The organism is Mucilaginibacter sp. OK268 (assembly GCF_900103125.1).
Lineage (GTDB): Bacteria > Bacteroidota > Bacteroidia > Sphingobacteriales > Sphingobacteriaceae > Mucilaginibacter.
The window spans coordinates 807,400-922,742 of record NZ_FNJV01000003.1; the positions used below are offsets into that span (position 1 = coordinate 807,400).

At 42.3% G+C, this 115,343-nt stretch carries 103 protein-coding genes (1 of these 103 running past the window's edge); 37 read left to right on the forward strand and 66 right to left on the reverse strand.

The window, feature by feature from the left end:
• The 6 genes from BLR84_RS13740 to BLR84_RS13765 form a co-directional block, all read right to left on the reverse strand.
• Window positions 1–31, reverse strand: partial view of a CYTH domain-containing protein gene (locus tag BLR84_RS13740; protein WP_090468790.1) — the beginning only. Its footprint begins 443 nt before the window's first position; only the first 31 of its 474 coding nucleotides appear in the window; the start codon lies at window positions 29–31; its stop codon lies off the left edge, out of view.
• Between the two features lie 56 nt (window positions 32–87).
• Window positions 88–672 (reverse strand): O-methyltransferase, encoded by a 585-nt coding sequence (locus BLR84_RS13745; RefSeq protein ID WP_090468792.1) that lies wholly within the window; start codon window positions 670–672, stop codon window positions 88–90.
• Window positions 673–826: 154 nt separating this feature from the next.
• Entirely contained in the window at window positions 827–2,071 is a 1,245-nt protein-coding gene (locus tag BLR84_RS13750; RefSeq protein WP_090468794.1) for a PA2928 family protein, read from the reverse strand.
• A gap of 101 nt (window positions 2,072–2,172) precedes the next feature.
• The gene (locus BLR84_RS13755) at window positions 2,173–3,588 is read right to left on the reverse strand and encodes a serine hydrolase domain-containing protein (protein WP_090468796.1); all 1,416 of its coding nucleotides are present in this window, start codon (window positions 3,586–3,588) and stop codon (window positions 2,173–2,175) included.
• A gap of 83 nt (window positions 3,589–3,671) precedes the next feature.
• Window positions 3,672–4,619 (reverse strand): nitrilase family protein, encoded by a 948-nt coding sequence (locus BLR84_RS13760; protein ID WP_090468798.1) that lies wholly within the window; start codon window positions 4,617–4,619, stop codon window positions 3,672–3,674.
• A gap of 79 nt (window positions 4,620–4,698) precedes the next feature.
• On the reverse strand, window positions 4,699–5,502 hold the full coding sequence (locus BLR84_RS13765) for a helix-turn-helix domain-containing protein (protein ID WP_090468800.1): 804 nt from the start codon (window positions 5,500–5,502) through the stop codon (window positions 4,699–4,701).
• A gap of 147 nt (window positions 5,503–5,649) precedes the next feature.
• Here BLR84_RS13765 and BLR84_RS13770 point away from each other — a divergent pair, with 147 nt between their 5' ends.
• The 3 genes from BLR84_RS13770 to BLR84_RS13780 all read left to right on the forward strand — a co-directional run bounded on the left by BLR84_RS13770 (window position 5,650) and on the right by BLR84_RS13780 (window position 9,864).
• Window positions 5,650–6,234, forward strand: coding sequence for an outer membrane beta-barrel protein (locus BLR84_RS13770; protein ID WP_090468802.1), 585 nt, complete (start codon window positions 5,650–5,652; stop codon window positions 6,232–6,234).
• Window positions 6,235–6,550: 316 nt separating this feature from the next.
• Complete coding sequence (locus tag BLR84_RS13775; RefSeq protein ID WP_090468804.1) at window positions 6,551–9,271, forward strand: hypothetical protein; 2,721 nt, start codon at window positions 6,551–6,553, stop codon at window positions 9,269–9,271.
• Window positions 9,272–9,459: 188 nt separating this feature from the next.
• On the forward strand, window positions 9,460–9,864 hold the full coding sequence (locus BLR84_RS13780; protein WP_090468806.1) for a DUF1761 domain-containing protein: 405 nt from the start codon (window positions 9,460–9,462) through the stop codon (window positions 9,862–9,864).
• Between the two features lie 87 nt (window positions 9,865–9,951).
• Here BLR84_RS13780 and BLR84_RS13785 read toward each other — a convergent pair whose 3' ends face one another.
• Window positions 9,952–10,383, reverse strand: a complete 432-nt coding sequence (locus tag BLR84_RS13785; protein WP_090469330.1) for a DUF6526 family protein — start codon at window positions 10,381–10,383, stop codon at window positions 9,952–9,954.
• A gap of 129 nt (window positions 10,384–10,512) precedes the next feature.
• On the opposite strand from BLR84_RS13785, the gene BLR84_RS13790 reads away from it, so the two are divergent.
• Both BLR84_RS13790 and BLR84_RS13795 read left to right on the forward strand, forming a co-directional pair.
• A complete protein-coding gene (locus BLR84_RS13790; RefSeq protein ID WP_090468807.1) occupies window positions 10,513–11,370 on the forward strand; it encodes an aldo/keto reductase in 858 nt (285 codons plus the stop codon).
• 78 nt (window positions 11,371–11,448) lie between these two features.
• On the forward strand, window positions 11,449–11,862 hold the full coding sequence (locus BLR84_RS13795) for a hypothetical protein (RefSeq protein ID WP_090468809.1): 414 nt from the start codon (window positions 11,449–11,451) through the stop codon (window positions 11,860–11,862).
• A 465-nt stretch (window positions 11,863–12,327) separates the two neighbouring features.
• Here the strand turns inward: BLR84_RS13795 and BLR84_RS13800 are convergent, their stop codons facing one another.
• Together BLR84_RS13800 and BLR84_RS13805 are read right to left on the reverse strand one after the other, a co-directional pair.
• Window positions 12,328–12,621, reverse strand: coding sequence for a YciI family protein (locus BLR84_RS13800; protein ID WP_090468811.1), 294 nt, complete (start codon window positions 12,619–12,621; stop codon window positions 12,328–12,330).
• Between the two features lie 30 nt (window positions 12,622–12,651).
• On the reverse strand, window positions 12,652–13,092 hold the full coding sequence (locus tag BLR84_RS13805) for a VOC family protein (RefSeq protein WP_090468813.1): 441 nt from the start codon (window positions 13,090–13,092) through the stop codon (window positions 12,652–12,654).
• A gap of 222 nt (window positions 13,093–13,314) precedes the next feature.
• On the opposite strand from BLR84_RS13805, the gene BLR84_RS13810 reads away from it, so the two are divergent.
• Together BLR84_RS13810 and BLR84_RS13815 are read left to right on the forward strand one after the other, a co-directional pair.
• A complete protein-coding gene (locus tag BLR84_RS13810; protein WP_090468815.1) occupies window positions 13,315–14,481 on the forward strand; it encodes a galactokinase in 1,167 nt (388 codons plus the stop codon).
• A gap of 60 nt (window positions 14,482–14,541) precedes the next feature.
• Entirely contained in the window at window positions 14,542–15,072 is a 531-nt protein-coding gene (locus tag BLR84_RS13815; RefSeq protein WP_090469333.1) for an RNA methyltransferase, read from the forward strand.
• Between the two features lie 296 nt (window positions 15,073–15,368).
• Here the strand turns inward: BLR84_RS13815 and BLR84_RS13820 are convergent, their stop codons facing one another.
• Window positions 15,369–16,340: a quinone oxidoreductase family protein gene (locus BLR84_RS13820; protein WP_090468817.1), complete on the reverse strand. Its 972-nt coding sequence runs from the start codon at window positions 16,338–16,340 to the stop codon at window positions 15,369–15,371.
• Window positions 16,341–16,621: 281 nt separating this feature from the next.
• Between BLR84_RS13820 and BLR84_RS13825 the strand changes: the two genes are divergently transcribed.
• Window positions 16,622–17,281, forward strand: coding sequence for a YdeI/OmpD-associated family protein (locus tag BLR84_RS13825; RefSeq protein ID WP_090468818.1), 660 nt, complete (start codon window positions 16,622–16,624; stop codon window positions 17,279–17,281).
• A 461-nt stretch (window positions 17,282–17,742) separates the two neighbouring features.
• On the opposite strand, the gene BLR84_RS13830 is transcribed toward BLR84_RS13825, so the two are convergent.
• The gene (locus BLR84_RS13830) at window positions 17,743–20,316 is read right to left on the reverse strand and encodes a phosphoenolpyruvate carboxylase (protein ID WP_090468820.1); all 2,574 of its coding nucleotides are present in this window, start codon (window positions 20,314–20,316) and stop codon (window positions 17,743–17,745) included.
• 293 nt (window positions 20,317–20,609) lie between these two features.
• On the opposite strand from BLR84_RS13830, the gene BLR84_RS13835 reads away from it, so the two are divergent.
• Window positions 20,610–22,757 (forward strand): FUSC family protein, encoded by a 2,148-nt coding sequence (locus tag BLR84_RS13835; RefSeq protein WP_090468822.1) that lies wholly within the window; start codon window positions 20,610–20,612, stop codon window positions 22,755–22,757.
• A gap of 40 nt (window positions 22,758–22,797) precedes the next feature.
• Here the strand turns inward: BLR84_RS13835 and BLR84_RS30040 are convergent, their stop codons facing one another.
• The 10 genes from BLR84_RS30040 to BLR84_RS13880 all read right to left on the reverse strand — a co-directional run bounded on the left by BLR84_RS30040 (window position 22,798) and on the right by BLR84_RS13880 (window position 35,331).
• On the reverse strand, window positions 22,798–22,959 hold the full coding sequence (locus tag BLR84_RS30040; RefSeq protein WP_176852060.1) for a hypothetical protein: 162 nt from the start codon (window positions 22,957–22,959) through the stop codon (window positions 22,798–22,800).
• 454 nt (window positions 22,960–23,413) lie between these two features.
• Complete coding sequence (locus tag BLR84_RS13840) at window positions 23,414–23,902, reverse strand: lipid-binding protein (protein ID WP_090468823.1); 489 nt, start codon at window positions 23,900–23,902, stop codon at window positions 23,414–23,416.
• An 11-nt stretch (window positions 23,903–23,913) separates the two neighbouring features.
• Window positions 23,914–24,582: an immunoglobulin-like domain-containing protein gene (locus BLR84_RS13845; RefSeq protein WP_090468825.1), complete on the reverse strand. Its 669-nt coding sequence runs from the start codon at window positions 24,580–24,582 to the stop codon at window positions 23,914–23,916.
• Window positions 24,583–24,603: 21 nt separating this feature from the next.
• Window positions 24,604–26,076: a SusD/RagB family nutrient-binding outer membrane lipoprotein gene (locus BLR84_RS13850; protein ID WP_090468827.1), complete on the reverse strand. Its 1,473-nt coding sequence runs from the start codon at window positions 26,074–26,076 to the stop codon at window positions 24,604–24,606.
• A gap of 11 nt (window positions 26,077–26,087) precedes the next feature.
• Window positions 26,088–29,276 (reverse strand): SusC/RagA family TonB-linked outer membrane protein, encoded by a 3,189-nt coding sequence (locus BLR84_RS13855; RefSeq protein ID WP_090468836.1) that lies wholly within the window; start codon window positions 29,274–29,276, stop codon window positions 26,088–26,090.
• Between the two features lie 342 nt (window positions 29,277–29,618).
• Window positions 29,619–30,488, reverse strand: coding sequence for an AraC family transcriptional regulator (locus BLR84_RS13860; RefSeq protein WP_090468838.1), 870 nt, complete (start codon window positions 30,486–30,488; stop codon window positions 29,619–29,621).
• A gap of 8 nt (window positions 30,489–30,496) precedes the next feature.
• On the reverse strand, window positions 30,497–30,853 hold the full coding sequence (locus BLR84_RS13865; RefSeq protein WP_090468840.1) for a VOC family protein: 357 nt from the start codon (window positions 30,851–30,853) through the stop codon (window positions 30,497–30,499).
• Between the two features lie 246 nt (window positions 30,854–31,099).
• Window positions 31,100–31,726, reverse strand: a complete 627-nt coding sequence (locus BLR84_RS13870; protein ID WP_090468844.1) for a response regulator transcription factor — start codon at window positions 31,724–31,726, stop codon at window positions 31,100–31,102.
• A 16-nt stretch (window positions 31,727–31,742) separates the two neighbouring features.
• Window positions 31,743–34,637 carry a ligand-binding sensor domain-containing protein gene (locus BLR84_RS13875; RefSeq protein WP_090468846.1) on the reverse strand — a complete coding sequence of 965 codons (2,895 nt, stop codon included), beginning with the start codon at window positions 34,635–34,637 and terminating at the stop codon, window positions 31,743–31,745.
• A 217-nt stretch (window positions 34,638–34,854) separates the two neighbouring features.
• Window positions 34,855–35,331 carry a nuclear transport factor 2 family protein gene (locus BLR84_RS13880; RefSeq protein ID WP_090468848.1) on the reverse strand — a complete coding sequence of 159 codons (477 nt, stop codon included), beginning with the start codon at window positions 35,329–35,331 and terminating at the stop codon, window positions 34,855–34,857.
• Window positions 35,332–35,564: 233 nt separating this feature from the next.
• Between BLR84_RS13880 and BLR84_RS13885 the strand changes: the two genes are divergently transcribed.
• Together BLR84_RS13885 and BLR84_RS13890 are read left to right on the forward strand one after the other, a co-directional pair.
• On the forward strand, window positions 35,565–36,449 hold the full coding sequence (locus BLR84_RS13885) for an AraC family transcriptional regulator (protein ID WP_090468850.1): 885 nt from the start codon (window positions 35,565–35,567) through the stop codon (window positions 36,447–36,449).
• Complete coding sequence (locus BLR84_RS13890) at window positions 36,439–36,846, forward strand: DUF983 domain-containing protein (RefSeq protein ID WP_090468852.1); 408 nt, start codon at window positions 36,439–36,441, stop codon at window positions 36,844–36,846. The genes BLR84_RS13885 and BLR84_RS13890 overlap by 11 nt, the downstream gene beginning before the upstream one ends.
• A 431-nt stretch (window positions 36,847–37,277) precedes the next feature.
• Here BLR84_RS13890 and BLR84_RS13895 read toward each other — a convergent pair whose 3' ends face one another.
• Complete coding sequence (locus tag BLR84_RS13895; protein WP_090468853.1) at window positions 37,278–37,646, reverse strand: hypothetical protein; 369 nt, start codon at window positions 37,644–37,646, stop codon at window positions 37,278–37,280.
• A 225-nt stretch (window positions 37,647–37,871) separates the two neighbouring features.
• The gene (locus BLR84_RS13900) at window positions 37,872–39,710 is read right to left on the reverse strand and encodes an ABC transporter ATP-binding protein (protein WP_255366940.1); all 1,839 of its coding nucleotides are present in this window, start codon (window positions 39,708–39,710) and stop codon (window positions 37,872–37,874) included.
• A gap of 147 nt (window positions 39,711–39,857) precedes the next feature.
• Here BLR84_RS13900 and BLR84_RS13905 point away from each other — a divergent pair, with 147 nt between their 5' ends.
• Window positions 39,858–40,502: an HAD family hydrolase gene (locus BLR84_RS13905; protein ID WP_090468855.1), complete on the forward strand. Its 645-nt coding sequence runs from the start codon at window positions 39,858–39,860 to the stop codon at window positions 40,500–40,502.
• A gap of 7 nt (window positions 40,503–40,509) precedes the next feature.
• Here the strand turns inward: BLR84_RS13905 and accC are convergent, their stop codons facing one another.
• The 8 genes from accC to BLR84_RS13945 all read right to left on the reverse strand — a co-directional run bounded on the left by accC (window position 40,510) and on the right by BLR84_RS13945 (window position 51,325).
• Window positions 40,510–41,994 (reverse strand): acetyl-CoA carboxylase biotin carboxylase subunit, encoded by a 1,485-nt coding sequence (gene accC / locus BLR84_RS13910; RefSeq protein ID WP_090468856.1) that lies wholly within the window; start codon window positions 41,992–41,994, stop codon window positions 40,510–40,512.
• 455 nt (window positions 41,995–42,449) lie between these two features.
• On the reverse strand, window positions 42,450–42,962 hold the full coding sequence (locus BLR84_RS13915) for a GNAT family N-acetyltransferase (protein ID WP_090468858.1): 513 nt from the start codon (window positions 42,960–42,962) through the stop codon (window positions 42,450–42,452).
• 61 nt (window positions 42,963–43,023) lie between these two features.
• Entirely contained in the window at window positions 43,024–43,527 is a 504-nt protein-coding gene (locus BLR84_RS13920; RefSeq protein WP_176852061.1) for a c-type cytochrome, read from the reverse strand.
• A 221-nt stretch (window positions 43,528–43,748) separates the two neighbouring features.
• A complete protein-coding gene (locus BLR84_RS13925; protein ID WP_090468862.1) occupies window positions 43,749–44,612 on the reverse strand; it encodes an SDR family oxidoreductase in 864 nt (287 codons plus the stop codon).
• A gap of 153 nt (window positions 44,613–44,765) precedes the next feature.
• Window positions 44,766–47,126: an ABC transporter permease gene (locus BLR84_RS13930; RefSeq protein ID WP_090468864.1), complete on the reverse strand. Its 2,361-nt coding sequence runs from the start codon at window positions 47,124–47,126 to the stop codon at window positions 44,766–44,768.
• Window positions 47,127–47,297: 171 nt separating this feature from the next.
• Window positions 47,298–48,290, reverse strand: a complete 993-nt coding sequence (locus BLR84_RS13935; RefSeq protein ID WP_090468866.1) for a Hint domain-containing protein — start codon at window positions 48,288–48,290, stop codon at window positions 47,298–47,300.
• A 118-nt stretch (window positions 48,291–48,408) separates the two neighbouring features.
• The gene (locus BLR84_RS13940; RefSeq protein WP_090468869.1) at window positions 48,409–49,581 is read right to left on the reverse strand and encodes a pyridoxal phosphate-dependent aminotransferase; all 1,173 of its coding nucleotides are present in this window, start codon (window positions 49,579–49,581) and stop codon (window positions 48,409–48,411) included.
• A gap of 160 nt (window positions 49,582–49,741) precedes the next feature.
• Window positions 49,742–51,325, reverse strand: coding sequence for a flavin monoamine oxidase family protein (locus BLR84_RS13945; RefSeq protein ID WP_218128323.1), 1,584 nt, complete (start codon window positions 51,323–51,325; stop codon window positions 49,742–49,744).
• Window positions 51,326–51,591: 266 nt separating this feature from the next.
• Between BLR84_RS13945 and BLR84_RS13950 the strand changes: the two genes are divergently transcribed.
• Together BLR84_RS13950 and BLR84_RS13955 are read left to right on the forward strand one after the other, a co-directional pair.
• Entirely contained in the window at window positions 51,592–51,948 is a 357-nt protein-coding gene (locus BLR84_RS13950) for a BlaI/MecI/CopY family transcriptional regulator (protein ID WP_090468871.1), read from the forward strand.
• Between the two features lie 11 nt (window positions 51,949–51,959).
• Window positions 51,960–53,717 carry a M56 family metallopeptidase gene (locus tag BLR84_RS13955; protein WP_090468874.1) on the forward strand — a complete coding sequence of 586 codons (1,758 nt, stop codon included), beginning with the start codon at window positions 51,960–51,962 and terminating at the stop codon, window positions 53,715–53,717.
• Window positions 53,718–53,935: 218 nt separating this feature from the next.
• Here the strand turns inward: BLR84_RS13955 and BLR84_RS13960 are convergent, their stop codons facing one another.
• Window positions 53,936–55,021 carry a DNA topoisomerase IB gene (locus BLR84_RS13960; RefSeq protein ID WP_090468876.1) on the reverse strand — a complete coding sequence of 362 codons (1,086 nt, stop codon included), beginning with the start codon at window positions 55,019–55,021 and terminating at the stop codon, window positions 53,936–53,938.
• A 151-nt stretch (window positions 55,022–55,172) separates the two neighbouring features.
• On the opposite strand from BLR84_RS13960, the gene BLR84_RS13965 reads away from it, so the two are divergent.
• Window positions 55,173–56,186 (forward strand): aldo/keto reductase, encoded by a 1,014-nt coding sequence (locus BLR84_RS13965; protein ID WP_090468877.1) that lies wholly within the window; start codon window positions 55,173–55,175, stop codon window positions 56,184–56,186.
• A 109-nt stretch (window positions 56,187–56,295) separates the two neighbouring features.
• Here BLR84_RS13965 and BLR84_RS13970 read toward each other — a convergent pair whose 3' ends face one another.
• A complete protein-coding gene (locus BLR84_RS13970; protein ID WP_090468878.1) occupies window positions 56,296–56,832 on the reverse strand; it encodes a hypothetical protein in 537 nt (178 codons plus the stop codon).
• 214 nt (window positions 56,833–57,046) lie between these two features.
• On the opposite strand from BLR84_RS13970, the gene BLR84_RS13975 reads away from it, so the two are divergent.
• Window positions 57,047–57,562: a YceI family protein gene (locus tag BLR84_RS13975; RefSeq protein ID WP_090468879.1), complete on the forward strand. Its 516-nt coding sequence runs from the start codon at window positions 57,047–57,049 to the stop codon at window positions 57,560–57,562.
• Window positions 57,563–57,678: 116 nt separating this feature from the next.
• On the opposite strand, the gene BLR84_RS13980 is transcribed toward BLR84_RS13975, so the two are convergent.
• The gene (locus BLR84_RS13980; protein WP_090468881.1) at window positions 57,679–58,695 is read right to left on the reverse strand and encodes a threonine aldolase family protein; all 1,017 of its coding nucleotides are present in this window, start codon (window positions 58,693–58,695) and stop codon (window positions 57,679–57,681) included.
• A gap of 147 nt (window positions 58,696–58,842) precedes the next feature.
• Here BLR84_RS13980 and BLR84_RS13985 point away from each other — a divergent pair, with 147 nt between their 5' ends.
• The gene (locus tag BLR84_RS13985; RefSeq protein ID WP_090468883.1) at window positions 58,843–59,532 is read left to right on the forward strand and encodes a hypothetical protein; all 690 of its coding nucleotides are present in this window, start codon (window positions 58,843–58,845) and stop codon (window positions 59,530–59,532) included.
• 112 nt (window positions 59,533–59,644) lie between these two features.
• Here BLR84_RS13985 and BLR84_RS13990 read toward each other — a convergent pair whose 3' ends face one another.
• Both BLR84_RS13990 and pdxH read right to left on the reverse strand, forming a co-directional pair.
• A complete protein-coding gene (locus BLR84_RS13990; RefSeq protein WP_090468885.1) occupies window positions 59,645–60,142 on the reverse strand; it encodes an NADH-quinone oxidoreductase subunit C in 498 nt (165 codons plus the stop codon).
• A complete protein-coding gene (gene pdxH, locus BLR84_RS13995) occupies window positions 60,139–60,786 on the reverse strand; it encodes a pyridoxamine 5'-phosphate oxidase (protein ID WP_090468887.1) in 648 nt (215 codons plus the stop codon). Before pdxH ends, BLR84_RS13990 begins: the two co-directional genes overlap by 4 nt.
• A gap of 162 nt (window positions 60,787–60,948) precedes the next feature.
• On the opposite strand from pdxH, the gene BLR84_RS14000 reads away from it, so the two are divergent.
• Window positions 60,949–61,512 (forward strand): YqgE/AlgH family protein, encoded by a 564-nt coding sequence (locus tag BLR84_RS14000; protein WP_090468888.1) that lies wholly within the window; start codon window positions 60,949–60,951, stop codon window positions 61,510–61,512.
• 169 nt (window positions 61,513–61,681) lie between these two features.
• Here the strand turns inward: BLR84_RS14000 and purE are convergent, their stop codons facing one another.
• The 3 genes from purE to BLR84_RS14015 form a co-directional block, all read right to left on the reverse strand.
• A complete protein-coding gene (purE, locus tag BLR84_RS14005; RefSeq protein WP_090468890.1) occupies window positions 61,682–62,173 on the reverse strand; it encodes a 5-(carboxyamino)imidazole ribonucleotide mutase in 492 nt (163 codons plus the stop codon).
• Between the two features lie 219 nt (window positions 62,174–62,392).
• Window positions 62,393–63,532 (reverse strand): 5-(carboxyamino)imidazole ribonucleotide synthase, encoded by a 1,140-nt coding sequence (locus BLR84_RS14010; protein WP_090468892.1) that lies wholly within the window; start codon window positions 63,530–63,532, stop codon window positions 62,393–62,395.
• 66 nt (window positions 63,533–63,598) lie between these two features.
• Entirely contained in the window at window positions 63,599–63,979 is a 381-nt protein-coding gene (locus BLR84_RS14015) for a hypothetical protein (RefSeq protein ID WP_090468893.1), read from the reverse strand.
• Window positions 63,980–64,162: 183 nt separating this feature from the next.
• Here BLR84_RS14015 and BLR84_RS14020 point away from each other — a divergent pair, with 183 nt between their 5' ends.
• Both BLR84_RS14020 and BLR84_RS14025 read left to right on the forward strand, forming a co-directional pair.
• Window positions 64,163–65,617: an NADP-dependent isocitrate dehydrogenase gene (locus BLR84_RS14020; RefSeq protein WP_090468896.1), complete on the forward strand. Its 1,455-nt coding sequence runs from the start codon at window positions 64,163–64,165 to the stop codon at window positions 65,615–65,617.
• Window positions 65,618–66,502: 885 nt separating this feature from the next.
• Complete coding sequence (locus BLR84_RS14025) at window positions 66,503–67,096, forward strand: fasciclin domain-containing protein (RefSeq protein WP_176852062.1); 594 nt, start codon at window positions 66,503–66,505, stop codon at window positions 67,094–67,096.
• A 73-nt stretch (window positions 67,097–67,169) separates the two neighbouring features.
• Here the strand turns inward: BLR84_RS14025 and BLR84_RS14030 are convergent, their stop codons facing one another.
• Complete coding sequence (locus BLR84_RS14030) at window positions 67,170–67,673, reverse strand: hypothetical protein (protein WP_090468899.1); 504 nt, start codon at window positions 67,671–67,673, stop codon at window positions 67,170–67,172.
• A gap of 106 nt (window positions 67,674–67,779) precedes the next feature.
• On the opposite strand from BLR84_RS14030, the gene BLR84_RS14035 reads away from it, so the two are divergent.
• Window positions 67,780–68,397: a hypothetical protein gene (locus tag BLR84_RS14035; protein ID WP_176852063.1), complete on the forward strand. Its 618-nt coding sequence runs from the start codon at window positions 67,780–67,782 to the stop codon at window positions 68,395–68,397.
• A 748-nt stretch (window positions 68,398–69,145) separates the two neighbouring features.
• A complete protein-coding gene (locus BLR84_RS14040; protein ID WP_090468902.1) occupies window positions 69,146–69,346 on the forward strand; it encodes a hypothetical protein in 201 nt (66 codons plus the stop codon).
• Window positions 69,347–69,563: 217 nt separating this feature from the next.
• On the opposite strand, the gene BLR84_RS14045 is transcribed toward BLR84_RS14040, so the two are convergent.
• The 3 genes from BLR84_RS14045 to BLR84_RS14055 all read right to left on the reverse strand — a co-directional run bounded on the left by BLR84_RS14045 (window position 69,564) and on the right by BLR84_RS14055 (window position 71,077).
• Window positions 69,564–69,761 carry a hypothetical protein gene (locus tag BLR84_RS14045; protein WP_090468903.1) on the reverse strand — a complete coding sequence of 66 codons (198 nt, stop codon included), beginning with the start codon at window positions 69,759–69,761 and terminating at the stop codon, window positions 69,564–69,566.
• A gap of 229 nt (window positions 69,762–69,990) precedes the next feature.
• Window positions 69,991–70,473, reverse strand: a complete 483-nt coding sequence (locus tag BLR84_RS14050) for an NADH-quinone oxidoreductase subunit B (RefSeq protein WP_090468904.1) — start codon at window positions 70,471–70,473, stop codon at window positions 69,991–69,993.
• Window positions 70,463–71,077 (reverse strand): NADH-quinone oxidoreductase subunit A, encoded by a 615-nt coding sequence (locus BLR84_RS14055; RefSeq protein ID WP_090468906.1) that lies wholly within the window; start codon window positions 71,075–71,077, stop codon window positions 70,463–70,465. Before BLR84_RS14055 ends, BLR84_RS14050 begins: the two co-directional genes overlap by 11 nt.
• On the opposite strand from BLR84_RS14055, the gene BLR84_RS14060 reads away from it, so the two are divergent.
• Window positions 71,076–72,290, forward strand: coding sequence for a BaiN/RdsA family NAD(P)/FAD-dependent oxidoreductase (locus tag BLR84_RS14060; protein WP_090468908.1), 1,215 nt, complete (start codon window positions 71,076–71,078; stop codon window positions 72,288–72,290). The two genes, BLR84_RS14055 and BLR84_RS14060, sit on opposite strands and share 2 nt — an antisense overlap.
• A gap of 541 nt (window positions 72,291–72,831) precedes the next feature.
• On the opposite strand, the gene BLR84_RS14065 is transcribed toward BLR84_RS14060, so the two are convergent.
• Window positions 72,832–73,287, reverse strand: a complete 456-nt coding sequence (locus BLR84_RS14065) for a hypothetical protein (protein ID WP_090468911.1) — start codon at window positions 73,285–73,287, stop codon at window positions 72,832–72,834.
• A gap of 1 nt (window position 73,288) precedes the next feature.
• The gene (locus tag BLR84_RS14070; RefSeq protein ID WP_090469342.1) at window positions 73,289–74,170 is read right to left on the reverse strand and encodes a glycosyl transferase; all 882 of its coding nucleotides are present in this window, start codon (window positions 74,168–74,170) and stop codon (window positions 73,289–73,291) included.
• A 239-nt stretch (window positions 74,171–74,409) separates the two neighbouring features.
• Between BLR84_RS14070 and BLR84_RS14075 the strand changes: the two genes are divergently transcribed.
• Entirely contained in the window at window positions 74,410–75,258 is an 849-nt protein-coding gene (locus BLR84_RS14075) for a cupin-like domain-containing protein (RefSeq protein ID WP_090468912.1), read from the forward strand.
• Between the two features lie 217 nt (window positions 75,259–75,475).
• Complete coding sequence (locus BLR84_RS14080) at window positions 75,476–76,672, forward strand: NADH-quinone oxidoreductase subunit D (protein WP_090469345.1); 1,197 nt, start codon at window positions 75,476–75,478, stop codon at window positions 76,670–76,672.
• 419 nt (window positions 76,673–77,091) lie between these two features.
• On the opposite strand, the gene BLR84_RS14085 is transcribed toward BLR84_RS14080, so the two are convergent.
• Window positions 77,092–78,198 (reverse strand): S1 family peptidase, encoded by a 1,107-nt coding sequence (locus BLR84_RS14085; protein ID WP_090468914.1) that lies wholly within the window; start codon window positions 78,196–78,198, stop codon window positions 77,092–77,094.
• Window positions 78,199–78,215: 17 nt separating this feature from the next.
• Window positions 78,216–78,785 (reverse strand): RNA polymerase sigma factor, encoded by a 570-nt coding sequence (locus tag BLR84_RS14090; RefSeq protein ID WP_090468915.1) that lies wholly within the window; start codon window positions 78,783–78,785, stop codon window positions 78,216–78,218.
• Between the two features lie 349 nt (window positions 78,786–79,134).
• Here BLR84_RS14090 and BLR84_RS14095 point away from each other — a divergent pair, with 349 nt between their 5' ends.
• The 5 genes from BLR84_RS14095 to BLR84_RS14115 all read left to right on the forward strand — a co-directional run bounded on the left by BLR84_RS14095 (window position 79,135) and on the right by BLR84_RS14115 (window position 83,646).
• The gene (locus tag BLR84_RS14095; RefSeq protein ID WP_090468917.1) at window positions 79,135–79,350 is read left to right on the forward strand and encodes a hypothetical protein; all 216 of its coding nucleotides are present in this window, start codon (window positions 79,135–79,137) and stop codon (window positions 79,348–79,350) included.
• A gap of 321 nt (window positions 79,351–79,671) precedes the next feature.
• Window positions 79,672–82,311, forward strand: coding sequence for a phosphoenolpyruvate synthase (gene ppsA, locus BLR84_RS14100; RefSeq protein WP_090468918.1), 2,640 nt, complete (start codon window positions 79,672–79,674; stop codon window positions 82,309–82,311).
• A 183-nt stretch (window positions 82,312–82,494) separates the two neighbouring features.
• Complete coding sequence (locus BLR84_RS14105) at window positions 82,495–82,701, forward strand: hypothetical protein (RefSeq protein ID WP_090468920.1); 207 nt, start codon at window positions 82,495–82,497, stop codon at window positions 82,699–82,701.
• A 178-nt stretch (window positions 82,702–82,879) separates the two neighbouring features.
• The gene (locus tag BLR84_RS14110; RefSeq protein WP_090468923.1) at window positions 82,880–83,086 is read left to right on the forward strand and encodes a hypothetical protein; all 207 of its coding nucleotides are present in this window, start codon (window positions 82,880–82,882) and stop codon (window positions 83,084–83,086) included.
• A gap of 116 nt (window positions 83,087–83,202) precedes the next feature.
• Complete coding sequence (locus BLR84_RS14115) at window positions 83,203–83,646, forward strand: hypothetical protein (protein ID WP_090468924.1); 444 nt, start codon at window positions 83,203–83,205, stop codon at window positions 83,644–83,646.
• 75 nt (window positions 83,647–83,721) lie between these two features.
• Here the strand turns inward: BLR84_RS14115 and BLR84_RS14120 are convergent, their stop codons facing one another.
• Entirely contained in the window at window positions 83,722–84,174 is a 453-nt protein-coding gene (locus BLR84_RS14120) for a ferritin-like domain-containing protein (protein ID WP_090468926.1), read from the reverse strand.
• An 88-nt stretch (window positions 84,175–84,262) separates the two neighbouring features.
• Window positions 84,263–84,430 carry a hypothetical protein gene (locus tag BLR84_RS30045; RefSeq protein ID WP_176852064.1) on the reverse strand — a complete coding sequence of 56 codons (168 nt, stop codon included), beginning with the start codon at window positions 84,428–84,430 and terminating at the stop codon, window positions 84,263–84,265.
• Window positions 84,431–84,916: 486 nt separating this feature from the next.
• Between BLR84_RS30045 and BLR84_RS14125 the strand changes: the two genes are divergently transcribed.
• From BLR84_RS14125 to BLR84_RS14145, 5 genes are all read left to right on the forward strand, one after another.
• The gene (locus BLR84_RS14125; protein ID WP_090468928.1) at window positions 84,917–85,138 is read left to right on the forward strand and encodes a hypothetical protein; all 222 of its coding nucleotides are present in this window, start codon (window positions 84,917–84,919) and stop codon (window positions 85,136–85,138) included.
• 95 nt (window positions 85,139–85,233) lie between these two features.
• Window positions 85,234–86,739, forward strand: coding sequence for an ATP-binding cassette domain-containing protein (locus BLR84_RS14130; RefSeq protein WP_090468929.1), 1,506 nt, complete (start codon window positions 85,234–85,236; stop codon window positions 86,737–86,739).
• Between the two features lie 242 nt (window positions 86,740–86,981).
• Entirely contained in the window at window positions 86,982–90,260 is a 3,279-nt protein-coding gene (locus BLR84_RS14135) for a T9SS type A sorting domain-containing protein (RefSeq protein WP_090468931.1), read from the forward strand.
• Window positions 90,261–90,495: 235 nt separating this feature from the next.
• Window positions 90,496–94,074, forward strand: a complete 3,579-nt coding sequence (locus BLR84_RS14140; RefSeq protein ID WP_143013903.1) for a T9SS type A sorting domain-containing protein — start codon at window positions 90,496–90,498, stop codon at window positions 94,072–94,074.
• 7 nt (window positions 94,075–94,081) lie between these two features.
• Entirely contained in the window at window positions 94,082–94,315 is a 234-nt protein-coding gene (locus BLR84_RS14145) for a hypothetical protein (protein WP_090468933.1), read from the forward strand.
• Between the two features lie 64 nt (window positions 94,316–94,379).
• Here the strand turns inward: BLR84_RS14145 and BLR84_RS14150 are convergent, their stop codons facing one another.
• The 6 genes from BLR84_RS14150 to BLR84_RS14175 all read right to left on the reverse strand — a co-directional run bounded on the left by BLR84_RS14150 (window position 94,380) and on the right by BLR84_RS14175 (window position 97,896).
• The gene (locus BLR84_RS14150; protein WP_090468935.1) at window positions 94,380–95,033 is read right to left on the reverse strand and encodes a DUF4136 domain-containing protein; all 654 of its coding nucleotides are present in this window, start codon (window positions 95,031–95,033) and stop codon (window positions 94,380–94,382) included.
• A 65-nt stretch (window positions 95,034–95,098) separates the two neighbouring features.
• Entirely contained in the window at window positions 95,099–95,671 is a 573-nt protein-coding gene (locus BLR84_RS14155; protein WP_176852065.1) for a Maf family protein, read from the reverse strand.
• Between the two features lie 100 nt (window positions 95,672–95,771).
• On the reverse strand, window positions 95,772–96,293 hold the full coding sequence (locus BLR84_RS14160) for a KdsC family phosphatase (protein WP_090468938.1): 522 nt from the start codon (window positions 96,291–96,293) through the stop codon (window positions 95,772–95,774).
• A gap of 83 nt (window positions 96,294–96,376) precedes the next feature.
• The gene (iscX, locus tag BLR84_RS14165) at window positions 96,377–96,619 is read right to left on the reverse strand and encodes a Fe-S cluster assembly protein IscX (protein ID WP_090468940.1); all 243 of its coding nucleotides are present in this window, start codon (window positions 96,617–96,619) and stop codon (window positions 96,377–96,379) included.
• Window positions 96,620–96,722: 103 nt separating this feature from the next.
• A complete protein-coding gene (locus BLR84_RS14170; RefSeq protein ID WP_090468941.1) occupies window positions 96,723–97,055 on the reverse strand; it encodes a 2Fe-2S iron-sulfur cluster-binding protein in 333 nt (110 codons plus the stop codon).
• A 19-nt stretch (window positions 97,056–97,074) separates the two neighbouring features.
• Window positions 97,075–97,896 carry a Rossmann-like and DUF2520 domain-containing protein gene (locus BLR84_RS14175; protein WP_369829182.1) on the reverse strand — a complete coding sequence of 274 codons (822 nt, stop codon included), beginning with the start codon at window positions 97,894–97,896 and terminating at the stop codon, window positions 97,075–97,077.
• A gap of 51 nt (window positions 97,897–97,947) precedes the next feature.
• Here BLR84_RS14175 and BLR84_RS14180 point away from each other — a divergent pair, with 51 nt between their 5' ends.
• On the forward strand, window positions 97,948–98,871 hold the full coding sequence (locus BLR84_RS14180) for an alpha/beta fold hydrolase (RefSeq protein ID WP_090468945.1): 924 nt from the start codon (window positions 97,948–97,950) through the stop codon (window positions 98,869–98,871).
• Window positions 98,872–99,121: 250 nt separating this feature from the next.
• Here BLR84_RS14180 and ccsA (BLR84_RS14185) read toward each other — a convergent pair whose 3' ends face one another.
• From ccsA (BLR84_RS14185) to BLR84_RS14220, 7 genes are all read right to left on the reverse strand, one after another.
• Window positions 99,122–101,575: a cytochrome c biogenesis protein CcsA gene (ccsA, locus tag BLR84_RS14185; protein ID WP_090468946.1), complete on the reverse strand. Its 2,454-nt coding sequence runs from the start codon at window positions 101,573–101,575 to the stop codon at window positions 99,122–99,124.
• A gap of 92 nt (window positions 101,576–101,667) precedes the next feature.
• On the reverse strand, window positions 101,668–102,078 hold the full coding sequence (locus BLR84_RS14190) for a cytochrome c maturation protein CcmE domain-containing protein (RefSeq protein ID WP_090468949.1): 411 nt from the start codon (window positions 102,076–102,078) through the stop codon (window positions 101,668–101,670).
• Window positions 102,079–102,758: 680 nt separating this feature from the next.
• A complete protein-coding gene (locus tag BLR84_RS14200) occupies window positions 102,759–104,195 on the reverse strand; it encodes a Glu/Leu/Phe/Val family dehydrogenase (RefSeq protein ID WP_090468954.1) in 1,437 nt (478 codons plus the stop codon).
• Between the two features lie 152 nt (window positions 104,196–104,347).
• Window positions 104,348–104,557, reverse strand: coding sequence for a CcmD family protein (locus tag BLR84_RS14205; protein ID WP_143013904.1), 210 nt, complete (start codon window positions 104,555–104,557; stop codon window positions 104,348–104,350).
• 1 nt (window position 104,558) lies between these two features.
• Window positions 104,559–105,230 (reverse strand): cytochrome c biogenesis protein, encoded by a 672-nt coding sequence (gene ccsA / locus BLR84_RS14210; protein ID WP_255366941.1) that lies wholly within the window; start codon window positions 105,228–105,230, stop codon window positions 104,559–104,561.
• A gap of 138 nt (window positions 105,231–105,368) precedes the next feature.
• Window positions 105,369–106,559, reverse strand: a complete 1,191-nt coding sequence (locus tag BLR84_RS14215) for a carboxypeptidase-like regulatory domain-containing protein (protein WP_090468956.1) — start codon at window positions 106,557–106,559, stop codon at window positions 105,369–105,371.
• A gap of 448 nt (window positions 106,560–107,007) precedes the next feature.
• Window positions 107,008–107,691, reverse strand: a complete 684-nt coding sequence (locus BLR84_RS14220) for a heme exporter protein CcmB (RefSeq protein ID WP_090469355.1) — start codon at window positions 107,689–107,691, stop codon at window positions 107,008–107,010.
• A gap of 341 nt (window positions 107,692–108,032) precedes the next feature.
• On the opposite strand from BLR84_RS14220, the gene BLR84_RS14225 reads away from it, so the two are divergent.
• A complete protein-coding gene (locus BLR84_RS14225) occupies window positions 108,033–108,518 on the forward strand; it encodes a methylated-DNA--[protein]-cysteine S-methyltransferase (RefSeq protein WP_090468957.1) in 486 nt (161 codons plus the stop codon).
• A gap of 3 nt (window positions 108,519–108,521) precedes the next feature.
• Here the strand turns inward: BLR84_RS14225 and BLR84_RS14230 are convergent, their stop codons facing one another.
• From BLR84_RS14230 to BLR84_RS14245, 4 genes are read right to left on the reverse strand one after another with little or no spacing between them, the layout of a single operon-like run.
• Window positions 108,522–110,450 (reverse strand): hybrid sensor histidine kinase/response regulator, encoded by a 1,929-nt coding sequence (locus BLR84_RS14230; RefSeq protein ID WP_090468959.1) that lies wholly within the window; start codon window positions 110,448–110,450, stop codon window positions 108,522–108,524.
• Between the two features lie 20 nt (window positions 110,451–110,470).
• The gene (locus BLR84_RS14235; protein ID WP_090468960.1) at window positions 110,471–111,061 is read right to left on the reverse strand and encodes a chemotaxis protein CheB; all 591 of its coding nucleotides are present in this window, start codon (window positions 111,059–111,061) and stop codon (window positions 110,471–110,473) included.
• Entirely contained in the window at window positions 111,051–111,881 is an 831-nt protein-coding gene (locus tag BLR84_RS14240; protein ID WP_090468962.1) for a CheR family methyltransferase, read from the reverse strand. The genes BLR84_RS14235 and BLR84_RS14240 overlap by 11 nt, the downstream gene beginning before the upstream one ends.
• A 1-nt stretch (window position 111,882) precedes the next feature.
• Window positions 111,883–115,332 carry a response regulator gene (locus BLR84_RS14245; protein ID WP_090468963.1) on the reverse strand — a complete coding sequence of 1,150 codons (3,450 nt, stop codon included), beginning with the start codon at window positions 115,330–115,332 and terminating at the stop codon, window positions 111,883–111,885.
• Window positions 115,333–115,343: the final 11 nt, after the last annotated feature.

The window sequence follows — 115,343 nt, forward strand, 5'->3', positions numbered from 1 at the left end:
CCAGGAACTTACGTTCAATTTCAATAGCCATATTTTTTATACCTGTGCGGCAAAGATAGGAATGAAAGCAACAAAATTTTGGTCTTGTTACACCTGTTTCTTAACCGCTATCACTATCCCCGTAGCCCAGCATTGTTTGGTGAGTACCAGGTCAGTCCGTTTTTCCAGATCTTCAACTAATTTTATAGCTTTTTCATGATGGCCACCGGGCCAGTTAGGTTGGGGTAGCATATCATCAATAATATATAAACCACCGGGATTAAGCATGGCTATAGCTTCGTCAAGCAACAGGTACTTACCATGCCAGGTATCGGCAAAAATATAATCGAACTTTAAATGCTCGTTTTGCTCAAACCAATCAGCACCATCTATGCAAACCAGTTCCAATCGGTCATCACCACCCAAAAACTGAGCGGCTATAGCTAAAAAACGGGCATCATTATCAATAGAAATAAGAGAAGAAGAGGCATCCATTCCATCCAATATCCAGGAAGTTGACAGCCCAGTACCCGTGCCCAGCTCCAGGAATTTACCACCCGGCTTTGAAACGGCCAGCGTTTTTAATAAAGAACAGGTTAAGGCATCAGAAGCCATGGTAAAACCCGACTCGATAGTGGCTTTATCAATATCATTATACGACTGAGGATAGGGCTGTTTTATTTCCTGGTTCATGAGATCTTGTTTTAAATTATGATTGTTTGGGTTACAAGTATAGTTAACAAAATCATAATTTAAAATACCATATAATATAATTTATACTAAAAACCAATTCGGTATTTAGATTCATCAATTATAAAAACTTTCTTTATAATCAACCTGAAAGACTTTATTTTATTGAATAGGAATGCAAAGCTCCGTTAGCCAGGTTAAGGCAAAGCAGCTGCTGCATGGGATAATTGAATTTACCTTCGGGTGAGCCCATGAAAAATAGCTTACTCCCATCTGGGTGTTTGTAAAGAAAACCGATATCCTCATAACCTGTGTTGGCCTGCCAGATAACCTTACCATCGGACTGCAAGGCGGTAAGCAATATCGGCGCGGTGTTCTCCATAGATGCCTTGTGCATCACAATCAGCCCCCCGTTATTTAAGCGGATGGTGGCATGTATATTATTATAACTGTTGACAAATAGCCGATAGGTTTCACTATTAGCAAGCGAATCAATGGGCCGCCGATAATTTTGATGCGAATCGATTAAAAAACCACCGTATATATAAACAGCATCATTTAATTTTTTCCAGTCGCCGCTAAGCTTGTCGGCAGGGTGGCTATATACAGATCTTCTTACCGATTTTTCTGAACTTCGGTGTTGTACTCCTTCCATTAAATTATTGGCCTGTAACAACTGTACTTCTTTCTCATCCAGCAAAGCCAGGCTTTGTTTACCATCGTCATAGGCCTGTGTCATCAAACTATTATAAGAGGGCTGATTTTTTGATTTAAAATACCGGTCGGGATTGTTCAAATTGATAACATCTGTTTTTAAGGTAAGACCATTAATGGCATAAAAAAGGCCATCCGTACCTTTAAACAAGACGGATTGTAAGGAGTCATTATAGGTATATTTGATATCGCTATCGTTGTATGATGATAGTTCTTCTTTACTCATTTTATCCTTAAGGGTTTCAAAATGATCATTTTGTGCTATCACCTCCCCTGTTTGTTTATCGATCACATACAACTCATTCCGCAGGAAAAATAAATATTTAGAAGACTGACCCAATAATGCCGCATGGCCAAAATCCTGGTCGCGGTTGTTTTTAGCATCAAGCTTTGCTCTCCATAATCTTTTGCCGCTTTCTACATCAATAGCTTCGGCATATCGGTTGTTGTCGGTATAGGTTTCTGTTGCTCCTGATTCATGGGTTACCACGGTAGCCATTACCGTATGTCCATTCGCGGTATAAAATAAGGCATCGGCCTGAGCATAGGTTGCTGCTCCACTATTGATGGCACTGACCACGCCTAAAATAATAGCAATTACGATCAATACAGGTAGCAGAAAAAGCAATACAAGTCGCCAGTAATTACGCTGAGATGGCAGCGCGCCAGGGAAATTGTGTTGTTGCATAAGGTAGTTTAACCAAAAACACGATGGCTTTCGATTTGTTTGACCTCTCAGCAGCACGGGTTAAAGCCGCATAACGCCATATACGTTCTGCGGCACGCCGTTTATTTTTTATTAAATGAGGGCAGGATATATTTACTGATCAGCTCATCAGAGGGCGATTTGGAGTTATAATTTCCACCGGTTATAGCAACAACCAGGTCCTGATCCGGGAAAACATATATTTTTTGACCGCCATTGCCTTGTGCAGCTTTTCCGTAATACCTAACAGCACCATCGGCATCCAGGTACTTTAACCACCACAGGTAGCCATAATCAACCCCTTGCACTACGGAGTGCTTTTGGAACGATTCCATTACCCAATCGGCAGGGATGATCTGTTTATTATTCCAAACGCCTTTGTTGAGGTACAACAATCCAAACTTGGCCATATCGCGCGGGTGCAGATAGATCTGGCAGTACTCATTAATGTTTGATCTATCAGGTTTAAAATTCCATTTATAACCGGTAATACCCAGCGGACCAAAAAGGTTCTTTTGGCCAAATTCCGGAAGCCCAATGTGGGTAGCTTTTTCAATAATGCGACCGATGGTAATGGGGTTGCCGGAACAATATCTTCCATCGTTACCCGGTTTATCAATCATCGGCAGGTCAAGGGTAAATTTAACCCAGTCGTCAGATGCATCCATCGCTTCCTCGCCGCCTTCCGATTTGGGGTTACTCACATCGCAATCCAAACCGCTTTGATTAGCCAGCATATTTTCAACAGTGATGGTTTTCTTGATATCGGTGTTATTGGCCAGGTTATATTCGGGAAAGTAGGAAACCACCCGCTCGTTCTTACTCTTGATAAACCCCTGATGTATAGCAATACCGGTAAGCGCCGATACCATACTTTTGGTAGCCGAACGCATCTCCTGCAAACTGTCTTTGGTATACTCGTAAAAATACTCTTCAAATACCAGCTTGCCGCCTTTTATAATTAAAACACTATGCACATTGGGATATTTACCGCGTACAATCTTGTTCATCATTTTATCGAGCAAAGCGGTATCCAAACCAACAGCCCTTGCATCACCGGGCTGCAAACCATCTTTAAATTTGGCAGGCATGGCATATTTATACTGATAGGTTTTAACGTCGGCCCCTAATTTAGGATACCACATTTTTGGTGAAAATGAAACACTCCGGGTAATGAGCTTATTCGTGTCGTTACCTTTGGTATAGCCAATAATCTGATTTGACGCATTTCTTAAAAAAGTGATCTTATTTTTGCCAATATCCAAAAAAATATCTTTACCGGAAGCTTTTAAAGGGTATACGCTTAGTTTAATAATGGCAACCAAACAGGTATCAACCGGCGAGGCCGCAATCTGTAATTTATCTTCTTTTCCATATTCATAAACACCTTCATACTCTTTTAGTTGTTGATAGGTTATTTTATAAGACCGTTGTGCAAACGAATAGCTGGCGGCTAATAAAAATATCAGTGCGAATAAGGTAATCTTCAGATTTCTCATTGTTCAGGTTTTGTATCAATAACGCAATCTAAACCAATTTATATTACAATTTATCAGGATACTAAAAATAATATTGGTAATACTTAATCCTTTAACCAAACCACCTTTTGTTCGCTCTGATGCTCTTTTCCAATAATATCACGGTATAATTCGGGTCTCCTGGCCTTGATGTAACGATAACCTCCTGCCAGTGTTAATTTATCGGCTTGGATATCAGCAATGGCAATTTCATTATCCAGCGAGGTGCATTCCGCTATAACATCACCATAGGGGTCAATAACCATGGAACAGCCGTTTTTAAGCTGATCATCGTCCATACCTATGGGGTTGGCAAAAATGGCGTATATCGCATTATCATAGGCCCGGGCAGGTAACCATTTCATGAGCCAGGCCCTGCCTTTAAGTCCGTTGAACTCTTCGCGTAGCCGTTTGGCGTTGCCGGCTTTATCCTTCCATAGTTCTGCATCAACAAAACCGGCACCCGGGCGGGTAGATGGTGTACACATGGTTACATGAGGCATAAAAATAATATCGGCACCCAACAATTTGGTAGCCCTTACATTTTCAATAACATTATTATCATAACAGATCAGGATGCCGCATTTCCACCCTAAAATTTCAAAAACGGTATAGTTGGTACCCGACTGTAAATGGGGGTTGATGAACGGATGCAGTTTGCGATGTTTGGCAACCAGGCCATTTTTATCTACGCACACGTAGGGTTTATATAAGTTACCATCTTCATCCTTTTCAAACAGTCCGGTCAGTATAATAATATCAAATTCCCGGGCATAAGCGGTAAGCGCCGAGATACTTTCTCCCCCGGGAACCACCTCTGCCAGGTCAAGCATTTGCTGTTTATCCAGGTGCCTGGCAAAAGTATAGCCCGTAATTGAACATTCATGAAAAGCGATAACATCAGCTCCCTGCTGTGCCGCCTTTTGCGATAATTGTTTAATAACAGATAGATTATAGGCTTTGTCGCCGCTTTTATGCTCAAACTGAGCGGTCGCTATTTTCAAGTTTTTCATATGCTTAGTATTAATATACAGCAAAGCTAAACCCACGCCTAAAGGTTACCTTGTAAAAAACCGACAATTGTGAAAAGCGCTAAACCTGCATAAAATTAATAGCCAGCAGGTTGTTTGTTTTATAGGCAGATGGGGTTATGCCAATGTTCCTCTTAAAATAGTTGTTGAGATGCGCCTGGTCATAATAACCACTCTGGTAAGCAGCATCTGCAATTTTTGTACCTGGTGAACTATTTTGCAAGCTTTTTAAAAAGTATTGCAGCTTCACAATGGCTGTGAAGCGCTTCGGACTTATCCCGATGTATTCGTTAAACCGGCGTTCGAGCTGCTTTTCGGTTATGGGTAAAACATTTAGCAAATGCGATACGGATATGTTTCCTTTATGGTTCTCTATCAGTTTTAAAGCTCCGGTAAGTATTTTATCAGGGTACAGAACATCAGCCAGCTTTTTGAATACAAAATTTTCGATATGTTCAATTTTGTTTTTGATATCAGTTTCATTCAAAACCCGGTCTTCCAGGTCTTCGGCATCACTTTTAAAAAGTTCGTTTAGTTTGATCAGGCTGTCATTTAATTCAACAGAGGCTATGCCAGATAAGGCATACAGGGCATAAGGCTGAAATACAACTACCAATATATCTAGTTCCCCGGTTGATGCCAGGTCCTTGTATTGCGTTAGCTGTCCGTAAACAAAGCTGCGCGGATGAACATAGGTTTCCGGCCGATGCATGGCATATTCTATCAACGGTGCTTTAAAATAGAACACCATCCCAGGGTTTCCGTCAGAAAACAAACGATAATTTAACTGCTTGCCGCAGTTATTTTCCAGTATTAAATAGTGCTTAATAATATGAGCAAGATGTGGCGATGGGGGTATTTGCATAATAAGCCTGATAACATAGTAAAGTTACAGTTTTTAATATAATTGGGGCGACACAACGATACCCATAACAATTATATAATATTCAAAAACCATACGAATTAAATATCTTAGGCATCATAAAATGTCAAACCTGCTATACAACATCTTATGAAGATTAAACTTATCATTTTTGCGCTTGTGTTATTAAGTACACAGGCTTATTCCCAGTCAAAAAACAGTATATCCATATTTTATGGTGTTGCCGCCAATAATGTGAACATCCATGGCGACATTGGCGATTATGGATACAAGTCAAAAAGCAGCACCATTATAGGTTTCGGTTACACCCATAATTTAACCAACTCCTTTGCGCTGGAAACCGGCCTGCAATACTCCAGCAATAAACTAATATTAAGCTATATTGTTCCTGACAGGGGCGAGATCCTGAGTCCTGGCAGAGCTAAACTAATCACGGTACCAATCTACGGTAAATACAGTTTTTTAAAATATCTGTATGTTAATGCCGGCCTCCTCGTCGACTTTGATTTTGGTGCCGATAATGATACCGGGATAAACGACCAAAAAGGCATCGGCGCTGAGATTGGTGTTGGTGGTAAATATGATTTTGGCAAAGTAACTGTTTTTATCAACCCATTTTTACTGGAACATCGCTTAATTGGCTTTAAAAACTATGGCCGAACCAATAGTATAGAAAACGCGGGTGTAAAGTTTGGCGTTGGGTATAATTTTTAGCGCGGAGAAGTTGAGGAGACGCATGTGATGCGTCTCTACATTTATTTTTTGTAGAGGCACATTACATGTGTCTCACAGATATCCAATAAGTAACAATGATGTTATGATGCCCCCCTATGCAACATATTGGTTATAACTTTCCGTTGATATTGGAAAAAGCTATAGTTTTGTCTGTTGCGCATGACAAAAAACGGATAGTCATAGCATCATTCAAATTTACCCCGATTGTAAAAAAATGTTAAATGACAGACCTGTTCGGCACGCTGCAACCCTAAATGTTTATATTAGCCCCTGTTAGCCGCTTTATATTATATTAATGATATCAAGAAAATTTTTACTCGTAATTTCTCTGTTATTCTCTTTTGGTTTTGTCGCTTCGGCGCAACAGGATAGCATACCCTTAAGTACGCTTATTCAAAAAACCGCCAAGTTTCAAAGCAGTTTCCCCATTGAAAAAGTTTATCTCCATTTGGATAAACCTTACTATGCCGTAGGCGATACCATTTGGTTTAAAGCTTATGTAACTGTCGAAAAACACCAGCCATCGGGGCTGAGCGGTGTGGTTTATGTTGATGTGATCAACAGCCAGGACTCTGTTATGGAAAACCTGCGTTTGCCTGTTAAAAATGGTTTCGCTAATGGTAACATTACCCTTACCGGTGATACCTATAAGCAAGGTCCTTACCGCATCAGAGCTTATACCAATTGGATGCGCAATTTTGACCCAGATTATTTTTACGATCATACCATTAACGTGGGTAACGCCATCGATAACCAGGTAAATACTTTTATCAGCTACAAAAGCTCCGCGAAAAAAGGTACTGTAAAGGTCGACGCGGACATCCTTTATAAAGATCCGGCTAATACCCCCTATGCCAACAGAAGGGTAAGCTGGCAATTGATGCGCAATGGCGACGCGGTAACCAAAGGCAGCGGTCGTACCGACGATAAAGGACATTTATTAGTTGACATACCCGAAAATGAGACCGCTACCATTACATCCAGCTCATTGGTAACAGCCATTGATATGGGCGAACGTAAATCGGTTACCAATTCATTTTCTTTAAAAGCTGCGGTAACTGCTTATGATGTACAGTTTTTTCCCGAAAGCGGGCAGCTTACCAATGGCATACGCTCAAAAATTGCCTTTAAAGCTATCAACTCCAAAGGATTGGGAACTGATGTAAAAGGAACTATAACAGACGATCAGGGTACTGTTATGGCATCTTTTACCTCTGCGCATCTGGGCATGGGTGTATTTGCCATAACCCCGGAAAGCGGAAAAGTATACACTGCCAACGTTACTTTTCCTAATGGATCCACGGGTACTTATAAGCTTCCACGGGTACAGGCCATGGGGATAAACCTGTCGGTATTCAATGCGGATGCGGATAACCTTACCGTTAAAATATCGGCCAACGAACTATTTTTACAGCGTAAACAAAATAAAAGTTTTTACCTGGTAGCACAAAGCGGAGGTGTTATTTACTATGCCGCCCAAACCGTATTACAAAACGCTGCCTACACAGCCAATATTCCAAAAAACAAGTTCCCAACGGGCATCGTACAGTTCACCCTGTTCTCATCTGGGGGCTACGCTCTGTGCGAGCGGGTGGCTTTTGTACAACATAACGACCTGCTCAATCTGGCTTTAAAACCTGATAAACCATCTTATACTACCCGGCAAAATGTAAGGATAGCCGTATCGGCAAAAAACAGCACTGCTCCTGTTGAAGGCAGCTTTTCCGTAGCCGTACTTGACGATACCAGCGTACCTACCAATGAAGACTCGGAATCGACCATATTAAGCACCCTGCTGCTTACATCAGACCTAAAAGGGTATATCGAAAAACCCAATTATTATTTCAATAAACCCGATCAGGAAAAACAAGACAACCTGGATATCCTGATGCTTACGCAGGGTTACCGCCGTTTCTCTTATGAAGATATACTGGCAGATAAAAACCCACCCATTTTTATCGCGCCTGAACAGGGGATCGAAGTATCGGGTATATTAAGAACCAATACGGGCCTCCCGGTAGGCAAAGGCAGCATACGCTTGCTGATACCAGATCGTAATTTTTCGGCCGAAACGATAACCGATCTGTCGGGTAATTTCAAATTTAGTAATGTAGTGGTTATGGATACCTCTAAAATAACCCTGAGCGCCCGTAATAATGTGAACGGCAAAAACATGGTAATCACCGTGAACGGCGAATTGTATCAGAAATTAAGTAAGAACCCTAATCAACCCGACGAAATTGTAAATATCGACAGCGCGATGCGCCCATACCTGGATAATAGTCGCAGGCAATATCAAAACTCCCGCGTGTTGAAAGAGGTGGTCGTAAAATCAACCAAGTTCGAGAAAAAACCAAGTCATAGTGACTTTGGCACATTTGCCGGGTTACCCGGACAGGCCGATCACGAAATATCGGGCGATCAGTTGAAAGACTGTCCCCTGCTGATCAACTGTTTAAGTACCATGGCTTTTGGTTTAACTTATGTCGACAATAATTTTTATATCACCCGTGATTATAACGCCGGCAAAAAAGTACCTGTGCAGATATACATAGGCAGTATGCCGGTTGATGTGAACTTTTTATCAACCATTTCAGGTGCCGAAGTAGCATCCGTTGAGATATTTTTAAAGGACGGTGTAAGCGGTATTAATCGCATGAATCAAACAAACGGCGTTTTGATCATCAACAAAAAAGTGATCAAAAAGGAAAAGATAACGCTGGCTCAGCTACAGGCGCTTATACCTAAACAAAACGTAGTTACTTTCGCCATACAGGGTTATGGTAAAGCCAAAGAGTTTTACATGCCTAAATATGATGTTACCAAACAAAGCTCGCTCGGGGCCGATCTGCGTAACACCATTTACTGGAACCCGAAAGTGATAACCGATAAAAACGGTGTAGCTTCGTTCAGCTTTTTTAACAGCGACGCCCGTGGATCATACCGTGTAATTATCGAAGGTCTGGATGCCGAAGGCGATCTTGGCCGCCAGGTGATGCATATCCAGGTGAAGTAATTTTGAGGAGATTTTGGGAGCAAGGAACAAAGACTATAGGACAAAATGTCCTGTCAATCCATGCTCCCAAAATCCTTGTTCTTTGTTCTAAAAATCTTTGCTCCAAAAGTCCCCAAATCCTTGTTCCAAAAGTCCTTGCTCTTTACTCCAATAATGGTTAGATTTATGAAACACATAAACTTATCATTATGGATTTTTCACACATCAATTGGCTGGCCGTGATAGCGGCCGGTGTTTCGGCATTTTTAGTTGGCGGTATCTGGTACTCCCCATTACTGTTCGCCAATCCCTGGATGGCTGATAACAAGCTTACTCCCGACGAATTAAAGACCTCCAACAAAGCTCGCACCTTTGGCATTTCGGCTATATTTTCTATCATTATGGCCGTTAACCTGGGTATGTTCCTCTCCGATGCCAAAACCGACATTTCATGGGGCGCTACGGCAGGTTCGCTGGCCGGTGTGTGGACATTCAGCGCCATTGCCATACAGGGCCTGTTTGAGCTAAAAAGCTGGCGGCTGATATTTATAAACGGCGGCTACAGCCTGGTATCATTAACGTTGATGGGCACCATTATAGGCTGGTGGAGGTAGAAAAAGTCCGGAGACACATGTAATGTGTCTCTACGTTTTGTTTTTTGTAGAGACGCATCACATGCGTCTTAGATTACGCGATCCTCTCTACACCCGATGATGATCAGCACGCCAGTTTTTGATGGTCTTTTTAATATCAGTTGCCGATAGATTTTCGGCTAACACTCGTTCTATTAAGGGAACCAGTTCATCATCGGGTGCAAAACGCAGGGCAGCTATCTGGGCTATGGTAAGTCTATTGTCCAGCGGTTGGCGGGTGAGTATAAAATAACGCAGACCTTCTTCGGCCCGTATGGCTCTGTCTTGCGCCTTTAGCGGAAACATGCGTGCAAACAGGCCCATCAGCAAACTACAGCCAAAAAGCAGCATAATGAGCAAGGCGCTCAAAAAGCCCGTCGTCTGCCATTGCATCACCACATTCACCATAGAAACTATCAATCCTACAATAAGCATACCTCCCAGCAAATAATGGAAGCCTGCAGCAGTGCGTTTATGGTTGGCAAAGTTTTGTGAGGTCATGGCTTGTTTTTTGACGAAAGATACTACTAAATTGTTACCACAGGCACATGCCATTATTACAATCGGGTTATAATATTTTTAAACAATGCAGGCATATTTGAGTTGATTTTAATAACAACAATTGATACTATGGCAAACACATTTGAAAAAACGTTCACATTAGGTGGCGACTATACCATAAACCGCCTGGGCTACGGTGCCATGCGCATTACCGGCCAGGGCATTTGGGGGCCACCAAAAGACAAGGATGAATGTATCAGTGTACTTAAACGGGCTGTAGAGCTAGGCGTAAACTTTATTGATACAGCCGATAGTTACGGCCCCAATGTTTCAGAAGAACTAATAGCCGAAGCACTTGCACCCTACCCTGCTGGCCTCATCATTGGTACCAAGGGCGGTTTCCTGCGTACAGGCCCTAATCAGTGGAATATCGACTCATCCCCGGCTCACCTTCAGGAAGCGCTGGAAGGTAGCTTAAAACGCCTGAAACAGGACCGTATCGATCTATATCAACTGCATCGCATAGATCCAAACGTGCCTGCCGAAAAAACCTTTGAATTTTTGCAAAAAGCACAGCAGCAGGGCAAGATCAAACACATTGGTCTGTCGGAAGTTAGCGTAGACGAGATCAAACACGCACAGCAATTTTTTGAAGTGGTATCGGTACAAAATATGTACAGCGTTGATAACCGCAAATGGGAAGCCGAACTACAGTATACCCGCGAGCAAAATATCGCCTTTATACCCTGGTACCCATTAGGTGGCGGCAATGTAAAAGGCGAGCAGATATTACAGGGCGTAGCCGATAAATATAGCGTTACCATACACCAGGTAGCCTTAAGCTGGTTGCTGCATCACTCGCCAAACATCCTGCTTATTCCGGGTACATCAAGCGTGGAGCACCTGGAAGAGAACATGAAAGCAGCCGATATCAAGTTGGACGAAGCCGATCTGCTGATCCTCGAAAGTCTGAAAAATATCAAATAAATCACCCCTAAAACGGGTAAAATAAGGGGATGCCATAATATGATGGTATCCTTTTATTTTTGTATCATCACCACATACATGAAAAGTAAAGAAGAGATCCTGAACAGCTATAATACCACCGGCAACGATGGTTTACCCGAAATATCGGCTCCCGACTTGCTAAAGGCCATGGAGACCTACAAAGAACAATACGCCGAAGCAGCTTTTAATGCAGCCCGGCAGCTAAAGAATAGTGCATATGAGTTTGCCACCTATGCCGATTATGCAGCTCATACCCTGCAGGAGGCCCGCCAGCAGGAGCAAAACCGCGATGAATTTACCGAAGCCATTACCCTGGCCGCCAACAGCGTATTGCCGCATTTTATACCGCATGATCGCACCATAAAAGAGTTCTCATTCAACTTTACCATGCAGGACAAAAGCTATACCGCCTTTTATAAAAAAGATGCCGAGGGTTACTGGCAACTGAACACCTGGACCGCCGCCATTTAATATCCCGACAGACCAAACGGTCGGTCATATTTTTTTTTTTTGGGGGGGGGGGTAGCTTCTGTTTTTTAGCCTAAAACTTTTTAAACCTTAAATTTTAACACTTTTCTGCCCGAAAAGGGGCTAAAAGCGGGTCAAAAGCCCTTGAAAAACTCTCATTTTAACACTTTTTAACAAATTTTAACACAGTTTTGAGCAGTTTTCAAAACTTTAAAAAGTATTAATTTATTAACTATCAATACATTAACCACAAAACACTCTATTTTTGACCTTGTTTTGTCTTAACTAAAACAGCCCGCTTATCTCCTGAAAGAGACAAGCGGGCTGCTGTTGATATAAATATACGAAAAATTATGGGTAGATGTGGTGGCGGAAAATGAATATCGTAGACTACTCACCTCGTCTGCGCTTCGTTTTTCTCCACCTGTCATTGCGAGGTTTTTTATGCCCCCTCTTCGGGTGAGTCGACTATCCAACCACCGCTACTTTAAACGGCTTCACATCAACCGATTCCCATACTTTTTGGGTAATATAAGGTTCATTCTGCTTCCAGGCTTCCAGGGCTTCCTCAGTTTCAAACTGCATGATCATGACTGAGCCTATCATATTACCCTCGTCATTGAGTATAGCCCCTCCTTCCACGTAATTACCGTTTTCTTTCAGCACTCTTACGCCATCTAAATGATGCGGGCGCACATCCATGCGGCGTTGCAACGCGCCGTCATCCGTATAATCATATCCCGTAACCAGGTATTGCTTCATAATTAGTGAATTATTGATTTAGTGATTTTTTTATTGTTTCTTGTCGGGATCAAAGGTGATCTTCCAGCTGATCCCAAATCTATCGGCCAGCATCCCATAATGCGTGCTCCAAAAAGTTTCACCTATAGGCATAATGGCCCGTCCTCCTTCAGATAGTTCATTATATATGCGATAAGCTTCATCCTGGCTAACCGTGCTGAGATAGAGATAAAAATTATTGGCGATCCCGGGTGCTAATCCTTGGTGTGTTTCTATACTATCGCAGCCCATGATAACCGTATTCGGGGCAATTTGTAAAGAGGCATGCATGATCTTTTCATCAGCCGAAAGCGGAAATAATTTTTTATCTGCTTGCGGTACATCCTTATAACGCCCCATGAACAGGATCACGCCACCAAAAACAACTTTATAAAAATTGAAAGCTTCTTCGCAATTATCTTTAAAAACCAGGTAAGGGTTTAGCGTTGTCATTGTTTTCTGATTAATTTAAGCATACTGCTTCCAATTATTTTATCCAACAGGTAAGTTACTGTTCTGTTTGCCTTTGTTATCGTAAAACTATACATTTAAACCTCCTGCACGGCCACATCATTGTCCGAAAAAATTAAAAATTTCTATTTTAAATTTATTTTATAAATGTATATTTGACAATTTTTACAATATTTGTTATTCCAAAATAACTAACCTGAAATAATGAAGAATACTTTGCAGCAGGAATTTACTAAGCTTTATAATAAAGAGGCCGACGCCACCTATTTTTCTCCGGGTCGCGTAAACCTTATCGGCGAACATATTGATTATAACGGCGGTTTGGTTATGCCATGCGCCATCACCTTCGGAACTTACCTGTTAATATCCCCTAATGAGGATGGCGTTTTTCGCTTCAGGAGTTTAAACTTTACCGATCAGGACGATATCCCTGTTCAGCAACGTTATGAAAAAACTGGCGACGAATGGTTCAACTTTCCTATCGGTGTCATAGATCATTTTGGTAAGGATGGCCACCAGCTAAAAGGCCTGGATATGCTTTTTTATGGCGATATCCCTATAGGTTCAGGTCTGTCGTCATCGGCCTCTATCGAGGTGGTTACGGCTTATGCCCTCAATGATCTGTTTAACTGTGGTTACAGCAAGCTCGACCTGGTTAAACTGTCAAAATCTGTCGAGAATAATTTTATCGGTGTAAACAGTGGTATCATGGACCAGTTTGCTGTTGCCTTTGGCGAAAAGAACAAGGCCCTGATGCTGAACTGCGACACCCTGGATTACCAGGCGGTTGACAGTAACCTGGGCGATCACGTGCTGGCTATCATCAATACCAACAAACCCCGCAAACTGGCGGAATCGAAATATAACGAACGCGTGCAGGAATGTCAGCAAGCGCTGAAAGCCCTGCAACAGGAGCTGGAGATCAATCACCTGTGTGATATTGATGCCGATACATTCGCCAAATATCAGCACCTGATCACCAATCCGGTAGTGCTGAACCGGGCCAAACACGTGATTGAAGAGAACGACCGTGTAAAACTGGCCGCAACAGCGCTGGCTGCTAATAACTTACAGGAATTTGGCCGGTTAATGTATGCTTCGCACGATTCACTGCGCGACTTATACGAAGTAAGCGGCGCCGAGCTCGATGCCGTGGCCGAATATAGCAAAACCAACCCTAACGTGGCCGGTGCCCGCATGACCGGTGCAGGTTTTGGCGGTTGCGCCATAGCTTTGGTTAAGGCTGATGCATTTGATAATTACAGTGCCGAAATAACCGAATACTACACCCAAAAAATTGGCTATGCACCATCCGTTTACAACTCACTGATCGGTAATGGTGTAGGATTGCTGAATTTACTGGTTAATTAATACTTTTGCGCTTGGTTTTTTTGTCCATGGACTATGGACCATAGACCATGGACAAAAATTATGCGCAAATTAAAATTAGATGAGCTGAACCGGGCTTCGGTTGATGAATTTAAGGCACAGGATAAACTGCCAGTAGCCGTTGTACTGGATAATGTGCGCAGCATGCACAACATAGGCTCTATTTTCCGTACCTCGGATGGTTTTGCGGTGGAGCAGATCTGTCTTTGCGGCATTACCGCCCAGCCCCCGCACCGCGAAATTGAAAAAACTGCCCTCGGCGCCACACAATCCGTTAACTGGACCTATTACGAAACCCCGCTGCAGGCTGTAGAGCAATTACGCAAGGATGGTTACCGCATCATCGCCGTTGAGCAGGCCGAAAACAGCACCATGCTCAACGAGTTTACCCCGCTCGACAATGAAAAATACGCCCTCATCTTCGGCAACGAAGTAAACGGCGTAAGCGAGGAGGTGATGCAAAATATCGACGCCTGTATTGAAATACCCCAATTCGGCACCAAACATTCTTTTAATATCGTGGTATCGGCAGGGATCGTCCTTTGGGATTTCTTTGCTAAAATGGCGATGTAAGGTAAATGCATTTAACTAAATCCATGTCATTGCGAGCGAAGCGTGGCAATCTCGTAGCTATTCTTATCCATGACAACGCGAGGAGATTGCTTCGTCGTTCCTCCTCGCAATGACATAGTGGTAAAAGCCCCAACCCTTTAGACAAAGGCTGTCATGCTGAGCTCGTCGAATCATGGTGGGCAGGCCTCTACGCACGTCCTTCGACAGGCTCAGGGTGACAGGCACGAGGCTTTAAAGACTTACGAAGTTTTAAAAACTTCGTAAGTCTGGCTTCCCGTTTTAGCAAAATCAGTCACTTAAATAACCACCACCAAACGCTTACCGCCATCCACTTCCAGATCCCAAAGCTCAGCGATGTTTTCCAGTTTTACAGTGACGGTATCCACCTTGAGCTTACCAGCAGCGGCAAGTGCAAACATCTCGGGTAAGATCTGGCTGAAAAGCTGTCCAACCTGCGGCTTTGACCAGGCACCCAGTCCAGAACCTGTTAATTGCAGATCGACACTGCGAAGATTTGCAGCTGATAATTGGATCAGATCGCCGGTCATGCTGCCTACGGATACATATCTAACCCTGTTGGTGAATGAGCCTTTGCCTTTTACGCAGGCCAGAATCATTTCGGCAGTATGGCCCCACAGGTAATCGATGATCACATCGATAGGCGTAGCTGCATGGATAACGGTCAGCTGCGCTTTAAAACTTTCATCATCCTGCATAACTGAAACTATTTCGTCGGCACCAAGCGATAACAGATCCTCCAGCGAAGCCAGGTTCCGGCCCGTTACGATCACTTTTTTGGCCCCGTAATGTTTGGCTATCTGCACCGCTACGCGCCCGGTAAAACCAGTGGCCCCGTTGATCAGCACCACATCGCCCGGCTGAATATCCGCTTTAAATTTAAGCCCCATCGCTGCGCCGATCACCGCGTTGGGCAGGGCCGCCGCTGTGGCATCGTCCAAGTCATTTGGAATTTTTACGGTACGGTCTTTATCAATGGTCGCTCTCTCAGCCAGCATACCGCTTATACCCATGCCATATACGCGCATTCCATCTGCAAGCAGACAAACACCGTCACCGCCAATGACCTTTCCGCTTTCTTTTGGCGCATCGCTTGAATAGTGCTTGCCGCTGGCCTTGCTTTTATCCAAATGTTTGATGGCTACCGCCTTTACGGTTACCAGTACTTCATCCTCGTTATGAACTATCGGCTCCGGAAAATTTGTATATTGAGGTAAACCTCCTTGTTGATACATTACTGCTGCTTTCATTTTTATTATTTATTTATACAAAAGTAGAGCGGCAAACAACGCCGGACGATAACATTTGTTATCAAATGCAGGAATCGACTCACCCCGTCTGCGCTACGCTGGAGGGCTCTCTGACTTATAAAACCATGTCAGGAGCGTAGCGTGGCAATCTCGTCACTTGCATATTAAACGCGAGGAGATTGCTTCGTCGTTCCTTCTCGCAATGACATATAGGGAAAAGCGGCTTTAATTGAAATTGTTATTAAATTAGCTTACCTATAAACCACCAACAAACCAACCTCATGAACGCCCTTGCCAAAAAACTGCAAATGAAACCCCATACGCGCTGGCTGTTGCATAAAGCGCCGGCTAACTACCTGGAAAGCCTGGAGCCCCTGCCCGATGATGTGGAGATAGTACATAATACCGCGGGTAATTTTAATGGCATACAGCTGTTTGTCACCAATAGTGTGGAACTGGCGGATGAACTGAAAGTGATCGTTCCACTGCTAAAGGATGATACCATATTCTGGATCATCTACCCTAAAAAGAACTCAGGTATTACAACCGACCTGGAGATGATGAGCAGCTGGGATGCGCCAGCTCAATACGGTATCCGTCCGGTAGCTTCGGCGGCGGTTAACGAGGTGTGGACGGGCCTGCGTTTCCGTCCGGTGGACAAAGTAAAAGTTTCGGCAGGCCGTAATGACGCGGTACGGAATAACGAGTACAGCGCCTATATTGATGTAGATAAAAAAACTGTAACCCTGCCCGATGATATCAAGGCATCGCTGGAACAGCATCCGGATATACTAAACTGGTTTCATCAGCTGGCCTATAGCCATAAAAAGGAATATGTGCTATGGATATTGACCGCCAAACAGGAAAAAACCCGGCAAGACCGCATGACTAAAATGGTGGAGATGCTGATCAACAAAAAGAAAAATCCTTCGGATAAGTAAATATTCCCAGTTCCATCCCCTCTTGAGAGGGGAATCGCACTTGCTCCGCTTTTTTCTATCTTACCGCTATGAAGAAGCCTTGTCATGCTGAACATAGTGAAGCATCTTCTTCGATAGGAATGCGGATAGATCCTTCGCTCCACTCAGGATGACAAACTTGTTTAGTTGTATAAAGTTTAGCCAGCGTTGAAACCCCTTCCCCAAGGAAGGAATCGCACAGGGCTAATGCTTTTTTAAAGGCCTGTCATCCTGAGCCCGTCGAAGGATCGAGCGTAGAGGCCCACCACCATGCTTCGACGGTGCTCAGCATGACAGCCTTTGCTTTTTGCTTAAATAAAAAATGTCATTGCGAGCGGAGCGTGGCAATCGCGAACTATACAAGGTGACTTTGTACAGTATGCGATTGCTTCGTTCCTCGCAATGACATGTGGAGGGTAAGGTGTGTCTTCCTCAGGGGCTAATTACGCCAAATTCCTACCCGCATTCACAATACCGTAAACGGTACGAATCACGAGCTTATCATATATGTCGATCAGTTCGCTATCGTCGCTGCTATTGAGCTTCTGTAAGGCATAATGTTGGATGATCACGAGTGGTAACACGATCTTCTCACGGATGGCGATAGAACGGCGCTCTACCGGGTATTCTTCCATCAGCACTGTGCTTCCGGTAAGGTCAAGCAACATTTCGCGGGTAAGTTCAAACTCGTCCTTCAGCAGTTTCCAGAAAGCGCCGAATTTTTTGTCTTTCTCCAGGTAAGCTGTCACCCTGAAATCAGATTTCGACATGGACATGGCACAGTTATCCAGCATGGTTTTAAAGAAGCCGGAGGTTCTGTATAGTTCTTTTATTTCGAGCCAGTTGCCGTCGTCTTTCATTTTTTTCAAAGCGGTACCTACCCCATAAAAACCGGGGATACTTTGTTTTAGCTGGCTCCAGGAAGTTACAAAGCTGATGGCCCGCAGGTCTTCCAGTTTCAGCGGCGCACCGGCATTACGTTTGGTTGGCCGACTGCTGATATTGATCCTCGATAACAATTTAAGCGGACTGAATTTCTCCAGATATTCCACAAATAAAGGGTGCGCGCGCAGGGCCATGAACAATTTATAGCTTTCGTCGGCCATGTCCGATATCAGGGCTTTGTGCCTGTTATCCAGCAGATCGTTATGATTTGGATGCAGGGCCGAAATAATACCCGCGTTGATCAGCTGCTCCATATTGAAGCGGGCAGTCTCTACCGAACCATATTGCGAGCTCACGGTTTGCCCCTGGATGGTTAATTGGATATGATCATTAGCGATCTCGTTACCCATCGAAGCATAAAAACGGTGCGTTTTACCGCCGCCACGTGCCGGTGGACCTCCCCTGCCGTCAAAAAACGCCAGGCTGATATCATATTTGCGGGCCATAGCGGTCAATTCCACTTTAGCTTTATATATCGACCAGTTGGCCATCAGGTAGCCGCCATCCTTGGTGCTGTCAGAAAAACCAAGCATAATGGTTTGCCTGTTACCGCGTTTTTTCAGGTGCTCGGCATAGTACGGATGCGTGTAGAGTTGCTCCATGATCTCGCCTGCACGGGAAAGATCGTTCACGGTTTCGAACAGCGGCATAAAATCGACACTCAGGCTGTCCTTCTCCCATCCGCTCCATAAAAACAGGTCGATGAGTTGTAAAATATCAGATGCCTGCTGACAGTTGCTGATGATAAAACGCTGACAGGCCTTTTCGCCATTCGTCTGCTGAATTTCCTGCATCAGGCGGATAGTATTCAGTGTATCCTGCGTCATGGCATCCGCGTCAGAAGGGCAATGGAAATCGGCCTCTTTAAAGCTGATCTGTTTTAGCTTTTCTTCTTCGTCCAGATCGGCATAGCCTTTAACAATACCTGTTTTAATATTTTTTACACCATAATCAAACACGCTGCGTAAAACGCGGCTGTCCTGACGAATATCCAGCGTAGCAAAATAACAGCCAAACAAGCGAACCTTCTGGATCAGGTTCTCCACAATATCAACAAACAAACTGTCGTGATCAGTAATGATGGTTTGCTTGATTGATTGCAGCAAGCTCAACAGTTCACCTTGCAGATTTTTGGAATCCGGATGTTCGTTGGCATTTTTGTAGAGTAGTTTTTCCAGCTTGGCCATAGCCTTTTCAACCCCGCGGAAAGTAATGCGGCGTTTAAGTACCCGGAAATCACGATAGTAACAACGGAACAGGCGCTGCCTTAAAAAGCTGGCCACTTCCTTGGTAGTTTGTGTAGTTACGTTGGGATTGCCGTCCCTGTCGCCGCCTGGCCAAAAGCCAAGCTCCAGCACACGACTGCTGGCGGCATCAATGTCAAACTCTTCTTCGAGTTTGGATTGTATGCCCGATACGGCATGGTAAAATATATTCTCCAAAAACCAGGACAGGCTGATGGCCTCGTCAACCGGTGTTGGTGATGTTTTGTTAAAGAATGGGGTTTTGCCCAGTTGTTGCAGCAGTACGTCGATATTATTAATATCGTTTACCTTTACTGCTTCGATCAGGTCTGTCATAATGCCCAATACCGTGCCTGGATAAAACTGTGTTGGGTGCGCAGTGAGTACCAATCGTAACGAAAAGTCTTTTAGCTTCTCACTGATCTGTGCCCGGGTTTCTTCGCTATTGGTGGCTTGCGCCAGCAGACTTTGCAGGTTGCCCGAATCATCAAACTTACCCAATTTATTAAAGGACGAATCTTCAATGGCATCAAACAAAACCACCTGGCGCTCGATGTACTGAATAAAACGGAACATGCGGTTGATCTGCTCGCGATGGTCAATATCCGGTACATACTTTTTAAAGAACGACTCAATGATATCCGTTGGTGAGGCCTGCTTAATGGCGCCTTTTTCGCAATGTGAACTAAAAAACGGCAGTAAAATACCGGTATCCTTTACCTGATAAAATGGTAGTGTTTGAAATAAACTGTTATATAACTCAAACCTGGTTACAACTTCGTTATTAAAAGCTGCTTCCCGCTGACTGAGTTTTAAAGTTAATGACATAGTTCAAAATATAATTGGGTTAAAATTGAGTGGTACCGGCTATTGCGCAAACCGGGGGTGAATTTAATTATCTAAAATTAAATTTCAACTAAAAGTAATAAATTTAATAATAGTATTACGAATTTGATATCAATTTTACTAAAACAAGGCAAAAAAATTTAATTATTGTAAATTTACAACCTGATTTAAAATCAAAATGATATTAAAGAAATTATGCCGTTTAGCTGTAAGCAAAGATTTTTATAACTTGCCTGTGTATTGCCCGGCCACTGCCAAAAACAAACACTATTTTGATGAATATTAATACCAGGGAAATAAAAAGCTTTTTTTACAGCCAGTATTTTTCTGACGGTTTACGTATCACAGCGGGTATACTCCTGCCCTCACTGGTGTTGCTGGAATTTAACCAGTTTGATCTGGGTCTTACTTTTAGTTTAGGAGCGCTTTGTATTTGTGTAATTGACAATCCCGGTCCGGTAACCCACAAGCGTAATTCTATGGCTATAGGCAATTTATGCCTTTTCCTGGTGGCGGCCATTACCGGTTTTGCCCGGCTAAACTTATATACGCTTGGGTTAGAGATCACGGTGTTTTCGTTCCTGTTCTCGATGTTTACGGTTTATGGTAACCGGGCAGCATCTGTGGGCACCTGTTCGTTGCTCATCATGATATTTATGATGGATAAAGCCCAACCCGCTGGCAATGTACTATGGTATAGCGCCACTATCCTGGTGGGTGGCTTATGGTACATGACTTTCAGTCTGGTATTTTTTGGTATCAGGCCTTATCGCGCGGCACAGCAAGCCCTGGGCGAAAACGTGGCTGATATCGCCAAATTCTTAAGGATCAAGGCCGACTTTTATTTACCCGAGAAAGATATTGATGATAATTACCGTAAACTGGTATCGCAACAGATCCAGGTTAGTCAGCACCAGGACGCCGTACGCGAGCTGTTGTTTAAAAGCCGGGTGTTGGTTAGGGAATCAACCGGGGCCAGCAGAGTACTGGTATTAACCTTTGTTGACCTGGTGGATATGTTTGAACAGATCATGGCTACCCATTATGATTACAGCGAGATACGCGAGCGCTTTAAAGATACCGGCATCCTTAACGAGATTGCCCGTATACTACAGCACATGGCCGATGAGCTGGATGAGATAGCTTATATTGTACTATCAAATACCCGCAACCGTCATCTCACTGATTTTAATCTGGAATTGGAGAAACTGAAGTTAAAGATTGATGACATAGGTAAAAACAACCAGGAGATCAGTAACCTGGTGCTCAAAAAGATTCTGATCAATTTGCGCGATCTGGGCGACAGCATCAATAATATATATAACTATTATCACTCCAAAACCGCCCCTAAATCAACCGAATTACGTGGTGATGTGGAGTATTCACAGTTTGTTACCCATCAGGATTACGCCCCGCATATCTTCTTTGATAACTTCACCTTGGATTCGGGTGCTTTTAAGCATGCGTTGCGGGTATCATTGGTTTGTCTGGTGGGTTTTATTACGGCCAAAACCGTGGCCCAGGGACATCATAGTTACTGGGTACTGCTCACCATCATCGTAATCCTAAAACCCGGTTTTAGCCTATCTAAGCAGCGTAATTATCAACGGCTTATTGGCACTATCTGCGGTGGGGCTATCGGCATACTTATCTTAAGCTTTATACCCGATAACACCGTACAATTTATTTTTTTAATAGTGTTTATGATTGGCACCTATAGCTTTTCAAGATTAAATTATGTAGTATCAGTAATTTTTATGACACCCTTTGTACTTATCCTGTTCAAGTTTTTGGGTGTGGGGCTATTAAATGTGGCTCAGGAGCGCATACTGGATACGCTTATCGGTTCGTCCATCGCGTTTATTGCTAGTTACTTGATATTCCCAACCTGGGAGTTTGACCAGATACAGGAAACCCTGCGTGATGTGATCGTAGCCAATATCAACTACCTGATAACCATTGCCGAAAGTTTATCGGGCAAAGTAACCGGCACTACCATGTACAAACTGGCCCGTAAAGATGTGTATGTAAAATCGGCCAACTTATCGGCTGCTTTTGAGCGTATGACGTCTGAACCCAAAAGCAAACAACGTAAAGTAAAAGATGTACATAAGTTTGTGGTTTTAAACCATATTCTGTCGTCATACATCGCCAATATAGCATCAGGGCTGGTAAAAAAGGAATCGCAGCTACCGCACACCGAAGCGCTTAAACTGGTTAAGAAAGGTATATCAGTATTAAATGAAAGCAACAAAAAACTTCAGGGGGAGCCAATTGAATTCAATATAGGTAAAACACCAACCGTTAGCGATGCCGAAAAGGTTGAATTATCGGCAGAAGATACTTTACTGAAAGAACAGTTGGGCTTTATCAATAAAATTAGTTATGATATTGCCAAAATAACCGACAATATCCTGCAGTAAAATGAAGCTAATGATGCTTGTTGATGATTTTTGTAATTAGCTAACCCAATTTAGCTTTTTTTGCATGATTGCAACTTTTTTTCACACAATGCTTTACATAGTTTTTTGCACATGCCTTGTTACTTTTTGCATGTTTAGTATCTAAACCAGGGGAGGTAAAAAACAAGCCGCCGGTAATTGCCAATAAGATTAAAGTTTTCATGTTTAGGAGTTTGGTATCTATATGACGATAATAAATAGCAAAACGTTACAATTAATTGAAAAAAAGTGATTCTGGCGCATCCATAAACAATTAATGTATTATTAATTAATCAGTTACAATACTTAATTGGCCTATATAAAAAAAAGTCAGTGACCTCGCGTTACTGACTTTTTTAATTAACTATTAACTGACCAAATATCTTAACGAAAACTACTTGGCTTTTACAAACATAGTGCGTAAATCAAAAATAGAATATGTGAAAATCACCTGTATACATGTATTTATACTAAAACCTTGGAGTATCTCATTTTTAAACATTTATAAATCAGCACACTATAACAAAAAACACAATATTTGACGACTATTATATATTGGCATATTATTATAAAACCCCGGAACACGTTTAAAGACGTTCCGGGGTTTTAAGTTATAAACCTAATTTAGCTGATCGCTGTTAATGATCATCAGAATCAAAACCCGTTCTGGCATATCCACCGTATGTAAACGTTACACCTGGAGAATCGCTATATTGAGCCTTAAAGTATATTGAATCTGTTTTTAATTTACTTCCCGGAGCTGTTGCTGCCTTCTTAAGTATTTTACCACCAAGTATGGTAACTTTTACACCATTATAGGTTTCAGTGGCATTAGTCGCCGAAAAAGTCAGAGAAGGTACATCAGCATGAATTTTGGCTTTAAGGCCGTAGTATGTCTGACTATCATCTATCCAAACACTATCAGCCCGATTTGATGATGTGTTATATAGAGATATTTTAGAATATGTTGCTGTCGGTCCTGTTCCGTCGTCTACTTTAACCCAGTATTCTCCCGCAAGACTTTGGACAGCCGTCCCTCCTATTTTTTCATCCTTTTGGCAGGAAGTAAATGATACTGCTACCAAAAATGTAAGTAGCGTATATACTATTGTATTTATTTTTTTCATTTCTGGTAAATTTATTGTTTAACAAATGTTCTAACAGCAGCTCCATACCCAGGGTTTACGATTACCATAGAGTACTGCGCCAATGTGCCCCCAGGTCCCGCTGTTGACGACTCCTGAGCCGAACTTGTTGGGCTTCCGTCATTGGCGCTTTGCTGAGGTATAAATACTTTATTTCCTGTATTGTTAAATACAATTACACTTAAAGTTGCACCAACAGCTCCACCCGGATTTAATACTGAATATACACCTGGAGCCAGTTTAGTCCAGGTTGCAATTTGTCCGTTAGAAGTACGGGCGTATGTACCTGAAAAATCATTAGCCTGGGCACTTGCATCTGTAGTGTAAACGATAACATGTCTGCTTGCTGTTGCCGAAAATCCGTCGACATTGGTTGCAGTATAGGTTATTGTATATACTCCGGGGGTGCTGGTACTAATTGATGTCGCAACCACCTTTATATCGGCAGTACCGGCTTTTGCCGTTGCGCCAGGGTCAGTGAAAGCAGCTCCTGTTTTAACGATCAAATAATCATCACCAGTAACCGTTATAGTTGGATACGTTGTGATTTTTGAACTCCCAACATAGCCTGATTTATAGTTGAAATTATCTTTATTGCAGGCCGTTAACAATAGCATAACCGGTATTGCTAACATGACCAAATAATTTATATATCTTTTCATTTTTTGTCTGATTAAAAGTTTTTATTTATTAGGTATTCCCCACCATACAGGTACAGTAATTGGCACCTCGGCAGGTGTATTAGTATTTCTGCTGCGTTCAGAATCAGGATAAACCAGACGCTTTGGAAATCTGCCTGCTGTTACACCATTTTTTGAATACACCCATTGTCCCGGAATATAACCTGCATCAAGGGAATAAATAGCAGAGTTTTCCGGATAACCAGTGCGTTCCTGATCAAAAAAGGCTTCTAAAGTATGAGAGTTAGGGAATGAAGCCCACTTTTGATAAATAATAGCTTTTAAATTAGTTTGCAGATTAGAACTATTAGGATAAACATACACTCCAGTGGTAGGCGCAGGTAAGCTGTATTGTGCAAACGCAGCTGTTACTCCTGCATCAAACTCTGTTTTAGGAGTTGTAACACCATAGCGTAATCCGGCCTCCGCCTGTAAAAAGTGTGATTCGGCTTTTGTTATGAAATAAACAGGGTCTGTTGCAGCAAAAGCCGGGGCTGTTGCAGTATAATAACTTGGATGCTGAGCCTGTGTTGCAGTATAAAAACCCTGATCAATTGGGGTTGGTGTGTTTGTGCCGAAATAATTTTTTATACGGGCATCATTATTCGCTCTTAACCAGCTTACAAATGTATTACTTGCACGTAGGTCATTAGCACCTAAATTAAACACTGTATATGCATAGATTGGGTTTCTTTGATCTGTAGCATCTATAAAAACCTTTACTACCGCATCATCATCTAAAAAATCAGCATGAGCTGCATATAATGCTCTTACACCTGCCTCTGCATCCGCGGCATGAGTGTTAACCATGCGTAAATACATTTTCAGTTTAAGCGTGTTTGCAAACTGACGCCATTTATCCATATCGCCACCAAACAGGAAGTCGGTTTTTGAGTCAGCTGCCACTTCAGGAGCAGTTGCATAACCAGAAGCTAATGCAGCGTCAATTTCGGCCAGCAATCCTTTATAAATGGTATAACCATCATCAAACTTAGGGTTTAAATTAGAGGCACCCTGAAATGCTTCAGTATAAGGCACCTTATCATATAAATCAACCAGCACTTCAAAAGTATAAGCCTTCATCACGGTACACATCAGATAAAACTTATCCAGTTTGGCTGCTTTCGCTTTAGTGATAGCCAGTTGATAGTCGGCTAACGCTCCTGAAAACAGTTCATTATAACTACCGTTAAGGTCCTGTCTTTGCAGGTTATATGCATCGATGGTTTTAAATTGGCTGGCAGCTACCGACTGTGTCCAGTACTGCGACCATATACCACCAAGGATATCCAATTCGCCACCAACCCGGCCTGCTGTTGATAGCACGCCCGAAGGAAATAAAACCTGTGGTGTAGCTTTGTCAATAGCTGGGTTGTTTGGGCTTGTGTTTATGTCGGTAATCTTCTTACACCCGAATGATACAACCAGGGTGCCAAGTATAAATATGCTTTTAATTTTTATATTTCTATTTTTCATGATGCAAATGATTAAAATGTAACTTTAAGTGAAGCACCATAGAATCTTAATGGCGGGGCAGTCCTGAACTCTCCGTATTCACTTGCCAGGTCGGTTCCATAGTTTGAAACTTCCGGATCCACTACGTGGTTACCAGATGGAAGCCAGGTAATTAAATTTCTTCCAAAAACACCGAATGAAGCTTTTGAAGCACCTATTCTGTTAACCAATGATTTTGGCAAGCTATAAGTTAAAGTAACCTCTCTTAACTTCAGGAAGCTTCTGTCTAATATATCTCTTGACCAGGCTTGTGCCTTGTTAGAAGTAGTATAATAGTAATCATCAACATTAGCCTCTGTAATTTGTGTAGTATTTTCTTTATAGCCAATTACATTTCCGCCTGCATCTGTAACGCGTTGAACAGAATTTGGAACAACAAAAGGATTACGATCATTATACAATGTTTTTGGATCGGCGCCAACAAAGTTAAATAAGTCGGCAGTTCCTGAATAAAACTTGCCCCCTTTATCCCACTCAAATGTAAAGCCTAATGTAAAATTCTGTACACGTACACTGTTGTTAAAGCCCATTACAAAATCATGTTGGAAGTTACCGTAGGTGCCATTATCTGCAGCAGCAATCGGATAGCCCTGGCTATCAACTATAATATGGCCTTGAGGGTCGTATGCAGGAACCGGCGCCTGCAACAAACCAAGTGGTTGCCCGGCAACAGCAACAAATTGACCACCGTAGCCATCTTGTGCCAGTAAAACTTTTTTCAACCCGGGAGGTAAAGATGTTACTATACTTTTGTTATGTGAAAAAGTATAGGTAAAATCCCATTTTACTAATGAAGTTTTTATTGGGGTTGCATTTAAGGCAATTTCAATTCCTTTTTCTTTAACTTCTCCAAAATTGATGAGCTGGCTTGCATAACCTGTTGATGGCGCAATTGGAACATTCAGGATCTGATCTTTACGGATCTTATGATAATAAGTAAGATCTAAGCCCAGACGGTCATCCAAAAATCTGAACTCACCACCAACTTCATATTCTTTAACACGCTCTGGCTTTAATCCCGAAGTGTATAATGTGTTGGCTATACTAAAACCAGGAACTCCTGCGAATGGAAATTGCAGGTTACCAAAACCAAGCGGCACGTTGGTAGCATTTAGTACATTTAAAGTGCTGTAAGGATCGGTGTCACTACCTGTTTCACCATAGCTACCTCTTAATTTAACATAACTTACAGCTTTGCTTTTCAGACCCAACGCTTCAGATAATACATAGGACAAGTTGGCTGCCGGATAAAAATAGCTGTTATTACCGGTTGCCAGTGTTGATGTAATATCATTACGGCCCGTAACTGTTAAGAACAAATAATCTTTGTAACCTAATGTAGCTTGTCCATAAAAAGCTAACAAGCGTCTGTGAGATTCGGTTTCAAAAGCTGTTGGTTTGTTAGAGCTGTTTGATAAGTTAAAAAAGCCCGGGATAGCTAAACCTTCAATTGTGCTACCATGTGAACGTGCGCCACGATCATTGTAGTTTGTACCAACAAGACCGTTAAAGTCAAAGTCGGAGCCAAATTTTTTATTGAAAATGGCCTGCAATTTACTATCGTATTCATAATTCTGATAGTTATCCTCTTCAACACTTCCAACGTCAGGTTTTCTTGACTGGCCTTCGGTGTTACCACCGCCTACCCAGCTACCTGGAGTTGGAGCGTTGGAGTTAAACCATATCCTGTTGCCCATATTGGATATATCGGCTCCTTGTTGAAAATTAAGCGTAACCCAATTAGTAATTTTATAGTTTAGGTTAATGTTACCATAAAAACGGTCGCTCTTGCTGTGACTGCCATTTTCGTTTAAGCTGTAATAAGGATTCTCGGCATAAGGAGTATAATAATTATCCACATTAAAGTAGAGATTTTTATAATCCCTTAAATCTTTAATAGGTATTGAACCGGGAATCTGCAATAAGTTTTCATAAAATGTTGTAGCGATACCGGTAGGACCCTGGCCGGTAGCCACGAAATTCCCATTCTTAGCTACATAGTTCAAGGATGCATCAGCCGAAAAGTTTTTGTAAATGGTTGATCCTTTTAAAGTAAAGTTGTTCCTGGAGAATTTATCTGCCGGACCAGGCAAAATACCATTGGAATGGATATTGTTGTATGAAAATAAATAAGTAGATGCATCAGAACCACCGCTAATTGAAATGTTATTATTCAGATCAAGCCCATGATCAAAAGCATCCCTTACATTGTTTTTAATAAATGAAAAAGGCCTTAACAGTTGTGTGTTATTAACAACAGCACCCCAGGGTTGAAGCAAGTTTGTATATTTTGGTCCCCAGTTTCCGTTTTCGCCCAATACAAAGTGCGAATCCCATCCCTGGCCAAATACATCCTGTGGTTTATAAACAAAGGCCACATCGGTCATGGTTGCGGCACTTGAAAAATTAACTTCGGGTTTACCCGCTTTGCCCTTTTTGGTAGTAATAATAATAACACCATTTGATCCGCGGGAGCCATAAATAGCTGTTGCTGCCGATCCTTTAAGAATGGATATGTTATCTATCTGGTTAGGATCAATGTCATTGGCATTGTTACCAAAGTCAAAGTTGGTGTCAGATCCACTGGTAGAGTTATTCAAAGGCACACCATCAATAATAAACAAAGGTTGGTTGGTGCCGGTTAATGAGGTATAGCCCCGTAAAATGATCTTGGTTGAACCACCGGCGCTACCACCAACATTTGAAATGTTCACCCCTGCTACCTTACCTTGTAAAGCACCAAACGGGTTATTGGGCGCCGATTGATTAATTTCCTTATTGTTAACAGAATTTTGTGCATAACCCAAAGTCTTTTTTGCTTTGTTTATACCCAAACTGGTTACTACCACTTCTCCTAATTGTTTGCTGCTTAATCTTAGTGCAACATTCATTACGTTTTTGGTAACAACAACTTCTTTTGTTTCATATCCAAGAAACGAAAATACCAATACTGAACCGTCTGTGGCACTTATTGAATACTTACCGTCGTTACTGGTTTGTGTGCCTTGATTTGTCCCTTTGATTTTAACTGTTGCTCCCGGAATCGCAAAACCTTCATCCTGCGAAGTAACAATACCGGTAATGGTTTTGTTTTGTGCAAAGGCCATTGAAGCCGTGCAGAAAAAACAAACCATGAAAATTTTAAGTAATTTGTGCTTCATGCTTTTTTGAATTTATTGTATTATTAAGATTGTAATGGGTACCGATTGAGGTGGGGGAACACTCAATACGCACCGAAACCGGATACTGATGTTTTGAGAATTTCCGGTAAATAAAAAATGTGAGAATTATTTAAGTAGGTGCTATTATCATAGAAGTGTGTTTAATAGTTAATATTATATAAGTCTGACTTACAGCTTATACAACTAATACAAACACAATAATAACATATAGAAAAGCAAGAGAATATGCGATAATCACCATTTTGATCATTTTCGCATATAGGTTTACCATTTAAGTGTAAACTTATTATTATAATATTATTTAACCCCAATAAAACACTATCAGGCAGTTTGCCTGTATTTTAATGGCGTAATTTTATAATGCGTTTTAAATAACCTGATAAAGGAGCTCGGGCACTCAAAGCCAATGAGGTTTACAACCTCGTTAATAGGATAAGCTGTACTTTTTAGTAAAGCTTGTGCTCTTTTTAACCGCAGTTGTATTAAAAACTGATGAGGGGTTAAATTAAATGCCTGTTTAAAAGTTCGTAACAAGTGATTCACCGACAGGCATGAATGTTCCGCCAGGTCTTCCAGGCTTATATTCTGGTTATAGTTACTGTACAAATATTCCTTAGCGCGGTTAAGCCTGCGTAAGATCTCTATTTTGGTACTGGCATTTAAAAAATGAAGCTTATCTGCTTTTTTAAATATCTCTTCGTTATAGATGCTAAAATAGTTGATGAGGCAATGATGCAGATATTCATTGATCAGCAATTCATCATGCAGGCCAGTATCCAGATATTTTTTGAGGTGATACACATTATGCATAATATCACCGGTAAATGGGTAAATAGTTTCATCAAACTCCTGGAATTGTTTTCCTTTATTTCCTCCCTTTCCAGACAGGCGATTATCGCCCAGCAGCCAGCAGTCTTTAAAATCCTGCAAAAATTGCTGATCAAAGCTTATACTGAATGACTGTACCGGTATATCCGAGTCGGTATCGGTAGAATATTGTGTGCCCCTGTTCAATATTAAAAAAGAATCGGGATATATGGATAAATGCCGCTTACCTATATCGTAGCGTTCATTTCCTGCAAAAACAAACCTCAGGCTAAAATCTGAGCTATACTGCTGATTTTGTTTCTGACTGCTTGTACGGCTATAAATTTTATTATTGTTCCGTAATGTTTTTGAATAATCCATCATATAAAAATTTATATTTCTGTATAATTTCTTTCCTCTAATAAAATAAACCTGTTACCAGATGGGTCCAGAAACTCGGCCGCAAGGCCTGTTGGCAGGTAACGTGGGATTGTGGAAAAAAACACACCCGCGGTTTTGTATAAATGATAATCTTTCAAACAATCATCGGTATTTAAAATAATACAGCTCTTAAATGCACTGCCGCCAACAACAAGAGCCACATCAAGATTATCGGCCTGTAATACAGCATATTCTTCGCCTTCTGCAAACGACATATTACTGATCGGGTTGAAGCCTAACTTTTGCGTATAAAAACTTATCTGTGCGTCAGCGTCCTCTGCAAAAACAGGGATATATTTCAATTTCATATGGCAATAGCTCTTATAAAAGATTTCTACGGAAATCAACCCAATATCAATAACAAGTAGTTAGGGGTGATGATTTTGGTGTGGGTTGCAGCCGATCAGTTAAAACTACTGCACATACCAAAGATAGGCTGGTAACAGAGGCAACGTATCCCCCAAATAGGGGGATTTATTTATTATTGTTTAATAATAAATACAATAAAAAATGCGCGGGAAATTACTCATTTACAGAGTAAAGCATTGTTTTGATCAGATAAGTTTATTTTGCTTAGCCATTTTTATGGCATCTGCACGGGAGTTAACATCAAGCTTTACGTATATGTTTTTGATGTGGCTACGCACGGTTTCGAGGTCAATAAATAGCTCTTTGGCAATCTGGCTACGGCTTTTTCCATCGCCTATCAATTCCAGTATTTGAGTTTCACGTTTTGACAGTGGCGATTCCTGGTTTTTTTGGAATGAACGTATAACCAGCTTGGCAATATTAATGCTCATTGGGCCGCCACCATCCTTAACCTCTTTGATGGATTCAATTATTTTAGCGGATGGTGTATTTTTAGTAAGGTATCCGGAAGCCCCGTTGGCTAAGGCGTTGAATATTAATTTCTCGGATTCATAAACCGTTAATATTAACACATAACATTGTGGCAACAGCTTCTTTAATTTAGGGATAGCGTCAACCCCATTGGTGCCAGGCAATTCAATGTCCAGTAGTACAACATCAGGGCGATCCATCGTTATTTTTTTGGCGGCTTCGTCATAGGAGCAATAGGTGCTCACTACTTCATACCCTTCCGTAGCGCCAATTAAGTAAGCATAACCATTTCTAATGGTTTCATCGTCCTCAATAATGGTTATTTTTATAGTGCGATTCATCTTCTTTTTCTAATAATTAAGCGACAACGTTTTTTCTGAACTTTAGCTCTACCGAGGTTCCCTTACCTTCTTCCGAAACAATAACCAGCTCGGCATTAATACGTTTTGCCCTTGCTTTTATGTTATGCATACCATGCCCCTTTGATAGGGTATTACTGCTAAAGCCTTTACCATTATCGGTAAGTCGCAAACTGACCTCGTCTTTATCAACATAAGCCCAGTGTAATATAACCTGCTCCGCATCGGCATGTTTAAGCGCGTTATTCAGCAGTTCTTTATATATCATGGTAATATTGCGGCTATATTCCATCGGTAGCTTAACTTGTTTCAGGTTATCATCTATTTTGTTAAACTCAAAATCAACAGGCATATCCTGAAACAGCTCAATGCCAATTTCTTTAATGTGTATCAAAGTTTCATATAAATTATCGCTTTTGGGGTCAAGGGCCCATAAAATATCTTTGGTACCATTATAAAGGGCTGCTGCATTTTGTTTAATCTGGTCAACAAGCCCATGCTGATCTGTTTTGCTTTGATCAATTTTAGCGTTTAAAATTTCTGAAAGTATAGAGATACGGGTAAGTTTATTACCCAGGTCATCATGAAAATCTTCGGCTGTTTGCTGCCTGATCTTTATTTTTTCTTCTTGTTTAATAGCCTCAATAGCTTGTTGCCGTTGTATTTTGCTATGGTGCCAAATGTTTTGTAAACCAAAACCTATTAATACAAAGAACAGTACAGCTGATATTTGAAAAGTAAGCGTCTTATAGAACGGTGGAATAATTTCAAAACTAAAATTAGCTGTATCCGGCGAAACTTTACCATCCGGACTAATGGCCTTTACCCTAAACGTATATTTACCTGGTGGCAACATAGGGTATTCAACAACATTGTTTTTTACGGGCGAACAAAAAGTGCTGTCTAAACCAACTAATTTGTAGCGATATGACACACTTGTAGGATTTTTTAAATAAATACCTAAAAAAGAGATAGCCAGGTGGTTTTGATTATAAGTTAAAGAGGCCCCATTATTTAAATAAGTAAAACCGGTATCCTTACTTCTGCCTATCTGGGGCATTAGCTTTACATTTTCAATAATAATATGTGGCGGTGGTGAAGATCGTGTTTGTAAACGGGTATTGTAAACCATAACAGATTTTGTGGTTGCTACCCAAACCTGATGATCTTTATAAAGTATAGCGTTTTGATTGGTTTCAAAAACAGGCTCCTTTGAGCCTGAATTATCAATAACTGCAAATTTATCCGCAGCCTGATCAAACTTCAGTTGGTTAACTCCTTTACCTGTACCTACCCAAACATTATCTGTATCATCAGCTATCAGGCTGTATATTGTATTTGCTTTAAGACCATCATTTGTAGTATAACTTTTTAAATGATTATTTTTCAGGTTCCAAACAAATAAACCTCTGTCATCGGTGCCTATTAAAACCAGGTTATGATATTTAATCATGGTGAGGATAGCGGAGTTTTTAAGAACGCTTTGATTAGAGGTCTGCACTACTTTTTTATTTACCAGCAGCACAATACCATTTTGCGTGCCTATAAACACAGAATCGCGACCTGTAGCTACTAACGATGATGAGTATTCAGGCACGCCATCCAACTGTTTAAGCACCCCCTTTTCATAGTAATAACAACCCAATGATGTGGCCAACCAGATAACCCCGGTGTCATCGGCTATAATAGCGTGGTAAGCTATTTCATCACTTCCTTTTATCTGTCTGAAACCCTTTTGATCATACTGCCACAACCCAGCCTGGCTTGTACCTATCCAAACAGTTTTATTTTTATCGGTATATAAGCATTGTATACCAGCTAAATACTTAGAACTGCTTGGTGTTGCTATATTGGTAAGCTTTTTACCATCGTACCTAATCAACCCTCCCCCATCTGCACCCAACACAATATGATCGTTCCAGTCTTTGGTGATCCCCATGATTATTTTTGACTCAGGCAAACCCTGTGTGCCATCAAAAGTCACATATTTACTACCCTCGCAACGGTATAAACCATTACCCAGGCTCCCGAGCCAAAGATTATTGTCTGTATCAACATATATATCTGCAATAGAGATATCGGTAAGTCCATTTGAGGAATCGTAATGAATAACATCACCATCCATTAAACAATAGGCGCCGTTATCGGTACCTATCCAAAGGTTCTTGTACCCATCCTGTTCAATGCAGAGCAGCTGCCCCTTTACGCTTGCCATTTGTACTGAGGCATAGGGCATCACCTGGTTATCGTTTATATAAAATAAGCCTTTCCAGGTTAACAGGTAAGCCCTTTGTGTGTCAAATTTGTCAAATAATATTTTTCTTACGGCCAGCTGCTCATATTTCTCACTAAAGCGGGTGGAATACGTCCATCCACTGCGGCTTAAAGAATATATGCCTTTTCCGTAAACTGCGGCGTAAAGTCTGCCGGTTTTATCAACGGTTATAGTGGTAACCTTGCTGCTATCATCAAATGCCACAGGTTCCATCTTATTGCCGGTAATTTTAAATAAAGCATAGCCCATCACCGCCCAGATAGTACCACTTGCATCCTGGGCTATATCGGTTACAATATTGTGTTTCTGAGAGGCCGCGGGTTTATAGTTTATGATTTTGCCATTGTGCAACATCGCCAACCCATCAAGTGTACCAAACCATACATGCCCGGCACGATCAGAAAAAACGGTACTTACATAGTTATTAGGCAACCCATTTTGTCTGGAATATCCTAAAAACTCCTTTCCATCAAAACGGCAGGCTCCACCAAAAGTGGCTATCCATAAACGATGGTCATTATCCATCGTGAACTTATTTACCTGCGATTGGATCAAACCGTCGTCGATATCATAATGCGCAAACGTATATTTTTGCCCCAACGCCGGAAATATCTGCATTAAACAAATAAATACAACACACCAAGACACCCGCACAGGATATAAAAAATACTTGTTCACTTACGTGTAAATTAATAGTTTGCAGTATTACCGCAATTAAATTCAAAATAAAGCTAAATAAAATAAAAAAAATCACCCTTTTGGGGTGATTCATTAATATAGGGTATATTGGTTAATTCCCCTATGAATTTTTATAATAAGATCAGTTAAATAAAACTCAATTTTTGGCAGTTACAGCTCCGTTACCACCTGCCGGGGTTTCCAGATCTTCAAACATTTTACAAATCTGGGTAATTTTCCATTCCTGGGCATCGTCCTTTTCCAGTATCAGATAATTATGCTGTATACTATCATGATAGCTAAAATCAACCCTGGCTATTACCAGCGCATCACTTTTAGCCAGCACTTCGTAGTTTGACTGGCAGTTTTGCTGAGTGCCTGCCTCTTTTTTCATGGCATCAACCAGGCTTGATTTATTTTGATGGATCACTTTATTGCCACGGGGAATTTTCAATGTATAGTTTTCATCTAATACTCGGCTAAGCTCTTTATAATTGCCATTCATATGGCTGTCAATAAAGTCGCGGATTACGGCGGCATAACCAGTTTCGCCAGTTTTTGGGCCTGTATAAGCGTAGATTGATGTGACTGATAATAAACTTATTAAGCAGGTCACTAAAAATTTATTTTTCATTGTGATATTTTTTTTATCAAATGTCACTACGGTTGTAAAATAAAAATGTGTGTATCGCACCCTAAAAATATGCGTATAGCACCAATAAGCAGGGATTAGTCATTTGTAAGTCATGACCAGGTATAAACTGTAGGCTTTTTAATTTATGGTATTATTCAATTATCGTTGAATAGTACCATTTTAAATAAAAATAGTACCATTATAAAAGGTAAATTGGTGTGTAATTTTGTTTCATGTTACAAAACATACCACTATATGATATCTGTTCGTTATCTGACATCAATCAGGATGACATACTTATAAGCCGTTTTGCACCATATCTGGATACACATAAGAACCTGTTTGCCACCCATCGCCACACCTTTTATCATTTGGTATTATTTACAGCAGGATCAGGTACCCATACCATAGATTTTGAAAGTTTTGAGGTTAAGCCCGGGCAAATATATTTTATGATACCCGGCCAGGTACATTCATGGGGGTTTGAGGGTTTTACTGATGGTTATATCATCAATTTTTCGGCATCGTTTATACAATCATTTGTGTTGCAGCATGGCTACCTGGATAATTTTTCTTTTTTCAGCGGCAACCTGGCCGATGCGGTAATTAATTTACCGGTCGAAACTTACGCGGCTATCAAACCACTTTTTGAAGCTATATTAACTGAAGCTACTCACCCCGGCACATCAGCAGCCGATATGATCAGGTTGCTGATGCTCCAGATATTTATCAGGGTTAATCGGGTATCTGCCATTCCTACGGTAAGCAATAATTCATCATACAACCAAACCCTGCTCAAAAACTTTAAAAACTTAATTGAGCATCATTATACCGACATTAAATTACCAAAGGATTATGCCGCCATGCTATACATAACTCCTAACCACCTCAATGCGGTTTGTAAGGATATTATGGGTATCCCCGCTGGCGAGATGATCCGTAACAGGATAATGCTGGAGGCCAAACGTATGCTAACCAACCCACAGCTCAGTATCAGCGAAATATCATTGAAACTAAACTTTAGTGATAACTCCTACTTTACCAAGTTTTTTAAAAAACTGGAAGATACTACACCCGAAGAATTCAGAAAAAAATTACTATACGATCATGGAAAATAACAACTATAAATTAGCGGCATGGCCAGCTTTTGTACATGCCAAATGCCCGCGTTGCAGGCGTGGGGATATGTTTGCCACCGGCATGTATGGCTTTAAGGGTCAGGAAATGCACAAAACATGTTCACATTGTGGTTTAACTTACGAAAGAGAGCCCGGCTATTTTTATGTGGCCATGTTTGTAAGTTATGCCTTTAATGTTGCCGAAATGGTAACAGCGGCCATAGCTATAAGTGTATTGACCGGAAGCCATAATCCATGGTTATATGTTACTATTATATTAGCTATCGCGGTTATACTTTCGCCTTTTAACTTCAGATACTCAAGGGTTATGTTATTGTACTGGCTTACTCCCGGCCTGCATTATCATCCCGAAATGAGCCGCGACAAAACAAACTGATCTTTTGATGAATGATGATGATAAGCGTCGGTAGGTTTTATCTGCCGGCGCTTTTTTATAGTCTAATAATTTTGCCACTATTAAACTATGGGGCTTGATTTTGGTCATAACTACATATCACATCCATATTTTTTGAAAGCATGAAAGCGAAATTAAACATCATAAAAAAAGACCTGTATAATGTATTTATAATGGGTAACGCCGATGATCAGCAATTGGCAAGGGTCTATATTTTATTGGCCATCCCTTTTTTTACTTTAGTCTTTACTTTTGGGCACTTCCCAAGTTATAGGTGAGGCAAGTTTGTATTATTTAGCCCGGATTGCAGCAATATTATGTGCAACCGGCTAAATAACAAAACAGCCACTACATTGCTGTAATGACTGTTTGCCAACTGTTTCCCTAATTAAAAAACTAAACTAAAAACGAAATTAATATTGCGATGTGTACCGGCCTAAACGGTTAATGGCCATTTGTACATTTTTAATATAAAAAACACCGTTATAATCACATTGATTATCTGCCCACCTTTTTGTCTTTAAAAGGTTTTTGTAGTTAAAATTCGTGATCGTAAAAAAATCCTTTTTGAGGTCAGCTTGCACTGCACTATCAGGCCGAACATCTTGCTGCTGTTTTACTTCTGACGGCTGAATATTAGATGATTTTATTTCAGTATCTGATGTAAATATTTTGGCACATGCTACGAGTATAAGGGATACAAAGACAAAAATTAAAAAGTGATAAAAAAGTTTCATAGTAAATAGCTTTGTAAACGTTTGTTTAGTTGCCTGCTCAAACATGAATCCAAAGTTAATCTTACCATAACACAAATAACAGGGGGATAATACGGTATCGTCTACGTATTTCTACGCATTTTCATACATCAGGAAATAAACTATTGATTTATTGACAATAATTAATAATCACAATAATTAATCAATTAAAAATAAAAACAACCGTAGCGACAGGCTGAAACTGTTATGAATTCCAAATAGTTAGCTTTTGATTAATACTATTGATCAAATTTATCGGTAACCCGCAGCCTGCAGATCAAATAATTCGGCATAGCGGCCCCCTTTAAGCAATAATTCCTGGTGGCTGCCTATTTCTATCAGTTCTCCTTTTTCCAGTACCAGTATGCGGTCGGCCATACGAACGGTACTAAAACGGTGCGAGATCAGCACTGCCGATTTCCCTTTAGTTAATTCGGCAAAGCGCTCAAAAACATTGTATTCTGCCCTGGCATCAAGGGCAGATGTAGGCTCATCCAATATTAACAACTGCGCATCGCGCATGTAGGCCCGTGCCAGGGCAACCTTTTGCCATTCGCCTCCGGATAGTTCTACCCCATCGGCAAAGCGTTTGCCTAATTGCTGGTCATAATTACCCGGAAGTTTGGCTGCCAGTATATCGGCCAGGCTTTGACGGGCCGAGTTTTCGATGAGCGGACGGTTATCCTTTTCGCTTATTTTGCCTACAGCTATATTTTGGGCGAAGGACATCTGATAGCGCAGATAATCCTGAAAAATAACCCCCACGTTAAGCCGAAGGTCGGTCAGGTCATATTGTTTCAGATCGATGCCATCCAGTAATATCCGGCCTTCTGTGGGGTCGTACAAACGGGCAAGCAATTTCACCAGCGTGGTTTTACCCGCGCCGTTTTCACCTACCAGTGCCAGTTTTTCACCTGGATACAGCGTAAAATTCAAATGCCGATTGGCCCATCTGTCGGAATTAATATACCGGAAGCCCACATCCTCAAAAGTAAAACCCTGCTGTATGGTTTTAGGGAATGGCAGCGCGTGCTCAGCCAGTTTGATCTTGGGTACGATCTCGAAAAACTCAAAAAAATCGCGCAAGTAAATAGCTCCCTGTGATACTGCTGTAAAACGGGTTAAAATACCCTCAAGCAAGGCGCGGAGCTGCCGGAATGAACCGGCCAGGAATGCCAGTTCGCCAATGGTCACGCTTCCATTAACTGTACGCACAATAATAACCAGATAAGCTGCATAATAGCCCAGGCTGCCCAGCATGGCAAAAAAGGTGCCCCATAAGGAGCGTTTTATAGCCAGCCGTTTATTATCGTCATAAAACTTATCGGATAGGAGCCTAAACCTGTCGATAATAAAACCCGAAAGGTCAAATATCTTTACTTCTTTGGCCGTTTCATCGCTGGCGCCCAGGTAACGAACATAATCCAGTTCGCGCCGTTCCGGCGTTTGCCCACGGGTTAAAGCATAACTTTGATCGTTAAAGTACGACTCGCCTAAAAAAGCGGGAATAATGGCAATAAGCAGCAGCACAATAAGCCATGGATTAAAAGCCATTAAACCAACGGCCAGGAAGCCCATGGTGATCAGGTCCTGTACCTGGCTCATTACCTGCGAAAGTAATATGGTGCGCCCAACGGTTTGTTGCCGGGCGCGTTCCAGCTTATCATAAAATACCGAATCTTCAAACTGATCCAGATCCAACGTAGCGGCATGTTCCATGATCCTGACCGAAGTATAGTTGCTAAACAAGTCGCCCAGTAAGCTGTCCATCAATGTGATGGCCCGGCTAAGCGCATCGGTCAGTATGGCCAGGGTAAACTCCAGCCCTACCAATTGCCACAGATAGGCCATATCCTTCACATGCGCGTGGCTTACCAGGACTACCTGATCAATGATCAGTTTACCTATATATAACAGCCCCAGGGGCATAGCCGAGCGTATGATGCGCAACAGGGCGTTTACCACTGTCATCCAGCGGCTGGTTTGCCATACCAGTTTAAAAAACGCTGGTAAATTGCGCAGTGCCTCAAAACGTTCTTTTAAGGTAACTTTATGAGTGATGGTATTTTTTGGTGGGCGATCGGTCTTCAATAGTAATGCTCTTTCTTGTTGATAGTAAGCGAATTTAACCAATTAGCCGTCTTGCTCTTTATAAGGAAGCATTATTTTACATTGGTTTGTTTTTTCATAAACTGCCTGTCAGAACTATAACCTGCTTTTATTACTTTTGCCGGCATTATGGATACTTCACTACACAATCAATTCGACAGTATAATTTTTGATCTCGACGGCACTCTTTGGGACAGTACAGCCAACGTGGCACTGGCCTGGCAGGCAGCCCTTTCAAAAGTGGATTATATTGATGAGTTGATGACGGTAGAACGTGTTAAATCGATCACCGGCATGACCTATGATGCCATTTTTGATAAATTATTCCCCAACCTTAATACCGATCAACGCAAAGAAGTACAAGCCCTTTGCGCCATCAGTGAGCTCGAAATTTTACATACCAAGGGCGGTGAGCTATATCCACAACTGGAAGAAACACTGAAGTATCTGGGCACAAAATACAAGCTGTATATTGTAAGCAACTGCCAGAGCGGTTATATTGAGGTATTCCTTGACCTGAATAACATGCACGCGCACTTTTTGGGTCACCAGTGCTTTGGTACCAAAGGCAACCCCAAGGCTGATAATATTAAGGATATTGTAAACGATCATCAGCTTAAAGCACCGGTGTATGTAGGTGATACCATGGGCGATTATACCGCAGCATACCAGGCCGGTGTACCTTTTATTTTTGCCAGCTATGGCTTTGGTCAGGTACCCGATGGCATGGTGGCTACTGTGGATAGTTTTAGCGCGCTAACAGAACTGCTATAATACCATGCTATTGCAGACGGGTACGGTTCTTCACCCAGTTGCTTGTTTCTGTAGTTGTTGCTGATGCGGTAGCGACTGTCTTTTGATTAAGTAATTGTTCCATGATTACGGCTGCAATCACCATTTCGCCTTGATCTTCGGTATTTAATACTTCGGGGGTAAAATACTTTTTAACAAAATGTGTATCGAAGTTGCCCGATATAAAGGCCCCATGCTGCATCACAAACCTGCCGAAACCAAGTGTAGTGGTAATGCCGGTTATCTGATATTCATCAATAGCCCGAATCATGCGTTCGATAGCTTCGGTCCTGTCTTTACCATAGGTTATCAGTTTGGCAATCATCGGATCATAATAAATAGGTATTTCCATACCTTGTTCAAAGCCATCGTCAACGCGCACACCGGCTCCTTTGGGGGTAATATAAGTTTGCAGCGTGCCGATATCTGGTAAAAAATTATTTGCCGGATCTTCCGCATAAACCCTTAGTTCAATAGCATGCCCGCGTATTTGTAGTTCCTCTTGTTTAAAGCTGATGGCTTCGCCCCTGGCTATACGGATCTGCTCTTTCACCAGGTCAATGCCGGTTATCAGCTCCGTTACCGGATGCTCTACCTGCAAGCGGGTGTTCATCTCCAGGAAGTAAAAGTTCAGGGCATCGTCCATGATAAATTCAACCGTACCCGCACCGGTATAGTTTACAGAGCGCGCCACATCAACGGCGCATTTACCCATCTGCTCCCTGATCTGTGGCGTAAGCACTTTTGAGGGCGCTTCTTCGATCACCTTTTGATGACGGCGTTGCACCGAGCAATCACGCTCAAAAAGGTGTACAATATTGCCATGCGTATCGCCCAAAACCTGTATTTCGATATGCCTGGGTGATGATACATAACGTTCAATAAAAACAGATCCATCGCCAAATGCCGAAGTAGCCTCGGATACCGCAAGCTGCATCTGTTCGTCAAAATCAGCCACGCTTTCCACTATACGCATACCTTTACCACCACCACCTGCAGCGGCTTTGATCAGTATCGGGAAACCGACCTCTACAGCCCTTGCTTTTGCTTCGGCAATATCGGTTATGGCCTCTTCGGTGCCGGGCACCATGGGTATATTATACTTTAAAGCGGCTGCTTTGGCCGATAGCTTGTTGCCCATAACCTCCATAGCCTCGGGCGATGGCCCAATAAGCACCACGCCGGCTTCTTTTACTTGCCGTGCAAAGGCCGCATTCTCGCTCAAAAAGCCATAACCAGGATGGATGCCGGTGGCGCCTGTTTTATGGCAAGCCGCTATGATTTTTTCGCCGTTAAGGTATGATTGGTTTGATGGAGCCGCGCCGATATAAACTGCTTCGTCTGCATAACGTACATGCAATGCATTACGGTCTGCGTCTGAATATACAGCAACAGTTTTAATACCCATTTCGCGCGCAGAGCGCATTACTCTTAAAGCTATTTCGCCTCGGTTAGCGATCAGTATCTTTTGCATTTAACAAATGTAATGGATTTACACTTTGCAAAGCATTATTTTATTGATGGCAAATAGGATACAAGCATATGATAAGTCAGTTGTGCCTGATCAGGGCTTCCACCTGTATGATTTGCGATGGCAGCGATAACAAACGTATTTTTTAAGTGGTAACCAAAACAAAAACATTTTTACAAATGTGCCCCGGGGTATGCGGCTAATGTTGGCATTATTACAGCGTCTGCAATGAACAGCGTTGGTATGGCTTGTTCGCTTTGAGGAAACAATGGAAAGAATAGGTTTTTCTTCAATTTCAACAGTCATGGTCAGTTAATTAAGGGGTTTTTTACTGCCCGACCGAAATTAAACTATCAAAAGTGCATATTTATTCAATAAGTTCACATTTCAATCAGGGGGCGATTAAAGTTAACTTAAAAACAATGAAATTTATAGCATTTTTTGCTTTAAAATGAAATTCAATATTGCTCATCAAGCAATAATTGCATAAAAATTAGGTCGAGCCAACGGTTAAACTTAAAACCAACTTCTTTAAAGTGGGCAACCTGTCTAAAACCCAATGATTGGTGCAAATGATAACTGATTTGATTCTCGCTGTCGATACCCGCTATCATAGTATGAATGCCATTCTTTTGCGCTATATCAATAAGCGGCCTGAGTAAAAGTTTACTAATACCTTGTCCCTGAAATATTGGATCAACGTATACAGAATGCTCAACAGTATAACGATAACACGGCCAGATCCTGAAATGTCCGTAAGTGCAGAAACCGGCTATCTTTCCACCCGACTCTGCCACCAGTACAGGGAAGCCATTACTTATTCTATCCTGATACCATGCCTTGCGCATTTCAAGCGTATGGGGTTGTTCGCTGTAAACAGCAGTGGTATTTAATATAGCATCGTTATAGATGTGCAGAATGGCCAGCAGATCGTCCTCATTCGCATTTCTGACATTGATTACACTGTTCATATTCATAGTAAATTAAAACACCCCTTACTTTACGTAAGAGGTGCTTTGAATATTTTAAGGATCATCCTTTTTTATCAGGGCTACCAGCGGCTGGCTGGCCACCCGGAGCTGGTTGACCGCCCGGGGGCATACCACCAGGGGCGCCACCAGCAGGTATAACAACTTCGGGATGAGCTGTACCGCGATGACAGGTATTACAGTTGATACCAGATTGCATGATCATGCCTAATGAATCTTTTTTGGCGTGAAAATATTTCTGGTTTATTTTATTCATCATCTTGTACATATCACGGGCCATTTCCTTTTCGGGTTTGGCATCACTTGCCCAATCCATCTTTTTGGTTTCTTCATTACGTACATGGCAAAAGTTGCAATGCACCCCTAATGAATGCTCCCACTCCTCCATTACTTTATGAAGATTATCGCCCGAGATGTTTTTTGGTAACACCTTCAGATTTTTAAACCCTTCATCCTGTGGCTTTTTGGGGGTCATGGATGTCATGGCACCTAATACCACAACAGATAGCAATCCGAGGGTAGCAATTATTTTTCTATTAAAAGGCATGATTGTCATATTTAAGTCACCTAAAATAACTATTAACTTTTAATGTCACAACACCAGATTGTGTAAAAAAAGGTAATTTTTAAGATACAATTTATGGAATCGGGATTTCAAATGCCAGAGTCAAGAAACGAGAGTCAAGAATTAAGCTAAAAATAATAAACGAAGAGCAAAACTCATCTTAATTCTTGACTCTCAGTTCTTGATTCTCACGGTCCTAATTCTTATTCCGCATTGATAACCGGCCAGATCAAATAACGTGAAAGAAGCTTTTCACTGATAGCCCAGAGTTTATTACGTGATTCGGTGTCTGTTGCAATAGCCGAGGTATTTGCCTTTTTCTTCTTTTTAAAATAAGCCCCATTGTATTGGTCGAGTCGTGGAGCTGTTGCCAGGAATACCGAGGTTTCGGTAGCTTGTTTTACTGTTACCATAAATGGAGTAGCCAGCAAAAATAACACTTTACCCAACCCTTTAATACCTGCCCCAAAGCCCGTTTTTACCGTACCTGGATGTAATGAAAAAGCAAGGATTCCCTTATCGCCATATTTCTCTGCCAGCGACTGGGCAAAGTAAATATTAAACAATTTACTCATCCCGTAAGCTTTAAAGCCATTATAAGTTTGTTGCCATTGCAGATCATCAAACCGTGGTTTACCCCATTTATGAGCTTCCGAACTTACATTGATGATGCGGGCCTGCCCTTTTTGTAATAAAGGCATTAAGCTATTTGTTAGTAAAAAATGCCCCAGGTGATTGGTAACAAAGGTCATTTCAAACCCATTCTTACTCACCTCACGTTCTTGAAAAACGCCACCCGCGTTGTTGATCAGGGTATTAATGGCGAAAAGTTTTTGATTGAGTTCATCCGCAGCTTCACGTACACTTTGCAGATCGGCCAGGTCGCAACGTACCACATATATTTCTTTATTACCTGTTTTACCAATTATTTGGTTCTTGAGCCGCTCGCCTTTTGGCGTATTACGTACCAACAAATAAAGCGCGTGCCCTTGTGCTGCCAGCTCTAAAGCGGTTTCTTGTCCTATGCCCGATGTTGCTCCGGTAATGATAGTTGTTTTTAAAGCCATGCCCTCTACACTCCGAAAAGATAACTTTCAGACTTGCAAGATACTTGTTTTTTTAGCCCATAACCTCCCAAAGGCAGTTTTTTTTGATTGGCATCAATACTTTTACAATTCTATTGGAATAACCAAATTTTACTATTTAGGTTGTTACCTCTGTTACTCGCTTCTTAAGCTCTTTACGGGGTTTGTTAATGCTGCTTTAATTGATTGAAAACTGATGGTGATAAAAGCTATCAGTATTGCCATTAACCCTGCTAATACAAATACATACCAGCCAATATTGATGCGATAGGCAAAATCTTCCAGCCATCTATTCATAGTGTACCAGGCAGCCGGAATGGCTATAGCTATCGCAATCAGCACCAATTTGATAAAATCTTTTGCCAGCAAACCAATAATTTCGCTTACACTGGCTCCTAATACCTTGCGTACGCCAATTTCGCGGGTACGCACCTGCGCTGTAAAGGCAGCCAAACCTAAAAGACCTAAACATGAAATTAGTATAGTAATGCCCGCAAAATAATTAAACAGGGTTCCTTCTCTTTGCTCACCCTCGTAAAGGCGGTTAAAAACATCATCCAAAAAGGCATAGTCAATAGGATATTGCCCGTTGTATTGCTTAAATTGTTCCTGGGCTGCATTAATTGCTTTTTGGGCGTTTCGGCCATCTGTTTTGATGTACATGGAACCCATACTCTCAGGTGTATAATAAAAAACAGCCGGAGAGATCTTTTGCCTCATAGAAGCGAAGTGAAAATCTTTTACCACGCCAATAATGGTACCCTTAATTTTCCACATCCTGAACCTTTTACCTATCGGGTCTTTCATCCCAATTTCCTTAACTGCTGCTTCGTTTAAAATAAAGTGAGTTGAATCAGCCACCGCCCCTGTAAAACCAGTCCCCTGGGCTAACTTCATTTTAAAAAAGGATATAAAATCCTTATCAATTGCCATAGGGTGTACAATAAACGTTTGATTAGCCCCTTTGCCATCCCAATCATTATCACCAGAGAGGCCGCCAATTCTTACAATATTTGAGTTAGAGCGCGTAACAGCCAATACGCCAGGCTGCTTTAATAGTTCGGCTTTTACGGCATCATAATGTTTTGCCATATCCCGCATCCAGAAAGCAAATACGTGGCTTTTATCATAACCCAATTGTTTTGAGCGGATAAAGTTGAGCTGGCTGGTGATCACTATTGTTCCAATGATGAGCACAACTGAAAATGTAAACTGGGTAACCACCAGTATTTTCCGGAAAGTAGCATCCCCTACTCCGGCAGTAATTTTACCCTTTAAAGCTTTAAGCGGTTCAAATGATGAAAGCAATAATGCGGGATAAATACTTGACACGATAAGCGTACCCGATATAGTTGCCACTATTACTATCCATATATGATAATCCTCAAGATTAAACACCAGCTGCTTGCCTGATATCTGGTTAAATACAGGCATCAGGGCATAAATAAGCAAAATGGCTAAACCCGCGGCTATCAAAAACAGCAAAGCGGTTTCCACAATAAACTGCAGGAATAAATGTGATTTTGCAGCCCCTATAATTTTACGCATACTAATCTCTTTTGACCTTAGCATCGACCGCGCGGTTGAAAGATTTACGTAATTGATACAGGCTATAACCAATATTAATAAGGCTATAACCATAAAGATCCTTACGGTGCTTATGCCACCATCGCTGCCATCAAGGTTATATAAATGCATTTTTGTTAGGGGCAGTAGTAAATATTCAACATCGGTATCTTCCTTTTTATGATTGATATGGATGTTAAACAGCTTTGTCTTTAAGCTTTGTGGGGCAATACCGGGATTAAGCAAAAGATAGGTTTCATAATTAAAATTGCTGAAATTGCTATTCACATCTTCCTTATTATCAGCAAGTTTTTTATTGATATGGTAGCTCATCGGCATGATCAGCCCCATATTAAAGCTTGAATTATCCGGAAAATCGTTAATAACGCCGCTTACAGTAAAGTTTGCTTTATCATCCGCTACGATTACTTTTCCGAGTGGGTTTTCATCTCCAAAATATTTTTTAGCTGTTTTTTTTGTAATTACTACAGAATTATCATTTGCAAAAGGCTTTGCCGTATTGCCCTGCACCAGTGGAAAATCGAAAATGGAGAAAAATGACGGATCAGCAAAAACAACGTTCTCATTACCAAAAACTTTATCCTGGTATTTAAACATCGAAAAAAACTCATTCCCCGTTATACGCACCTGATCCTTTACTCCTGATAATTGCTGCTTAGCCAGCGGCCCCATCGGGGCTACATCCTGCGACCAAATTTGCCTGCTGGCGCCGGTACCGCCAAAAATGGCCATCCTATAAATATTAGGCGCCTTTTTGTGAAAGCTGTCAAAACTCAACTCATTTTGCACCCATAGTAATATCAGAATTCCGATAGCCAGGCCAACGGTTAAACCAACAATATTAATAAGGGAGTAAAATTTGTTTTTTAACAAATTACGCCAGGCAGTTTTGATATAATTTTTCAGCATGAGTGGAGCATTTAGGCCAATATGCTTACCAAGATTATGCCATTCATATAAATTACTGATTACTAAATAATTAGAATAAATTATCCCATATAGTTCCGTACGGATATATTATAGTAATTGTCCGCATGCGGACAGTTTGAGCTGGGATTTTATAAAGGTGAGGCCAGCGTTTTATTTTTGCATCACCATTACGCCATTCATCAGCAGGGTGCTACCACCATCCGCTACAATGTTGTACACCCTTTGTAAGCCGCCGCCATGCTCTGTTTTTTGCAGCACGGTAAACGTTTCGTAACGGCCGGTTTGCTCATTCATGCACAGCACCTCCTGCCCTTCAGTTATCTGTCCCATTTTCAGATTGCCTTGTTTGGTGAGCATAGGGTGATTAGGGGTAGCTTGCAATACTCTGGTATTTAAGTTGATCAGCTGCCCGGCATTGCTGTTTTTTACAATAGCCGATACCAGCACCAGTTGAGTCAACGCGTAGTTTTTAGCTTCATGTATGGTTAGCTTCTTCACTTTTACAGCCGAACTCATTTTGGTGGCCGGGTCAATAGTGATCACCTCATCGCCGGGTTTTATGGTTTTTAGCATTTTCTTTTCGCCGCTGGCCATAGTCACCAATTCGTCTCCCGGGAAACAAATATCGTTACCATAAGTAGCCGCCTCTTCCTTCATATCTTTGCCACCATTTAAAACCTTATATTGCTGAAAGCTTACTTCTTTTGACAGGACATAAGACAGCTTCAGGATAAAATTTGTTTCTTCTTTGTTGATGTTGTCAATATCCTGAAAGTATTTTGCCCAAACTTTGGCATCAGCCGTAAAATCCGGAACAAGCGCCTTGTATAGCTTTCCTTTTTCGTTGGTATAAAATACCATCAGCCCTATTTCCTGCATTCCTTCTTTAGCGATGAGTTTGTACAGGTCAATACGTTTTTTCAGGCCATCGGCTCCGGTAACAAAATAAGGCTTACGGCCCTCATACCTATCGAGCACATAAGTATTCTCAAATTTCACATAAGTGTCCTTATCCAAGTCGGCAATAGTAAAAGCTTGCGCCTTATCATATTCGGCCATGGTAAGCGGGCGTGGGTTTACAGTTTGCGCCCGGCACAAATAAATGGAAGCTGTTAAAAGCAGTGTTAATGTTAGTTTACGCATGTGTAAAAGAGTCAAGAGATAAGAGTCAAGAATCAAGAGTGGGAAAAGCTAAAATCAAGAAACAAAGGCTGATATTTTAGTCTTGTTTCTTGACTCTTATCTCTTGATTCTGTTAAGATTAAGATATTTGTTTAAAAGCTTCGGCGAAGGCCTCCATTTCGTCCATACGGCCAATGCTTACCCGGCACCAGTCCTTGTCATTAAATTTCCAGTTGCGTACGCCTACCCCACGTTTCATCATTTCGCCTACAAATTTCTTTCCATCCATTTTAAGCGGGAACATCACAAAGTTGGCCGATGAGGGTATATACTCATAACCCTCTTTTTTAAGCACGGAATACAAGTACTCTTTTGATTCATTCGTTTTCTTTAAGGTATCATTTAAAAAATCGGTTTCCCGGTAAGCGGCAATCGCCGCAGCCAGTGTTGGGGCTGAAATACTCCATGATTGTGTGGTATATTTTTTAAATGTTGCGATAGTATCCGGTTGTGATATAATATACCCCAAACGCATACCGGCAAAACCGTACAATTTAGAGAAAGTACGCGCCACAATTACATTATTACCCGCTTTAACAGCGCTGATCATGGTGGAAGCCTGCGGATCTGGCAGGTAATCGATATAAGCTTCGTCAACAAATACCGTAGTTTTTTTGGAAACACGTTCACAAAAAGCTTTCAGCTTCGCGGTATCAACAATAGTGGCGGTTGGGTTATTGGGGTTACAGATGTAAACCAAACCGGTATTATCATCTACTTTAGCTTCCATAGCGTCCAGGTCGAGTTTATAATCGGCAGTAAGCGGTACTTTTACCCATTTTCCGTCCAATGCTTCAGCACGACCTGGCAGGTCATCATAAGAAGGGTCACCGGTGATCACCGTTTTACCGCCTTTGGTATAATACATGGCCGCGGCAAGTAACAGCGGGGTTGAGCCGGCATCCATCAGGATATTCCCTGGTTTTATACCCTCATAATCAGCTATTTTATTATAAAGCAATGGCAGGTCAAAAAATGGATACTGATAACTTTTTTCAATAGCATTCTGGATAGCTTTTTTAGCAGCAGCCGACGGACCGAAGGGATTTTCATTAGCCAATAGTCTCGCTTTCAATTCAAACCCAACATTGGCTATAACCTCCTGATCATTCAGGCTACGTGGCGAGGGTTTAAACGAACGGACAACCGGCATTGCCGCCAGCTTACTGATAGTACCAGAAAAGAGGGCCAGTCCCCCGGCCATAAATGCGCTGGATTTAATCCAGGTTCTGCGGTTTAGTGAATTTGCCATGGTGGTTTGGTTTATGTTTTTTTAATAAGATGCAAGAGATTAGAGTCAAGAATCAAGATGAGCGCAAACCTGCTCTCTTGTCTTTATCTTTTCATTCTGTATCCTTTGTCTATTTAAATATCCTTTCCTATTCTTGATTCTTGACTCTAATCTCTTGACTCTATTTTTGAGCCGGGTATGCCACCTGCTGCTCGCTCATTCTTGCATGCAGGGCGGCCACTGTACTTCGGGCCGATTCAAATGCACCGGCCATCCAGGCATTTAAATAAGTTAAATGCTCGCCGGCAAAATATACCTGCTTGTCCGGCTTCAGCAGCACGGGATATTGAGCCTTACGCGTTTCAGTGGTATAAACTGCCCATCCGCCTAAATTGTATTTGGTTTTGTGCCAGCTTACCGAAAACGAGCGTTCAAATTCTTTATCGTACTGCGGGTGTATGAGCCTACCTTTTTCCAGCGCGAATTTTTCGCGATCGGCATAGCTTAAAGCGCCTGTTTTCTGGGCCTTTTCGTTAAAGTTGTAATATCCTATCAAGATACCCTTTTTCCCTAAATAATCATAGGATGGGTAAAAGATCTGCGTCAGATCGTTATTGGTATGGGTAATGCCGCCATAAATATGTTCATCCTCTTCCCAAAACCGGCGCTTAAATTGCAAACCTATTTTACCGGTTGAATTATACCCGATATAATCAATAGCCCGGCTTACATCACCCGAGAAGTTATTGCTGATATTACTTAAAACAGGGAGCGGCAGGGTACAAATACACATATCGCCGGTAAGTACATGTTCGCCCTGGGCATCTTTATAGGTAATTTTTACACCTTCTGCCAAATTATTGATGGCAGTAACCTCGGCTCCCATTTTTATGGCCGGCGCTACTTTTTTCTCCAGTGCTTTGGCTATCTGATCCATGCCTCCTACGGCCTGGAACATAGTCATCTGCAACTCGTAAGTATATTCGGCTACGTTATAAAAATCCGGATCCATTAAACCCGAATGCAGGATATCGGCCAGTTTATGCGCATCGGCAATTTTGCCCGGCCTGTCACCCGCTCCCGGCGATTCGGCGTAGCCCCTGCGTGCCGATGCCTTATAGAGCTTATCAATATCCAAACCACCCTCTGCCCTTAAATATTCGATGATCTTTTCGCCATCCTCTTTGGTCAGGTTACTGTCGAGGCTACCATGATCAATGCTTTTGGCCAGCATCTCGGTCATGTATCCCCGGATATCGTTATGCACCTCCCTGACCCTTACTTTTTTGTTTGACAGCGGCCCCTTGCCTTCGGCAAAATAATAGGCGCCCTCGTTTACATTGTTATAAACCTGTATAGGTACACCCAATTCTTTGCAATAATGCAGGGTAAGCTCATGATGATGTGGTATACGCGAGGGCCCGGCGTTAAAATACAAGCCATCATCAAAACGGGCAGTTACAGTGGGTTTATCAATCTCCTGGTGCGTACTACCGTTACGAATACTCCAGCAACGCCCACCGGCCCGCTGACGGGCCTCGAGTATGGTGCACTGATAACCTAATTTATTCAGTTCGTAAGCACAAGTCATACCGGCAAGCCCAGCCCCCAGTATAATGATGTGTTTGCCTTTGCCGTCACCCTGCAAATTAAAAGCATGTGCGGGCGCCGGGCGTAACAAACCCAGGGCCATCATAGCAGGGTAAGCCCCACCGGCAAGCATAGCTCCTTTACCTAAAAAGTCTCTGCGGGTAATCGTTTTCAATAAGCGTTTTATGTTTTATACTATGTTGTGTGTTAAAGATAATTTATTTTACGTTTTAATAAAAGACATAGCACAAATTTTTAAATATGATAATATCTACAGGCTTTGTATGAATTATTATCAACAAGGGCAAACACACCTCCGTCATCGCAAACCCCCGGCATAGCTTATTTTAAAAAGACATCGCTCCCCTTTTTCAAAAAGAATAAAAATAAATTTGGATTACTACGAAACTTTCGTAGATTTACGAAACAATCGTAAATACAATGGAGAAATTATCGCAACAAGAGGAAGAAGCCATGCAGGCGGTGTGGCAGTGCGGCCCCGGTTTTATTAAAGATTTTCTGGATCAATTGCAGGAACCCAAACCTCCTTATACCACCCTGGCATCCACCATTAAGAACCTGGAGCGCAAGGAATTTTTAAAAAGCGAAAAAATGGGCAATTCGCTCCGTTACATCCCCATCATTAAAGAGGAGGAATATAAAAAACGCTTTATGAGTGGTTTTGTGAGTGATTACTTCCAAAACTCTTACAAAGACCTGGTAACGTTTTTCGCCAACGAAAAAAAGATAAGCGCCAGCGATTTGCAGGAGATCATTAAACTAATTGAAAAACAATAAACCTTAATACCATGCCAGCACTGTTTGTTTTTTTACTTAAAGTAAATATGGCCCTGTTATTGTTTTGCGCGGGTTATTACCTGGTGCTCAGGCCGCTTACTTTTTATACGCTTAACCGTATTTACCTGCTTGCAGCCATCGTATTTGCCAGTGTGTACCCCTGGTTAAACCTTTCGGCTTTTGTGCAGCGGCACGAGGAGTTGGTGAAACCGGTACAACAAGTAGTTATCAATTGGCAGGCACCGGTACAAAGCCTGGTAAAACCATTGAGCCAACCCGATTACTGGCGCTGGGCCGAAGTTATTTTCTGGCTGGGAGCCTACATATTGGCCATTAAACTGGTGGTGCAGCTATTTTCACTATACAGATTGTATAAAAGCTCCAAACCAGCTACCATCAACAATCACCAGGTACGGATTATGGATAGAGACGCGGCACCTTTCTCTTTCTGGCAAAGCATTTTTGTAAATCCGTCAAAACATGAACCCGCTGATCTGAAGGCCATATTATTGCATGAGCAGATCCACGTGAATGAGTGGCATACCGCCGATATATTGCTGGCCGAGGTAAGCAGTATTTTTTACTGGTTTAATCCAGGCATATGGCTAATGAAAAAGGCTATCCGGGAAAACGTAGAGTTTATAACCGACCGCAAGATACTGAACCATGGTATCGATAGTAAAACCTATCAGTACAGCCTGGTTTCGGTAAGTTTTAACAACCAACAGCCCGGTATAGTGAACCATTTTAATATATCAACCATCAAAAAACGCATTATCATGATGAACGCTAAAAGATCTTCGAAAATAAACCTTACCCGGTATGCCTTCCTGGTACCCGCGGTGATTACTTTACTACTGATATTCAGCATAACAACGGCCGATTTTGCCAAACCGATCAGGATAAAGCTAGCTAATGCGGTTAAACCGCTAACAAGCATGGTAGCTGTAGAGGCTATTCCTAATCCCGCAGGTGGCAATGTTACTTTTACTAAGCCTAAAAAGGCCGCTCATAAAGTCATCAAAACAATCTCGGGCTTTAAGGCGGATACCAATAAAAAACATTTAGTTATCGTTAGAGATAATATCGATAAGGACTCCATAGTTTGTTATATCAATGGAGTAAGAGGCAATCTAAAAAATATTGATCCTAATAATATAGCACAGGTTAATGTAATAAAGGGCGACCGCGTAAGTGACCTGCCTCCATTTATTAACCAGGATGATGTAAGAAATACTGGCGTAGTACTTATTGTTACTAAAGATTCGCCTGAGGGAAAAGTAATAGAAAGATCTAAACAATCAAATGGTGTTACTGTAACTGGCTATAGAGCAAGCCCCAAGGTGAGTGTAACTGGCACTACAGTAAAAGCTTACCCCACAACGGCTGTTAGCAGCAGCGCTAGCGTAAATGTTGCCCCGTATGTAGTCACTGCTGATACTGCCATAAGGGTAAATGTAAAGAGCAATGCGAAGGCTCACATTATAAGGGTTTCATCCACTTCAAGCGTATCAGTTAATGGTAAAAGCACCGCTGCTCAGAACATCTCAGTAAACAATGATGAAGGCATGCATATTTCTTTTGATAAAGATAAAACCCCATTGATCCTGGTTGATGGAAAGGAAATACCCGCCGCTGATATCAATAAAATAAATCCTAAGGCGATTGAAAGTATGAATGTTATCAATGGCGAAGACACCGTAAAAAAATACGGCAATAAGGCAAAAGATGGGGTTATACAGATAACAACTAAGAAGAAGACTGATTAAGGATTAGGGAAACTTTTGTCCACTCGGGGTCCTCCGCGAGAGACCCTGAAGGGACAAAAAGTGGGTTTACACTTTTAACCCATTATTTGATAAAAAATTACTTCAATTATCTTATTTTCAAGTAGTTAAATCAATGTTAACCATGAAAAAGTGTAAACCATGTAAACCCACTTTTTAGATAACACAATGGCCCTACAGATCACAATTAATAGCACCAACTAACTGGCTTCGGCCAGTTTTTCTGTTTCAAGGAGGGTGAGCAATGCTTTTTCGGCCTGGTTAAGCTCGGTGGCTTTTTCATCCTTCTCTTCATCAAGCTCGCTGATATATTTAAACAGTGTACCTTCCTCATAACTTTTAATCACCGATGGATGCACATAATACTTTTTACAAACCGAACGGGTATTGCCCAAGCTAACAGCAACTTCGTCAATTACGCTGATGATTTTTTTACGGCACTCCGTTACATTGGCAAATTCACCAGCCGATTTAAACGCATATAAAGCGCTTACACTGCCTGCCCAGGTACGAAAATCTTTGGCCGTAAAATCTTCGCCGGTGATCTCTTTCAGGTAATTATTAATGTCGCCAGAGTCAATGCTGCGGCGCTCACCGGCTTCGTCATAGTACTGAAAAAGCTCTTTTCCAGGAATGTCGCGACATTGCTTTACCAGCCGGGCCAGTTTTCTGCTTTGCAGGCTTACTTTATGTTGCACCCCTTTTTTCCCTTTAAATTCAAACCTGATGGTTGATCCTTCAATTTTAATATGCCGGTTTTGCAGGGTGGTTAGGCCAAAAGAGCCATACAGTTTTTGATATGATTCGTTCCCTACCCTGATGCTGGTCAATTCCATGAGGCGCACAGCAAGGGCAACCACCTTTTCATGATCGGGATTCGGGCGGGCCAGATCTTTATCTACCTGCTCGCGTATAGCCGGTAAATACGATGCAAAAGTTTGCAGGCGATGATATTTGGATTGATTGCGGATCTGGTTCCAGCCCGAATGATACCTGTATTGTTTCCGTCTGGCAGCATCGATGCCGGTAAATTGCAAATGGCCGTTTTCATAGGGTGATATCCACACATCGGTATACGCTGGCGGAATAACCAAGCGGGTGAACCTCGTTATCAATTCCTGATCCTTTACCAATTTACCGTCGGTATCGCAAAAACTCCATCCTTTCCCGGATCTTTTACGGGTATACCCGGGTGTTGAATCTGATACATATCGCAAACCTACCGCCTTTGCAGTAACCTTTGGGTCGCGACCAATTTTTTCCAGTTTTTGCAGCAATCGGTTCATGTAAATGGAACAACAAAGTCCATACCACTAAGTTTTGCCGACCAGGGACTGGGATGGAAGTACCCGAACCAACTTTCAATTAATAATGATGTTTATATTTATAAATGTTGGATAGTTAGCTAATTTCACATCAAACAAAAACCACTAATTGATGAAATACAATTTTTTAGGAAATACCGGCTTGCTGGTTTCTGAGCTTTGCTTTGGTACCATGACCTTTGGCGGCACCGGCTTGTATGAGGCCATTGGTAAAGCCCAGCAAAAGGAAGTTAACGACATCATGAAAACAGTTGTTGACTCGGGCATCAACTTTATTGATACCGCCAATGTATATTCCTTTGGCGAATCTGAATCGCTGTTGGGCCAGTCTATCAAAGATGTAGGGCTCGACCGCAACCAGTTGGTTATTGCTACTAAAGTACGTGCCTTTTTAAACCAGGGACAAAACAGCGGTGGTTTATCCCGCTATCATATATTTCAATCAGTTGATGCCAGCTTAAAACGTTTGCAGTTGGATCATACCGACATCTTATACGTACACGGTGTTGATTACCATACACCTGTGGAAGAGATCATGCGATCATTAAACGATATTGTTTTAAGCGGCAAAGTGCGCTATGTGGCCGTATGCAACTGGCCCGGCTGGATGGTCATGAAAGCCATGGGTATTGCCGAAAAAAATGGCTGGCACAAATTTATAGGCATGCAATGCTTTTACTCATTGGCCGGGCGGGATATTGAAAGAGAGATATTACCGGTGGCTATTGATCAAAACCTCGCTATGATGCCCTGGAGCCCGTTAGCGGGTGGCTTTTTATCGGGTAAGTTTACCCGTAATAACCAAAACGCCGAAGGATCGCGCAGGTCGACGTTTGATTTTCCGCCGATTGATAAAGAAAAAGCTTATGATATAATCGACGTGATTGTGGAAATAGGTAAACAGCATAATGTATCTGCGGCGCAAATTGCGCTGGCATGGGTACGTCTTCAAAAAGGAATTACGAGTACAATCATCGGGGCAAAAACTAATGATCAATTGCTGGATAATATCAAATCAACCGAAATAGAATTGTCGACCAATGATCTCCAAAAGATCAATGAAGTAAGCGCGCTCCCCGTTGAATATCCAGGCTGGATCATTGATTATCAGCATAGATTCAGATAGGCTGAAGAAGTTTTGGAGTTCAAGTAATGAGTTTTGAGCGACCTGTGAACTTCAACAAACAAAAAGGGAAGCTATAAATAGCTTCCCTTTTTTATATCAGATAGTAAAATTACAACCCAAATCCATAAGCTACGCGTAAGGCAAATATGCCCAGATGATCTTGTTTGTAGGTAAGATAGTCATAATGAAGTCCAAAATCCCAGTGTTTAGTAGCATAACCTAAGTTAGGCGACAGATCTAAACGACGAGGACCCCAATCCGGACCTTCCAGTTTCTCAAAGGCAACACCAATTTCACCACCTACATATATATTGGGTAGAAAAAACTCTTTAACACCAGCTTTGATAGGCAGCTCACCATAGCTTTGATATCTTCTGTCTTGTCCGGGTATTTTTTTCGGAAAAAAGTGATAACCACCGGCAGTAAATGTGATGGCAAGGTCATTAGTGACACCATACTGCAGGCGCGCGGTTCCGCCTAAACTGAAATTTGTACCCAGTTTGGCAACTCCTGTCGGAAGTCCCGATTCTACGCCTAAGCTTAAAACAAAAGCCTTGGCTGGGGTAGTTTGTGCTTTTACGTCAGTTGCAAAAAACAAAATAGCTGCCATGAAAGCTACACCTATTAGTTTTGATAGTTTTTTCATTTGTAATAATTTTTAGTAAACAATATTTATATACATTACTATCTCATTTACAAATAGGTTGCCTCGCTCTCAATTTATTTTTTAAAATCGAGCAGAAAAAACTACATGGTAACGGAAATTTTTAACACAGGCAACCTATTACTTAAAGCCATCGTATTTTTTGTAACGACCATCATTTAACCGGGGTTATATATCAAACCAAAAAAATATTAAAATGAAAAAAACTATCTATCCGGCGCTGATCATATTATTTATCAGTTTTTCGGCCTTTATTGTAGCAACTACCTGGAAAGTAAAAGATCCCTATGAAATAAAATTTTCCAACGGAAAAATCCACGGGGAGTTTCAAGGTTTAAAAGCAAACATTCAGTTTGATAAGGCACATCCTGAAGATTCAAAGATCTCGGCTACTATTGATGCTACTACATTAAGCACCGGTTTTTTTATTAAAACCAACCACTCTAAGGATGCTATCGATGTTGATCATTACCCCACCATCACCTTTACATCAACTACGGTAAGCAAAACCAGCGCAGGTTACGATGCTAATGGCAAGCTCACCTTAAAGGGTGTTACCAAGCCTATTGCCATTCATTTCACCTTTGATGACAAAGGAAATGAAGGCATTTTCAAAGGCGATTTTAAAGTAATTACCAAGGATTTCGGCATCACCAAAAATGGCTCGCCTGATTATCTGGACATTTCTTTAAATATCCCGGTAACCAAATAAATTATTGATAAATTTTGAGTTATGAGGGGGAAATAGTGTGTTTTATTTAATAACTCAAAAAGAAAGCCCGAAGCTTAAAAACTTCGGGCTTCTGACTTCATATTTGCATCCTTTATTTAGAAGCTCTTCAATACTTTCACAACATGCTCTATTTGCTCCGGATGAACATCCAGGTGGGTTACAAAACGGATGCGGTGCCTGTCGGTATCGCTCGCTTTGATACCATGTATGGCTAATTTGGCCAATATCGCCGTTGCAGGTTCAACCGTATCAAAAAGCACGATATTGGTTTCAACAGGTATTACATTACTTACCCAGGACAGTTTGCTCAGCTCTTCGCCTAAAATAGCAGCATGGGCATGGTCAATTTTAAGCCGCTCTACATGATGATCAAGCGCATAGATACCCGCAGCTGCTAAAAAGCCTGCTTGGCGCCATCCGCCACCCAAAACCTTGCGGATACGACGGGCGTATTTAATCGTTTCGGCATCAGCCAGTAAAACCGAGCCAACGGGCGCACCCAGTCCTTTTGATAAACAAACGGATATCCCATTAAAATATTTACCATAGTCAACAGTCTTGTCGCCAGTATGGGTTAAAGCGTTAAATATACGCGCGCCATCCAGGTGAAGTTTTAATCCTTTAGCGCGGCACAGTTCGGCAATAGGGGCAATATCGGCCAGTGTATAACAACTGCCACCGCCCTTATTTACTGTATTTTCCAACACCACCAAACTGGTATGCGGGTAATGAATATTTTCGGCATTGATCTCGGGCTCTATCATTTCGGCGGTGATAATGCCCCGGTAGCCGGTTAATAAACGGGTGGATACTCCCGAGTTAAAGGCAATCCCCCCACCCTCGTACCGGTAAACATGCGCGGTTTGGTCGGCTATTAGCTCATCTAAGGGCTGTGTAAAGCATTTAATAGCTATTTGGTTGGTCATCGTACCTGATGGGCAAAACAAACCCGCCTCCATCCCAAAAATGGCTGCGGCTTTTTGTTCCAGTTCTTTAATGGTTTCATCCTCGCCAAAAACATCATCTCCTACTTTGGCGCTCCACATGGCTTCGAGCATGCCTGGTGTCGGTTTGGTAACCGTATCGCTGCGTAAATCAACAGTTAATTGCATGGTAATTTTTAATTCCTATTTTAGAAGCTCAAATCTAAATGATATGCATTCAATTTTACAATCATCCATGTATTTTATGCTTGTAACAAATATGTATCTGTCATATTAAAATGTTTTAAATTTACGTTCTCTGTTTTTAAACTCACTATGCGTACTACCATATTTCTTTCATTAATCATATTGAGCTTTACATCGGCCCAGGCTCAAAAATGGCAGTCCGGCACTTTTACCGATGTAAAAGGTAACCGTGAAACCGGTTTTATCAGGCTCAACCCTCCAGGCAAAGGGCCTATAAAAGATGAAGGCTTTATTGAATTTAAAGAAACTGAAAAAAACAACCCATACAAATTAAGCGCCAGCGACCTGCGGTCGTTCATTGTAGCTAAAGACAGCTTTGTAGTAGCCCATGCCCCGCAAAACGGCGCCTGGGGCAAAGAAGAGACCGATTTTGTAAAAGTAGTATTGGATGAACCCACCAAACTTTATGTAGCCGAGGGTGGCAAAGGCAGCGGCGGCGGAAGCGGCTTTGGCATTTCGCCGGGTGTTGGTTTGGGTTATGGCACCGGTGGATATGGCGGTGGTGTAGGTGGCGGCATAGGTATATCCCTTGGTGGCGGCCGTGGTCGTAAAGGCGGCAAAACGGTTTATTATTACGGCGCCAACACCGCCGAAATGAAACAGCTTACTGACGAGAATTTTGAAGACATTATGACCGATATTATGGGCGATGAACCCGATGTGGTCGAGAAAATACATGCACACCAGTTTGGGCTAAAGAATATTGATAAGCTGGTAGCTTATTATAACGCGCAGGTGGCGGCTCATAAAAAGCAGTAAATCAAGAGAAGTCATGCCGAATTCATTTCGGCATCCCATATCCAAGGTTGCATATATGTATGATTTAACCTGCTAATGAGATGCTGAAACGAGTTCAGCATGATACCCTTATCTAATCGATCTTTATTCCTTTATAATACTCCGCATTTTTATAATCTTTCCGGAGCGGAAAGCCTTCCCAATCGTCGGGTAATAGTATCCGGCGCAGATCCGGATGACCTTCAAAAAATATGCCCAGCAGGTCATAGGCCTCGCGCTCATGCCAGTCGGCAGTGCGGTAAACGCTGGTTATGCTTTTAAATTCAGGCAGTTCGGTACTTTCCCGATTATGAGGCTTGCTTATTTTTAACGTAAGTTGAGTTTTATAGGGTATGGATGCCAGGTGATAAACCACACCATACCGATTATCCTCATCATTGTAATGCACCCCGCTTAGGCTCGACAAAAAATCGAAATAAGTTTGGGCATTATTACGCAACTCCAGGCATACCGCTGTAATATCATCAGGATTAATCAACAGGGCGGGTTGCAGCCCGCCTGTTTCTTCGCCTGTGATTACAGTTTCGCCAAATTTTTGAATAAGCAATTGTTTGATATCGTTAAACATCATGGTGCTAAACGTACTTTTTTCCAGCTTTTTTTATCAACCTTTTTATACAGGATACGGTCATGCAAACGGCTCGAACGGCCCTGCCAAAACTCAACCAATTGCGGGTTCAGGATATAACCTCCCCAAAATGATGGTTTGGGTACTTCCTTGCCTTCGTATTCAGCTTCCAGTTCGTTCCATTTTTTTTCTAATTCGTCACGACCTTCTATCTCCTGGCTTTGCGGTGAAACTACGGCCCCAATCTGGCTGCCTTTTGGCCTTGTGTGGAAATATCTTTCAGAGTCTTCCTTACTCAATTTTTCTATCGTACCCTCAATACGTACCTGGCGTTCCAGCTCGCCCCAGAAAAAAGTAATTGCACCCTGCGGGTTCTTGGTGATCTCTTTACCCTTACGACTTAAGTAATTGGTATAGAATATGAAACCATGCTGATTAAAGCCTTTTAACAACACGATACGCGCCGATGGTTTTCCGTTTGTGGTGGCTGTAGCCAGCGTCATGGCATTGGGCTCATGCAATTTTGCGGCTAAAGCTTCGTTAAACCATTGTTCGAACTGATTTATCGGGTCGCCCTTGGTATCATTTTCGGACAATGTAGCGGCAGAGTAATCCTGCCTTAAATTTTGTATTTCCTGCTGATTCATTGAATGCAAACTTACAAATTAGTATCAAGTAGTTAGTATCAAGTATCAGGACAGCTGCATTTTGTTTTATAAGGCGCTCAAAATCTTGATACTTGATACTAAGTACTTGATACTAGAACATATTTTTGTTATGCTTGTTGTATTATTTAAAAACTGAACCTTATGCTAAGTCCAATTCCGGCTGCCGCGGGGCGTCTGCTCATTTCGGAACCCTTTATGATGGATCCGAATTTTAAAAGATCGGTTATCTTACTGACAGAATACTCTGCCGATGGCGCTATGGGGTTTATTTTAAACCATCATAGTGAATATATGCTGGGCGACGTATTACCCGACGTTTCTTACTCCGAAATGCCGGTTTATGACGGCGGACCGGTAGCTAAAAACACCCTGCATTTTATGCATTGCTGCCCTGAAAAGATAGAAGGCGGCATTGAAATAGCCGAAGGCGTATTTTGGGGCGGCGATTTTGAACAGGCCAAAGAACTGATATCGAATTATCAACTAACCGAAAACGAGATCAAATTTTTTGCCGGATACTCCGGATGGACGCCGCAACAACTTGACGAAGAAATACTACAGGATAGCTGGATAGTGGCAGAAAAATTTAAATCCGAAACGCTATTTTCCAATGATGAGCAAAACCTCTGGAAAGAAGTGGTTATAGGCCTGGGCCAACGCTATGCCCACATTGCTAATTTCCCGGAGAACCCGGCTTTGAATTAGTTTACAGTTGCCTGTGAGCAGTTTGCAGTACACTAAGTCATATTGAGTTTGCAGTTACCTGTGGGCAGTTTGCAGTAGCTAAGCCATATTAAGATACTATAAAGAGCGATGATTACTCTCATCGCTCTTTATATTTGCCAACCGCACACTGGTAACCGCAAACTGCCTGTTACCCTTCCATTTCTTTTGCAGAGTCTTCTACTTTCTTCTTGAGATCTTCTTTAAAGTCGATGAGGTTTTTAACCAGGTATTCGTCGGCAGTCGATAGTATTTGCGCGGCCAGGATGCCAGCATTTTTTGCTGCATTAAGCGCTACAGTAGCCACAGGGATACCATTGGGCATTTGTAATATGGACAATATAGAATCCCAGCCATCAATAGAATTGCTTGATTTTACCGGTACTCCTATCACTGGTAGATACGTTAATGAGGCTACCATACCCGGCAAATGCGCGGCACCACCAGCACCGGCAATGATCACCTTAATACCACGATCGGCAGCTGCGCGAGCATAGCTGAACATCCTGTCGGGCGTGCGATGTGCCGAGACTACGGTGATCTCATAGTCCACACCTAATTCTTTTAAAACATCGGCGGCATCCTGCATCACATTCAGATCGGATTTGCTGCCCATAATGATGGCTACTTTTGGCTGGCTCATTTTATTGTTTATATTTCTTTATTTAAACCGTCATTGCGAGGAACGAAGCAATCTCTAAACTATGTAGAACAGCTCTGTAAATCGGGGATTGCTTCGTGCCTCGCAATGACGAGTGGATTATTTATATTTCTTCAAAGGATGTCATGCTGAGCTTGTCGAAGCATGGTGGGTAGGCCTCTACGCGCGCGCCTTCGACAGGCTCAGGGTGACAGGTCCCCCCTAACTAATCACCTTCAGCGTCTGCTGCACAAATCTTGCTTTTTCAATAGCTTTTTTCCGGTCAGAATCAACAATGGTTACATGCCCCATTTTCCGGAATGGTTTTGTTAAAGCTTTTCCATATAAATGAACATATACACCCGGAATTTTCAATATTTTTTCGATACCCTGGTATATAGCCGGACCTTCATAACCCACCTCCCCTAAAATATTCACCATAATGGCATTGTTAAGGCAGGCAGTATCCCCCAGGGGTTGATTAAATATAGCCCTTAAATGCTGTTCAAATTGCGAAACTACATTACCCTCAATAGTTTGGTGCCCACTATTATGGGGACGTGGCGCCAATTCATTAACCAGTATTTTGCCGTGTTTGTCTAAAAACATTTCAACCGCCAGTATGCCTACTATTTTAAGGCTTTCGGCTATTTTTTTGGCAATTTGCTCGGCCCGTTCCAGTATCTCAAACGGCAAGGTTGATGGTGATATCAAAAACTCAACCAGGTTAGCCTGGGGGTTAAACTCCATCTCCACCAAGGGAAATGTACTTACCTCGCCATTCTCATTCCGGGCTACAATTACGGCTATCTCCTTTTCAAAATCGATCCATTTTTCAATCAGGCTGGGCTCTTTGAATGCGCGGGGTAAAAAGCTTTCGTCGGCTACTTTATAAACGCCTTTGCCGTCGTAACCATCCTTGCGCAGCTTTTGGATATATGGGAATGGTATAAAGCTTTGTTGTAATTGCTGCGGCGATGATATGATCTGAAAATCGGCGGTAGGAATGCCGTTTTCCTTAAAAAATTGCTTTTGCAGGCCCTTATCCTGTATCAGCCGGATAATGCGCGACTGCGGATAAACCATCACCCCTTCTTTTTCTAATTGTTCAAGAGCGTCAACATTCACCTTTTCTATCTCGATGGTGATCATGTCTACATTTTTACCAAAATTGTAAACAGTCTCATAGTCGCTCAGGGAGCCTATGGTAAACTCATCGCAAAGTTTACGGCAGGGCGCTTCCCGGTCGGGATCAAGAATTTTTATGGTAACATTATAATTTATGGCCTGTTGTATCAGCATGCGACCTAGCTGGCCGCCGCCCAGGATACCTAATTTTAAATCTCCGTAGAATGCTTTCATGTTGAAGATGCAAGTTTACCTGAAATCTTTCAAAAAGCCATAAAATGCGACAACATCTATAGTCAACTATCGCTTTTTAACCAGCAAATAATAAAAAATGGCGTGTACAACCAGGAATATACCACCTGTCATCAGGTAAACCACTCTAACAGGAGGACTTATTTTCATGCTCAGGGCAGTAATGATAAACACCACCGATCCGCCAAAATACAGCAGAAAACGCACAACGCGATTATTCCAATATTGCGGGTTAACCAGGAACATAGCAGGCAGGGTCATCACAAAAATAATGATATTTAAAAAGGTGACATTCTCCATGATCTTTGGTAATGTCTTGGTATAATCGTCGCTCTTTTGCGTTATATTGTAATAAACGCAGACGGCTGCTATAGACAGGATAACTGCGAATAAGAAGACCCTGAAAAGTTGTTTAGGAATTGTTTTCATCTTGATATCAAATATAATAAATAAGCCCGACTGTGAACCGGTATCATTGCCGCAAAGAAACGTATATGAGCTTGAAAAGCCTTAATCCTATTGTCACAAATTGGATTGCACCATGGCGCATCTCCCTTTAATACCCTAAAAACAGCTACCTTTGCACCGTTTTTTACATAAATACAATTTTCAATGAAAACCAAAATAGCAGTAGCCAACGGTGATGGAATAGGTCCCGAGATAATGCAGGCCGTACTTAAAGTTTTTGAGGCCAACGATGTACAGCTTGAGTATGAATTTGTGGAGATGGGCAAGTCGTATTTCGACGCGGGGCACTCCACCGGTATGACGGCTGAAGCAAAGGAAACCATTGAAACCCTGGGCATATTGTTTAAAGGCCCTATGGAAACCCCTAAAGGCAAAGGCGTAAAAAGCATCAACGTAACTGCCCGTAAAGTTTGGAACACCTACGCCAATCAGCGCGATTTCAGGACTTTGAACGGCGTGGATACCGTTTTTTCCAAGGCTGGTATCCCTATTAACCTCACCATTATCCGCGAAAACATCGAGGATACTTATGGCGGCATTGAGCACCTGCTTACTTACGACGTTGCTGTAGGTCGCAGGATCATTACCCGTCCGGGTTCGGCACAGGTTATCCGTTATGCTTTTGAAATGGCTAAACGCAAAGGCTTAAAAAAATTAGCCTGCGGTCATAAAGCCAATATCATGAAATTGACTGATGGCCTTTTCCTGGAAACTTTCCAGGAAATAGCTAAAGAATATCCCGAGATTGAAGCATCAGATATTATTGTTGACGACCTGTGTATGAAACTGGTAACCCGTCCGGAAACGTTCGAAGCCATTGTTTTAACCAACTTGCAGGGCGATATTGTATCAGACCTTTGCGCCGGTCTGGTTGGCGGATTGGGTTTTGCTCCATCGGCCAACATTGGCGATAACATATCCATATTTGAGGCAGTACACGGTACCGCTCCTGATATTGCAGGAAAAGGCATTGCTAACCCTACCGCTTTATTGCTTTCAGGTATTTCAATGTTGCGTTTCCTGGGCTTCTCCAAAAATGCGGCAGATATCGAAAACGCCTTATTATATACTTTAGAGCAAGGTGTACACACCGGCGATTTTGGCAACAAATCTGTACCATCATCAAACACCAATAGCTTTGTGGATGCCATTATTGACAACTTAGGTAAAGTGCCGGCCAACGGCGGTGTTTTTTCAAACCCCGATTTTGAAACCAGGGTGAGCCATCTGCAACCCATAAAAAACAAACTGACCGTTACTAAAAACATCCCGGAAGAAATGATTGGTGTTGACGTTTTTGTAGAAGCCAGGGTACAACCCAATGAGCTGGCCGAAATGGCAAAAAAAGTATTAACCGATAATTTTGAACTGGTGATGATCTCCAATCGTGGTACGCAGGTATGGCCAACAGGCTCTATTTATACCGAATTGGTTAACGAGTACCGTGTACGCTTTGAAAAGAAAGCCGGCAAAAATATCACCCAGAAAGAACTGCTGCACATTGCCGCTGATTTTTCTGAACTGGCTAAAGTTTGCTCTGTTGAGTTCCTGATGAATTTTGATGGTAAAATTGGCTATACATTGGCACAGGGCCAATAAGCATTTGCATACATCAATATAAAATGAGCCTGTGATTTATCACGGGCTTTTTTATGCTATAATGTGAGTTGAGATAGTTCTACCATTGAATATTTTATTAAAAGTGGGTTTACATGGTTTACACTTTTTATGGTTTACACTTATTTAATTAATTGATAATCAATTAATTACTTTTTATTTTGTCATAAAAAACGGTTTACAGTGTAAACCATATTTTTGGGATAAAAAAGCGTCACTTTTAATTCCCTCCCCGTGGGAGGGTAATAGCCCATGGTTAGACATTTGTTCAAAAAGGGTGTCATGCTGAACCCGTCGAAGCATGGTGGGCAGACCTCTGCGCTCTACCCTTCGACGGAGCTCAGGGTGACAGCCCCTCTTTTTGGATATTATTTATTCGTTATGCTTAACCATGGGCTATTTACCCACGGGCGGGGTTTCTACGCGCGATGATTAACCTATTCCATAAACCCCTTCCTCCCCTTCCCCTGGGAAGGAATCGCACAAGGCTTTGACTTTTTGATCGGCTGACATGCACCATCGAAGCATGGTGGGCAGGCCTCTGCGCTCTACCCTTCGACGGAGCTCAGGGTGACAGCCATCTTTGAATATTTTTATCCTTTCTGTTATATGATGGGCCCTAACTCATCCCATGGGCTTTGATAAATTCCTATAATTCGCACCCATTCGTGTAATTCGTACAATTTTTACTTCCCTCTTTTTTAGCCGTTTAGCTATCTATTTTAATTAATTAAAAACCATTTATTGTAATTATAAGTTATAAACCTACACGAATTAAAATGAACTATTAATTTAAACGAGAATTTATAAGAAAAACTGCTACTCATTTACATGCTAATTACTAACAAAATCAAAAGAAAGATGAACATGAAAAAGTCAGTTTTAATTGCCATTGCATCACTAACTATCGGATTTTTATCAACCAATGCAATTGCCCAAACACAACAACAAGACACTACTAAACGCGATACAAGCAATAAAGCCGCCCCTGCCTCAACCGCCGCTCCTTCAGCTGCCTCAGGCGATGTGGTTGGCGTACTTTCAAGCTCTACAAATTTTGCACCAATGGCGTTGGCCATCAAGAACGCTGATCTGGAAGCTACCCTAAAAGGCGCCGGACCATTTACTGTTTTTGCACCAAATGATGTAGCCTTTAGCAAGGTTCCCAAACCCGCTATGGACGACTTGATGAAAGATCATGCCAAACTGGCCAAGGTTTTAAAATATCACGTGATAGCTGGTAAATACACCAAAACTGATATTATTAAAGCGCTGAATGCCGGTAAAGGCAAGGCTGTTTTAAAAACCATCGACGGTGATGCTGTAACGCTATCAGTTAACGACAAGAGTAACCTCCAACTCACCGATGCCAAAGGAAATACCGCAGTTGTGGTATCATTTGATAGTATGGCCAGCAATGGTGTTATACATGGCCTTGATAGTGTGATAATCCCCAAATAGAACGATTTCGTTTGTTTAATTCTAAATCCAAAAGGGCCCAGGTATGCAAATACCGGGCTCTTTTTTATACAGGCTATTTTTTTGATAGGATCTTAAATTTCCCCTGTTTCAGATGGCGGTCGGCAATTAACGCTACAGGTAATCCCAGGCAAACGATCAAGACAGCTATACCGGTTATAATAACAGATAGTTTAACTACAGGAAACGCTTTTTGAGTGATGGGTATAACCCCCAGGTTCATGACTATCCAGGCGGTAAAGCCGTACAACACCGCTATCAGGTATGCATTTTTAAGTCCTTTTTTAAAGAAAGGGTATAACAGGTAAAACGCGCTGGTAAACAAAATAGCTATCAGATAGTGAAACACTACGCCAGCCACAACCATTTCGGCACCGCCTTTAAAAGCTGCTTTGCCAAACGCCGCACTGGCTATAAACTTAAAGATAATGGCCGGTTTTATTTTATAATTCCAGATCAGGGCGGCCAAACCGTCAAGCGTACCGGTTATTAAGCCGATACCGAGGATATTGAGCACGACATTGTTTATACGAGGTATAGTAGCTTTATCTTTTTGCATCAGGAAATTTGAATAGCTAATTTATGCTTTTTATAAGATTGTGGTATGGACATTATTAATTTATTTTTTGCTTTTAAGTAAATTTTTGTAACAGATGCTTATTTTTATGGCAATGAATAATGACACCTGCCTTATTGAGGTTCCGGCTTTGCTGACTAAAAAAACGAGTAAAATATTAACGTTTAAAACAGAAAGCCTGATCATCGAAAAACCCAAGGGTTTAAAGTCGCCTGATTTTATACCTGCCGAAACTATTACCGGTTTCCGGTATGGTATTAGTTGGTTAAGAGGCTATGCTTTTACCATTGGCAGGCAGTATTTTATCGAAATTCAAACCGATCAGCAAAAGGTGATCAGCGTTAAACTCGGTAGTTATTACGGCCTCCGTAAAAATCTATATAACCAGCTCTGGTCTGAGATCATTCATCAACTGTGGCGCTATTACTTTGTAAATCAATACAATTACTATTACGATCTGTATAAGATCAACCAAACCTTTGAGCTTTGCGGTATCTACTTTCACCCTAACGGTATTGGCTGGGATGCGCTCAACATTTTGCAATGGGGCGAGGTAGGTATCAGCAGTTACTATAACTATTTCATGATCTACAACCGCAACAACAAGCGGCAATACAAAAGCCGGAGTTTTGCCAAAGACTGGAACGCCGTGGTGCTACAGGCTATTTTAAAAGAGATAGTCGACGAGAAGAAAGTACTGTTCTAATTATTAAATATTGCACCCCAAAAACTTTTTAAAGTTTAAATTTTAACCATTTCGACTCCGAAATCGATCAAAAACAGTCTAAAAACACCCGAAAATTCACCCCAAACCATCGATTTTAACACTTTTCAACAAATATTAATACGTTTTTTTGCTTTAAAAAGCATTAAATATCTGGTTATCAATATACTACATATAAAGCAGCCTATTTTGCTCTCGTTTTCCGCTTAATAAAACAGCCCGGATGACTACTAAAAGGCATCCGGGCTGTTGATATAAATGTACGAAAATTTATAGAGAAGACCTAACGTCATGCCGAACTTGTTTCGGCATCCCATAAGCAAAGTGTGTGACATGATGGTTAGCCTATCCAGAGGGATCCTGAAACAAGTTCAGGATGACCTGGCATTCACGCCCAGGCTTTAAAATTCAGCAAAGATGTCCTTCAATTCCCTCCCCACGGGAGGGCTGTGGTTGGTTTGCACGGTATCAGGGAGGGGTTTCTATGGTTAGCATATCTGTTAAACCCCTTCCTTCCCTTCCCCAAGGAAGGAATCGCACTGCCTCCGCTTTTTGATAAAGGAACCTAACCCAAGAGCAAGTCGATTGCCTATTCTTTTAGTTCTTAACCTTTGTAGAAAAACACATCGCCCAAATCTTACAAAAATAAAGCCTGCCTTTTTACCTTTAATACCGGGTAAGTAAGCTTCTACATACCTGTATTTTTAACCATCAATATAAAACAAAAACCATGAAAAATTTAAAATTGAAAGCATTAGCGCTTGGTACTACCGAATTGCTTACAAGGGCCCAATTGAAAAGTGTAACTGGTGGTGCCAGCGGTCCTACCTGCAGTATTAACCAGGGTAGCTGCAACACCAGCATTACCTGCGCCGGCGGCGAGATATGCAGATGCTCTGAAAACCCATGCTGGTGCGGTTGCAGAGGTTAAGCTAAACTGCCCGGATTATTTTTCTTTCGTCCTTAGGGGCCAAATTCTCAAAAAGCAAGGGTGTCACCCTGAGCTTCGTCGAAGGGTTGAGCGCAGAGGCCTTACCCACCATGCTTCGACGGAGCTCAGCATGACACCTCTTTTTCGCTTTACAGCGGCCGGAGGCCGGGTAATAACGGTCGCTCGGCTGGAGCCGAGCGACTGCATGGGCTTTTTTTTAAGATAAGAATTTATGAGCCGCATCTATAACTTGATTCCTAATATCAGTTCCAGGATTCGTAATCCAAATTATAGAATCCGTTTCTCCTATCCTATGTTGAAAATAATTTCTTAGGCTACCTGAAATTTCAGCCTTATGTAAGGATTCTATATCATCTATTGCCTTATAAAATCTATTTATTTTTTCTTGATCCATAAATCAAATATATCAATTTCTGTCTATCCTAATTAAGCTACGATTATTCCGAAGAAATAACAAATTTGTCATTTCGAACGAGGCACGAGGAGAAATCTTTTGCAGTTAGAAGTCGAGATTTTGTATTACGCAAAAGATTTCTCTTTCGCACAACGCTCGGGCCCTGCCTGGCTTTATCGAAATGACAACTTTTTTTTTAGAAATATAATCTACCCAATAATCATTCTCTTTACGCCTTCACCCAATGTTCCTGCTCAATTTTCTTTTGCAGTTCAAGGATGGAGCCAATGAGGGCTTCGGGACGGGGCGGGCAGCCTTGTACGTATACGTCGACAGGGATCACCCTATCCACTCCTTTTACCACGTGGTAACCGTGTTGCCAGTACGGACCGCCGCAATTGGAGCAAGAGCCCATCGAGATCACGTATTTTGGCTCGGGCATTTGCTCGTACAGGCGTTTGATACGTTCGGCCATTTTAAAGGTAACCGTGCCGGCAATAATGATCACATCGGCCTGGCGGGCTGATGGGCGCGGGAAAACGCCGAAACGGTCCAGGTCATACGTAGAAGCCATAGAACCCATCATTTCAATAGCGCAGCAGGCTATCCCAAAGCTTAGGGGCCACAGGGACGATAGGCGCGCCCAGTTGAGCAGATCGTCTAGTTTGGTTACTACAACACCGCCGCTTTCACTCGTTATATCACTGCTCATTGGTTGGCTTTTTAAAGGTGGGTTTAAACATGGGTTTCTGGATAGGTGCGGCTTCGGCAGGTGCTTCTGCAACGGTCGCTTCGGCAATTACCGGCTCATTACCCATGCTAAAGGGTTTCACAACAAATTTTCCCTGCTCCATATTTAATTGTTCGTACAACGAAGCGGGAATGGTTACATCGGTAACAGGCACCACGGGTTTGGCTTTTATCCATTCCAGGTCGCCTTTGCGCCAAACGTATACCAGGCCCAATATCAGGATGCCTAAAAAAATAAACATTTCAGTCAGCGAGAACCATCCCCAGCGGGCATCCTGCGCTATAATTTCATGGCTGCCAAATACGGTTGCCCATGGAAAAATGAACACCATTTCTACATCGAACAGTAAGAATATCAGCGCTATTACATAAAACCGCGAATTGAAGGGCAGCCAGGCATTGCCGGTGGGTTCTTCGCCGCATTCGTACGAAGTTAATTTCTCGTAATTTGGATTTCTGGGAGCAAGCAGGCGGTTAATAAAAAATATTACACATACCATTATTATTCCGGTGATCAGGAAGATGAGTATCTTGCCAAATTCTGATATTTGCGAAACATCGGTCATGACTACAAATTTAACAAAACAAACCCATTTTGATGCAATAATTATTGGCGGCGGCGCCTGCGGACTCATGTGCGCCGTACAAGCCGGCTTTTTGGGCAAGCGTACGCTGATACTGGAAAAGGCCGACCGCGTGGGTGCCAAGATCCTCATCAGCGGGGGCGGCAGGTGCAATTACACCAACATGTATGCTACCGATCAGCAGTTTATATCGCAAAACCCGCACTTCTGTAAATCGGCCTTTTCACAATGGACGGTGGAAGATACCATCATCTTTTTTGAAACTTACGGCATTGAAGGTAAGGAGAAAACGCTGGGTCAACTTTTCCCGCTGAGCGATAAGGCTAAAGATGTGGTACAAGTTTTTATTGACCTGTGTGCCGATATGGACCAGGAGATCTGGTGCGATGCCGAAGTGAAAATGGTGGAAAAAACCGACGATGGTTTTACCGTACGGGCCGAAGTTAACGGCCGGCAGGAATACATCAGCGCCCCCAGTGTGGTAATTGCCGCCGGTGGATTGCCTATCCCTAAAATGGGCGCTACGGATTTTGGTCTGCGTACCGCGCGCCAGTTCGACCTTAAAATTGTGGATACCGCCCCTGCCCTGGTACCCCTTACCATTACAGGTAAAGATCAGCCCTGGTACGAGCAACTGAGCGGCAACAGTATTTTTTGCCGCGTTTGGAACGACAGGATCAGTTTTGAAGAAAACATCCTGTTTACCCATTGGGGATTGAGCGGTCCGGCCATCCTACAAATCTCCTCCTACTGGAAACCCGGCGAATACATCAACATCGACCTGCTCCCCAACCAAAACATAGCCGACCTGCTATTGCAAGAAAAAGAAGTCAACGGTAAAAAGATGCTGCTGGCATACTTAGCCAGCTTATACACCCGCAAATTTGCCGAAGCGCTGAGCGATAAACTACCGGTAGAGAAAAACCTGGCCTCGCTTACCAAAACAGATATCGAAAATATCAGCGAGCTGATACATGAGTTTAAAGTAAAACCTGCCGGTGATAAAGGCTACGACAAAGCCGAAGTAATGCGCGGCGGCGTATCCACTGATGAGCTATCGTCCAAAACGCTGGAAGCCAAAAAAGTTCCGGGCCTGTTTTTTGGTGGCGAATGTGTGGATGTTACCGGCTGGCTGGGTGGCTACAATTTTCAATGGGCATGGGCTAGTGGTTTTGTGATTGCGCAAAATATTTGAGTCGATACCATGTAGAGACGCATATTTGCGTCTCCCTGTTCAAGGCTTCTTTGCTCTGTATGACCTGAAACGCTATAAAAAGGGTGTCATGCTGAGCCCCGTCGAAGCATGGTGGGCAGGCCTCTGCGCACGCCCTTCGACAAGCTCAGGGTGACAGCCCCACTTATTATTTGTATTTAGCTCAATGCAAAGTCGACTCACCCGACCATCGCTGCGCTCGGTCACCCTTCGCCTGCGGCGGAAAGAGGGGATTTTTCTTTTTAGTTCCCTCCCCACGGGAGGGGTGCGGATGGTTGTGCATAAAGGCAGGGAGGGCTTTATGCGTGATGCAAGCTTACATGGTATAGAAACCCCTTCCTCCCCTTTCCGAGGGAAGGAATCGCACGGTCCTGGGCTTTTTTTCAAGTCAAAAAAGACAAGTCATCCTGAACTCGTTTCAGGATCCCACAGGACAGATTGACCATCATGCTGTATACCTTGCTTATGGGGTGCCGAAACAAGTTCGGCATGACTTCGGGGAGGTAATCAGAAAATCTTTTAATTACGCAATCAGCCCAAATTGTTTTAAGTGATGGGTAAAGTGTTTGCCGTGCCATATGAGCCATTCGTGGTGGTTCATGGGGCCGAAGCCTCCGTGGATGGCAGTGATGCCGGGTTGTTCAAAATAACGATCAAAGGCTTCCAGCTCCAACATTAATTGGTTAACTGCGGTTGGTATATCGGGGTATTGGTAATGCTCAGGCGGTGATTGAAAAACCACATTTCGCCCGATCTCCTTGTCGGAGTATACCATTAGCTGTTTCATTTGATAGGCCTTGTCGGCCGGCTGCTCACAAAAAGGTATTTTTTTGCCGTTTGTCCATTCTACCTGGTCAACCAGGTGTTCTACCATTTGCTGAGGTGTCATTTTACCCCAGATTGGTGTGGTATCGGGTTTAAGCGACAATAATAACCGTCGCAGTTCTGCCCGGTTGTTGATATCAAAGAATTGAGCCATTTTACCGTTCTACTATTTCATAATTCCTGTACTCTCCTATGCGCCAGCCGGTCAACTGTTCCACCCTTTGCAGAAATTTACGACGGAAGGTCATGTTTTTGCGGAGGGCCTTGGTGCTGAAATCGATCTTCCAATTGGTGGCGGCTATGCGTTTTTGCATGGGTGTAGGGTGTGTACCGTTAAAACGCACCAGTTTATCGGCATTGCCATAGTCAAACTCAAAAGTTTCGGGCAGGTTTTGCTCCATCCAGGCATCGTCGTGATAAAACTTGTTGAAGTTGCGGATCTTATTATTCAATCCCTGAGGTGGTTTTGCCCAGCCGTAGTGGTAGATATAAGCATCAATAAGTTTTACCTTGATCTTACGGTCGTTAAGCCTGAAACCCTGCGCATCGCGGTAGGCCCTGATACCCTTGATATTTTTCACCAAACGGATCTCGCGGCGGTACCAGCGACGGGAATCGCCATAATAATCATACGAGCCATAAAAGTGCAGGTATTTGAACAGCAGCCCCTCGATGTTGGGTTTGTTCAGCGCCTCCTCCATTTCTTTTTTGATGAGGGGGTGATATTTTTCGTGCACAGCTTCGTCGCCCTGAATGTAGAAAGCCCAGTCGGTATCTGGGGATATGGCATCAAAAGCTTTATCGGTCTCTACAGCAAAAACGCGTCCGCCATCCTTTAAAGAATCGTCCCAAACCGAATCAATGATCCTAATCTTGGGCGAACCTATGGCTTCGATCAATTCACGGGTACCATCATCAGAGTTTCCGGACATCACAATGAATTCATCGCACAGCGGCAAAATAGAGGTAATCGCTTCAACAATGGGATAGTCGTTTTTAACCGCGTTTCTGATAAAGGTAAATCCGGATACTTTCATTAAGCCAAAGGTATTTAAACAGGGGATAATTTTGGTAAAAGTAGATGGATATTTATTGCAGTCCCAAATTAGCTTGTGCATTTTGTTCATCCAATCTTCATGTTATTTTACAACCTTCAAACGCTATTCTGCGTAACACAGTTAAAGCCCATCTACCTCCCAATTTTAAAGGAATCAATTAATTATTAGCTAAGAGCTTAAACTTGTACTAAACCCGTCACCCTGCAATCAGTTTAAACATGGATATCATCAGACGAGACAACATTACCTACGACGAGTTTATGGAAGAGCATTATAAGCCGGGCATTCCGCTGGTTTTTACTAATGCTGCCAAAGTGTGGAAGGCTAACGGACTGTTTAGTCCGGATTGGTTCCGGGCCAATTACCCCGACCGCAAAACCGATTGCCGGGGCATCACTTATACCATGCAGCAGGTGATGGACATGGTGGAGGCTGCTACCGAGGATAAACCCGCGCCCTATCCTATCATATTTGATATCCCAGCTACCTTACCTGAAATATTACCCCTGCTTGATCCGCTCGATCTGAACTATGCATCACCCAACTGGCTCAAAAATAAAATGTTCAGCATTGGCAAATGGGGCGGCGCTACCGAAATGTTTGTGGGCGGCCCGGGTGGCAAGTTCCCTTACATGCACATTGATTATTACCACCTGAATGCCTGGATAACGCAGCTGTATGGCGAAAAGCGTTTCACCGTTTTTCCGCGTGGGCAGGAACATCTGCTTTACCCCCGCCCCGATGATCCCTGGCGCTCGGAACTCAATGTTTTTGAACCAGATTACGAGAAATATCCACTATTTAAAGATGCCACCCCCATTAATTTTGTAGTCGGCCCCGGCGAAACCTTGTTTATCCCTTTTGGTACCTGGCATACGGCTTATTCGCTTACACCTACCATTTCTGTTGCTTTTGATACCCTCAACAGCAAAAACCACAAGGAATTTATGAAAGATGTGTGGATCTTTAAAAAACGCGACAACAAACTGAAAGCCGTTGCCATGTATGCCTATGCCGCAGTGGCTACGCAAACATCAAAGCTTAGTGAGGCTTTGAGGGGGAGGTAACCCCTCTAAATCTCCCCAAAGGGGAGACTTCAAAAAAGCTTTAAAAGCCCTCTCCTTTGGAGAGGGTTGGGTGAGGTCCTAAGAAATGACGTGGATTTCTAATTACCTGCTTCGGCCATGTCTACCCTAAAGACTACAATTTTTATAGATTTTTATCCCGATAAAACCAAAAAAATGTTGATTTTTGAAACCTACAAAACAGCATACAACATTGGTTATCACAAATCCCAAATACGAAGAAGCTTTAAATAACTACCATAAAAAAATAGCTGATGCCAGCGTGGAAGATATGGTGCTTAATATGGGCCCGCAACATCCTTCTACCCACGGTGTTTTGCGTTTGGAGCTGATCACCGATGGCGAAATTGTAAAGGAGGTGATCCCGCATATCGGTTACCTGCACCGCTGTTTCGAGAAACACGCCGAATCATTAACCTACCAGCAAACCATTCCCTTTACCGACAGGATGGACTACCTGGCATCCATGAACAACAGTCACGCTTTTGTGATGGGTGTAGAACGGATGATGGGTATTGATAAAGATATTCCCAAACGGGTGGAATATATCCGGGTACTGGTTTGCGAGCTTAACCGCATTGCCTCGCACTTGATAGCCATTGGCACTTATGGTATCGACATAGGTGCTTTTACACCCTTTTTATGGTGCTTTAGGGACCGCGAACATATTATGGGCATGCTGGAATGGGTTTCGGGCTCGCGCATGCTGTACAATTATATATGGGTTGGTGGTTTGTTTTATGATCTGCCGGTGGGTTTTGAGGAACGCTGCCGCGAGTTTGTAGAATATTTTAAACCTAAAATGGTAGAGCTTAACCAGCTGCTTACCGATAACCAGGTGTTTATATCGCGCACGGCCAATGTGGGTGTGCTGCCCCTGGATGTGGCTATTAACTACGGCTGCTCGGGCCCTATGCTGCGGGCATCTGGTTTGAAATGGGACCTACGGCGCATTGATAACTACTCGGCTTATCCCGAGCTTGATTTTGAAATCCCGGTGGGTACCGGCCTGATGGGTACCGTAGGCGACTGCTGGGACCGCTACAAGGTGCGTGTGGATGAGATCGAGCAATCATTACGAATAGTGGACCAATGCCTCGACCGCCTGCAAAACGAACTGAAACGCACACCCGATTTCGATCCCCGTGCTAAAATGCCGCGTAAAACCATTCCAAAAGCGCAGGATTACTATGTGCGCTGCGAGGGTGCCAAAGGCGAGCTGGGCTTTTACTTTATGGCCGACGGCAAATCCGAGATCCCTACCCGTGTAAAATCGCGCGGACCAAGTTTTAATAATCTTTCCGTACTGCCCGAAATATCCAAAGGCGTACTCATCGCCGATCTGATAGCCATTGTAGGTTCTATCGATTTTGTATTGGGCGAGGTGGATAGGTAACCCCCTATTTTTTCTATTTTTTTCTTTGTCAGCAGAACAGCTTCGGGTGAAATCAGACAGAACATGCTGGCTTGTGCGACGGCAGGGGCATTAGCAAATCTTGCGAAGCATTGGAACTGAGCGAATGCAGTGGGGCGAGGTTTAGCAGCCCGTGGTTCTGTCGGATTTGCAGGGCAAAAGCCTTGTGCGGCAAAGAAGCATTTCTGGTGACTTGATCTTTTGGTTACTTTTGTATCAAGACAAAAGTAACAGCCTTAGCGGCAATTGAGCGCTCTACGACTTGCATTATTCGCCCTGTATAAAGGGGATTGCTTCGTACCTCGCAATGACGTTGGTGATATCCCCTCAAACAAAAAAAGAGGCACCTTACGGCACCTCCTTTTCATTTTAATATATTAACTTTTATTGGATTGGGCTAATTATTGATTGTAAACTTTAACCATGAAAACATAGTTTCTAAGTTTCTTTATTTGCTGAGGACGGCTTAAACCGGCCAGCGTATTTTTGGTATTTAAGGTTAATGATTTGCTTAATGAATCAGATGGTATATTTTGGATAGCTTTTAACAGATAAGCCGATTTTACCGCGAACGCTGCTCCTGCTACCTGGGTTTGTTTGGCGTTGATGATACCGATCACATTTCCTTTATCATCCAATAAGGGACCACCGCTGTTACCTGGGTTAACCGGGATAGAAACCTGATATTCGGTAGTGTCGCCCTGGTAACCTGTTGTCGATGTTAGTCCACCCAGTCCAATAACAACCTTACTGTCCGGATAGCCAATAGTAAATACGTTTTCGCCAAGATCTGTAGATGAACGTTTAAAGTTATAAGGCACCGCGGCCAAACCTTCAAAAGCTTCATCATTGATCTGTAATACAGCAATGTCATTGCCTGGCTCGGTATAGATCACCTTACTGTGGAATGATTCACCGGCAGCATTTTGAACATATACAGAATCCGCGTCTTTAATAACATGGTAATTGGTAACGATATATCCGTTTGATGAAAGCGCGAAACCGGTACCCCTGAAATTACCTGGGTTGGTTATTCTCTTGCTTCCTTTTATATCATTTATGATGCTATTAGTACGGGTGTTCAATGTTGCCTGCGATTGTTTGATCTTGCCAATCTCCTGGCTTAACTGCTCAAAGTTCGATTCGTGGTTATTCAGTTTACCGGTAAAGAACAGGGTACCCAGAATAGCGAAAATAGCTATGGATGCTGCTACCGATATTTTAGAATGGTGGTTACGCCACATGCGCACTACCCAGGTTGGATGGATGGTTACTTCTTCTTTCAAAGCATGTACATCAATCTCGTCATGAATAGCGTTCAAGCGTTTTTCAAGCTCCAGGCGTTCGCCGTATTGTTTTAGTAAACCAATAAACTGCATGTGCTCGGCAACCCGGCTTTCTACAGTCGCATCGTTTTTGCGGAGCAATTCAAACTGGGTACGCTCTTCGGCGGTCATGCTGCCGTCAAGGTACCTTTCAATTAATTCCGTAAGTTGGTGATCACTCATCTCTTTGCTTTCCTTCCTTATTTCTGCTGAAAAAATAACTTTTTCAGCCTTTGCAGGCATTTATATTTTTGTGTTTTGGCATTATCAGCATTAGTATAGCCAAAACGTTCGCAGATATCCTGCATTGATCTGTTATGTATATAAAAATCTTCCATAATGGTTTTGCAGGGTTCGCCCAGCAATTGCAGGGCACTTTCCATTTTACTGAACTGTATATCCCTTTCATTATGGTCATCAACCTCTTCATCAACAGGCAGGTACTCTTCAAAATCACGAATATCGCCTCCGTACCTGTTCATGTGGCTAAGCCTTTTGAGCCAAAGCCTGCGGCAAACCGAATAAATATAAGTTTTAAGCTTACTGCTTAGTTCGAATTTGCCCGATTTGATCTTATTATAAAGAACGATGATCGCTTCCTGGTAAATATCTTTGGCATCATCCTCATCCCCGTTGTTATTGACAATTAACTGTAGTATCATCGGAAAATAGGTAGTGTATAACTTTTTTAACACTATTTCCGAGTTGTTAAGTATACCAAGAACTATCTCGCTATCTGTTGGTGCCGAAGCTTTTAACTCTTTATTCACTCTTAATACTATTTATACGAAATTGTAACCCATCATTATAAAAAATAATTTATCTAAAATAAATTATTAGCATTAACCCGGATATTTAGTGTTGTAACAATTATGCGCCCGAATGTTTCATCCGTTTTAATACAATAATTGAAACAAGGTAACCCAAGCCTATTTTAACCCATTTTTTTACAAGATGGCAAATCTGCAATAAAAAAACCCGGCCTCAAAAACATTTCGTCAAACAGCTGCCAACCCAGGCATATGCAGGCTATTTTGCCCCAAAATCCGGACAGGTTACCTTTTTGTTTTCATTGTATTAACATCAAAAAAAACAATTAAAATTTAAAACTTACCCAAAATGAAAAATTCAATCAAATGCGGCCTGGCCGCATTTGCAATCGCTATTTCTTTCACTGCTTGTGATCCTGCTTCAAAAGCTCCAGCTAACTCAACCCCGGTTGATTCAGGCAAAACAGTTGCTGTTGATTCTGCTAAAAAAGCCATTACCGATTCGACAAAAGCAACAGTTGCTGATTCTGCAAAAGCTACTCTCCCGGATTCAACTAAAACATAATCTGCGAACTAGCAGGGATCAAACCGAAGCGTATAAAAACAACCGGAAATAAACCAGGACTTGTTGTTTGTACTGGGTTATGTAGAGCCTAAAAAAGCCGCTCTGGGGAGCGGCTTTTGCCATTTAGTGGGTCTTTTTATTTGTCACTTGTTGTAAGGTTAACGCAATGTTCGCGGCAATTATTGCGTGAAAAAAAATATAGTACAAAATGCTTTTTTAACAGTTGATTATCAAATACTTTTGAATATTCGGTGCTGTTTTTTATTGAAACATTCACCTCTCCGGGCGTACTAAAAGCAATTGTAAACCAAATAAAAAAACATGGCGAAAACTATCATTAAGGGTTCATTTGTATTTAATTTTCAGGATGTCGACAAAACAAAGCTCAACGTTGTTGGGGGTAAAGGCGCAAACCTGGGCGAGCTTTCCAGGATCGAAGGTATCCACGTACCGGATGGCTTTTGTATCTCTACCGAGGCTTTTAAAAGAGTAATTAATGAAACACCGTCTATTAACGAGTTACTCGACCGGCTATCACTTCTAAAGGTAGAAGACCGGGGTAAGATCAGTGAACTAAGTGGTAAGATTCGCAGAACCATCGAAGGAATAACCATTCCTCAGGACATTAATGAAGAGATTACCCGCTTCCTCTCCGGGCTTGATGAAAAAAATGCCTACGCGGTACGGTCAAGCGCAACTGCCGAAGATTTACCCACGGCTTCTTTTGCAGGTCAGCAGGATACCTATTTGAACATTATCGGGAAAGAGGCTATCTTAAAACATGTCAGTAAGTGCTGGGCATCGTTGTTTACCAATAGGGCAATAACTTATCGCATTCAAAACGGTTTTGATCATCGTAAGGTTCACCTTTCGGTAGTTGTTCAGCAAATGGTTTTCCCCGAGGCGGCCGGAATTTTATTTACTGCCGACCCGGTTACCGGTAACCGGAAAGTATTATCCATTGATGCCAGCTTCGGCCTTGGCGAAGCCATGGTATCGGGCCTGGTGAATGCCGATCTGTATCAGGTGCGTAATGGGCAGATCATCGATAAAAAAATACCCACCAAAAAACTGGCTATCTATGCCTTAAAAGATGGTGGTACCAAAGAACAGGAGATTGAGCCAGGACAACAGAACAAGCAAGCGCTGACGGATGAACAGATCTTACAATTGGAGCGCATAGGCCGAAAGATCGAAGCACATTTCGGTAGCCCCCAGGACATCGAATGGTGTTTGGCCGGCGATACATCCGATAACTATCTGATTTATATTGTACAAAGCAGACCGATCACTACTTTATATCCGGTTCCTGAAGTAGATGATCAGGAAAATCACGTGTATGTATCTGTCGGTCATCAACAAATGATGACTGACGCCATGAAACCATTGGGATTATCTTTTTTCCTGTTAACGACTGCTGCGCACATGCGCACAGCCGGTGGGAGGTTGTTTGTTGATATTACACAGATGCTGGCTTCAGCTGCCGGCAGACACACGTTGTTAAATGTTCTTGGGAAGTCCGATCCGCTCATCAAAGACGCATTGACGAGCATCATTGAGCGGGGAGATTTTTTAAAACCATTGCCGGATGATAAAGAAGAACCAGGGCCTGCTAAAAATGTGCTGAATAGAGATTATCAGGCACTAAACGACTACGATCCGGCAATCGTCTCTGAACTGATCAAGAATAGTCAAACATGGATAGAATCGTTAAAACAAAACATCCGGTCGAAATCAGGATCGGATGTGTTTGATTTTATCCTGGAAGATATCCAGCAACTCAAAAAAGCCTCAGCTAACTCACAAAGTTTTGAGGTGATTATGACTGGAATGAATGCTTTATCATGGATCAATGAAAAAATGAACGAATGGTTAGGTGAGAAAAATGCAGGAGATACACTTTCTCAATCTGTGCCAAACAATATTACTTCGGAAATGGGCCTGGAATTATTGCATGTTGCCGATGTGATTCGTCCGTACCCGGCAGTAATTGAATATTTGCAACAGGCAGAAGATGATAACTTTTTGGATGGACTGGTTCAATTTAATGGTGGGCAGGAAATTCGGGACACTATTGATACTTATCTCAACAAATACGGAATGCGATGTGCCGGGGAAATCGATATTACGAAAACCCGCTGGAGCGAAAAACCAATTACACTTGTCCCAACTATTCTCAATAACATTAAAAACTTTGAACCTGGGGCTGGCAACCGGAGATTTGAGCAAGGGCGGCAGGAGGCTTTGAAAAAAGAGCAGGAATTATTAGATCGGTTGGCGCCATTACCGGATGGCGAACAAAAAGTCAAAGAAACAAAACGAATGATCGACCTGATCCGGAATTTCGCCGGTTATCGTGAATATCCAAAATACGGAATTGTTAGCCGTTACTTCGTTTATAAGCAGGCTTTATGGAAAGAAGCCGAACAACTGATACAAGCCAACGTTATTCATGCAAAAGAAGATATTTACTATCTCAGCTTTGAAGAACTCAGAGAAGTGGTAGAAACGCATCAGCTGGATTATCATCTTATCGATAAACGAAAAGACGAGTATAAATTATATGAAAAACTAAACCCGCCACGTATTATGACCTCTGACGGCGAAATCATTACTGGTAAATATAAACACGATGATCTCCCGACCGGGGCTATTGCTGGCCTGGCTGTGTCATCCGGAGTAATAGAGGGACGGGCACGGGTGATCTTAAATATGGAAGATGCTGACCTGGAAGATGGGGATATATTAGTGACCTCTTTCACTGATCCCAGTTGGACACCATTGTTTGTATCCATCAAAGGGCTGGTTACCGAAGTTGGTGGATTGATGACCCATGGAGCAGTTATAGCACGTGAATATGGCTTACCAGCCGTTGTTGGAGTGGATAATGCCACAAAACTCATCAAAGACAGGCAGCGGATCCGGGTGAATGGAACGGACGGATATATTGAAATGCTATAATGTAGATATTGGAGGAATTGCCGTATTTCTGGATGAAAAGCCTTAGCAAGGAAAAAGCAGCGGCTATTTACCAACATGAAAAATTAATTTTATTTTTTTTAAAAAACGTGGGTTACCTTTTATGTTTACGAGTATTAACACCCGAAAACGATCACAAAATATTTAAATTTTAAAACTCACAAAATGAAAAATTCTTTCAAATTAGGTTTCTTAGCATTAGCTATCGCTGTTTCTTTCGCAGCTTGTAAAGGTTCTGGTTCAGCTTCTGCTACCGATTCTGCTAAAACTGATTCTGCTAAAACTACTGCTGTTGATTCAGCTAAAACTGATTCTGCTAAAACTGATTCAGCTAAAGTTGACACTGCAAAAAAAGATACAACTAAGAAATAATTTCACTGCAATATAAAAGGCGTTAGAAATACAAATTTCGATTCCTTTTTATTGATTTTTTAGTTATTCGTTAATTTATAAAGGGTAACCTGTAATTTTTTTTCAAAATTATGGGTTACCTTTTTTTGTTTACCGTATTAACAAGAAAACTATTAAATCACTTATTAAAAAATTAAACATGAAAAATTCATTCAAATTAGGTTTCTTAGCATTAGCTATCGCTGTTTCTTTCGCTGCTTGTAAAGGTTCTGGTTCAGCAGGTTCTGCTGACTCAGCTAAAATGGACTCAGCTAAAATGGATTCTGCAAAAACTACTGCTGTTGATTCAGCTAAAGCGGATACTGCTAAAAAAGACACCACTAAAAAAGACACTACTAAGAAATAATTTTTCATTTTTTAGAAACAAAAGAAACGCCCTGGTTTACCGGGGCGTTTTTTTTGTGCCCTTCATCTTCAAAACAATTTGTGCGGATATCGCTTCATATGATAAGTTGATACGATATGAAATATTCTGAATGGCAATTACTCAGTAAGGACGAACGCAAAAACATAGGCTGGCATCGGCACCCACGCATGAAAACAGCCACCCTTTTTAGTATTGTTTTGATCATAGTTGTTATCGCAGTAGTTTTGGGCATTAGTAAAAACAGCACGGTACATCTTAATCGTAAACCTACGGGCCAGGAAGCTTTTCATATGGCCCAGGGAATTGTGAAGGATCATTTAAAACAACCCACAACGACCCAGTTTCCTGATCATGATTTTAAACCTCTGATTGATACCGCAACCAACAGTTACCAGATCCGGTCGACAGTAAAGGCATTGAACATTGATGGCAAAACAATAAACTCAACATGGGTAGTGGATATGACTTATACGGGCGGCGATTGGTCTGAAAAAACAAGCTGGCAGGTTAAATCCGTAAGTATATCGCCAGAAAACTAAGCAGCAAAACATATTGATATAAAAAAGACCGGCTACTGGCCGGTCTTTTTGTATAACATGAGCATCATCTTTTTATTAAACCCGATCGCGCAGCGCCTTTATTTCATCATGGGCATCAAGCAGCTCATCAAGCTGTGTGTTTACCACCTCGCGTAAGTGAGCCGATAAATGTTCCTCTTCAAGGGCTTCCCGATAGGCTTTAACAATAGCATCTTCTCCAAACTCGCATTCTTCCAGTATATCATGGGTATCATGAGCAGTAAACGCGGCCTTAACATCAAGCCATGTTCTGTGAATTTTACCGCTGGTGGTTGTCCAGTTATCGATATCCTGTCCTAATGCCTGAATTTCGGTACCCAGCTCCAGCTTAAACCGGTGGCTATCGCCAATCAACGTAGTAAATAGTGATTTAAGATCACTCTCGTTATCCTTTAAGTCTTTTAAAGCGCGTTGATATCCCTCAATGCGATCATTATTAATCTGTACCAGGTCATTTAATACCTCGGCTGTTGCTTTTGTGTTTTCCATAATTGTAAGTTTTATATAGAAGCAACAGCCTAAGCAATTAAATTGTTTAATTTAAAATAAATAATTTATCTTATTTATAAATTACGCTTTATGATTTTCCGCGGAACAAAGAGATGATCCAGATCAATACCAGGATAACCACAACCACCGCTATAATGCCTGTAATGGCACCGGCTTTAAATATCCCTTCAATCACTGAACAACCACTGATGGTGAACAGCAACAGGGCAATAACTGCCCAATGTGTGTTTTTCATATTTCGATTATTTGGTTAACGATAATATTTACTACAGTAGTGCATAGTTTTTTGTTTGCTGTAAACTATACCAGCCACACACCTATCAAAAAGCACTACCCTCAGGTTAAACTTTTATACTGTAGATTAAAAAAATAGACTGCTGCTATAATTTGATGTTTCACCAAATATTGGAATGATTTATGCTTATATCTTATAAATAATTTTGACAGTAATTACAATTTAATTTAAACCTTAAGAAAGATTAACAGTCCAAATGATCAGTGTGAGGAATAATAAGATGGGCAAAAAGATTACAAGTACCTAAACCACTAACAATCAATTAGCTTAAGAAAAATAATTATCAGTATTAAAATAGAATACTTACCTAATTGAAAGTTAAAACTTACATACTTATAGTGCATGTTTTCATCAAACATTAAAGCTAACTGAATTAATTTACATAAATTTGCATTACATTTTCCACAATATATTACGCCTAATAATATGAGTTTACAAATACAATCGAATATCCATTGCGAATATTGCATTAAATGTGGCGAACGACCGCAAGTTGAGCAAGTCAAAAAGTATTGGATTATTGCCTGCCCTAATAAAGACTGCAAAAATCTTGTAAAAGATGAGTTTGTTAATTTTGCAGCCTGGAACAGGCTTAACAAAACCAACACAAATATTAACTCTAACCAAACGCTTAAAAAAATCGCTTAGTATTCAAGCGTATAGTGCTGCATTATTAAATACTTAAATAAAACGTATTGGCTTTTTAAGGCAGATAAGTACTTTTACAACCTACTTATAAAGCCATGTTTAATATACTTTTTTCGATAAATAATGCTACTGTAAGATTTTTGACCAATACATTATTCAATAATCTTACTTTTAAGATAAATAAAGGTGAACACTGGGCATTAATAGGCGAAAGCGGCTCCGGAAAAAGCGCTCTGCTACAAACCATAGCAGGGCGCTTTAATGTAACCGGGGGTACCATCAATTATTATTTCCAGGATGATGTTTCGGGCATACAGGTTGCTGAAAATGGTCAGAATTTACATAGCAAGCTGATATCACTAGTTGAACCAAGGCACCATTTCCGGAATTTATCAAACACTACCGATTTTTATTACCAGCAACGGTATAACTCGTCAGATTCTGAAGATGCCTTAACTGTTGATGATTATTTATCATCGGTTAAAAGTATCCCGCGCCCTGGCATGCGCTGGACTTTGGACAAAATCCTTACCCTGTTAAACCTGCATGCCTTACGCGATAAGCAACTTATCAAGCTCTCCAACGGCGAAACCAAGCGTTTAATGCTGGCTGCCGCCCTGCTCAAAAACCCCATATTACTGTTACTTGATAATCCCTTAACCGGTTTGGACGTAAAAACCAGGCAGGAATTTAATGGCATTATTGAGCAGATCAGCGCGTCTGGTATCAGCATCATCATTGCTACATCGGTACATGAAATTCCCGAAGCTATTACTCATGTTGCCGTTTTAAAAAGTGGGGAGATTATTCACGAAAGTACCCGGGAAGCTTTTAACCCGGAGCTATTTGCCAGCAATGCATCAGACAACATTGATAACCAGGAACTTACTGCGCTGTTAAATATCAATAAAAACCCGGTTGCCTTTAACCAGATAGTGACGATGGATAAGGTCCATATTCAATATGGCGACAAGGTAATATTGGATGATGTAAACTGGCAGATCAAAACGGGCGACAGGTGGGCGCTGCTTGGCCCCAACGGCGCGGGTAAATCAACTTTATTGAGCCTGATTAACGGGGATAACCCGCAGGCCTATGCCAATAACATTATTTTATTTGATAAAAAACGCGGCACAGGCGAAAGTATCTGGGATATTAAAAAGAAGATCGGTTTTGTATCGCCCGAGCTGCACCAGTACTTCCCTACCGATAATAGTTGTTTGCAGGTCATCGAATCGGGGTATTATGATACGTTGGGTTTATTCAGACCCAGTAATAAAGAACGGGCAGATATCGCCTTAAGATGGATGAAAGCGCTGGAGATTGACCGTTATGCCCGCACCCTGTTAAAAAACATCCCTGCAAGCGCCCAGCGTTTATGCTTACTGGCCCGGGCACTGATCAAAAACCCGGCTTTACTTATTTTTGATGAACCCTGCCAGGGTATGGACGATCACCAGCAGCTTCATTTTAAAAACCTGGTGGATACCATTTGCAGCCTGAGCAATGTTACCCTTATTTATGTAACCCACTACCAGCATGAGATCCCCAATAGCGTTGATAAGGTGTTACGGCTCGATAAAGGAAAAGTAACGAGTTAGTGTATATTTTACACTACATACGCTGTAGCATATACCCATCATCCAATGCTCAATATTTCTTAATAGTTAAAGTCAGTTTTATTAATCTGTATCATATTTTTCTTTTAAATACCATTATTTCATTCATTTTGTTCATTACTTTAAACACTATATCCTTATAATAAAACACACGTAATAACCCGTAAATTACTTATTAGTTGAATAGCCGATAAGAATTATTTGCGATTATAAACCTGTGTTTTATGAAGAGCCTTTTACGTTATTTGATATTACTGCTAATCCTGTTTGGTTTACAGGCAGGAAGTGATGTGAAAGCTGCCACAAAATCATGGGCAGGCGGAGCCGCGGGTGATGTATCTAACTGGAATAACGGGGCTAATTGGTCGCCTGCGGGAGTACCTGGTGTTGGTGATGATGTATTCATTGGTTCTCTACTTTTTTTCACCAATCCTCCTATCGTAAATGCCGGGGATAACGTATCCTGTGCGTCTATTACGTTTGGCGTCATACTAACTTTAACCACGGTACCTTTAACGGTGAACGGCACTTTAAATGTAACTACTTCCATTACCCAGCAACCAACTTTATTAATTTCTTATTCGGTTCCATTATCCGGTACCGGTACCCTTAACTGCGCTTCGATACAGATTAACACAACTGCAAACCCTGGTAGTGCTCTATTAGGTATCTTCCCTACCTTAAGTTTTGTAGTAACACTTGCACATTTAAATGTGAGTGGCAATGTAACTGTTAATTCAAGTTCTGTTGTAGCCATTGTTATTCCATTGGGGCAAATTAACGGAACGTTTTCATTAGTAAGCGGAACTACTACTATTGGCGGACAAATACTTACACAAAATACCTTGTTTCGTATACTTGGCCTCAGTACCAATACAGGAATACCCATATTTAGTATCGACCCCGGCACTGGTTCAACTGCTACATTAATACTCACCAATGCCAATCCGATTAATACAACACCCGCTTCCGGATCAACATATGCAGGTTCTATCGATTTTTATAATAGCACAGGAACCGGGCAAGCTACTGTTAATTACGCGTATCCCGGTGCAAGCATACAAACTGTATATGCAACAACCGGTATTAGCAATTTAGACATAAGCCCGGCGTTATACCAAAATTTGACATTTACAAGCACAGGTAATAAACGCCCCAGTGTTTCATCTGGTTTATTAACGGTTGCTGGTAATATTGATAATTCGGCCAGCTCTCCTATTGATTTTGTTACCAATACCAATACCGTTCAACTAACCGGAACAACCCAAACCATTGCCGGGGGCTCTTATGTAAACGCAACCTTGCCGGCATCGCCCACCGGCACCGTGTTCTACAACCTGACCTCATCAGCAGCAACTGCAACCTTAAGCGGCCGTAATGATATAGCCGCGCTGGGCACATTGGCCTTTTTAAAAACTGCCAACACCACCATGAATGTGGATGCCACAGCAACTAACAGTCTTACACTATTATCAAACAGTGGCGGTGATGCCAGCATAGCCAGTTTAAGCGCCGATGCCAGCGCCGTCGCCATCACAGCCACGGTTACCGGCACCATTAACGTGCAACGTTATGTAAAGGGTGGCAACGCCACAACCGGTGCCGGACGCCGCTATATGCTTATTTCCTCACCGGTTGCCAATGCCTCGGCCAGTACGTATAACCTACTACCATTTTTTGCTACTACTTACATCAGCGGTCCAGGTGGCGCAGGCAATGGTTTTGATACCTCGCCCCAAAACAACCCATCCGTTTTTATCTATGACGAAAATGCGCCGCTAACAAGCAACCCCAACTTAGTAACAGGTAATGAATTTAAAGGCTTTGCTACCATTAACGAAACCGTACCCATGGGCAATGGGTTAGAATATTATTTCAGGGGCAGCCGTACAGGCGTGTCAAGTTCCACGGTATTTGTGAGTCCCTTCCCTGCTCCTGATAATGCCACGCTAAATTTTTCGGGCGCCGTATATAAAGGCGCTGGTGCCAGTGGCGCTTTCACCACGAGTATCATTAATTTTCCGGCCACGCCGCCAACTTATTATAGTTCATCTGCGGTTACCCTGTCAAATAATTTATCGTTTGCCAGCTCTGCTCCTACAAAAAAAGGGTTAAACCTGGTAGGTAATCCTTATCCATCAGTTATTGACCTGCACACGGTTTATACCGTTAATGGTAGCCTATATAGATATTATTACATGCTAATCAAGAACGTCACTACCGGGGCCAATAGCTTTTCTACCAAATATGCCACTTATGATGCCTTTGCTAACCTTCCACAAACAGGGGCCAGCAGGTACGCTGTATCCGGGCAGGGCTTTTTTATAACTGTCGCCAATGCAACTTCAACTTTGGTTTTTAATGAAACGATGAAAGCAGCTTATTCATTATATTCTTCTGCCAGCCCAGTATTTAATGTGATACGCAATCCATCGGTAGTAGCTAAAACGTTAGCTGTTAGTCCCGATAAAAACAATGTACAGCAGGCGGCGGTTACTGCTTCTACCGAAACCAATACCAACCAAATACCAAGGCTACGTTTAGAACTGATGCGGGATACCAACGTACTCAACACAGCCGACATCGCCTTTGATAAAAACTCTAAGGCTAAATTTGTACTAGGCGAAGATGCACAATACATAGCAGCATCGGGCCAGGGCGATTTCTTTTATTCACAATCGGCCGATTCTGTGGGTTGTTTTGTCAATTATACCGGTAACCTGGAAAAACTGAAACGCATCAATTTATTTATCGCGTTTTCGAATTTTGGCCAGTACAAGATCACTTCGCCCATTAAATCAAATATCGACGAACGTTATACCATTTATTTAAAAGATAAGTACACCAACGACTCTTTAGACGTAGTGCATAATCCTGTTTATACTTTCAATGTCGATCAAAACGCGGCCAGCTATCCCCGTGACCGTTTTTACCTGAGCATTGGTATTGCCCGGGGGCATGAATATAAACTATTGGGCTTTAGCGGCAATAAAGTAACCAGCGGCATTCAATTAACCTGGAAAACTGATAATGAAAGCAACTTTACAGGTTTCGCGGTTGAAAAAAGCACTAATGGTGGTAAATCATTTGTAGTGATCGACAGCCTGCAATCAACCGGAGCGGGTAGCTATACCTTTACCGATCCCGCACCAGGTACCGGGCAAATCACTTACCGCCTGGCTCAAAGCCTGGTAACCGGTGATACCCAGATGTCAAAAACCCTGGTATTTGATTATAACGGCGATCTGAATATTTTAAAATTCATGGTATATCCCTCCAGCACAGCTGGTGACATCCATATTAAACTGGGCAAAACCTACAGTAATAATATCAAAGTCAACATTATAAGCGCGACCGGCGGCCTGGTAAAAACCCTAACCACTGCCGATACCGATTCTGTACAGGAAAATGTGGGCAACCTTACCAAAGGGCTTTATATTGTAGAGGCTATTGATGTTGCCACAGGCAAACGCATCGGGAGCGCTAAATTTTTCAAACAATAATATATTACTCCTTCAAATTCCGATCATCAAAACATTTAAGTCGTCCGCTACCGGTCAATCCCCGGTATAACGATTAAGCTTCCGTCCGTCAACCTTTTTTGAAAAAATCCTCAAAAAAGACATATTTCATTCATTTTATTCACTGATTAACATGTCTTTAGGGTATAAAAATGAAACTTAAACGAAAATAAATCCGTATAAAGCCTCATTATTATAAGCTTTAATACATTATACATTGCTACTTCTGAATTTCCCAACCCGTTTGCCCAAAACTATCCTGACTGTTATTCTACTTATATTTATACAAAATTGTGCATTTGCCAATATAACTTTTGACTGGAATGGCATTCTTTCTTCGGACTGGACAGTGAAAACCAACTGGACCATTACAGCCAATAACGGTGAAAACACATCAACAGTAAACTATCCCGGTGAAAGTGGTCGCACTACCGATGTGGTACGATTGGGTGTTGCTTTAGGAACCTATCTTAATCAACCTGTTCTGGCTAACAATGTAACCGTATCATCTATTACCTTCGGCAGTAATCAATATGTTCCGCTTTATGTATTAACAGGTACAACAATAACCGGAACCATTTTAACAATTAACGGCGCAACGCTTACCGTATCAGGTGATATTACCCAAAACTACAACTCAAACAGTGTAGTTGGTAGCAGTATTTTTAATGATATAAGAGGAACCGGCACTTTAACCTGTACTAACCTGCAATTCGGCAATACATCCGGAACAGTAAGCAGTCAATCCTTTTTAATATCAGAAATAGCAAACTTTAATATCAATACCAATATCAATATAAACTTGAACGCCAAAGTACAAAACGGCAGCGGCATACGGCTTGAGGGAGGTACGATGACACTAACGGGGCAAATAACGTTTACAAACCGTGGGGTTGTTTCATCAAACTCGGGTTATTTTACCGTTAACGCCCTTACATCTTATAAATCAACCAATACAGTTACCAATCCAACACTTATTCTGAAGAGCACTACCGCTATAGGCACCATGCCCACCCCTTATGCCTCTTGTAATTTTTATGGTGACCATGGTGGTAAAGCAACTATTATTTATCAGGGAACTAATCCACTGATTTATACCTCTGCTTATCCAGGCTTTGGCTCGGGTGGTGGCAACCCTATTGGTACGCCTGCTACCAGCCCTACTTATGACAACCTGGTAATACAGGGTACAGGTACTGCCGTGGTGGGTGGTGCAGGTGGCAGCAACCCTGCTTACTTAACTATTGATTCTACATTAACCACGGCCAGCAATACTACCTTTAATACGGTTAACACCACTACCATCATTGGCGTTGTAAACGGCGCTACCGGTGCCAAATGGACAAACAACACAGGCGTAACCGTTACCGGAGGCGCGGGTACTATTGATATTAATGGCTCCCTAAGCAATGCAGGAACCATGACCATGGGTACAGGTAACTTAACCATTGCTAAAGATTATACAAACGCAGGCGTATTTACACCCAATACCACAGCGCTTATCACTTTTGATGGCACAGCCGCTCAAACTTTAATTGACAACACCACGGCAGGTACAAAATTTAATAATGTAACTTTTACTAACGGCACAACCGGAGCGACCAGCAAACGGATGAAATTAAATAGTCATTTTTTTGTGAACCCGACCTACACCATCAATGTGAACGGATCGGGGATACTGACGGTTGAGAATACGCCTTCCACCTATACATCGGCCTTAACCCTCCTGTCCACTTCAACCGGCGATGCCAGTATCGGTAACCTTACCGCCGGGGCCATTGCGGGTAAAATTGACGTACAGCGTTTTATAACGGGCGGGGCTCGCAGATATATGCTTATTTCATCGCCGGTTGCCGATACGACCAATACGGCTATAAGTGCAACCTCCAACAGCTACAGTCTGAAACCGATCATATTACCGGGTGCGGCGGGTACCAGCACTATAGTTACCGGATTAAATGGCTCTGTTAATGGTTTTGACAGCGCACCAGCTACCAATAATAGTCCTTCTGTTTTTGTTTACAATGAAAACGCGCCGGGGTCTGCTAACCAAAATCAGGTGGCAGGCAATGAGTATAAAGGGCTTACGAATACCAGTGTGTCTATACCCATGGGTAACGGCATATTACTTTATTACAGGGGAAGCCGGGCTTTGTTAAACTCAACCACCGGCGCACCATTTGTAAAACCCTTCCCTGCTGCCGATGATGGCACATTAACATTCTTTGGTTCGGTTATTAAAGGTACAACCGCCACCAACTCCCCCATGACGCCTAATATCATCAATTTACCGACTACTAATGCAGCAGATGCCTCAACCTACCCTTTAACAGGCACAACCTACAACCTCACTACTTTATCGTTCAGTAGCACGGTTCCTTCCAAAAAGGGATATAACCTGGTAGGTAACCCCTATGCCTCTGTTATCGATCTGGCCAAAGTTGGCGCCGGTAACACTACTTTAAAGTTTTATTATCTACTCATTAAAAATGCCTCAACCGGGCCAAATAGTTCATCTACACGGTTTGTGTTATGTAATACAACCACCCTTAATTCACCTGTTATAGGGACCGGGGGTAGTCAATATGTATTGTCAGGGCAAGGCTTTTTCGTGGTTGCACCTGCTGCCAGTACCAAGATAACTTTTGACGAAAGCATGAAAGTACCTTATTCAAGCTATAGCAACACTACACCGCCCATATTTAATGTAAAAAAGGGAGGGCCCGCTGTTGTAAAAACCCTGGCTGTTAACGGAGGGAAGGATAATAAACAGGCAACAGCTTCATTAAGCACGGAAGCAGCAACAATCAATACCAGCACTACACCATGGGTACGATTAGATATGATGCAGGATTCCAGTACTTTTAGCTCTACCGATATCTATTTTGACAAAACCGCCCAAGCTAAATTTGTTCCCGGTGAGGATGCTCCCTATTTAGCATCATCTGGCCAGGGGAATTTCTTTTTTTCGCAGACTGCCGATTCGATAGGATGTTTTGCCAATTATACTACCGGACTGGAAAAACTGAAGCGGATAAACCTTTTTATCGCCTATACAAATTATGGTACTTACAAACTTACCGCACCTATTAAACAAAATATTGACGAACGTTATACCATTTTTTTAAAGGATAAATTCACCAATGATTCTTTAGATGTGGTGCATAATGCCGAATACACTTTCAATGTAACCACCGCCCCGGCCAGTTATGCGCGCGACAGGTTTTACTTAAGTATTGGCATAGCCTCCGGGCACGAATATAAATTACGCGACTTTAATGGCGCTAAACAAGCAAGGGGGATAAAACTCACCTGGCAAACTGATAATGAAAGCAATTCAACCACCTTCGTTGTTGAAAAAAGCACTAATGGGGGTAATTCATTTATAGCTATCGATAGCTTACGATCAACCGGTGCAGGCAGTTATAACTATACCGATATGACGCCGGGCGGCGGACAGGTATTTTATCGTTTAAAACAGCAATTAGTAACAGATCGGGTAGATGTTTCAAAAAGCTTAGCCTTTAATTATCTCAACACAAAACCTTTAACATTTATTGTTTACCCCAGTACTGCTTCACAGAGTATAAATATTAACTTTGGTAAAACTTATAGCAATTCCATTAAAGTGAGTATTGCAACTGCTTCCGGAGGTCTTGTAAAAACCATAACAGTAAGTAATACCAATTATCTACAACAAAATATTGGTAACCTGTTGAGCGGACTTTACGTAATAGAGGCAGTTGACGAGTCTACCGGAAAAAGGATCGGTAGCGCTAAGTTTTATAAACAATAACATCACCATGAAATTATCAGCCTTTGTAAAAACTATTTATAAATTTTTACCGGGGATATGTCTTTTATTGATCAGCTCCAACAGTTTTGCCCAATCAAACCCGGGCGGTGGTCTTTGCGACGGAAATGATGGTGGACCAGACGGTTGCCCCCTGGATACCTGGGTAATTGTATTGGTGGTGATGGCCGTTATTTTTGCTGTTGCCCATCTGTACCGCCAAAAAAAATCCCTTCAGGCTTAACACCTAAAGGGATCATCATTATATTTTTTTTCTTGCAGGAATGAATGTGAATGTGTTATTCGCCTTATGCTTTGCGCATTTGTGACGGGCTGATCTGGTTTACTTGTAGTTGTTTCAATACGCCATCAACCACTTTAGGTAATTCATCAAGTGTTTTTTGCGGATTGTGCAACTCGCCTACACCAAACCCGCGCCATACGATACGGCCGGTGTTACGGTCAATCAGATCAATGATAAGGGTACCTTCTTTGTAGGGAACACGGGCATAAGTGCCGCCGCCGTACCCATACGGGTAACCCCAGCCGCCCCAGCCACCGTAGTAGCCATAAAATCCGCGGGATCTCCAGCCCCAACCCCAGCCCCAGCCACCCCAGCCGCCCCAACCGAAGCCGCCATAGTAAGCCGGATAAAATTCAGTTTTAACACCTCTGCCGGTTATGGTAGAATAGCTCACCAACAGATCGGGATTGTTTTCCTGTAATCTTAAGCCTTTAGTTTGTAATGCCGCGATAGTGGCATCTTTCACCCTTTCATCAGCGATCTCTTTTTTTACAACACCGCCAGCCTTATGACTTGTTTCGGGCGCTACCCAGGCAAATGTACGGTAAGATGAGAGATCGGTTTTGTTGCGGGCTGCTGTGTAGTAATTGTAACTGCTGCAAGCAGACAGGGCCGAAACCAGCAATATTGCCAGCCCTGTGTACATAGTTCTTTTCATAGTTAATTCACTCCCTTATATTTATTCATTAGACTATTGAGTAAACAAAGGTTTAATTTAAATAATTATTTATTTAAATTGACTAACTGAGCGTACAACTTTTCTGTAGGCAGGCCTACAACGTTGGTATAAGAGCCGTTAATCCGCTCAATACCTATTAAACCAATACGTTCCTGGATGCCGTACGAGCCGGCTTTATCAAGCGGGTTATATTCAGCAACGTAACTCTCGATCTCCTGGCTATTTAGCTTACGGAAAAACACTTCGGATACATCAAAGAAGTTATTATAAAGCCCCTTATACAGCAAACAAACCCCGGTAATAACCTGGTGTACTTTGCCCGATAAGGTTTTGAGCATTTCAATGGCATGTTCCGGTGTTTCGGGCTTACCTAATATGAGGCCATTTATACTAACAATGGTGTCGGCGGTAAGTACAACCTCGTCGGTTACAGTACCATCAAATGCTTCAGCTTTTTTACGGGCGATGTACACCGCTATCTCCTGTGGTGTTAAACCTTCAGGATATGATTCATCCACGTCCTTTAAAACAACCTCAAACTCCATATCCATCAACCTGAGCAGATCCTGCCTGCGGGGCGATTTTGATGCCAAAATGATCTTGGGAATATTGTGCATTTGCTTTATGTTTATCTTTAGTCCATGGACCATAGACGATAGACCATGAATATTTGTGAGTGCTATGGACTATGGTCTATCGACCATTGACCTCCCCCCCTTACCAGCTATAAGCCTGCTCGCTCATCCACTTGTCCTGCACTTTAAGCACTTTTTCGATAATATCGCGGGCGCAGCCTTTGCCACCGCCATAAGGCGATACATAAGTGCTTACCGCTTTTATTTCTTCAACCGCATCAGCCGGGCAAACCGGTAAACCAGCCAGTTTCATCACCTCCAGATCGGGGATATCATCCCCCATGTATAAAACATTGGTGGCAATAATGGCTTTTTCTTCGAGGTATATTTTAAAGCGTTGTGATTTGGTATGCGTACCCATGTAAACATCCTGAATGCCCAGGCTGTTTAAACGGTATATGGCGCTTTTTGACCGGCTGCCCGATATGGCACATACGTTATATCCGCATTTAACGGCCAGTTGCAGGGCATATCCATCTTTGATGTTAAAGGCCCGGCTTTGCTCCCCGCTGTCTGTCACAAAAACAGAACCATCGGTAAGCACGCCGTCCACATCAAAAATAAACGTGGTAATATCTTTTAATTTTTGTAGAAATGATTCCACCGGTAATTAATTATTGAATTAGTGAATTATTGAGTTAACCAATTTAAATGCAAACTGCTAACTAAAAACTGCTAACTGAAATACTATTGATTATCGCGCCATTCGTAAACCCAGGCCGATTGGATCTGCTCCAGGTGCCCTTCATTTGATTCGGCCTTTGTACCGGCAAAGTTGGGTAATGATAAAACCCATTCCAGCAATTCGGTAAAACGGATACGGTATATTTTTGATTCGTCAAAATCATCACCAAACTTTTCATAAAGTTCAATAGCGATGTCTTCGTAATCATTCCAGTGAATAGGTAAGGCAAATTTATTGTCGCTCATTTTTTTTGTTGTACGTTTTACGTGGTACGTTATACGTTCTTTTATATTCTTATGTTTATCGGTCTTCTACGTAAAACGTATAACATTAAACGTAAAACCTCAATTAATGCCCCAGGAATTGTGACTGATCTGGCAGGGTTACTTCTATATCACCGTCAACTATTACACACTGGCAACCCAGACGCGAGTTGATACGCGGATTTACAGCCCTGTCAATAAAATCTTCCTCTTTATCAGATATCTCCTGAATGTTATCCATCCCTTTATTTACGTAAACGTGGCAGGTACTGCATCCGCAAACACCGCCGCAATTATGCTGTAGCTCTATGCCGTTCTCCAGGCAAACATCCAATACAGATTCTCCTTCGGCTATAGGCAGTTCAATTGGTTCGTGCCCTTTTTCCTCGAAATTTATCTTTACTTTAAAAACGTTCATTTAGGCAAAAGTAACAAAATTACTTGTCCCCGTGCCCTCCATTATTGTTTTTGATAATACCCTGACTTAATAACGTATAGATCTCCTGCAAATATGCCTCACCGTTAAGCATTTGCAGATGAGCATCCATCGTAACAACATCATTTCGTACGGCAGGCCCGGTTTGCACGCTTGCGGGTAGCTGTGTCTGTACTTTTTGAGCTGTTTCCAGTATCAGGGGTTTCAGCATATCAAAGTTCATTTGATGCCCGGCCAGCAACTGTTGCGCTACGGTATACAGATAATTAGGGAAATTACAGGCAAATACTGCGGCCAGATGCAATATTTTACGATCGGCAGAGTTAACATGGTAGATATTATTACTGATGGTTGCGGCCAGTTGTTCCAGATTGGTTTTGATATGGTCATTAGCCGCTTCAATACATAATGGTACGGTCCAAAAATCAACCTCTTTGATTTTGCTAAAGGTTTGCAACGGATATAACACCCCCGCATTATCTGTAAAAACCAGCATATCATTTAAATTGGTTGAACCAGATGTGTGTACAATGAGTTTTTGATACCCGGCCAGCGCCTTTACCATTTCTATGATGGCATCGTCCTTAACAGAAATGATAAACATATCGGTGTCCGGACTTATAACAGGCAGGTTATCAATAGCCTCTGCCCCCACGTGATAGGCTAGCATGGCAGCATGCTGGGCATCACGGCTATAAACCTGTATGATGCGATGGCCCGCGTTTTTTAATGCGGCAGCCAGGTGTGTGGCTACGTTGCCCGATCCTATTAAGGTTATACGCATACTATTTTTATAATTTAATATTCTGTAAACTATTGTAATTTAAATATTTCTGTATTTTAGCGATCATCATCTATATCTATCTATTCCCCTATGAAAATACTTAAGGTAAGTATAATCATTATCGTATTTCTGGCAGGAGCCTCTGCATTGATATTATATGGTTTTTACGAATATAACAATAAGGAAAAAGAAGTTTTAACCGCCGCCGATCGCAAAAATATCGACGGCAAATTTATTAAATTAAGTAAGGGCATCACACATTATCAACTCGAAGGACCAGAAAATGGTGAAGTGGTGATATTAGTTCATGGCTTTAGCGTTCCGTATTATATCTGGGATGGCACCTATGAATTCCTGGTAAAGAACGGCTACAAAGTACTGCGTTATGATATGTACGGCCGGGGTTATTCGGACAGACCAGCAACAGTCTATAATAAAGAATTATATAACACCCAATTATTGGACCTGATAACCGCTCTGAAACTGCAAGGCCATGTAAACCTGGCCGGTATATCATTTGGCGGCGAACTGGTGACCAATTTTGCCTGTGAACACCCGGACATCATCAATAAAGTAATATTGATAGATCCCGCGTATGAAGGTCTTAAGCCCAGTGCTCCCCGCTATTTTACCCTGTATAACGAGGGGGTGAATTCCAATAAACGGGCAAAGGACCAGCTAAATGATTTCCTGTACCCTAAAGAACATCCGGGATGGGTAAAACGCTATCTGCCACAGATGGAGTATAAAGGTTTCCGGCATGCGCTGGTATCAACTATGTATGATTATGACCAGCACGGAAGGCAAAGCAATATATGCCTCAACAATGCCAATAAACCCGTATTACTGATCTGGGGCGAAAAAGACGGCACCGTACCCTTCCGTTATAGCGATTCTATCCGCAGTGTGCTCAAGGTTGATTTTTTTCCGGTTGCAGGGGCGGCTCACCTGCCATCTGTTGAAAAACCTGATACGGTAAATAACAAAATATTATCATTCCTGAAACAGGGATAAGAATTAGCAACGGTAATATCGCGCTAACTTTATCTTTTGACTATATTTTTCAGTTCCCTCCCCACGGGAGGGGTGCGATGGATTGTGTTGTAGCAGGGAGGGGGTTTAAAACTTGCATCTGCAGAAACCCCTTCCTTCCCTTCCCGAGGGAAGGAATCGCACTATGCCTTGGCTCTTTATTTGAAGATTTATATTTTCTAAAGTCCTCTCTCCCGATAGCTATCGGGATGGAGAGGGCTTGGGTAAGGTTTTAAACTACCTTCAATTCCTTTTTCCTTCGCAGTATCGACATAAAGAAACCGATCACCATAATGATAGTGCCTGCCCAGAAGAAGTTGATGTATGGAAACTGGATGGCCTTCATCACAATAAATTTCTTTTTGCTTTCGGGCTGCTGATATACCATGATCTCTACTTTCTTATTCTCGGGTATTACCTTGCTGAAACGCAGTTTCAAGCCGGCATCATCAACCTTGCGGGCAAAATCAAATACGTTGCCGTTTTTGATCATATACACTGGCACCACATTGTAATGGTTACCGTGCGATACTACTTCCAGGTTGGCGCCGATAGCCACATCGCTGTCGCTCAGTGGGATGTTTTGTACTTTGGCTTCTTTGTTCAGGCCTTTTACTAAAATATAGCCGTCGCGATATTTGATGGTATCGCCCGGGGCTACTGTGTGACTTACCGGCGTATCGTAGTTCTTATCATCGTCTGCCTCGTCATGAGCGCTTTCGGCACCGCCTTCTGTAGCGCTGATAGCGTTCGACATGGTGATATGCGTATACATGTCATGGAACAGGTAATGCTTGGTATCTGGCGATGAAGCCAGCTGACCTTTATTTACCTGAACTTTTGGTTTCAGCACAAACTCATTGGTTACTTTGCCATTGGCATCCACCTCTTTGTAATCAACCTTAAAAAAATGATTTGGGGCCGAGATCGAGTCGCCGGTGTAGGTTACCAGGAAGTTGCCCATTTTTACGGGCTGATTGCGGTAAACGATGATATTTTCGCGTGGATTCTGCTCTTTGGCAAACTCAGGCGAAAAACCTTCGCCGGTGTTGTTGATAGATATCACATTGGTGGTACCCGCGGCAATCAGCGCGCCTACCAATAGTAAACCAAAACCAATATGCGCTACGGCCGATCCGGCCAGTTTGAATTTACCTTTTAAAGCATCAGCCAGTATTTTCGCATTAGCCACTACCGAATATACCGAACCCCACATCACCAGGATAAACACCGCGTTTAATTTGTAAACACCGGTTGCATACACTACCAACGCAGTTATTAATGCCGCGAAAAGCAGATACAGGCCTGTGGTGATAAAAAAGCGGGTAACATCCGTTTTCTTGTATTTTAAAAATTGGGTAAAGCCGGTGAGTATGGTTACTACAAAAGCAAACGACGACTGGATAACATTGTAATGTTTAATTATATCAGATGGCGGCGCTATTTTGGTACCAAACATAGCATTCCATACCGGTACGGAAGTTACCACCAGCAAATGGAAGCATGACAGGCCCAAAAATACCGAACCTACAAACATCCAGAACTCGCGCGAATAAGTGTCTTCGTCTTTTTTGGTGATGGGTAGCTGTTTCCAGCGGGCCACCAGTAATACAACCGATAGCACAAGGAATATCAACACCCCGATAACTAACTGCCAGAACATGCCATTATCGGTAAAGGAGTGTACCGAAGTATCGCCTAAAATACCGCTGCGCGACAGGAACGACGAGTACCATACCAGCACAAAGCTAATGAGCACTAAAAAAGTAGCGGTAAAGTAAGAGTGACCAGTATTTTTATATACAATGAGTACGTGTAAGGCCGCCACCATGGTGATCCAAGGGAAGATAGAGGCATTCTCTACCGGATCCCAGGCCCAGAAACCATCAAAATTCAGCGACTCATATGCCCAGAACGAGCCCATGATAACACCCGTACCCAATATCATACAGGCAAATAGGGTGTATGGTATAGCGGGTGCAACCCAGTCTTTATAACGTTTTTGCCAAAGACCAGCTACCGCGTAAGCAAAAGGTACCACCATAGAAGCAAAACCCAGGAACAGCGTAGGCGGGTGAATAATCATCCAATAGTTTTGCAGGGATGGGTTCATGCCCTGTCCGTCTTTTATAAAGGAAAGATAATCGGGGCTTTGGAAGATAGGCGCTTCGAGCGCTTTACGTAACAGCAGGAAAGGCGAGCTACCGATGCGCGTACCTAATATCTCCACACCCAGTACCATAGTAGCTAAAACTATCTGAGAAAAGGCAATCACCGTCATCACGGGGCGTTCCCATGATTTGGCCCGCCAGATCAGGATATTACCTAAAACCGCCTGCCAGAAGGTCCACAACAGAAAGCCTCCCTCCTGTCCATTCCAAAAACCCGATACAATGTAGTAAACCGGTAGCGAGCGCGAGGTATAAGCCCAGGCGTAATGATACTCGAAATAGTGGTTATAAATAACATAGAACAGGCATACGCCCATGCCCAGTATAGAGACAGAATTGATATAAAAACCGATGCGGCCCAGGCGCTGCCATGAGCTGTCATTTTTGCCTGCATCCTCGGTAGTGGCAAAATAATAGCTTATAAACGATAAAAGAGCCGCGCCAAAAGAAAGAACGATAAAAAACTGACCTATCTGGCCGGGTAAAAGGTGTTCACCTTTAAAAACTGTATCCATATTTTAGCTTCAAGAGTCGAGAATCAAGAGACAAGAATCAAGAGGAACAAACAACGGGTTCTTGACTCTTGATTCTCACCTCTTGACTCTTCTTATATACTGGCCTGCGTGGCCTTTACTTCTGTAATTTCTAACTTGTCCTGAGTGTATTTAGAAGGGCATTTCATCAGGATCTTGGAGGCATGAAACTCCTGGCCAACCATGGTACCGGTTAATACGAGCTGCTCGCTGCGCTCAAAATCTTCGGGTTTGGTACCTGTAAAAACCACCTTACGCTCCTCGCCTTTATTATCCTTCATGTAAAATGAAAAGTAATTGGCATCCCTAGTGGCATCATAATACAACTTTTTTGTTGTGTTCAGGTGCCCTACAATATGCAGTTCGCTGGTAGTTTTTTGCGCGTCGCTAAAAGAACCATAGGTACTGGAGTTGGAGTAAACACTAATGATAACCGCTATAGCGATGGCTATAACTACAAGACCAAAAATTGCACTTTTCTTCATTCCGAGGCTTATATATTATAAAATAGTATGCAAAAATACAAAACATAGCGCTAATAAAGTTTTTTACAAGCCATATGTGCTATTTAGAATTATTCTTGATAGATAAAAGGATCAAGATGTAAGAGTCAGGAATCAAGATTTTTATGGAACGCGGGGTTGACTCACCCTGATTACGCTGCGCCTATCACGGAAACGAGGAGACTGCAATTCTCTATCCCCACGCGTCATTGCGAAGCGTGGACAACCGACCGGAGGGAGTTCATTAATACCTATTAAAAAATTAGCAACATTAATAATCCCTAAAATACAGAGCGGCTCTACAAATAGGGGATTGCCACGTCGTTCCTCCTCGCAATGACGCGTGTTGGATACTTTTGGTATATTTACCTAAAGCTAAAAACCATGAGTAACGAATGCAGACTAAGATTGGAATGGGTGCCAGAGGCATATAAAGAGGATGATAAGACTTCTCCCCAACCCGTTTCTTCGGCGCAGAAATTAATTAAATCATTGGTGAGAGAAGGCCAAAGCTTGAAAATCAGTAAAAGAAAATATAAAAGATAGATTGCATAGCTACGAGATTGCTTCGTCGTTCCTCCTCGCAATGACATAGTAGAACTATTCAAACAAAAAAAGGGCGGATTTTTCAATCCGCCCTTTACATAATGACATATTTTTATTTACGGCCAAACACCAAGGTTTTGGTATGATACGGCTATTTTGTTGATAGCGCCTACCATGGCTGCACTGCGCAGGGTGTCGATCTTAGGATTGTTTTTGTAGGTCTCCCTGATCTCGTGGTATGAGCGGATCATGGTATCTTCCAGTCCGGAATTTACCAGTTCCAGTTCAGACGCGCCTTTAATAATGGTTGAACGCTGCATTGGGGTTAATGAAGTACCGGTGATGCCTTCTACCATGTTTACCAGGTTAAGGTTGGAGTTTTCTTCAAACCTGCGGTTCATACGACCAAAAGCCACGTGGCTCAGGTTCTTTAACCATTCAAAGTATGATACAGTTACACCGCCGGCGTTGGCATACATATCCGGGATGATCAAACCGCCATTGGCATAAAATATAGCCTCGGCTTCTGGTGATGTTGGACCGTTAGCACCTTCGGCGATGATTTTTGCCTGTATGTTACGGATGTTATATTCGGTGATCTGGTTTTCCAGCGCGGCCGGTACCAGGATATCGCATGGCTGCTCCAGGCCTTCCATGGTATTGGTAAACTCGCGCAGGGCGCCTGCATAGCCTAAAATAGAACCAGTTGCTTTACGGTGCTGGAACACAGCTTCGATGTCCAATCCGTCTTCGTTATAGATAGCGCCTTCAAACTCGCACAGGCCAACAATGATGGCACCAAACTCAGCTAAAAATTTAGCCGAATAGTAGCCCACATTACCCAGACCCTGTACAATTACTCTTTTACCTGCTAAACCTGGCAACAAGCCCAGTTTCTGCATATCCTCGCCAACGCTTACACACTCACGGATGGCAATAGCCACACCACGACCGGTAGCTTCACGGCGACCCGCGATACCATGTAACGCGATAGGTTTACCGGTAACGGCACCCATAGCATCCAGCTGACCAGGGTTCATGGTAGCATAGGTATCAGCAATCCAGCTCATTTCGCGCTCGCCCGATCCATAATCAGGGGCAGGTACGTCAATACTGGGGCCAATAAAGTTTTTCTTGATCAATTCAACTGTGTAACGGCGGGTGATGTTTTCCAGCTCGCTTACATTGTAGTTTTTTGGGTTTATTTTGATACCGCCTTTAGCGCCGCCAAACGGAACGTTCACAATAGCGCATTTGTAGGTCATTAAAGCGGCCAATGCCATTACCTCATCCTCATTCACCATTTCGCTGTAACGGATACCGCCTTTGGTTGGCGATTGGTGGTGTGAGTGCTCTACCCTCCAAGCGTCGATCACCTCAAAACCATTACCCCTGCGGATAGGGAAACGGAAGCGGTAAACACTGTTACATGATTTAATCTGGTCTAATAAACCAGCATCGTGTTTAGTAAACTGCGCTGCGTAATCGAAGTTTTTACATACGTCGCCAAAGAAGTGGGTATCCTGGTCAGCGACTAAAATATTCGTAGCCATAATTGTTATATAAATATTAAACTCTTAAAAAAGTGCACAAATTTGGTACAATTTTTATCAATATCGCAAATATTTTATTGTTAGTGTTTCAGATACACCTTATAACAACGGTACAAAAACCATGTTTAAACAAGATAGGCAAATTATTTGAACTATTTTTCTTTTTCGATTTTTTTTAATCGACGGTCCATCGAGAACAGATAAAGGGCCAATCCGGCAAAAATAATGACTATAGTAAGTATTACAACGTATATTTTGCCCGAGCTGCGCAAGGCGTCGGCCATTTCAACCTGCTGTGCTTGTTGCGCCATAACAGCAGTACAACTCATCAGCAGCAATAACGAAAAGATCAATTTCTTCATATTAATTGTCATTCTTTTTATTCTCAACTAAACGGATACGATAACGGAGGGTGGCTATCCAAAGCGCTATAAAACTCCAGCCTAACAGGGCCGGGTAAAAGGCTATTTTCATACCGTTATCCAGGTCATATTTTCCAAATGCGGGGTTACCCCCGCTTCCCGGGTGCAGGGAGTCCGTCATCCGGGGTAAAATAAATATCAGCACAATCATGATCGGGAAGGCGAAAATGTTGTAAATGGCCGATATTTTGGCACGCTTCTGCTCCTCGTCTATCGAGTTGCGTAACACGATATAGGCACAGTATAGCAGAAAAGCTATCGCGGCGCTGTTTTGTTTAGGATCACCGCTCCAAAACTCGCCCCAGGTATATTTTGCCCACAGCATGCCGGTTAACAGGCCAAGCGAGTAAAACAGCAGTCCTGTGTTTACACACTCTACAGCGGCCAGGTCATGCTCTTCTTTACCCGAGCTTAGGTATTTGATGCTAAAATATACAGATACCACAAAAACCGTGAGCATCCCCATCCACATAGGAACGTGAAAATATAAATTACGGATGGTTTCGTGAATGATCTGTAGGCGGGGTACCTTAAACAATAAACCGGTAATAAAGGTGGATAACACCATTAAAACGGCTATCACTTTCCACCATGTTTGATAAATAAACTTCATATTGATTGATGGGCAAATGTAGTGAATTTGATTATCATTAGATCATTGAGTCATCAGGTCATTAAATCATTTTTTAAAAATAGCTAAGAATTCAATCCCCACCATAAATGACTCAATAACGCGGAGCAAATGACCAGATCAGTCCCCCGGTTCGTAATCCACCGGCAGCAGATCGGCCAGCTTGGCTTTGGACCAGGTACCTTCATAAAGCGGACTTGGGTTTGATACCACGATGCCGTTCATATCAAACAAAATATAGGCACTGGAAAGGCTTACAATACTGGTTTCATAATTGCCCATATCCAGCGGACGGTAAACATCTCTAAACTCCGTAGTTTCTTCTTTTTTGGTGTACACTACGTATAGCAGATGCGGAAAAACAACAGCGTATATACCCTTTTCCTGTGTTTTGCGCAATATTTCGATGGATTGGTAAGGAACGCGAACCAGGTTTTCCCGGTTCCATTTGGTGAGGTTATTGATCCTGTACCAGTTTACCAGCGAATCGCGATTTGGGGCGATATCCCTGTATCTTTTGATCTTTTGCAGGATCAGGGCTTCGTCCGGGCGCTCCCGGTTCAGCATGCGTGTAAAGTCATGCGCTTCAAAACCTTCTTCTTTCAGCCTGTCTTTATATAACGACCGGTAAAAATGCTGCGCCGAACCGTAATAGGCCAGCTCACGTTTCTGTTTCCAGATTTTTTTTTGCTCTGCCGAACCTGGTAGTTCTTCAAAAAGGGCCTTGCCAGCGTATTGTATGGTATGTTCAATAGCATCGCTCAAAAAGTTTTTAAGCAGGAATTTGGTACGATACCCCAACGCGTGATTCTCCACCACCAGGAACTCATCGCCAGAGGCTTCCAGCTGCTGTTTGTTCCGATGATAAATGAGGTTGAGAATATGCGGATTAACCACCCGGCAAAGTTTGGAATTTTCGGTAGTCCCGATAAACTCACGCCTAAACTGTTCATAGTTCTTTTTCCAGTCGGCCGCGCTACTCACTACTACTTCGCGCAACATCAGTACCTTTTGGGCAAGTTCAATATTGAGTTTTAACGGGGCTCCGCTAACCTGTATGGTCTGCGAATAATCTTCGTAACCAACAGTAGTCACCACCAACTCATACTGGCCGGGTTTAACACCACCAAGCGTAAATGAGCCATCATCGGATGTTACCGTGCCATAAGTAGCGTTGCTTAAAAACACGCTGGCCCTGGCTACCGGGTTTTTGCCATTGGCATTAACAACCGTACCGGTAATAGTAGTATTTTGAGCTATTACTACAAAGGGACACGCTATAAAAAGAAGGATAATCCAATAAGGCCGCATTAACAAGGGATACAATTTTTTTCCAAGGTACTAAAAAACACTTTTTTTATGAACGCTTGATGAAATTGCCGGGCATTTATTTATTGCTACAAGAAAGTTACAATGAATGTTGGTTTGATAACTCCCACTTATGTCATCGCGAAGAGTAATAGCCCATGATTAGACATTTGTCTAAAAAGGGTGTCATGCTGAGCTCCGTCGAAGCATGGTGGGTGGGCCTCTGCGCTCTACCCTTCGACGGAGCTCAGGGCGACAGCTCTACTTTTTGTGATATTATTGATGTACTATGTCTAAATCATCGGCTATTACCATCGCGAGGAGGTATGACGACGCAATGACATGAATTTTAGTATTTAAACGTCAACGGGAGACACAATGTATTCTCCCGTTGACGTTATTTTCTCTTGATTCCTGATTCTTATCTCTTGATTCTCCCTACGGGCTCTTTTCAATCTCGCCACAAGTACGGAAACAGTAAAAGCGCGGTGGTAATCACGATAGCGTTGATGGCGAACAAAACACCTATATTGCCCAGGCTCAGGCTCCTGTCTATCCCATCCATCGCGTTTTTACTTAGGCGGATAAGCACCAGGATCACCGGTATGATAACCGGGAAGCTCAGGATAGCCATCAGTGTACCATTATTACCTGCTTTGGAGGCGATGGCCGATATCATAGTAAACACCGTTGAGAAGCTCAGGCTGCCCAATAACACGGTTAAAAAGTAAAACAGGGGATCGCCAAGGGTATTGGTAAAAAACACCATGTAAACCAGCAAGGCCAGGATACTTAGCAAAGACATCAGCATAACATTATATATGGTCTTGGACAGGATAATGGCCTGCGGACTGGCTATGGAATAATAATAAAGCAGGCGGCTCTTGCTCTCCTGCATAAAACTTTTGGCAATAGCATTAACCGAAGCAAACAGCATAATGATCCAGAACAGTACATTCCATACTACTTTGTAGCCATTGCTGCCGCTAAAACCCGGGGTAAGGTTAAAGGAGATGTAGCAAATAAATACGGTTGATACCACGTATAGCAAAACACCATTAAAAGCATATTTTGATCGCCATTCGAGCAAAATCTCTTTTTTAAGCAGATGCCAGGTTTCGTTAACGAGTTTCATGGCGTCAAAGGTAATTATTTGGTTCATTTGTTCATTAGGTTTATTGGTTCAATGGTTTTGCCGGGTGGAGCGTGCTGCGTTTTTTCTCTTCATGTCATTGCGAGGAGGAACGACGAAGCAATCTCGTAGCTATTCTAATCCATGAGAACGCGAGGAGATTGCCACGCTACGCTCGCAATGACATATAGGGAATACGAAGCGTATCTACAATTGCAATGACGCCTTTTTTATGAGATCGTCTTGACGCATGCATTTGCTCAATTGCGCCGATTGCATTATTTTTGAAAAATAAATCACATTGCCTCCGGCAACCCATTATCAACCTGTAAAAAATAAAATTCATGCCCATTGCTTATTGTAATACACCGCTTGGCATAACCCGTATTATTGAAGAGGATGGTTTTATCGCTTCCATATCGGCGCGGGATGAGGAGTATGAAATTACACCGGCATCTACCCCATTGCTGCAAATGGCCATCGATCAGTTAGATGAGTATTTTAAAGGCGAGCGTAAGGAGTTTGATCTGCCCTTGAAGCAAGCGGGCACCCCTTTTCAGCAGCAGGTTTGGGATGAGTTATTGCAAATAAAATATGGGCGTACCATTACCTATGCCCAGCAATCAAACCAGATGAATAGTCCGCTGGCCATAAGGGCTATAGCTTCGGCAAATGGCAAAAATGATTTGTGGATAGTAGTGCCCTGTCACCGCGTTATAGGTTCGGATGGTAGCCTTACTGGTTATGCTGGTGGCCTTTGGCGGAAGAAATGGTTGCTGGAACACGAAGCCAAAGTGATGGGCATAGGCCAAACCAAGCTCGATTTTTAACGCTTATACCACGGTCTTTAGCAACTGGCTCATTTTTTCGTGCAGCTGATACGGCTGAAATGGTTTTGCCAGTACATCATTCATACCTGAAGTAATCGCCTGTTCCTGCTCGTGTCCAAACGAAGATGCCGAAAGGGATATAATAGGTATGCTCCTTTTGGGTTCTTCAAAATCAACCCGTATAGTGCGGGCGGTTTCATAGCCGTTCATTTCGGGCATATGCGTATCCATTAAAACAAGGTCGTATTTTTTGGCTTTCAGTTTTTCGATCAGTTTGCGTCCGTTGTCTACCATTTCAACATCTACATTCCAGTCTTTGAGCATTTTCGACAGCATAAACTGGTTCACCATGTTATCTTCGGCCACCAAAACGGTGATATTGTTAAAAGGGCTTAGGACCTTATCGGGTTTACTGCTCATTTTTTCAACGGGTTTTGCTGCTATAGTATGCCAGTTTATAAAATTAAAAGTACTTCCTTTACCTAACTGACTGCTCACCGTAAGCTCCCCGCCTTTTAACTCGGCCAGTTTTTTTACAATAGTTAGCCCGAGCCCGGTACCGCCATATTTACTTACGGTATCTTCTTCGGCCTGTTCAAATGATTCAAAAATTTTGCTTAGCCGGTCGGCCGGAACTCCAATGCCCGAATCTTCCACGCTATATTTTAGTTTAACCTTATCGTTATGCTTTTGCAATACCGATACTTTCAGCTTAACATATCCCCGCTCGGTAAATTTGATGGCATTGCTCAACAGGTTCATCAGGATCTGGTTCAAACGCAGCGAATCAACCATGAGGTTTGGCGGCACGTTATCTTCTATTTCCAGTATAAATTCGATATTACTTTCATCAGCCCTGAATTTTAGCAGGTCAAAAGCCGATTTGATGAGATCGCGTATATTATTAGGTGTACGTACAATGTTAAACTTGCCCGCTTCTATTTTGGATATATCCAGCACATCGTTGATAACGCCCAGCAATGATTTTGATGAGGTTTCCAATAAATTAAGCATGTTCTTTTGCTGCTCATTTAAATCGGTACGCAACAACAGGTCGGTTATGCCAATGATGCCGTTAACTGGTGTGCGCAATTCGTGGCTCATATTGGCCAAGAAAGTTTCCTTTACCTTTTTGCTGTATTCGGCATTTTCTTTCGACTTGATCAGCTGCTCCTGGTAACTCTTTTGCGGAGAGATATCGCTGATGTTTAAAAAGATGATTTTATTATGATAGGATGCACGGCACTCTACCCATATCACCCGTTTATCAAAGGTTTCAAACTGCAATTCAAAAACGGCAAAGTTCAGGTTATCCTTTATGATCTCGCCCAGCTTTTTACGAAACAGTGTCTTCTGGTTTTCAACCGCCAGATCAATGATACTTTTGCCCAGCAACTCGGCCGATTTAAAACTCATAATGGTTTCAACCGCCGGATTAATGTTACTGATGCGGAGGTTTTGCGCATCAACTGAACAAATGATATCGGCAGAGTTTTTTACGACGATGGCAAAGTTCTGTAGCTCTTCATTCTTTAACCTGATCTCGGCCTGGCTGCGTGCCAGGTGCACAAATGAATCAACCTTGGCCGATGTGATGTACGGATCAAGGGGTTTATACAAGTAATCAATAGCACCCGTACCCAAACCTTTCACCGCGTATTTAGCTTCTTTGGATATGGCGGTCACAAATATCACCATGATATCCCGGGTACGCGGATTTGATTTGAGCATTTCAACCAGCTCAAAACCATCCATCTCTGGCATTTGCACATCAATAAGGGCAATAGCAATATGCGTGTCCCATGCAATTTTCAGGGCCTCATTTGGCGATGTTGTAGAAAATATACGAATATCATCGCGCTTCAATAATGCTTCGAGCGCAACAATATTTTCTTCTCTATCATCAACAATAAGAATATTAACGGGACTCATTGGTTGCTAATGTAAGTGAATTACTGTGTATGTAAAAGTTTAAATATCTCATCTGTATGTAATATATACCCGGCTCCTCCATTGTTAATGGCAGCCCCGGGCATTTCATCCATTTCAGCATCTTCCGGATGCTGGGCTATGGTAACCGCCCCGCTGTTTCTTAATTTAAGCATCCCATCGGCGCCATCCTGGTTTGCGCCCGATAATAAAATGGCCATGCAGCGTTCTTTATAAACATCAGCGGCGCTTTCAAAAGTTACATCAATTGATGGTTTTGAATACCAGACCGCCTCTGATACATCCAAACTAAAATACCCGCCCTTTTCTATCAGGGTATGGTAATTGGCCGGCGCTATATAAATAGTATTTTTTTCAAGAACGTCTTTATCTTCAATTTCGCGGAGTGACATATGACTGTTCTCGGCAAAAAGTTTTGCTATTTCACTAAAAAAGTTCCGCTTACGGTGAATAACAATGATCACTGTTTTACCCAGATCGGCCGGAAGCAATTTTACCATCTGGAACAAAAGTTTAAACGAGCCCGCAGAACCACCCAGTAACAATAATTCGGTAGTGCGCCAGCGTTCGAGTAAATTTTTATCAGGTCCCAATTTTTTGATAAATATTTTCCTTGTGATTAATCACCTTGAACTTTCGTTTAAAAGTATCAGACCGTATGGTTTCCTTACTGCCTAAACATAAATAACCTAACGGGCACAGGCTTTTATAAAACAATTCTAATATCCGTTCCTGCAGTTCCGTTTCAAAATAAATAAACACATTGCGGCAGCTGATGAGTTGAAACTCGTTAAACACATCGTCAGATACTAAATTATGCACCGAAAATAAGGTGTTCTGTTTTAACTCATTATGCACCGATGCCGCATCATACAAAATAGTAAAATTATCTGATATGGAACCTTTTAAGCCCGTAAACTGATAATTTTCGGCATAGCTTTTTATATTGCGCAAACTATATATCCCTTTACGGGCTTCCCTCAATACTTCGGTATTGATATCGGTACCGTAAATGAATGATTTTTTGCTGAGCCCTGCCTCGCGCAGTAATATGGCCAGGGAGTAAACCTCTTCGCCTGTAGAACAACCCGCGCACCATATTTTGGCATGCTGGTAGGTTGACAGGTAGGGCATTACCTGTAAGTTCAGTGCTTTATAAAACGAGGGGTCACGAAACATCTCGGTAACGTTCACCGTAATTTCCTCTAAAAAATATTGAAAAAAATGCTGATCATTCACCAGGGTGTGTTTCAGATCATAGAACTCCATTTTTTTCAATTGCATTATCCTAACCACCCGCCTTTTTAACGAAGCTTTGGTATAACCAGCAAAATCAAACCCGTGCACCCTTCTTACCAGGTCAATCAGTTCGGTTATTTGGGTGGGTGTTATTACAATAGACGTATCACTCATACTAACTCTCTAACCACAACTGCATCAATGAAATAAGCCTGTCCATATCAACCGGTTTTGTAATATAATCATTAGCGCCGGCCGCTATGCACTTTTCCCTGTCATCTTTCATCGCTTTCGCAGTTAAAGCTATTACAGGCAACTTGGCCCATTTGTTTTGCTTGCGTATGTACCTGGTGGCTTCGTACCCGTCCATCTTAGGCATCATGATATCCATCAACACGATATTAATGTTGGGCACCTCCTCCAGCTTGGCAATGGCTTCTTCGCCATCATTGGCTATCTCCACAATCAGGTCATAACTTTGCAGGGCGCTGCTTAATGCAAAAATGTTACGCATATCGTCATCAACAATAAGCACTTTTTTCCCTTTAAGGGCACCTTTACCTTTTGAGGGTAGTTTTACTTTGGCAAATGCCGGTGTCTGATCATATTGGGCACTGTTTGATTCGCTGATCTTGTTCAGGAACAGGTTCACTTCGTCGATCAACCTGTCAGCAGATTTGTTGGTTTTTACCACCATAGCGTTGGCATACTGCATCAAACGGTTAACCGATGCCTTGTCAAGCTCCATGGCTGTGTTTACAATTACCGGGAGCGAGGCGAAACGTTCCACCTCCTTGATCTTATCCAGCAGGTCGAGCCCTGATATATCGGGCAGGTTCAGATCCAGTATCACGCACTGGTATTCGTTTTCATGCAGCATCCTGAAGGCCGATTCGCCATCAAAGGCCTGGTCAACCGTGATACCCTGGCCCTGCATCATATCCTTTAATGCCTGGCTCTGGGCCTTGTGATCCTCAACCAGTAATATCTGTTTAAATTTGGTACCGCTTTGCAGCATGATATCGGCAAAAAGCTTATCCAGTGTTTCGGTATTGATCGGTTTTTTCAGGAAACTGATGGCACCTTCTTTGCGTACCCGGTTTGCTGCCGCATCACCCGCCGACATTAAATGCACCGGTATGTGCATAGTTGCTTCATTATGTTTGAGCTCTTTCAGTATCTGCCATCCATCTTTACCCGGTAGCATAATATCCAGTATCACGGCATCAGGCATATTTTCCTTCACGGTTTCAACAGCGTTAGTTCCTTCATGAACCATCACCGATTTATAGCCATGATCGCGCGCGTAATCCTGCAATATGTGGGCAAAGTTCTTGTCATCTTCCACAATAACCACCAATGGTTCGCGGTTAGTGTCGATGGCAGGTTTGGCGGCCGGTGCTAAAACTGGGTTTTCGGCCCTGAAGGTTTGCGCCGTTGGTAGGATCTCCTCTTCATGAGGCGCTACCTGTATAGCTTTCAATGGTATGGTCAACACAAATTCGCTGCCTACACCCTGTTCACTGCTCAGGCTGATGCTGCCGCCAAGCAGCATAGCCAGCTCCCGGCTTATAGAAAGACCTAAGCCCGTACCGCCATACTTACGACTGGTTGATCCATCGGCTTGTTGAAATGCCTCAAATATGATGCGTTGCTTTTCGGCAGGGATACCGATACCCGAATCTTTAATGGCGAAACTGATAGTCGCTTCTTTTTCACCAGGGCGGGCGGTGATGGATATAGAACCGTTTTCGGAAGTAAATTTAAAGGCGTTGGAAAGCAGGTTTTTGATCACCTGTTCTACACGTACCTTATCGGTAAATATGATTCGCGGCAGGTTTTTACTAACACTGGTGGTATAATTGATCTTTTTGTTACTGGCTACCTCTGCAAAAAGCATTTCCATATCGCCCAAAATATCGGATACTTTAATATCCTCATTTTGCATATCCAGTTTGCCCGACTCAATTTTCGACAGGTCGAGGATATCATTGATCAGCGTAAGCAGGTCGTTTCCGGCATTAAATATTACACTGGCATATTTCACCTGGTCTTCAGACAGGTTTAGTGGCTTGTTATCTTTTAGTATGCGGGCCAGTACCAGGATACTGTTGAGCGGTGTGCGCAGCTCATGGCTCATGTTGGCCAAAAATTCCGATTTGTATTTACCGGTTACTTCCAGTTCATCAACTTTAAGATTGATGGCGGCGCGGGCTTGTTCAATAGCTTCGTTCTTTTCTTCCAGCAGGCTTGCCTTTTCTTCCAGTTCGGCGTTAATGGTACGTAACTCTTCCTGCTGAACGCGCAATTCTTCTTCCGATGCCTGCAACATTTCTGTTTTGTTCACCAACTCTTCGTTGGTAACGCGCATTTCTTCCTGTTGTGCTTCCAGTTCTTCGGCCTGTTGCTGGGTTTCCTCAAACAGGTCGTGCATAATGGTACGCGCCTGGGCGGTATTTACGGCAATACCAATATCGTTGGCCACGGCCAGTATATAATCATTGCTGTGCGCAGGCAGTTGGCCCATGTAAGCTACTTCCATTACCCCTTTCAATTTTTTGTCAAAAAAGAAAGGAACAATAAAGTTTTCGGTTAAAGTTTCTTTGATCACCGACGATTCCAGGTCGAACTTCTCATTCAGCTTGCCTTTAACAACCGCAGCCTTTTGATCTTGTGCTACCTGTCCCAGCCATCCTTCGGATAATTGAACAGTTTTCTTGATCAGATCGGGATTATGAAAAGCGTACGAAGCATATAACTCCAAGCGTTGGTGCGTTTCGTTGTACAAGTACAATGTGCCTGCAGATGCATTGGTGTGGGTACAAACTTCGGTAAGTATATTGCCGGATAGTTCCCTTTCGCTTTGCTGGCCCTGCATTTTTTCGTTCAGCTGCCCGGTTCCGGTAAGCAGCCAGTTTTTGGCCTCGTTTTCGGCCAGTACTTTACCCAGTTCAATATTGGCTACTTTAATTTCGGCCTCAATTTTTTTCTGCTGATCAAAAGTGCGTTGTATGTAAAAGAATAGTATCAGGATAATGATCAGAAATATCAACGAACCACCCACAATAACCCGGATGGCTGTAGTGGAAGCCGTTTCTGAACTATCTTTGCGGGCGGTCAGCAAACTATTTTCGGCATCAATAACATGGCTAACTGTCAGCCTGATCCTGTCCATATTTTGCTTACCGTTCAGCAACAGATTGTTGCTTACTATAAATTCAAGACCTTTAGCCTCCCGTGTATCAATATTTGTTTTCAGAGTGGTGCGCTGTGCGGCAACAAATGATGTTAACGAATCGATCCTTTGTTGTTGGGCAGCATTATCTACAGAAAGATCGCGCATCGTTTGCAGGTCGACACCTATACGCGGCAGGGCCTCATTATATGGATCAAGAAATACTTTATTACCCGTAGCAACATAGCCCCGCATACCGGTTTCGGCATCGACCATATGTTGTAGCAGACCATTTGCCGATTTGATAACTTTCTGGGTATGGTCAACCCATTTATTATCATCCTCAAACTGACGGATACTATTGTAGGATAATATCCCGACTACTAAAACCAAAATAATAGATACCACAAAGCCGGCTAAAACTTGCTGGCGAAAAGAAAACTTTAACATGCAGACCGTTT

Excerpts from the sequence above, each read along its gene's own strand:
- BLR84_RS14025 (WP_176852062.1), top strand. The coding sequence starts at position 66,503 with ATGAAAAAGTCAGTTTTAATTGCCATTGCATCACTAACTATCGGATTT.
- BLR84_RS13960 (WP_090468876.1), bottom strand. The coding sequence starts at position 55,021 with ATGAACCGATTGCTGCAAAAACTGGAAAAAATTGGTCGCGACCCAAAG.
- BLR84_RS13860 (WP_090468838.1), bottom strand. The coding sequence starts at position 30,488 with ATGATGGATTATTCAAAAACATTACGGAACAATAATAAAATTTATAGC.
- BLR84_RS14150 (WP_090468935.1), bottom strand. The coding sequence starts at position 95,033 with ATGAAAAGAACTATGTACACAGGGCTGGCAATATTGCTGGTTTCGGCC.
- BLR84_RS13750 (WP_090468794.1), bottom strand. The coding sequence starts at position 2,071 with ATGCAACAACACAATTTCCCTGGCGCGCTGCCATCTCAGCGTAATTAC.
- BLR84_RS13920 (WP_176852061.1), bottom strand. The coding sequence starts at position 43,527 with ATGCCTTTTAATAGAAAAATAATTGCTACCCTCGGATTGCTATCTGTT.
- BLR84_RS13985 (WP_090468883.1), top strand. The coding sequence starts at position 58,843 with ATGCGTACTACCATATTTCTTTCATTAATCATATTGAGCTTTACATCG.
- BLR84_RS14125 (WP_090468928.1), top strand. The coding sequence starts at position 84,917 with ATGAGTTTACAAATACAATCGAATATCCATTGCGAATATTGCATTAAA.
- BLR84_RS13930 (WP_090468864.1), bottom strand. The coding sequence starts at position 47,126 with ATGCTGAAAAATTATATCAAAACTGCCTGGCGTAATTTGTTAAAAAAC.
- BLR84_RS14105 (WP_090468920.1), top strand. The coding sequence starts at position 82,495 with ATGAAAAATTCTTTCAAATTAGGTTTCTTAGCATTAGCTATCGCTGTT.
- BLR84_RS13935 (WP_090468866.1), bottom strand. The coding sequence starts at position 48,290 with ATGCGTAAACTAACATTAACACTGCTTTTAACAGCTTCCATTTATTTG.
- BLR84_RS13975 (WP_090468879.1), top strand. The coding sequence starts at position 57,047 with ATGAAAAAAACTATCTATCCGGCGCTGATCATATTATTTATCAGTTTT.
- BLR84_RS13745 (WP_090468792.1), bottom strand. The coding sequence starts at position 672 with ATGAACCAGGAAATAAAACAGCCCTATCCTCAGTCGTATAATGATATT.
- BLR84_RS14245 (WP_090468963.1), bottom strand. The coding sequence starts at position 115,332 with ATGTTAAAGTTTTCTTTTCGCCAGCAAGTTTTAGCCGGCTTTGTGGTA.
- BLR84_RS14240 (WP_090468962.1), bottom strand. The coding sequence starts at position 111,881 with ATGAGTGATACGTCTATTGTAATAACACCCACCCAAATAACCGAACTG.
- BLR84_RS13770 (WP_090468802.1), top strand. The coding sequence starts at position 5,650 with ATGAAGATTAAACTTATCATTTTTGCGCTTGTGTTATTAAGTACACAG.
- BLR84_RS13905 (WP_090468855.1), top strand. The coding sequence starts at position 39,858 with ATGGATACTTCACTACACAATCAATTCGACAGTATAATTTTTGATCTC.
- BLR84_RS13855 (WP_090468836.1), bottom strand. The coding sequence starts at position 29,276 with ATGAAGCACAAATTACTTAAAATTTTCATGGTTTGTTTTTTCTGCACG.
- BLR84_RS14015 (WP_090468893.1), bottom strand. The coding sequence starts at position 63,979 with ATGAAAACAATTCCTAAACAACTTTTCAGGGTCTTCTTATTCGCAGTT.
- accC (WP_090468856.1), bottom strand. The coding sequence starts at position 41,994 with ATGCAAAAGATACTGATCGCTAACCGAGGCGAAATAGCTTTAAGAGTA.
- BLR84_RS13835 (WP_090468822.1), top strand. The coding sequence starts at position 20,610 with ATGAATATTAATACCAGGGAAATAAAAAGCTTTTTTTACAGCCAGTAT.
- BLR84_RS13970 (WP_090468878.1), bottom strand. The coding sequence starts at position 56,832 with ATGAAAAAACTATCAAAACTAATAGGTGTAGCTTTCATGGCAGCTATT.
- BLR84_RS14000 (WP_090468888.1), top strand. The coding sequence starts at position 60,949 with ATGCTAAGTCCAATTCCGGCTGCCGCGGGGCGTCTGCTCATTTCGGAA.
- BLR84_RS14170 (WP_090468941.1), bottom strand. The coding sequence starts at position 97,055 with ATGAACGTTTTTAAAGTAAAGATAAATTTCGAGGAAAAAGGGCACGAA.
- BLR84_RS13880 (WP_090468848.1), bottom strand. The coding sequence starts at position 35,331 with ATGAAAAATAAATTTTTAGTGACCTGCTTAATAAGTTTATTATCAGTC.
- BLR84_RS13950 (WP_090468871.1), top strand. The coding sequence starts at position 51,592 with ATGGAGAAATTATCGCAACAAGAGGAAGAAGCCATGCAGGCGGTGTGG.
- BLR84_RS13760 (WP_090468798.1), bottom strand. The coding sequence starts at position 4,619 with ATGAAAAACTTGAAAATAGCGACCGCTCAGTTTGAGCATAAAAGCGGC.
- BLR84_RS13755 (WP_090468796.1), bottom strand. The coding sequence starts at position 3,588 with ATGAGAAATCTGAAGATTACCTTATTCGCACTGATATTTTTATTAGCC.
- BLR84_RS13915 (WP_090468858.1), bottom strand. The coding sequence starts at position 42,962 with ATGAACAGTGTAATCAATGTCAGAAATGCGAATGAGGACGATCTGCTG.
- BLR84_RS14155 (WP_176852065.1), bottom strand. The coding sequence starts at position 95,671 with ATGCACAATATTCCCAAGATCATTTTGGCATCAAAATCGCCCCGCAGG.
- BLR84_RS13845 (WP_090468825.1), bottom strand. The coding sequence starts at position 24,582 with ATGAAAAGATATATAAATTATTTGGTCATGTTAGCAATACCGGTTATG.
- BLR84_RS13765 (WP_090468800.1), bottom strand. The coding sequence starts at position 5,502 with ATGCAAATACCCCCATCGCCACATCTTGCTCATATTATTAAGCACTAT.
- BLR84_RS13865 (WP_090468840.1), bottom strand. The coding sequence starts at position 30,853 with ATGAAATTGAAATATATCCCTGTTTTTGCAGAGGACGCTGACGCACAG.
- BLR84_RS14065 (WP_090468911.1), bottom strand. The coding sequence starts at position 73,287 with ATGGCTCAATTCTTTGATATCAACAACCGGGCAGAACTGCGACGGTTA.
- BLR84_RS13805 (WP_090468813.1), bottom strand. The coding sequence starts at position 13,092 with ATGACAACGCTAAACCCTTACCTGGTTTTTAAAGATAATTGCGAAGAA.
- BLR84_RS13895 (WP_090468853.1), bottom strand. The coding sequence starts at position 37,646 with ATGTTTGAGCAGGCAACTAAACAAACGTTTACAAAGCTATTTACTATG.
- BLR84_RS14220 (WP_090469355.1), bottom strand. The coding sequence starts at position 107,691 with ATGAAACTCGTTAACGAAACCTGGCATCTGCTTAAAAAAGAGATTTTG.
- BLR84_RS14190 (WP_090468949.1), bottom strand. The coding sequence starts at position 102,078 with ATGAAGAAAAGTGCAATTTTTGGTCTTGTAGTTATAGCCATCGCTATA.
- BLR84_RS13990 (WP_090468885.1), bottom strand. The coding sequence starts at position 60,142 with ATGATGTTTAACGATATCAAACAATTGCTTATTCAAAAATTTGGCGAA.
- BLR84_RS13775 (WP_090468804.1), top strand. The coding sequence starts at position 6,551 with ATGATATCAAGAAAATTTTTACTCGTAATTTCTCTGTTATTCTCTTTT.
- BLR84_RS14055 (WP_090468906.1), bottom strand. The coding sequence starts at position 71,077 with ATGACCGATGTTTCGCAAATATCAGAATTTGGCAAGATACTCATCTTC.
- BLR84_RS13890 (WP_090468852.1), top strand. The coding sequence starts at position 36,439 with ATGGAAAATAACAACTATAAATTAGCGGCATGGCCAGCTTTTGTACAT.
- BLR84_RS13955 (WP_090468874.1), top strand. The coding sequence starts at position 51,960 with ATGCCAGCACTGTTTGTTTTTTTACTTAAAGTAAATATGGCCCTGTTA.
- BLR84_RS14045 (WP_090468903.1), bottom strand. The coding sequence starts at position 69,761 with ATGGATCAAGAAAAAATAAATAGATTTTATAAGGCAATAGATGATATA.
- BLR84_RS14070 (WP_090469342.1), bottom strand. The coding sequence starts at position 74,170 with ATGAAAGTATCCGGATTTACCTTTATCAGAAACGCGGTTAAAAACGAC.
- BLR84_RS14115 (WP_090468924.1), top strand. The coding sequence starts at position 83,203 with ATGAAATATTCTGAATGGCAATTACTCAGTAAGGACGAACGCAAAAAC.
- BLR84_RS13925 (WP_090468862.1), bottom strand. The coding sequence starts at position 44,612 with ATGGCTTTAAAAACAACTATCATTACCGGAGCAACATCGGGCATAGGA.
- BLR84_RS30040 (WP_176852060.1), bottom strand. The coding sequence starts at position 22,959 with ATGAAAACTTTAATCTTATTGGCAATTACCGGCGGCTTGTTTTTTACC.
- BLR84_RS13815 (WP_090469333.1), top strand. The coding sequence starts at position 14,542 with ATGCGCAAATTAAAATTAGATGAGCTGAACCGGGCTTCGGTTGATGAA.
- BLR84_RS14215 (WP_090468956.1), bottom strand. The coding sequence starts at position 106,559 with ATGCGGCCTTATTGGATTATCCTTCTTTTTATAGCGTGTCCCTTTGTA.
- ccsA (WP_090468946.1), bottom strand. The coding sequence starts at position 101,575 with ATGGATACAGTTTTTAAAGGTGAACACCTTTTACCCGGCCAGATAGGT.
- BLR84_RS13885 (WP_090468850.1), top strand. The coding sequence starts at position 35,565 with ATGTTACAAAACATACCACTATATGATATCTGTTCGTTATCTGACATC.
- BLR84_RS13980 (WP_090468881.1), bottom strand. The coding sequence starts at position 58,695 with ATGCAATTAACTGTTGATTTACGCAGCGATACGGTTACCAAACCGACA.
- BLR84_RS14110 (WP_090468923.1), top strand. The coding sequence starts at position 82,880 with ATGAAAAATTCATTCAAATTAGGTTTCTTAGCATTAGCTATCGCTGTT.
- BLR84_RS13795 (WP_090468809.1), top strand. The coding sequence starts at position 11,449 with ATGAAAAGTAAAGAAGAGATCCTGAACAGCTATAATACCACCGGCAAC.
- BLR84_RS13965 (WP_090468877.1), top strand. The coding sequence starts at position 55,173 with ATGAAATACAATTTTTTAGGAAATACCGGCTTGCTGGTTTCTGAGCTT.
- ppsA (WP_090468918.1), top strand. The coding sequence starts at position 79,672 with ATGGCGAAAACTATCATTAAGGGTTCATTTGTATTTAATTTTCAGGAT.
- BLR84_RS14040 (WP_090468902.1), top strand. The coding sequence starts at position 69,146 with ATGAAAAATTTAAAATTGAAAGCATTAGCGCTTGGTACTACCGAATTG.
- BLR84_RS13870 (WP_090468844.1), bottom strand. The coding sequence starts at position 31,726 with ATGAATCGCACTATAAAAATAACCATTATTGAGGACGATGAAACCATT.
- BLR84_RS13825 (WP_090468818.1), top strand. The coding sequence starts at position 16,622 with ATGAACGCCCTTGCCAAAAAACTGCAAATGAAACCCCATACGCGCTGG.
- BLR84_RS14035 (WP_176852063.1), top strand. The coding sequence starts at position 67,780 with ATGGCAATGAATAATGACACCTGCCTTATTGAGGTTCCGGCTTTGCTG.
- BLR84_RS14050 (WP_090468904.1), bottom strand. The coding sequence starts at position 70,473 with ATGAGCAGTGATATAACGAGTGAAAGCGGCGGTGTTGTAGTAACCAAA.
- BLR84_RS13820 (WP_090468817.1), bottom strand. The coding sequence starts at position 16,340 with ATGAAAGCAGCAGTAATGTATCAACAAGGAGGTTTACCTCAATATACA.
- BLR84_RS13785 (WP_090469330.1), bottom strand. The coding sequence starts at position 10,383 with ATGACCTCACAAAACTTTGCCAACCATAAACGCACTGCTGCAGGCTTC.
- BLR84_RS13840 (WP_090468823.1), bottom strand. The coding sequence starts at position 23,902 with ATGAAAAAAATAAATACAATAGTATATACGCTACTTACATTTTTGGTA.
- BLR84_RS14010 (WP_090468892.1), bottom strand. The coding sequence starts at position 63,532 with ATGAAAGCATTCTACGGAGATTTAAAATTAGGTATCCTGGGCGGCGGC.
- pdxH (WP_090468887.1), bottom strand. The coding sequence starts at position 60,786 with ATGAATCAGCAGGAAATACAAAATTTAAGGCAGGATTACTCTGCCGCT.
- BLR84_RS13780 (WP_090468806.1), top strand. The coding sequence starts at position 9,460 with ATGGATTTTTCACACATCAATTGGCTGGCCGTGATAGCGGCCGGTGTT.
- BLR84_RS30045 (WP_176852064.1), bottom strand. The coding sequence starts at position 84,430 with ATGAAAAACACACATTGGGCAGTTATTGCCCTGTTGCTGTTCACCATC.
- BLR84_RS13850 (WP_090468827.1), bottom strand. The coding sequence starts at position 26,076 with ATGAAAAATAGAAATATAAAAATTAAAAGCATATTTATACTTGGCACC.
- BLR84_RS13830 (WP_090468820.1), bottom strand. The coding sequence starts at position 20,316 with ATGTCATTAACTTTAAAACTCAGTCAGCGGGAAGCAGCTTTTAATAAC.
- BLR84_RS14225 (WP_090468957.1), top strand. The coding sequence starts at position 108,033 with ATGCCCATTGCTTATTGTAATACACCGCTTGGCATAACCCGTATTATT.
- BLR84_RS14130 (WP_090468929.1), top strand. The coding sequence starts at position 85,234 with ATGTTTAATATACTTTTTTCGATAAATAATGCTACTGTAAGATTTTTG.
- BLR84_RS14145 (WP_090468933.1), top strand. The coding sequence starts at position 94,082 with ATGAAATTATCAGCCTTTGTAAAAACTATTTATAAATTTTTACCGGGG.
- BLR84_RS14180 (WP_090468945.1), top strand. The coding sequence starts at position 97,948 with ATGAAAATACTTAAGGTAAGTATAATCATTATCGTATTTCTGGCAGGA.
- BLR84_RS13875 (WP_090468846.1), bottom strand. The coding sequence starts at position 34,637 with ATGCAGATATTTCCGGCGTTGGGGCAAAAATATACGTTTGCGCATTAT.
- iscX (WP_090468940.1), bottom strand. The coding sequence starts at position 96,619 with ATGAGCGACAATAAATTTGCCTTACCTATTCACTGGAATGATTACGAA.
- BLR84_RS14205 (WP_143013904.1), bottom strand. The coding sequence starts at position 104,557 with ATGAAGAAATTGATCTTTTCGTTATTGCTGCTGATGAGTTGTACTGCT.
- purE (WP_090468890.1), bottom strand. The coding sequence starts at position 62,173 with ATGAGCCAGCCAAAAGTAGCCATCATTATGGGCAGCAAATCCGATCTG.
- BLR84_RS13800 (WP_090468811.1), bottom strand. The coding sequence starts at position 12,621 with ATGAAGCAATACCTGGTTACGGGATATGATTATACGGATGACGGCGCG.
- BLR84_RS14230 (WP_090468959.1), bottom strand. The coding sequence starts at position 110,450 with ATGAGTCCCGTTAATATTCTTATTGTTGATGATAGAGAAGAAAATATT.
- ccsA (WP_255366941.1), bottom strand. The coding sequence starts at position 105,230 with ATGAAGTTTATTTATCAAACATGGTGGAAAGTGATAGCCGTTTTAATG.
- BLR84_RS14075 (WP_090468912.1), top strand. The coding sequence starts at position 74,410 with ATGGATATCATCAGACGAGACAACATTACCTACGACGAGTTTATGGAA.
- BLR84_RS14135 (WP_090468931.1), top strand. The coding sequence starts at position 86,982 with ATGAAGAGCCTTTTACGTTATTTGATATTACTGCTAATCCTGTTTGGT.
- BLR84_RS14200 (WP_090468954.1), bottom strand. The coding sequence starts at position 104,195 with ATGGCTACGAATATTTTAGTCGCTGACCAGGATACCCACTTCTTTGGC.
- BLR84_RS13790 (WP_090468807.1), top strand. The coding sequence starts at position 10,513 with ATGGCAAACACATTTGAAAAAACGTTCACATTAGGTGGCGACTATACC.
- BLR84_RS14020 (WP_090468896.1), top strand. The coding sequence starts at position 64,163 with ATGAAAACCAAAATAGCAGTAGCCAACGGTGATGGAATAGGTCCCGAG.
- BLR84_RS14120 (WP_090468926.1), bottom strand. The coding sequence starts at position 84,174 with ATGGAAAACACAAAAGCAACAGCCGAGGTATTAAATGACCTGGTACAG.
- BLR84_RS13810 (WP_090468815.1), top strand. The coding sequence starts at position 13,315 with ATGAAGAATACTTTGCAGCAGGAATTTACTAAGCTTTATAATAAAGAG.
- BLR84_RS14060 (WP_090468908.1), top strand. The coding sequence starts at position 71,076 with ATGACTACAAATTTAACAAAACAAACCCATTTTGATGCAATAATTATT.
- BLR84_RS14030 (WP_090468899.1), bottom strand. The coding sequence starts at position 67,673 with ATGCAAAAAGATAAAGCTACTATACCTCGTATAAACAATGTCGTGCTC.
- BLR84_RS14095 (WP_090468917.1), top strand. The coding sequence starts at position 79,135 with ATGAAAAATTCAATCAAATGCGGCCTGGCCGCATTTGCAATCGCTATT.
- BLR84_RS14085 (WP_090468914.1), bottom strand. The coding sequence starts at position 78,198 with ATGAGTGATCACCAACTTACGGAATTAATTGAAAGGTACCTTGACGGC.
- BLR84_RS13940 (WP_090468869.1), bottom strand. The coding sequence starts at position 49,581 with ATGGCAAATTCACTAAACCGCAGAACCTGGATTAAATCCAGCGCATTT.